General features: G+C 67.3%; 78 protein-coding genes and 8 pseudogenes (1 of these 86 running past the window's edge). 41 read left to right on the forward strand and 45 right to left on the reverse strand.

Annotated elements, in window-relative coordinates; translation table 11 throughout:
• The 14 genes and pseudogenes from AB0M79_RS28275 to AB0M79_RS28340 all read left to right on the forward strand — a co-directional run.
• Nucleotides 1-878, forward strand: the 3' portion of a protein-coding gene (locus tag AB0M79_RS28275; protein WP_364219150.1) for a hypothetical protein. It extends 109 nt beyond the left edge of the window; only the last 878 of its 987 coding nucleotides appear in the window; the start codon falls outside the window, past its left edge; the stop codon is at nt 876-878.
• Between the two features lie 145 nt (nt 879-1023).
• Nucleotides 1024-1377, forward strand: coding sequence for a hypothetical protein (locus tag AB0M79_RS28280; protein ID WP_364219153.1), 354 nt, complete (start codon nt 1024-1026; stop codon nt 1375-1377).
• Nucleotides 1378-1395: 18 nt separating this feature from the next.
• Nucleotides 1396-1746: a hypothetical protein gene (locus tag AB0M79_RS28285; RefSeq protein ID WP_364219156.1), complete on the forward strand. Its 351-nt coding sequence runs from the start codon at nt 1396-1398 to the stop codon at nt 1744-1746.
• Nucleotides 1747-1942: 196 nt separating this feature from the next.
• The gene (locus tag AB0M79_RS28290) at nt 1943-3070 is read left to right on the forward strand and encodes a GGDEF domain-containing protein (protein WP_364219159.1); all 1128 of its coding nucleotides are present in this window, start codon (nt 1943-1945) and stop codon (nt 3068-3070) included.
• Entirely contained in the window at nt 3067-3465 is a 399-nt protein-coding gene (locus AB0M79_RS28295) for a hypothetical protein (RefSeq protein WP_364219162.1), read from the forward strand. The genes AB0M79_RS28290 and AB0M79_RS28295 overlap by 4 nt, the downstream gene beginning before the upstream one ends.
• A complete protein-coding gene (locus AB0M79_RS28300) occupies nt 3462-3890 on the forward strand; it encodes a hypothetical protein (RefSeq protein WP_364219165.1) in 429 nt (142 codons plus the stop codon). The genes AB0M79_RS28295 and AB0M79_RS28300 overlap by 4 nt, the downstream gene beginning before the upstream one ends.
• Before the next feature lie 131 nt (nt 3891-4021).
• Entirely contained in the window at nt 4022-5050 is a 1029-nt protein-coding gene (locus AB0M79_RS28305) for an ArdC-like ssDNA-binding domain-containing protein (RefSeq protein ID WP_364219168.1), read from the forward strand.
• A gap of 233 nt (nt 5051-5283) precedes the next feature.
• Entirely contained in the window at nt 5284-6567 is a 1284-nt protein-coding gene (locus tag AB0M79_RS28310; RefSeq protein ID WP_364219171.1) for a DNA-processing protein DprA, read from the forward strand.
• Nucleotides 6568-7047: 480 nt separating this feature from the next.
• A complete protein-coding gene (locus AB0M79_RS28315; protein ID WP_364219174.1) occupies nt 7048-7971 on the forward strand; it encodes a hypothetical protein in 924 nt (307 codons plus the stop codon).
• Nucleotides 7959-8735: a hypothetical protein gene (locus tag AB0M79_RS28320; protein WP_364219177.1), complete on the forward strand. Its 777-nt coding sequence runs from the start codon at nt 7959-7961 to the stop codon at nt 8733-8735. Before AB0M79_RS28315 ends, AB0M79_RS28320 begins: the two co-directional genes overlap by 13 nt.
• 130 nt (nt 8736-8865) lie before the next feature.
• Nucleotides 8866-9279 carry a hypothetical protein gene (locus tag AB0M79_RS28325; protein WP_364219179.1) on the forward strand — a complete coding sequence of 138 codons (414 nt, stop codon included), beginning with the start codon at nt 8866-8868 and terminating at the stop codon, nt 9277-9279.
• 97 nt (nt 9280-9376) lie between these two features.
• A pseudogene (locus AB0M79_RS28330) lies at nt 9377-10323 on the forward strand (DUF4192 domain-containing protein).
• Between the two features lie 106 nt (nt 10324-10429).
• Nucleotides 10430-11227, forward strand: coding sequence for a hypothetical protein (locus AB0M79_RS28335; RefSeq protein ID WP_364219182.1), 798 nt, complete (start codon nt 10430-10432; stop codon nt 11225-11227).
• Between the two features lie 303 nt (nt 11228-11530).
• Nucleotides 11531-12511: a DUF2637 domain-containing protein gene (locus tag AB0M79_RS28340; RefSeq protein WP_364219185.1), complete on the forward strand. Its 981-nt coding sequence runs from the start codon at nt 11531-11533 to the stop codon at nt 12509-12511.
• Between the two features lie 484 nt (nt 12512-12995).
• Here the strand turns inward: AB0M79_RS28340 and AB0M79_RS28345 are convergent, their stop codons facing one another.
• Nucleotides 12996-13229 carry a hypothetical protein gene (locus AB0M79_RS28345; RefSeq protein WP_364219188.1) on the reverse strand — a complete coding sequence of 78 codons (234 nt, stop codon included), beginning with the start codon at nt 13227-13229 and terminating at the stop codon, nt 12996-12998.
• A gap of 270 nt (nt 13230-13499) precedes the next feature.
• Here AB0M79_RS28345 and AB0M79_RS28350 point away from each other — a divergent pair, with 270 nt between their 5' ends.
• From AB0M79_RS28350 to AB0M79_RS28360, 3 genes are all read left to right on the forward strand, one after another.
• Nucleotides 13500-14552, forward strand: coding sequence for a M23 family metallopeptidase (locus AB0M79_RS28350; RefSeq protein WP_364219191.1), 1053 nt, complete (start codon nt 13500-13502; stop codon nt 14550-14552).
• A 380-nt stretch (nt 14553-14932) separates the two neighbouring features.
• Nucleotides 14933-15316 (forward strand): hypothetical protein, encoded by a 384-nt coding sequence (locus AB0M79_RS28355; RefSeq protein ID WP_364219195.1) that lies wholly within the window; start codon nt 14933-14935, stop codon nt 15314-15316.
• Nucleotides 15317-15402: 86 nt separating this feature from the next.
• Nucleotides 15403-16359 carry a LysR family transcriptional regulator gene (locus AB0M79_RS28360; protein WP_364219198.1) on the forward strand — a complete coding sequence of 319 codons (957 nt, stop codon included), beginning with the start codon at nt 15403-15405 and terminating at the stop codon, nt 16357-16359.
• Between the two features lie 61 nt (nt 16360-16420).
• On the opposite strand, the gene AB0M79_RS28365 is transcribed toward AB0M79_RS28360, so the two are convergent.
• Complete coding sequence (locus tag AB0M79_RS28365) at nt 16421-16951, reverse strand: sugar O-acetyltransferase (protein WP_364219201.1); 531 nt, start codon at nt 16949-16951, stop codon at nt 16421-16423.
• A 177-nt stretch (nt 16952-17128) separates the two neighbouring features.
• A complete protein-coding gene (locus tag AB0M79_RS28370; protein ID WP_364219204.1) occupies nt 17129-19894 on the reverse strand; it encodes a BTAD domain-containing putative transcriptional regulator in 2766 nt (921 codons plus the stop codon).
• A gap of 517 nt (nt 19895-20411) precedes the next feature.
• On the opposite strand from AB0M79_RS28370, the gene AB0M79_RS28375 reads away from it, so the two are divergent.
• On the forward strand, nt 20412-20648 hold the full coding sequence (locus tag AB0M79_RS28375) for a hypothetical protein (protein WP_364219207.1): 237 nt from the start codon (nt 20412-20414) through the stop codon (nt 20646-20648).
• Between the two features lie 46 nt (nt 20649-20694).
• Nucleotides 20695-21537: a hypothetical protein gene (locus AB0M79_RS28380; RefSeq protein ID WP_364219210.1), complete on the forward strand. Its 843-nt coding sequence runs from the start codon at nt 20695-20697 to the stop codon at nt 21535-21537.
• A 77-nt stretch (nt 21538-21614) separates the two neighbouring features.
• On the opposite strand, the gene AB0M79_RS28385 is transcribed toward AB0M79_RS28380, so the two are convergent.
• Nucleotides 21615-21758: a Tn3 family transposase gene (locus tag AB0M79_RS28385; protein WP_364219376.1), complete on the reverse strand. Its 144-nt coding sequence runs from the start codon at nt 21756-21758 to the stop codon at nt 21615-21617.
• Between the two features lie 47 nt (nt 21759-21805).
• Here AB0M79_RS28385 and AB0M79_RS28390 point away from each other — a divergent pair.
• From AB0M79_RS28390 to istB (AB0M79_RS28405), 4 genes and pseudogenes are all read left to right on the forward strand, one after another.
• A pseudogene (locus tag AB0M79_RS28390) lies at nt 21806-22201 on the forward strand (Na+/H+ antiporter NhaA); the annotation flags it as partial.
• 158 nt (nt 22202-22359) lie between these two features.
• Nucleotides 22360-22917, forward strand: a complete 558-nt coding sequence (locus AB0M79_RS28395; protein ID WP_364219213.1) for a dihydrofolate reductase family protein — start codon at nt 22360-22362, stop codon at nt 22915-22917.
• Between the two features lie 841 nt (nt 22918-23758).
• Nucleotides 23759-24697: a hypothetical protein gene (locus AB0M79_RS28400; protein ID WP_364219216.1), complete on the forward strand. Its 939-nt coding sequence runs from the start codon at nt 23759-23761 to the stop codon at nt 24695-24697.
• The gene (gene istB / locus AB0M79_RS28405) at nt 24694-25335 is read left to right on the forward strand and encodes an IS21-like element helper ATPase IstB (protein WP_364219219.1); all 642 of its coding nucleotides are present in this window, start codon (nt 24694-24696) and stop codon (nt 25333-25335) included. The genes AB0M79_RS28400 and istB (AB0M79_RS28405) overlap by 4 nt, the downstream gene beginning before the upstream one ends.
• A gap of 96 nt (nt 25336-25431) precedes the next feature.
• On the opposite strand, the gene AB0M79_RS28410 is transcribed toward istB (AB0M79_RS28405), so the two are convergent.
• The 5 genes from AB0M79_RS28410 to AB0M79_RS28430 all read right to left on the reverse strand — a co-directional run bounded on the left by AB0M79_RS28410 (nt 25432) and on the right by AB0M79_RS28430 (nt 29196).
• Complete coding sequence (locus AB0M79_RS28410; RefSeq protein ID WP_364219222.1) at nt 25432-26013, reverse strand: hypothetical protein; 582 nt, start codon at nt 26011-26013, stop codon at nt 25432-25434.
• A gap of 126 nt (nt 26014-26139) precedes the next feature.
• Nucleotides 26140-27360: an integrase gene (locus tag AB0M79_RS28415; RefSeq protein WP_364219225.1), complete on the reverse strand. Its 1221-nt coding sequence runs from the start codon at nt 27358-27360 to the stop codon at nt 26140-26142.
• A 459-nt stretch (nt 27361-27819) separates the two neighbouring features.
• Entirely contained in the window at nt 27820-28113 is a 294-nt protein-coding gene (locus tag AB0M79_RS28420; RefSeq protein ID WP_364219228.1) for a helix-turn-helix transcriptional regulator, read from the reverse strand.
• Between the two features lie 20 nt (nt 28114-28133).
• Nucleotides 28134-28517: a tyrosine-type recombinase/integrase gene (locus tag AB0M79_RS28425; RefSeq protein ID WP_364219231.1), complete on the reverse strand. Its 384-nt coding sequence runs from the start codon at nt 28515-28517 to the stop codon at nt 28134-28136.
• Nucleotides 28477-29196 (reverse strand): hypothetical protein, encoded by a 720-nt coding sequence (locus AB0M79_RS28430; RefSeq protein ID WP_364219234.1) that lies wholly within the window; start codon nt 29194-29196, stop codon nt 28477-28479. The genes AB0M79_RS28425 and AB0M79_RS28430 overlap by 41 nt, the downstream gene beginning before the upstream one ends.
• 146 nt (nt 29197-29342) lie before the next feature.
• Here AB0M79_RS28430 and AB0M79_RS28435 point away from each other — a divergent pair.
• A pseudogene (locus AB0M79_RS28435) lies at nt 29343-29483 on the forward strand (ATP-binding protein); the annotation flags it as partial.
• A gap of 23 nt (nt 29484-29506) precedes the next feature.
• Here the strand turns inward: AB0M79_RS28435 and AB0M79_RS28440 are convergent.
• From AB0M79_RS28440 to AB0M79_RS28455, 4 genes are all read right to left on the reverse strand, one after another.
• On the reverse strand, nt 29507-29989 hold the full coding sequence (locus AB0M79_RS28440) for a hypothetical protein (RefSeq protein WP_364219237.1): 483 nt from the start codon (nt 29987-29989) through the stop codon (nt 29507-29509).
• Between the two features lie 396 nt (nt 29990-30385).
• Entirely contained in the window at nt 30386-31864 is a 1479-nt protein-coding gene (locus tag AB0M79_RS28445; protein ID WP_364219240.1) for a BTAD domain-containing putative transcriptional regulator, read from the reverse strand.
• A 598-nt stretch (nt 31865-32462) separates the two neighbouring features.
• Nucleotides 32463-34322 carry an Hsp70 family protein gene (locus AB0M79_RS28450; RefSeq protein ID WP_364219243.1) on the reverse strand — a complete coding sequence of 620 codons (1860 nt, stop codon included), beginning with the start codon at nt 34320-34322 and terminating at the stop codon, nt 32463-32465.
• 491 nt (nt 34323-34813) lie between these two features.
• Entirely contained in the window at nt 34814-36520 is a 1707-nt protein-coding gene (locus AB0M79_RS28455) for an IS1634 family transposase (protein WP_364219246.1), read from the reverse strand.
• A 172-nt stretch (nt 36521-36692) separates the two neighbouring features.
• Between AB0M79_RS28455 and AB0M79_RS28460 the strand changes: the two are divergent.
• The 4 genes and pseudogenes from AB0M79_RS28460 to AB0M79_RS28475 form a co-directional block, all read left to right on the forward strand.
• A pseudogene (locus AB0M79_RS28460) lies at nt 36693-37487 on the forward strand (IS5 family transposase); the annotation flags it as partial.
• Nucleotides 37488-37746: 259 nt separating this feature from the next.
• Nucleotides 37747-37956 (forward strand): annotated as a pseudogene (locus AB0M79_RS28465) (transposase family protein); the annotation flags it as partial.
• A gap of 220 nt (nt 37957-38176) precedes the next feature.
• Nucleotides 38177-38425 (forward strand): transposase, encoded by a 249-nt coding sequence (locus tag AB0M79_RS28470; protein ID WP_364219380.1) that lies wholly within the window; start codon nt 38177-38179, stop codon nt 38423-38425.
• Nucleotides 38426-38681: 256 nt separating this feature from the next.
• On the forward strand, nt 38682-41681 hold the full coding sequence (locus AB0M79_RS28475; protein ID WP_364219249.1) for a COR domain-containing protein: 3000 nt from the start codon (nt 38682-38684) through the stop codon (nt 41679-41681).
• An 87-nt stretch (nt 41682-41768) separates the two neighbouring features.
• On the opposite strand, the gene AB0M79_RS28480 is transcribed toward AB0M79_RS28475, so the two are convergent.
• The 4 genes and pseudogenes from AB0M79_RS28480 to AB0M79_RS28495 all read right to left on the reverse strand — a co-directional run bounded on the left by AB0M79_RS28480 (nt 41769) and on the right by AB0M79_RS28495 (nt 45089).
• On the reverse strand, nt 41769-42080 hold the full coding sequence (locus AB0M79_RS28480) for a group II intron maturase-specific domain-containing protein (protein WP_364219383.1): 312 nt from the start codon (nt 42078-42080) through the stop codon (nt 41769-41771).
• 70 nt (nt 42081-42150) lie between these two features.
• Nucleotides 42151-42396: pseudogene (locus tag AB0M79_RS28485) on the reverse strand (lanthionine synthetase LanC family protein); the annotation flags it as partial.
• A gap of 402 nt (nt 42397-42798) precedes the next feature.
• Nucleotides 42799-43671 (reverse strand): hypothetical protein, encoded by an 873-nt coding sequence (locus AB0M79_RS28490; RefSeq protein ID WP_364219252.1) that lies wholly within the window; start codon nt 43669-43671, stop codon nt 42799-42801.
• Nucleotides 43672-44609: 938 nt separating this feature from the next.
• Nucleotides 44610-45089, reverse strand: coding sequence for a hypothetical protein (locus AB0M79_RS28495; RefSeq protein WP_364219255.1), 480 nt, complete (start codon nt 45087-45089; stop codon nt 44610-44612).
• Nucleotides 45090-45176: 87 nt separating this feature from the next.
• Here AB0M79_RS28495 and AB0M79_RS28500 point away from each other — a divergent pair.
• The 8 genes and pseudogenes from AB0M79_RS28500 to AB0M79_RS28535 all read left to right on the forward strand — a co-directional run.
• Nucleotides 45177-45686 (forward strand): annotated as a pseudogene (locus AB0M79_RS28500) (IS6 family transposase); the annotation flags it as partial.
• A gap of 305 nt (nt 45687-45991) precedes the next feature.
• Nucleotides 45992-46189, forward strand: coding sequence for a hypothetical protein (locus AB0M79_RS28505; RefSeq protein WP_364219258.1), 198 nt, complete (start codon nt 45992-45994; stop codon nt 46187-46189).
• A gap of 439 nt (nt 46190-46628) precedes the next feature.
• Nucleotides 46629-46961 (forward strand): hypothetical protein, encoded by a 333-nt coding sequence (locus AB0M79_RS28510; protein WP_364219261.1) that lies wholly within the window; start codon nt 46629-46631, stop codon nt 46959-46961.
• 11 nt (nt 46962-46972) lie between these two features.
• On the forward strand, nt 46973-47107 hold the full coding sequence (locus AB0M79_RS28515) for a hypothetical protein (protein WP_364219386.1): 135 nt from the start codon (nt 46973-46975) through the stop codon (nt 47105-47107).
• Nucleotides 47108-47499: 392 nt separating this feature from the next.
• Nucleotides 47500-48303 (forward strand): hypothetical protein, encoded by an 804-nt coding sequence (locus AB0M79_RS28520; protein WP_364219264.1) that lies wholly within the window; start codon nt 47500-47502, stop codon nt 48301-48303.
• A gap of 580 nt (nt 48304-48883) precedes the next feature.
• On the forward strand, nt 48884-49153 hold the full coding sequence (locus tag AB0M79_RS28525; protein ID WP_364219267.1) for a hypothetical protein: 270 nt from the start codon (nt 48884-48886) through the stop codon (nt 49151-49153).
• Between the two features lie 69 nt (nt 49154-49222).
• Entirely contained in the window at nt 49223-49489 is a 267-nt protein-coding gene (locus tag AB0M79_RS28530; RefSeq protein WP_364219270.1) for a hypothetical protein, read from the forward strand.
• A gap of 175 nt (nt 49490-49664) precedes the next feature.
• A complete protein-coding gene (locus AB0M79_RS28535; RefSeq protein ID WP_364219273.1) occupies nt 49665-50225 on the forward strand; it encodes a hypothetical protein in 561 nt (186 codons plus the stop codon).
• A gap of 119 nt (nt 50226-50344) precedes the next feature.
• Here the strand turns inward: AB0M79_RS28535 and AB0M79_RS28540 are convergent, their stop codons facing one another.
• The 19 genes from AB0M79_RS28540 to AB0M79_RS28630 form a co-directional block, all read right to left on the reverse strand.
• Nucleotides 50345-51217 (reverse strand): hypothetical protein, encoded by an 873-nt coding sequence (locus AB0M79_RS28540; RefSeq protein ID WP_364219276.1) that lies wholly within the window; start codon nt 51215-51217, stop codon nt 50345-50347.
• The gene (locus AB0M79_RS28545; RefSeq protein ID WP_364219279.1) at nt 51198-52184 is read right to left on the reverse strand and encodes a thiopeptide-type bacteriocin biosynthesis protein; all 987 of its coding nucleotides are present in this window, start codon (nt 52182-52184) and stop codon (nt 51198-51200) included. The genes AB0M79_RS28540 and AB0M79_RS28545 overlap by 20 nt, the downstream gene beginning before the upstream one ends.
• Before the next feature lie 62 nt (nt 52185-52246).
• Nucleotides 52247-53458: a lanthionine synthetase C family protein gene (locus AB0M79_RS28550; RefSeq protein WP_364219282.1), complete on the reverse strand. Its 1212-nt coding sequence runs from the start codon at nt 53456-53458 to the stop codon at nt 52247-52249.
• The gene (locus tag AB0M79_RS28555; RefSeq protein ID WP_364219285.1) at nt 53455-56556 is read right to left on the reverse strand and encodes a lantibiotic dehydratase; all 3102 of its coding nucleotides are present in this window, start codon (nt 56554-56556) and stop codon (nt 53455-53457) included. Before AB0M79_RS28555 ends, AB0M79_RS28550 begins: the two co-directional genes overlap by 4 nt.
• 94 nt (nt 56557-56650) lie before the next feature.
• Complete coding sequence (locus AB0M79_RS28560) at nt 56651-56824, reverse strand: FxLD family lanthipeptide (protein WP_357529107.1); 174 nt, start codon at nt 56822-56824, stop codon at nt 56651-56653.
• A 51-nt stretch (nt 56825-56875) separates the two neighbouring features.
• Complete coding sequence (gene fxlM / locus AB0M79_RS28565; protein WP_364219289.1) at nt 56876-58033, reverse strand: methyltransferase, FxLD system; 1158 nt, start codon at nt 58031-58033, stop codon at nt 56876-56878.
• Nucleotides 58034-58404: 371 nt separating this feature from the next.
• Entirely contained in the window at nt 58405-58779 is a 375-nt protein-coding gene (locus AB0M79_RS28570; RefSeq protein ID WP_364219292.1) for a hypothetical protein, read from the reverse strand.
• Nucleotides 58776-59462, reverse strand: a complete 687-nt coding sequence (locus AB0M79_RS28575; RefSeq protein ID WP_364219295.1) for a DUF981 family protein — start codon at nt 59460-59462, stop codon at nt 58776-58778. The genes AB0M79_RS28570 and AB0M79_RS28575 overlap by 4 nt, the downstream gene beginning before the upstream one ends.
• Before the next feature lie 343 nt (nt 59463-59805).
• Nucleotides 59806-60885 (reverse strand): DUF6086 family protein, encoded by a 1080-nt coding sequence (locus AB0M79_RS28580; protein WP_364219298.1) that lies wholly within the window; start codon nt 60883-60885, stop codon nt 59806-59808.
• On the reverse strand, nt 60882-62210 hold the full coding sequence (locus AB0M79_RS28585) for a Scr1 family TA system antitoxin-like transcriptional regulator (protein ID WP_364219301.1): 1329 nt from the start codon (nt 62208-62210) through the stop codon (nt 60882-60884). Before AB0M79_RS28585 ends, AB0M79_RS28580 begins: the two co-directional genes overlap by 4 nt.
• A 123-nt stretch (nt 62211-62333) precedes the next feature.
• Nucleotides 62334-62699 (reverse strand): hypothetical protein, encoded by a 366-nt coding sequence (locus tag AB0M79_RS28590; RefSeq protein WP_364219304.1) that lies wholly within the window; start codon nt 62697-62699, stop codon nt 62334-62336.
• 73 nt (nt 62700-62772) lie between these two features.
• Nucleotides 62773-63243: a hypothetical protein gene (locus AB0M79_RS28595; RefSeq protein ID WP_364219307.1), complete on the reverse strand. Its 471-nt coding sequence runs from the start codon at nt 63241-63243 to the stop codon at nt 62773-62775.
• A 627-nt stretch (nt 63244-63870) separates the two neighbouring features.
• Entirely contained in the window at nt 63871-65019 is a 1149-nt protein-coding gene (locus tag AB0M79_RS28600; protein ID WP_364219310.1) for a histidine decarboxylase, read from the reverse strand.
• A complete protein-coding gene (locus AB0M79_RS28605; RefSeq protein WP_364219313.1) occupies nt 65016-65732 on the reverse strand; it encodes a hypothetical protein in 717 nt (238 codons plus the stop codon). Before AB0M79_RS28605 ends, AB0M79_RS28600 begins: the two co-directional genes overlap by 4 nt.
• Before the next feature lie 22 nt (nt 65733-65754).
• Complete coding sequence (locus AB0M79_RS28610; RefSeq protein WP_364219316.1) at nt 65755-67194, reverse strand: amino acid permease; 1440 nt, start codon at nt 67192-67194, stop codon at nt 65755-65757.
• Nucleotides 67191-67721, reverse strand: a complete 531-nt coding sequence (locus tag AB0M79_RS28615; RefSeq protein WP_364219319.1) for a hypothetical protein — start codon at nt 67719-67721, stop codon at nt 67191-67193. The genes AB0M79_RS28610 and AB0M79_RS28615 overlap by 4 nt, the downstream gene beginning before the upstream one ends.
• Before the next feature lie 510 nt (nt 67722-68231).
• Entirely contained in the window at nt 68232-69266 is a 1035-nt protein-coding gene (locus AB0M79_RS28620) for an ABC transporter substrate-binding protein (RefSeq protein ID WP_364219322.1), read from the reverse strand.
• A 133-nt stretch (nt 69267-69399) separates the two neighbouring features.
• Nucleotides 69400-70188, reverse strand: coding sequence for a class I SAM-dependent methyltransferase (locus AB0M79_RS28625; protein ID WP_364219325.1), 789 nt, complete (start codon nt 70186-70188; stop codon nt 69400-69402).
• Between the two features lie 65 nt (nt 70189-70253).
• A complete protein-coding gene (locus tag AB0M79_RS28630) occupies nt 70254-71087 on the reverse strand; it encodes an SAM-dependent methyltransferase (RefSeq protein WP_364219328.1) in 834 nt (277 codons plus the stop codon).
• 451 nt (nt 71088-71538) lie between these two features.
• Here AB0M79_RS28630 and AB0M79_RS28635 point away from each other — a divergent pair, with 451 nt between their 5' ends.
• Nucleotides 71539-73473: a helix-turn-helix transcriptional regulator gene (locus AB0M79_RS28635; protein ID WP_364219331.1), complete on the forward strand. Its 1935-nt coding sequence runs from the start codon at nt 71539-71541 to the stop codon at nt 73471-73473.
• Nucleotides 73473-73826 carry a signal peptidase I gene (locus AB0M79_RS28640; RefSeq protein WP_364219334.1) on the forward strand — a complete coding sequence of 118 codons (354 nt, stop codon included), beginning with the start codon at nt 73473-73475 and terminating at the stop codon, nt 73824-73826. The genes AB0M79_RS28635 and AB0M79_RS28640 overlap by 1 nt, the downstream gene beginning before the upstream one ends.
• 617 nt (nt 73827-74443) lie before the next feature.
• Here AB0M79_RS28640 and AB0M79_RS28645 read toward each other — a convergent pair.
• The 3 genes from AB0M79_RS28645 to AB0M79_RS28655 form a co-directional block, all read right to left on the reverse strand.
• Complete coding sequence (locus AB0M79_RS28645) at nt 74444-75157, reverse strand: transposase (RefSeq protein WP_364219337.1); 714 nt, start codon at nt 75155-75157, stop codon at nt 74444-74446.
• Nucleotides 75154-75717 carry a transposase gene (locus AB0M79_RS28650; RefSeq protein ID WP_364219340.1) on the reverse strand — a complete coding sequence of 188 codons (564 nt, stop codon included), beginning with the start codon at nt 75715-75717 and terminating at the stop codon, nt 75154-75156. The genes AB0M79_RS28645 and AB0M79_RS28650 overlap by 4 nt, the downstream gene beginning before the upstream one ends.
• A 161-nt stretch (nt 75718-75878) precedes the next feature.
• Nucleotides 75879-76160 (reverse strand): hypothetical protein, encoded by a 282-nt coding sequence (locus AB0M79_RS28655; protein ID WP_364219344.1) that lies wholly within the window; start codon nt 76158-76160, stop codon nt 75879-75881.
• A gap of 311 nt (nt 76161-76471) precedes the next feature.
• Between AB0M79_RS28655 and AB0M79_RS28660 the strand changes: the two genes are divergently transcribed.
• The 3 genes from AB0M79_RS28660 (at nt 76472) to AB0M79_RS28670 (ending at nt 79921) form a co-directional block, all read left to right on the forward strand.
• Complete coding sequence (locus tag AB0M79_RS28660; protein ID WP_364219347.1) at nt 76472-76981, forward strand: sigma-70 family RNA polymerase sigma factor; 510 nt, start codon at nt 76472-76474, stop codon at nt 76979-76981.
• Nucleotides 76978-77979 carry a CU044_5270 family protein gene (locus AB0M79_RS28665; RefSeq protein WP_364219350.1) on the forward strand — a complete coding sequence of 334 codons (1002 nt, stop codon included), beginning with the start codon at nt 76978-76980 and terminating at the stop codon, nt 77977-77979. Before AB0M79_RS28660 ends, AB0M79_RS28665 begins: the two co-directional genes overlap by 4 nt.
• Before the next feature lie 175 nt (nt 77980-78154).
• Nucleotides 78155-79921 (forward strand): hypothetical protein, encoded by a 1767-nt coding sequence (locus tag AB0M79_RS28670; protein ID WP_364219353.1) that lies wholly within the window; start codon nt 78155-78157, stop codon nt 79919-79921.
• On the opposite strand, the pseudogene AB0M79_RS28675 reads toward AB0M79_RS28670, so the two are convergent.
• From AB0M79_RS28675 to AB0M79_RS28700, 6 genes and pseudogenes are all read right to left on the reverse strand, one after another.
• A pseudogene (locus AB0M79_RS28675) lies at nt 79827-80384 on the reverse strand (IS630 family transposase); the annotation flags it as partial. The gene AB0M79_RS28670 and the pseudogene AB0M79_RS28675 overlap by 95 nt on opposite strands.
• Nucleotides 80385-81113: 729 nt before the next feature.
• A complete protein-coding gene (istB, locus tag AB0M79_RS28680; RefSeq protein ID WP_364219356.1) occupies nt 81114-81887 on the reverse strand; it encodes an IS21-like element helper ATPase IstB in 774 nt (257 codons plus the stop codon).
• A complete protein-coding gene (gene istA, locus AB0M79_RS28685; RefSeq protein WP_364219359.1) occupies nt 81884-83380 on the reverse strand; it encodes an IS21 family transposase in 1497 nt (498 codons plus the stop codon). Before istA ends, istB (AB0M79_RS28680) begins: the two co-directional genes overlap by 4 nt.
• Nucleotides 83381-84075: 695 nt before the next feature.
• Entirely contained in the window at nt 84076-84606 is a 531-nt protein-coding gene (locus tag AB0M79_RS28690; RefSeq protein WP_364219361.1) for a hypothetical protein, read from the reverse strand.
• A gap of 362 nt (nt 84607-84968) precedes the next feature.
• The gene (locus tag AB0M79_RS28695) at nt 84969-85250 is read right to left on the reverse strand and encodes a putative adhesin (protein ID WP_364219364.1); all 282 of its coding nucleotides are present in this window, start codon (nt 85248-85250) and stop codon (nt 84969-84971) included.
• The coding region (locus AB0M79_RS28700) for an RHS repeat-associated core domain-containing protein (protein WP_364219367.1) at nt 85183-89068 on the reverse strand (3886 nt) is incomplete at its 5' end. The genes AB0M79_RS28695 and AB0M79_RS28700, both read right to left, overlap by 68 nt.

Here is an 89068-nt window from a genome sequence, read left to right on the forward strand (position 1 = left end):
CGCCGCTGCGACTCGACGGGCTGCCCGCAACCCAGGCCGCTGCCCTGCGGGCTTCGCTTGACGCCCGTGCCGCAGGTGTTGTCGGCATCGACACTCCGGCCTATCTCGTCTACTCGGGTGGCCTGCTCGTGGCGTGGTGCACTGTTCGCGCCGCTGTCGCCACGCCGGACCTCGTGCTCAGCGGTACCCAGGCCCGCCATCAACGCCTCGCCGTGCAAGCGCTGTCCGACCTGGCCCGTCAGACGCTGCTCAGGCTCGCCGACGCCCGACCGGACACCGACCCTGCCGGCATGGAGTCCGTCATGTACCACGAAGCGGCGGTGCGCGTTGCCGTGGCCGACGACCTGACGACCACCGCAGCGACGATTCTCGACCCTGACCCGGCCGTGGCGGAAGCGGCGATCCGCAGCCTCCTACCGACCCGCGCCACGGAACCGCCGCAACCGCTGGTTGTGCTCGACGCGACCGGCTTCGGACGGTACGGGCGATGCGCCCACCGGCTTTCCGTGCCGGTGCTCTGCGCGATACGCCGTATCGCTGACGCCCATCGGCTCCCGCCGGCGGTCGTTGGCGACTGGCTCGACGCCAACGCGGGCACTGACAAGGACCTGCCTGTCGACGATCTCCCGGCCATCTTCGACGCCGCCCTTGTCGGCACGTTCAGTAGCCAGCGCGCCTACACCGAACGGCACATGGCTGAACAGGGCTGGACCGATGCGATCGAACGCGCCGGTATCCCCGACCAGTACATCCACCTCGGTGCCGTTGAACGGGACCTGTTCGATCACGAGGTGCAGGCCATCTCCACCACCTCGACGACCGGCCGTGTCGTGGCCGTCTTCCGCCGCATCCCGCCGGCGGACATGAGCAAGGGGTAACTCCCGCGCCTCGGCCTAAGCACCGGCGTCGCCCGGCTACGTCACGAACCCCTTTTCCCCGCTCTGGCGCCGTCGCGCCCACATGCCCTGACGGACCGCAGAGGCACCGGGATGCAAAGGGCCTGATCACCAAGGGAGCAACACGATGCCCTCGCACACGACCACACACCGCAACACGCGGGTGCGGCTACCCGGCCTGCCCGACAGTTACCCCGCGCAGGTCGACCACCAGCACGAACCACCAGTGGTCCGGCTGGCGTGGACCACGCTGGTCCGGCTCGCTGACGACCTGATCCGGCACTGGCCCCACCGGGCCGCCGCCGGCGGCCTGGCGCCGCTGATCAACCTGCATCACGGCGGGGCCCACCTCATCGGGCGCTTCGGTGACCGCGACAGCCCGGTCTACCCGCTGCTTCCGGACGTCGACGGCCTCTACCCCCTCGATGATCCGAGCCTGCCGTGGATCGTCGCCCCATCCGCGCCGGCACCCCTTGACTAGCTCGCAGGAGCCTTACAAATGCTCATCACACTCGGCTTCACACAGTCCGATCCCGACGCGGGCTACAGCAGCTTCAGCGACGGGTACCGGGTCGGCGTACCCCAACTCTCGGTCACTGTCGCCCTTGAGGGCGACGGTTCCCAGTTCACCGGCGAGCAGTGGGCCGAGGCGGCGTTCGTCGCCTCGAACCATGCCGAAGCGGCGCCGGCCGGGCCGGCCAGGGCACTCCAACTGGCCATGGCCGAGCAGGTGTCGACCCGTCTGCGGTCCCTGTCAGTGGGCGACACCGTCACTGTGCACGGTCAGATGTGGGCGTGCACCGGCATCGGGTGGCGGCGCGTGGACGCCGACCGCGACGCCACCACCTAACGCCACGCCTACCTGGTAACACGCCGCCGCGCGTCGGCCGTACCGCCACGCCGGTCGGTCACCAGGCACAGCCTGCATCAACTCCGGAACCCCTGGCAGCCCGCCATCGGCTAGGCTGCCTGCTTGTGGGCCCGGGGGCGGGCCTCGCCTTGGACAGCGGCCCGTCCCCGGTGCTCCTGAAGAGGAGGAGCACTTCATGTTCACCCCTGACCCACCCGACCGCCAACCCCGTGGAGTCCACGCCGTGGTCGTCGCGGGCATCGTCACCGCCATCGTCGTTGGCCTGCTCTACGCGCTGGTCCTGGCCGGGCACGGCGCCCGCCCGGCCTCCGTCGCGTTCGTCGCTGTGCTGGTGTGGGCTCTGCTGGCCACCGGCGCTGCGGTGCTGCTGGCCCTGCGGCGCCGACGCCTCGTCGCGACCCACGAACGAATGCGGACCGAACTCGCCGCGGCCTACAGCCGGGAGCACGACCTCCGGCAGGATCTTGCGGCGGCGCTGACCGATCCGGTGACCGGCCTACCTGTCCGCGCGGTGGCGGAGAAATCCGTCATCGCAGCTACGTCTCAGAGACAGCCTTGGGCGATCGCCTTGGCGGACGCCGACGGTCTGAAGACGGTCAATGACGACGGCGGGCACCCGGCCGGTGACCTGTACCTCGCCGCGATCGCGGACCGGCTCACTGCTGCGGCCAGGGCGGTCGCCGCCGATGCGCTGGTCGCCCGGGCCGGCGGCGACGAGTTCGTGATCCTGGCCCCCCGCACCGACTCCACGGTCCTGGCCGACGCGATCCGGGCCGCCTTCGCCGCACCGAGTATTGGTCACCGAGGGGCGTCGCCGCGGGTCAGCGTCGGCGTTGCCGCCAGCGACGGCAGCAACCTCCGGTATGCCCTCGCGCAGGCCGACGCCGCCATGTATACGGCGAAGCAGACCGGCAACCAGATCCTGGTCTACGAGCCGGGCCGTGACGGCGTTCCTCGGGCCGACGGCACTCGCACGCCGGTACGCCGCCGTGACCTCGAGCCCGGCCGAGACATCGTGCTGCCCACGAACGGAGCCGGCCCGCTGGTTCGGATCGTCTGCTCGCCAGACGACGCGGCGACGATCGTCAACGCCTTGTGGGTCGCTCACGGACGGTGGGCCGCCGCCGAACCCGCACCCGCGGCGACCCGCGAGCCGCAGGTGCCCGACCAGACGATCGACGCCACCCCCACTGCGGAGGGGTTCGACCGCATCAGGGCGCTGGCGGAGACGGAGAGGGCCAAGTACGCCGACCTCGCTGCCCGGGTCAGCGCGACGCTCGACATGGCGAGGAGGCAGCCGTGACCCGTCCACACCCGGTTGCCGCTGCGATGGTTGTCGGGCTCTGCCGCGTCGTCGACCTGGGGCAGGACGATGTCATCCGGCTGCCTGCCAGGGTCTTCCTTCCCGTTGAGGTCGCCGGCGTGCGTGACGGCGAGTCGGCCCGCTGGTCGTGGCAGCACCGGTCCGCCAGCGAGGTGCCCGGCGTGCACGAGTGGCGCATGGTCTATGACCTCGACAATCTGGACGACGAGGACGCGTCGATGTTGAACCGCCTGCCGAGTTGCTTTCGGCCGCTGCGTGTCGCCGCCGACGAGGTCGACCAGGGTGGCGAGTTCGGGTCGGTGGTCCTCGCCCTGCACGAGTTCGATCTGGTGGAGATCCAAGTGCGGCTGGCGTGGGATCGGAACCGTCGGTGACCAGCCGTTCAGAGCGGCTCAGCGTGCTGGCGGGGCCGACCAGCCGGATGCGTACCTACACCGCCTACGGCTGGTGGGTGTTGGCTGGCGGACGGGCCGGACGCGGACTGCATCCGGAGGACTTGACGCCGGCCCAGCGGCTGGTGTTCGCCGGCGTCCACCACCATGCCGACTGCGTCACCGCCGCCGGCGGCGTCTACTCGGGCTGCCGACCAGATGATGTCGTCGACCTGGCCACCATGTCGGCCGGGGCGGTGAAGTCGGCTCTGCACCGTCTGGTCCGGCTCCGCTGGCTGAACCGTGACCCCGGCGGGATGTTCCAGGTGACCAGCAGCGCTCAGGCATTCGTCGACGCCGGCTGGCTCGACGATCCCGCGCTGGCCGGCGAACCTCTGATCGACGTGCTCACCGATCCGCCGCAGTGACCCTGCCGCGCGCTTCCTGGGATCCGCCGGGATTCGCGGACGGGGCGCAGCCTCACCTCATGCCCACGGGCAGGCTGGGGCTGCGTGGTCCCAGCCTGTCCGCCGCCATGAGGCGGGGATAGGAGGCCATGATGGCCGACAAGAACAGGGAGGAGCACGCCGAGCTCCTCGCGAAGATCAAATCCGACTTCGATGACCGGCTGGCGGGTATGGCTGCCGACCCGCGGCAGTGGATCGAGTTCGTGGAACGCGCGGCAGTGTTCGGGGCCCGGTACAGCCTGGCCAACCAGATCCTGCTCATGGTGCAGGCGCAGGAGCGCGGGATCGAGCCACGCTATTTCCTGTCGTACGGCAATCGGGCGGGCACGTCGGGGTGGCGGCTGTGTGGGCGGCAGGTCCGCGCCGATGAGAAGGCGTTCAAGGTGTGGGCGCCGGTGCGGCGGCGGCCGACGCAGGAGCAGGCCCTGGAGTGGGAGGCGGCCGGACGCACGGTCACCAGGGACGACCGGGGCCGTCCGGCGGTTCAGGTCGTCGGCTTCCGGCTGATCAACGTGTTCGAACTGTCCCAGACCGACGGCGAGCCGTTCGAGCCGCCGACCGTGCAGCGGATTCGCCGGGTGAAGGCCGCCGGTGGACAGGTGCCGCGGTTGTTGACCGGTGACGACCCGACGGGCGCGTACGACGACCTGGTCAAGCTGATCAAGGACGAAGGTTACGCGTTCGAACTGATGCCAGCCGGGAGGGGCTACCTAGGCAGCGCGAACGGCGTCACCGTCACCGGGGTGAACATCCGGGTGGTGCAGGTCCGTGACGACGTCGACCCCGCGCAGCGGGTCAAGACCACGGCGCACGAACTGGCCCACATCCGATGCGGGCACCCCACCGGGGCCCGCATCGGGGAGAACCTGCACCGTGGGCGCAAGGAAACCGAGGCGGAAAGCGTCGCGCATCTGGTGTGCACCGCTCTCGGGTTGGACACCCGGGTCTACTCCGACGCGTACGTGCTCGGTTGGGCCGACGGTGACCTCGGCCTGATCCGGGAGTGCGCGGAGGCCGTGCTGCGGGTGTCCAGGAAGATCCTGCTCGATCTCACCCCGGACCAGGCCAACACCGAGACCGCCACCGAACCCGGACTCGATCTCACGCCGCAGCCCAGGTAACGGGCGCGATTCGCAGCCACGCCGCCGCCAGGTGAACGCCTTCCCGAACGCGGCTGCTCACCCTCGGGCCGACAGCCGCCAAGCTGTTTGCCCACCAGAACCTGCTCACGCCAGCCGCGCCCGCTCCCCCGGCGCCGGGATCTTCACCGGCCGCGCGCGGTGGTCGCCTTCGCCTCGCGGCCCGCCTTCAGCGCCCTCACGGGCCGCCAACCCTCACAGAGAGGAAAACTGTCATGCCTGACCTTCAAGACCAGAGAATCAGCCGCGCCGTGCTGGCCCGTCTGACCAGGCCCGGAGACCCACGCATCCACGCCCTGGTCCAGGAAGTGGGTCCACGAGCCGCTCTCGCCCAACTCCTCGACGACCCACTCGACACCGTCTTCGCTCCCGACGTCGACCCGCCTGCCCGCACGGACGCGCGGCGGGTAGCCGCCCAGGTCGTCGCCGATACCGAGCGCATCGGTGCACGGATCGTGACGCCGGAAGACGGGGAATGGCCGGCCTCGTTGGTCGACCTGGCGTACGGCGGGACCGGTCATACCGCTCTGCCGGCGCCGCTGTGCCTGTGGGTTCGTTCCCAACGGCCGTTGCCCGACATCCTCGACCGGGCGGTCGCCGTGGTCGGTGCCCGGGCCGCGACCTCCTACGGCCAGCACATCGCGGCGGAGATCGGCCACGCCCTCGCCGAACAGGGATGGGGTGTGCTCAGCACCGGTGGGCACGGCATCGACGCCGCCGCGTTGCGCGCCGCCCGGGCAGTCGGGTCGGCGGCGGCCGCGATGCCGGCCTGCGGGCTCGATCGCCCCTCTCCCACCGGCAACCAGAAGCTGTTCGAACGGGTCGATCTCATCAGTGCCTGGCCGCCGGGAAGCATCCCGAAGGTCGCCGACTCGGCCGTCAACCGGGCCTGGGTGGCGGCGCTGACGCGAGGCACGGTGCTCGTCGAGGCCAGCCTGCACAGTCGCGCGGCCGGGATCCTGTCGCACGCACTCGCCGTTGGCCGGCCCGCGATGGCCGTACCCGGCCCGGTCACCTCTGCGCTGTCCGCCGGCTGCCACCGGGCGTTACGCGCGGACAGCCGGGTTCGGCTGGTCCGTGACGCCGCCGACGTCGTTGCGCACCTGACTGCGCTGGCTGGGGTGGAGGCTGCCGTCTGGGCGCCGGCGTGGGTGGTGCTGTCCGGTGTCGGCGGCCCGTACCGGGCGCTCGTCGCCGACCGGCTCGATGCGCAGGGCTGGCCGGTCGCCCGGTTCGACGCCGCCACGGTTGCCCGCATCGCGGCCGACTGTGACGCGCTCGCGGTACGGGTCGGTGAGATCGCCGGGGTCACCCGTCTGCGTCTGACCGGCCGCACCGTCATCCAGATCGACGGGTCCGGGACGCCTACCGAGTCGGTGAGCACTATCGCCGCCGACGTCGACGGGTTGTATCGGCTTGACGGCTGGCGGTGGGAGATCGGTGAGCCACCGCCACCGGGCCGCGGGCGGGATGAGCGTTCACCGGCCCGGTCGGCTTGACCAACTGCAGGCACGCCGCTGGTGGTCCGACGACCCATCATCCGGTGTCGGTGGGTGACGCCGCGGGCGGCTGACGTCCCGGCCGTCCGCTGGCGTGCGCCCGGCGCCGGCCATGCGACCACCCGCGTCGACGGCCTCCTCTTTCGACGGTCGTCGCGCTGTTCGTGACGCCCGGCCACATGCCGGCTGTCGCAGTTATTCATCCGTCCCTTTTCCCGTTTCCTCGTTCATTTGCCTATTCGGCGATCGGAGGTGCGGAAACGGGACGGTTCCGCACCTCCGTGACCATTTTCAGGAGGTGTGACCATGCCACCGACTCAATCGGTAGCAATCCACGAAGACGTCGATCCTCTCGGCTTCTGTCCAGGTGATGCGCGGCCGCAGGTGCTGCGGTGCGCCGGCTGCGGCACCGACACCGCAGGCGGTCCGCCGTGCGCGGGCTGTGTCACCTGCGCCCGGTGTGACACGCCGGCACCGACGGTGGAGACTGTCGAAACGGTCCGCGGATCGACCGTCTGCGAGACGTGCCGCGACGCCTACTACTGGCAGTGCTCGCAGTGCGATGGCTGGAACCGGGACGGGGCCTACTGCGGCAACGACTGCTGTCCCGAGGACTGCGTCTGCGACGACTGCTGTCCCGCGGACTACGACGACGGCGACCGTGGCGGTCTGGTCTTCGACTACGACTACCGGCCCCGGCCGATCTTCCACGGCACCGGCCCACTGTTTCTCGGGCCCGAGATCGAGATCGCCACACCCGGCCACCGCGACTGGAGCTGCGCGGAACTCGCGAACTCCCACCTGGGCAGGCTCGGCTACCTCAAGAACGACAGCTCCATCGACGGCGGCTTCGAGATCGTCACCCACCCGATGTCCTACCGGTGGGCGATGGACAACTTCCCGTGGCGGATGCTCGACGAACTCGCCGCCGCCGGGTGCGAGGCCACCAACCGCACCGGGATCCACGTACACGTCTCCCGGGACGGGTTCACCTCGCCGAGTCACGTGTACCGGTGGATGAAGTTCATCTACCGCAACGAACGGCAGGTCACAACGCTCGCACGACGGACGTCGCGGGAGTGGGCGGCGTTCACCGACGACGACCGCCGGGCCGTGAAGGACTACGCCAAGGGCACCCGTGGGTACGCGCGGTACCGGGCGATCAACACCGGTAACTCGGACACGTTCGAGCTGCGGATCTTCGCCAGTTCCCTGGATCCGCGGCAGGTGCAGGCCGCGCTCGGGTTCGCCGCCGCGTCGGTCGAGTACACCCGAGCCCTGACCGCGCACGACATCGCCCGCGACGGCGGCTGGACGTGGCCGGCATTCGTCGACTGGCTCACGGCCCGGCCGGCCTACGCGCCGCTCACGCAGCAGTTGGAGGCGCTGGCATGTGTCTGCTGACCTTCTTCCCCGCCACGGTGATGCCGGACACGACCGCGCTGCTCAACGGCACCTACCTCAACGACAACGGCCACGGCTTCGCCATCGTCACCGGCGGCCAGATCCTGGTCCATCACGGCATGGACGCCGAAGCGACGGTGGAGGCCTTCACCGTGGCGCGCCACCGGCATCCGGACGGTCCGGCGCTGTTCCACTCCCGGTTCACCACCCACGGCAGCACCAGCCTCGACAACTGCCATCCGTTCGCGGTCGGCGGAGACCACCGCACCGTCCTGGCACACAACGGCGTGCTGCCCCGTGTTGTCCAACCGGGCAAGGGCGATCCCCGCTCGGACACCCGGATCACCGCCGAGACCTTCCTGCCCCGGTTCGGGTCGCTGCACCTACGGCGTGCCCGGTTGCGGTTCGAGCAGTGGATGACTCCTGACAACAAGATGGTGATCCTGACCGTGGATCGCCGGTTCAAGCAGTCCGCCTACATCCTCAACGAGGACTCCGGAGTCTGGGACGGCGGCATCTGGTACTCCAATCAGGGCTACCGTGCGCCCGGCCCGGGTTGGGGCTGGTCGACGTGGGACCACACTGCCGACGAACTCGACCGCTGCCTGGAGTGCCACGCGGCCATCGACCCGGACGACGGCGTATGCCGATCCTGCGGCTGGTGCTTCGACTGTGGCGAAATACCGCAGTACTGCATCTGCTACACCCCGGCTGCCCTGGCCCCGCGACTGACCCGCAACAGCAGGGAACGGCAGACCGGATGACCCCGACCGCAGCGGCAGGCACCTGACCGGATTCCCGGCCCCTGCCCGATTCCCACACCCAGTCGATCTACATGCCCGGAACCACCCGCCGTGGTTCCGGGCACACGTGTTCATGAAAGGAAGACGCCAGATGGCACCCGACGCTGATGCCACCGACGACAGCTACCCGTACCTACGCGCCTACGGCCGCCTGGCCGGCTGGCCACCGGACCACATCACCGCACTGGTACGGCTGGCCCGTACGCAGGACGCGCCCACCGACGCCGTGTTCTACCAGCGCGGCGACGACCGCTGGGTAACCACCAGCGAGATATGGGAGACCGGGCTCCGCCGCGTTCTCGGACTCGAGCCGCTCCCTCCGATCGCGCCCGACGTCGACCTGCTCACCGAGGAGGTCGCCCGCCTCCTGTGGCGGTCGTCGTGGCTCACCGACCGCAACGGGCTGCGGGACGTCGCACGCCTGGACAGCGGTCTGCTCCGGCTGACGTTCGCCACCGGTGCCACCGGCGACGTTCACCTGCGACTGGCCCCGCCCCAGTCCTGACCCCGCTACGCGGCGGGCAGGGCCATCCGTGCTGGCCAGCCCTGCCCGCCGCGCTACCCCACCACGAAAGGAACCAGTGATGACCGCTTCTCAACCCATGCCGCTGAGCATCAGCTCACCGGCCGACGTCCTCGCTCTGGTACCCCACCTGCTCGGATACCAGCCGGGCAACAGCCTCGTCCTGATCGCCACCGTCGGAACGAAAGTCGTCTTGGCCTGCCGCACCGATCTGCCGGTCGTACCGGAAGACCTTCCCCAGCTTCTGCCGTCGGTGCAGGCAGTGGGCAGCACCCACGTCATCATCGTCGGCTACGGACCAGCACCGGCCGTCGACCCGGCCCTTGCCGCCACGCATCAGATCTTCACCGTCGCCGGCCTCGCCGTCCACGACGCACTGCGCGTCGATGACGGCCGGTACTGGTCCCTGCTGTGCACGGACACCGACTGCTGCCCGCCCGACGGCACCCCTTTCGATGCGGAATCAACCCGCTCGCCGTGCACGCCGTCGTCGCTGGATCCAGCCCGTTCGCGGACCGGGCCAGTCTGGAGGCCTCCGTCGCGCCGCTGACCGGCCCAGGTCGTGCGGCGATGACCGGCGCCACGATCCGCGCCCGCCACCGGCTCACCGCCCTGGCCGCAGCCACGGTCAGGGCCGAGGGCCGCACGATGCTGGCCGAGGTCGCAGCCCGATACCAGCAGCGCCAGCAGTGCACCGACGACGAGGTCGCCTGGCTCACCGTCCTGCTGACCATCGTGCCGGTCCGTGACCACGCCTGGTACACCGCCACTCACGAGTCGTGGCACCTGGACCTGTGGCGTGACCTCACCCGACGAGCCGACCCTGACCTGTCCCCCGCCCCCGCCTCGCTGCTCGCGTTCACCGCATGGAGGGCCGGGGACGGCACCCTGGCCAACATCGCCGTCGACCGCGCACTCGCCGCTGACCCGCGCTGCCAGATGGCGCTGCTGGTCGGCGAGGCGCTGCGCGCCGGCATGCCGCCGTCCGCCCTCGCCGGCTGGGGCAACACGCCTACCTCCCGGTGAACCAGTCGAGCACGCGGCCCCAACTCCTCGTCGGCCACCGCGCTGCGCTGACCGCAGCCGCTGCCAGCAACAGCAAGGACACGACGCACGCCTGGAAGGACACCTCATGCAACCGCTCACCCTGCCGGTCGACGCCGGCCTCATCTCGCCGCAGCCCCGCTGCGACGCCGACCACATCCTCGACCTGCTGCACGACGGACTCCCACAAGACGGCCAGGGCAGCGTGCCGGACGAGGACGCCCTCCGTGCCGCCGCGGACCTGATCGCCCAGCAGATCGCGCTTTTACGCCGTGCCGACACCGAACTCGTCGCGGCGCTGCGCGGCGCCCTCACCCAGGCCGACCACTTCCTGCGCGACACCAGCGGCGCCATGGAACACCGCTACCGGCAGTTCGTCGACCTGGTACGGCGCTGGATCATCTGGGCGGTCAACACCAGGGCGTTGACCGTCGCGGACGCCAACAACGCCCTGCGGTACCTGACCATGCCGCCACCACTGCGGTCCCACTTCGAAGCGACCGTCTACGCCCCGCTGGCGATCGAAGTCGACTCGGCCACCAGCGACGACGCCGTGTCGGCAGCCGAGCAACTCCTGCGCGTCGACCTGCGTGGCCTGCACACCGCGACCGTGCACGCAACCGAACCGTGGCAGCTGCGGCTACGGGTCCTGGACGAGGAAGCCCAACCGGTCACCGTGCGGCAGTACCGGTACCACACGGTCTGGGTGGTGCCGCTCGTCGTCACCGTCCAGGCCCTCGACCAGCGCGAGGCCATCCCGATCGCGGTCGACACCGTCACCGCGGACCTTGACCACCTCGAAGTCGCCCGCCCACACACCGACAAGATCCGGGCCGTCGACATCGTGCCCGTCGAGCACCACGACTACAACATCCACACCGACTGAACCCCAGCAGCCGACGCACCACGTACCGCCTGATCACACCTGTTCGAAGGCCTGCGCCCGGGTGACGCACCAGCAGATGCGCACCGGCACCGGTCCCACACCGTTTCGCGCGGTGCCGGTGCCCGAGTGGCGCCGGCACCGCGCTCCAGAGAGGTGCAACCCCTTGCTACGACCCATCCACCCCACCTACGGCCAAGCCAACTGGCGGGTCGGGGCCGCGACATCCCACGGTGACAAGCTCACCATCCACCGCGCGGTCCGCGACAGGTCTGCGACCTCACGCCCGCGGCCGAGGCGCCAGTGATGGACTCCCGCCTCCTCGTCGCGGGCATCGCCGTCGCCATCGTGCTCACCGTCATCGACATCGTGCTGCGGCTTCGCATGCGGGCCGAACCGGCGAGGCAGTCACCGACCGATCTTGCTATCACCGCCGCGGCGACGCTGACCACCCTGGGACTGGCCGGCATCGCCGCCGCCGTCAGCTACGACCACCTACGCGAACTCGCCGAATCCCGTGGTGAGACCGGCTGGAAGGCACACGCCTTCCCGCTGACGGTGGACGGCATCGAAGTGGTGGCAACCCTGACCATCCTCGCCGACCGCCGCGCCGGCCGCCCATCCGGCTGGGTCACCTGGACCGCCCTGGTCGCCGGCGGCGTCGCCAGCCTCGGCGCGAACATCCTCGTCGCCCAAGACGACCTGATCGCCCGGATCATCGCCGGCTGGCCCGCCGTCGCGCTCATCGCCGCAATCAAGATGCTGTCACGCATCCTCGAGCACGCCCCACGACATGAAGCTCCAACCCTGCGGACGCCATCGATTGCGGCGTCGTCCCCGGCCAAGGGCGCCGACCTGGCGACCCCACCGGACAACACAGACGAGCCGCGACACGAGCTGGACGACATACACGACGACGTCGTTGTGTCGCGACACGGCGACGACTCTCCGACTGCCCCAGCCGCTCACGACGAATGGCCCGTCACGCTCATGCGTCGCATCCCCGTCAACCCCGAGCCCTACCAACGGTGGCTCACCGTCTGGGCCGACCTGAAAGCCGGCCACACCAACCTGAACGAACTCGCCCAGCGACACCAACTCAACCTGCGCTCCATCCAGGCCATCCGCCGCGCCGGACAACTCGGCATCCTCGACCACCCCGACCCGCCGGCACGCCGCCTGGCCGGACTCGCCAACACCAACAGCCCGCCCATGCCGCCGGAGCCGGCCGAAGCCCTCGCCACCACCGGCACGGCGCCGCTGCTGAAAGGAGCGGCTACAGCATGATCGCCCCGCACCCGACTCCCATCGTCGACTCGACTTCTCGGTTACCGACCTACGTCGCACCCACTTCCGCGCATCTGCCATCCCGACAGCCTTCGGCAGTCTCTACTTATCAGCCCGAGCCGGGCACGGCGAGGCGGTCCACATCAATCACCTGACCGGCAGCCTTCTGTACGGCGACGCCATCCTCGCCACGAACGGCCACGTCGTCGCGCCGCGCTGCTAGACCCGGCCGCGATACGAACGGCCCCACGCCGACGGGCACCGACTACCTGACGGCGGCACGCGCCTAACTCGTTGTGATCGATTCGACCACCGTCCGGGTCGCCGTCAACCGCCAACTCTGACCGGCACCAGTCCGGATACGCATCCCTGATTGGGCCCCAGCGGGCCGCGCCAGGCGACGAGACACCACCACGGCGGCTCCGCCCGATGTCAGGAGTGGGAGGAGCCGCCGTACTTCGCAGACGACACTCCGCACCCCCGCCTACAGCGGCGGATTCCGGCCCGAGTCCAGTTCCCGCCACCCGTCACCGTCACGTAGCGCACGCGCATGCGCCGTCGCTGCTTCCTCATCGCTGAACTCCCACGACCGGATGGAACCTTCGACACCTCTCTGCCGCGCCTCCAGTCGCCACAATCCGCCGTCCTCGAACAGCAGGACGTCCCGTCGTGCAAGTCGACCCCACCTGCCGTTCCACCAGTGCCTACGCCGCCCCACGCCCGAATCAGAACACACGTTCGACAAGCCGCTGCGAGCAACAGCACTGACGGCGTCTGGCGAGCCGCCCCCATCCCCCGCACCTTGCCGTGCCGCATATGCGGCCCTTTTTGCATTTCTGGCGTGTTCGCCGCATTGCAGGACTGCCCACCGGCTGCCCGTCGCATGACAACTGCCCGTGTTCAAGCCCGACCCGCGAGATCCAACTGGAGGCCCTGAAATGAACCGCGCATCCACTACGAATGCTCACAAGTTGGGCCAGGCGCGATCGTGAGCGGCCGCATGGTCACCACCTTGCTCGCCGTTGGGATGGCGGTGGTCTTCGTCTGTCTCACCGGCCCCGCGATCCTGTTCGGCGGCGCAGCCGCCGGCTGCGATCCCCACGGCCGCCTTCCTTCCCCGGCCTCGAGGCATGGATGGCCCGCCGTGGGCCCTTGGGATCGGGAACAGGTCGGCCACGCCGCCACCATCATCTCCGTCGGCTCCGCCAAGAACGTGCCACGGCGAGGATGGGTGATCGCCGTAGCCACCGCGATGCAGGAATCGACACTGCGCAACCTCGCCAGCGGCGACCGCGACTCCGTGGGGTTGTTCCAGCAACGCCCCAGCCAAGGCTGGGGCACGCCCTCGCAGCTCCGCGACCCTGCGTACGCGGCGGGCAAGTTCTACGACAAGCTGCTGACGATCCCGAACTGGCAGACCATGCCGCTCACCGAAGCAGCACAGAGGGTCCAGATCAGCGCATACCCCGACGCCTATGCCAAATGGGAACCGGACGCCAACCTGATCGTCGACACAATCGCCGGGCTGCCCACGCCATCAGCGGCCACCGTCCCGGGCCACTGCGACATCCCCTCCGGAGCCTGGACACAGCCCGTACGTGCCGTCATCGGGTCCGGCTTCCGCACCACCGACCGCCCCGGCCACGACGGCGTCGACCTCATCGCCCCACGCGGCACCACGATCCGAGCCGCGTCCACCGGCACCGTCACCCGCGCCCGATGCAACGCCATCGACACCCGCGACGGCAGCGACTGGGGATGCCACCGCGACGGCCACCCCATCCTCACCAAGGGATGCGGCTGGTACGTAGACATCGCGCACCCAGGCGGCATCATGACCCGCTACTGCCACCTCGACAATCCACCACTGGTCACAGTGGGCGATCAGGTTGCCGTCGGACAGCCGATCGGCGTCGTAGGCACCACCGGCCACTCCAGCGGCCCACACCTCCACTTCGAGGTACACGCCAACGGCGACCACGGCTCGAGAGCAGCACAGGACCCCGTACGGTTCATGATCGAAGTCGGAGCACCGCTCTGACGAGTCCTGCACGCTACCCGGATCCACGCACGGCCTGGCCGCCGCCCGCAGCCACGGCTTCATCGACGCCCTGGTGTCGACGCACCGGCACAGGTGCCGCCCCAGGTACGGCTCGAGTGCAGCCCTTTGCAGCAGGCCGTTCTACCTGCAGCGGTCGGTCGCCTCGCTGGCGGTTGGCTCTGGCGATGGGGTCGGGGCACGATCGTGACGGACGCCGGAGGTACCTTGGACGACACCTTCGGGCGATCGCTGATCTTCGGCCTGGCGATCGTCGCTCTACTCCTACTGTGCCACCGTCGGTCTTCCGGTGCTTTCACCCGTCCCCGGTCGTCCTCGAACGCGGTCGACGCCGGGGGTCCGGATCAGGCATGATCTCGCGCATGTCGGAGCATGATCTGGCCGGAAGGTGGCGTCGCATCATCCGAGGGGACGGCAAGTCGTGGGTGGCGTTCGCCCGTGGCACATGTGTCGTCCTGCCGGAGCCCGGCCCCGACGCCGACCTCGCGGCCGAGGCGGTGGAGATCCTCCGCGAGTATGGTCCGGTCCATGCCGGGTCACCGGCCGGCGACTTCGGCACGATCACCCTGGACCCCGGTCCCGGGTGGGTGGTGTACGGCCATCACAACGATGTGCTGACCTATGTGGGACCGGACGAGGTGCAGGACACCAGCGCTGTCGCCGTCGGTCTGCTCGGACGTGGCAAGCGGGACACGGACGGCCGCGAGCTTCAGGTTGTCCACGTCGAGGACAAGCGGCCTCGGTAGGCACCCTGCCATCCACCGGCGGGCTGGGGAGGGAAGCTGGGATGCCTGGGCGGCGGCATGCTGACGAGCCACAGCCGGAGGTTGCCGTGGACGTCGATCTGGGTGCCGTACGGGCGTTCCTCGCGGTGGCAGACGACCGCTACTTCGGCGAGGCGGCCGACCGGCTGCGGATGAGTCAGCAGGCGGTGTCCAAGCGCATCGCGGCACTGGAACGCAACCTCGGGGTGCGACTGTTCACGCGTACGGCGCGGGGTGCCCGCCTCACCGTCGACGGTCAGGCGTTCCTGCCCCACGCCCGCGACCTGATCCGCCTCGCGGAGCGCGCCGTCGGCTCGGTCCAGCCCGGCCGTCGTGCATTGCGGGTGGACGTACTGAACCGGCGGATCGGACCGGCCGGCCTGTTACGCGACTTCCACCGGGCGCACCCGGAGACCGACCTGGACGTGGTGGCCCTGGTCGAGTCGGACGCCGCCGCCGCAATCGCCGCCGTCGAGGCCGGTACGATCGACGCGACATTCCGGGCTGTCACCGTCCCGCCTGACCAGATGCCGCCAGGCATTCGCGCCGCGCGTGTCTTAGACGACCCGCACCAGTTGCTGACCGGACCGGCTCACCCGCTCGCCGCCGCCCGCCACGTCACCATCGCCGACCTGTCCGGGCTGCGGATCTGGATCCCCGGGATCGTTCCCGGCACTGAATGGGCCGCCTACTACGACGCCCTGGCCGCCACGTTCGGCCTCACCATCGAACGGATCGGCCCCAACTTCGGCACCGATCACCTGCTCGACGTGCTGGCGGACTCACCGACGCTGGCCTCGCTGGTCGGTCAGAAGACACGCCTGCTCTGGCCGCAGAGCTACGACCTGCGCCGGATTCCGGTCCTGGACCCCACACCGGTCTACCCGCACTTCCTCGTCTGGCGCACCGACAACCCGCACCCAGGACTGGCCACGCTACGCGGCTACATCGCGTCCGCGCCGAACCGCCACCCCACCACCGACGCATGGGTCCCCGCCTGGGCGGCCGAACCGGCCACACCCTGACCGAACCGCACGACGTCCGGCCGCGGGTCCGCGCCGTGATGCCCGGCGCGGACCCACCGGTTCAGGCGTCCCAGCTCTTACGTTCGCAGGCGGCCGGGCCCGTCACAAGCGTGTTCGGCCCGATGTCCCTGGTCACCACGGCCCCGGCGCCAACCACGCAGTTGCGGCCGATCGTGACGCCCGGCAGGACGGTCACGGCGGCACCGAGCCACACGTTGTCCTCCAGCACGATCGGCGCCGCCTCGGTGTACTCGCGTCTCTGCGCCGGTGGGACCGGGTGCCCGGAGGTGATGAGGTTCGCCTTCGGGCCGATCATCACACCCGCCCCGATCCGGATGCCGCCCTGGTCAAGGAACGTGCAGCCCTGGTTCACGAAGACGTTCTCGGCAAACTCGGTGCGCAGGCCATAGTCGGTGAAGAACGGCGGGAAAATCCGCACCGACTCCGGAAGAGGCCCTGCGAAGATCTGCGCGAACAGTGCCGCGCGTCCCTCCACGTCGCCGAACGGCAGCACGTTCAACCGCGACGTCAGGTCCGTGACCTGATAGATCCGCTCCGCGACGCGGGCGAACTCCGACGTCTGGACATACATACGCTGAGTTGTTGCAGCAGGCATGCGACGATCTCACCAAACGCCGTGAGCAGGTAGCAAACAACCGACACGCTCACCAGTGACAACCGATAGTTGTAGCTGGCAGGGTAGGTGGTGTCGGCGAGGACGTTTTCGGCGCTGCCCTCCTCGCCACTTCCCGTGTCTGCTTCCCAGGGTCTACTCCCGCTGTCCTTCGTGCACTGACATGGCCACGTTGCGGCGTAGCTGACGCGCCAGGCGTCGGGTGTTTTCGGATGTGTCCTCACCGATCTCGTGCAGCGCGTCGGTGAGGCTGGCGAATCGTGTGCCAATCGCGTCGGGGTCTCCAGCGTGGGCTTTCATGGCCTGCTGTGCGACTTCTTCGTTGAGCGGGTCGATGGCGCATGCGGTGTCGAGGAGTTGTCGCGCACGTTCGGGGTCGGTGTTGGAAATGAGGGTTGCGAGGCGGGCGTGGATGTTCACGCCGAGTTGGCGGCAGGTGTGCTGGGGCCCGTCCATCCATTCGAAGTTGTCGTCGTGGAGCAGTCCGCCCCAGTTGGCGACGGCTTCTTCGAGGGCTACGCGTTGGGTCTGGGGATCAGTGGTGATGGTTGCGCGGCGGGCGGCGTCGAGTACGCGCCACCAGTCGACGTCGAGCAGTGCGGGGTCGAGGCAGTAGCGTCCGCCGAGGTTGACTACGGGTTTGAAGTTCTCGGCGGTGTCCTGCCTGCTGGCGTGAGTCAGTCGGTTGCGCAGGTTGGCGACGTTGGTGGACAGGCGGTCGCGGGCCCGTCGGGTGGTGGCGTCGGGGGTCATAGCAAGCTCGATCTCAGGAATTGGGGCGCCTTCTCGGTGGACCGCGAGGTAGGTGAGTAGTTCGTAGCTTGCCCTGCGCACTCCTGAGACTGGATTGCCGTTCGGGTCGAGAATGGCGGCGCGTCCCAGGATTCTGACCTGCACCTTCTCGCGGCCGTGACGCGATGGTCCGACGGGCTGGCCAGTATGTTCTCGTGCTTCGCTGGCGGGCTCATCGGTGGTGCTGGGGTCGGTGGCCTCGAGGTTGGCGGTGGCACTGGTTGCTGTCGCGGTGTCACCGGTCGTCGGCTGCCGGGTCGGGGTGCTGGTGCTCTGACCGGATGGCTCACCAGTGTGCGCCTCGCGGATCACGATGAGCAGTTGCAGGGTGGTCTCGGTGTCGGTTACGGAGATGTGGGACTTCAGTTCACCGTGGGAGGTGGTCGTCGAGCCGTCTGCGGCAACGGTGAGGGTTGTGCCGTGGGGCCAGTCGCCGGTGATGACGGCGCTGATCGCCAGTGGGTGGCCGAGGTGTAGTGCCGTGGCCAATCGGGTGCGCAGTGCTGTGTCGGGTTCGTCGGTGATGAGGGTGATCGGTGGCAGTGGTTCGTGGTGGGGGTCGGTTTCGTGGAGGGTGGCGATGTCGGTGGCATCGGCGTCGGTGATGGTCCGGGTGCGGTGGATGATCTCTTCTTCGACGTATGCCAGCGCGTGCTCGAGTCCAGCGGTCACGTGTAGGCGGGGTATGGCGCCGGCCAGGTCGGTGTCGGCCGCTGCGCCGAGCAGGTCGGCGAGCACGTTGGCGGGGATGACGATGTGGCCGCGGGCGTCGGGGTCATGGGTTCCGCCGGAGGAGAGTGTGGCCACGAGGATGGCGCGGGCCGCGTCGGGGGCGCCGGGGCCGGTCAAGCCGACGCCATCGCGGGGGTCGGTGTGCAGGCCGGCCAGTTGCAGGCCGGTCGGTCCGATCGGCGGTAGAGGTGGGCGTTTCCTTCCCTCGAGTTCGCGGACCGTGGGCTGCGGGTCCGGTGGGTTGAGGAGCTCGGGTGCCTGTTCGTCGACCGTTCGCCGTAGGCGGCTGATGACCTTGGGCAGGGGCTGGAGTGTGGGGTCGGTGGCTGGGTCGACGGCGGCTGTGGGGTTGTAGCGGGCGCGGCGGCGTAGCCAGACGAGGGCGCCTGTGGTGGTGAGCGCGGCGGCGAGTCCGATGCTGATCCAGCCCCCGGGCACGCGTACTCCTGGTTGGTCTGTCGGTTGGTAGGCGGAGGTGGTGTGGGGCTTTTGTGGGCTGGGGGTAGCGGCGGGCGGGGTCGTTGAGGGTTCGATGACGCCGTCTGGGTCAGCGGACGGTGCGGGGTTGCTCGGGTTGGTGGTCACGCCGGGCGGCGTCGACGGGTTTGGGGCGGGCGGGACGAGGTCGCCGTGGTGGTCCGCCGGAGGATTCTCCGCTGCCGGCTGGGTGGGTAGGGTCAGCAGCCAACCTGGGCGGATGTGGTGGCCGCCGCGCATCGGGTAACGGTCTTTGTTCAGGTCGTGGATCTCCGGCCAGCGAGTCGGATCTTCGAGGTGGGCGTCGGCGAGACGCCACAGGGTGTCGTGCCGCTTGACCGTGACCTGGGCGGCGCGATCGTCAGTGAGCTGCTCCCGGACAGGGGTGGGTTGCTGTGGTTGGCTCGGCCGGTCGTGGTCGGGTACAGCGGCTGTGGCGGTGACCGGGCTGCCGGTGTGGGCCAGCGCCGGGGTGGCGGTGGTAACCGCGGCGGCACCGAGCAGGGCTGCGGCGAGGCTGTGCATCGGTGCCGGCAGACGGAGCCGGGCCAGCCAGCGTCGTCGTGCCCTGACGCCGGCTGCGATGCGGGCTACGGCCAGCAGAACCAGCAGCATCCAGAGCAGCCAGCACACGGCGACCAGGCAGCCGGCTACGAACGACGGGGTCAGCGGTTCGTGGATCCAGGCGACCAGGGCCTGCCGGTCAGGCCGAGTAAGGGGCGGGGTGTAGTGGATCAGCGCGGCTGGTATCCCGGCTAGCAGGACAACGGTCCAGGCTGTGTTCCAGATGATCCGTACAAAGCGCATGGCACGCCCCTTCGTCTGGGCAGGTATGGGCTCGGCAACGCCGCGATGGCAGGCGTCAGCGGACCGGCTGCTGCGGTCTCTGCTGGATGCCACGGAGGTCGGGTAACGAGCGATGCCGTTGGGGTCGACGCTATGGCGGACTCGCTGGAAACGGCAGGGGCGCGAACCTTACACGACCTAACACGGTCTTACACGGCCTTACACGAGGCCATAATCCTGACATATCGGAAGCTGCAGCAGGCCGGTTCGGTGTGCAGGTCGGCGCACACGAAGCCGAAGCTGCCCCCGCAACAGGCCCGGATCGCGCAGCAGATGTACGAGCGAACCGGCCGGACGGGCGCCAGGTGCACCCGCTGGCGCAGATCGCCGCCGAGTTCGGTGTGACCCGCCCTACGATCTACCGGCACCTGGCCCAACTGCCCGCCGGTGAGCGTCCGGGGGTGCCGGCCGACCGGCAGCGGAGCCGACCGTAGAGCAGTACGACGAGCTGTTGACCCGGCTGGCCGCACCAACTGACCGGCCCCACTCGTCCACCAGAAGCGGCCCCAGCGTTTCCGCGCCTGCTCCTCCCGCGCACGCACAAGGGCAACTGCGACAGTGACCGCGCCACGTGATCAACTGCCTTTACGAGTGGTACACCGACAACAGTTGGCGGCAGAAGGCGTGTTCTGCGACCAAGGAGCTGCGGCCCTACACCGGCAGTGGAGACCGGACGGTGGCGCGCAGGGACTGTCACAGTACGGCCCGCACGTCGTGGCGTAACCACGTGGACGCCGACGTGATCGGCGAGATCGACACGGCAGAGAAGCCGTACCGCCAAGCCGACGTCGACTGCCGGGTGGACTAGCCTGCTAGCGGACAAACCTGGCAGCGAGGTCAGCGGGGAGGCCAGCGTGCCTGAACGCAGCGTCACTGCGCAGCCAGGCATGGTGCCCGGGTCCGAACCGACCGCGGGCACCATGTTCGCCGCCCTGTACGGCACCCTCACCCCGCACCCGTGGCGGGCCGGGCAGCAGGACGCCGACGCACTGTTCCACCACCGGTGCCTGGCGATTGGCTTGCTCGACGACACGTCGAGTGGACAGCCGGACAGCGCACCCTGGCTGTGGGCCATCAACGACGCCGGGTGGCAGCACCCACGCGGCCTGGACACCGGACTTGTTGCCTGGTTCCAGGTCGAGGCCAGCGCCGTCGCCGGTGACCGGCCGCTGCCGGTGCAACCGTTCCTGCGCTGCGCCCAGGACGCCACCGCCCGGGCAGGCACCCTCGAACTGTCCGCCGTCCAGATCCTGCTGCCGGTACACGGCATCGACCCCTCCCGGCGGCCCCCGTACGCGCCGGTGCCGGCCCTGCGGTCCGTCGCATGGTTCGCCGCCGGCGACCCGCACGCGCACACACCGGTACAGGTCAGCGTCAACAGCGGCCAGGACCCCGCCCTCGCGGCGGTCGCAGCGCAGCTGACCGACCAGCTCACCCGCCTGGACCAGACGGCGTTCACCAACGTCTCCCACGACAGCGCCGACCCGGACACCGCGCCGCCACCGCCGTTCGACGACAGCTTCTGGAGCGGCCCACCCCTACATGGCGCAACCCTGCGCGGCGACCTGATCGAGTGGACCTGCGACGCGATCGGGTGGCTCGCCGAGGCCGTCGCCAACTGCGCCGCCCGCCTCGGCGGCGCCTCGCCGCTGCTGCTCACCGTCGCACGAACCGCAGGTCACGCCGACGCCGGGTGATCCAGCGGGTGGCCAATCGGCCGGCGCCCCGGCACGGCCTGCTGCCGACCGGTCGGTGTCGTAGTCGATGCGCGTGTTCAGGTCGGCTTGAACGTGCCGTGCAGCAACAGATTCGACCAGAACAGCGGAGTGAGGCCGCGCAGGTCGTGCGGGGCGAGCCGAGCAGCCCACTCCGGTTCGGACAGCACCCGGTCGACCAGGCGGGTGTTGACCAGTACCAGGGCCGGATTGCAGCAGGTGCAGGGTGAGCATGGAGATCTTCTGCGCCTGGTGGCTGCTGCTGCCGCTCGCGGTCACCGTCTGGGCGCTGGTTCACGCCGCCGGCATCCACGCCACCGTCGCCGGCGTGCTGCTCGGCTTCCTCGTCCCAGTGATCCGCCGTGCCGAAGGCCCGGGGCCGGGCTGGCGAGGCATTTCGAGCACCGGTGGCGCCCATCTCTGCAGGGCTCGCGGTGCCGTTCTTGGCGTTCTTCGTCGCCAGTGTGTCGGTGGCCGGTGCGGGCGGGCTGCGCGCCCCGGTCACGATCGGCATCAACGCCGGGCTGGTGCTCGGCAAGGCCATCCGCGTGCTCGGCGCGACTTGGCTGGTCAGCGGTTTACCCGCTCGCCTCTCGGTGACCAGCTGGGTTGGTGGGACCTGCTCGGCCTGTCGCTGGCCGGCATGGTTCTAAGCGCGAGTAGCGGTCCCGGCTGGGCGCGAATCTGGGTCCCGGCGGCTTTCATTGGGCGCGAGTTTGGGTCCCGGGGCGCGTGTACCCCGGGCTGACTGACGCGATGCCTACCTGGGCCGCGACGCCGGAGTGGGCGATAGAGTCGCCAGCCATGGGAGTCCTCACCTTCAGCCTCAACGTCACCCTGGACGGTTGCGTCGACCACCAGGAGGGGATCGCCGACGATGAGACGCATGCCTTCTTCACCCGACTCATGCACGAGGGCGGGGCAATGCTGTGGGGTCGCGTCACCTACGAGATGATGGAGAGCTACTGGCCGGCCGTCGCCCGCGGCGACGAGGAGGCGCCGCCGGCCATCCGCGAGTGGGCGGTCGATCTGGAGGCCAAACCCAAGTACGTGGTGTCGTCGACGCGCACGGACTTCCCGTGGACCAACAGCCACCATATCGCCGGTGATCTGCGCAAGGGCGTGCAGAAGCTCAAGGACGCGACCCCGGCCGGGGTCCTGCTCGGAAGCGGCAAGCTCGCGACCGAGCTCGACCGGCTGGACCTGATCGACGAGTACAAGCTGCTCGTCCATCCCAGGATCGCCGGCCACGGCCCGACGCTGTACCAAGGTGGGCTGCCCGGCACGCGCCGGCTCGAGCTGCTATCGGCGCAGCCGCTTCGCAACGGCGCGGTGGCCATGCACTATCGCCGCGCGCGCTGAATCACAGGAGCCCATCACCGCCAGCTCGCCCGGCAGCGTGGCGTTCCGCTCGTCGGAAACGTCCTCGCCTTGAGGAGTCCTTCGGCGCTGCGCGGCGAGCGCGAGATGCCCTTCTCCGCGGCCCGGTTGTTTGATCGACGTGCTTGCGCTCACCCGCCGACGCCTCCAGGGCGGGGCCCGAACTCCCGCACGTCGATCAGGGAGATACACCTGCCCGGGGTGTCGGGGTACGGCCTGGAGTGCAGAGCTACGTACAGCTGATCTTGCAGCGGTGCGCACCGTTTGTCCGTCGCCTGTGGGTGGCCGGGGGTGAGTCTGCTCGGGTCGTGATCGGACCGGCGTGGGCGGCTGGTGGTGGGGCGTTGGATGAGCAGCGGTGGCTGGATGTGCGTCGGTTCCGGGCGCTGCACGAGGCTGGTGCGAGTGTCTCGGAGATCGCTCGTGAGACGGGCCTGAACTGGCGGACGGTGAAGAAGTATCTGGCTGCTGGTAGCGGCGAAGTGGTGCCGCCGGTTCGGGCGCGGCCGGCTCGTGGGCAGCTGATCGATGTGTTCGCGCATGTGGTCGATGCGTGGTTGCGGGCGGAGTTGCTGCTCAAGGGCACGGTGATCCATGAGCGTCTGGTCGAGCAGTACGGGTTCACCGGTAACTACCAGCGGGTGAAGTTGTATCTGCAGCAGGCCCGTCCCCGGATCGCTGCGGAGTTGGGGATCAGTCCGGATCAGTTGGCCGGGCTGCATCGCCGGTTCGAGGTTGTTCCGGGTGCGCAGGCGCAGGTGGACTGGGGCGACGAGGGCGGCATCCTGGCTCACGTCGGGATCCCGAAGGTGTACTCGTTCACATGGTGCTGTCGTACTCGCGGGATCCGTTCTGCTGCTTCACCACCAGCCAGGACCTGGCCGCGTTCTGGGAGTGTCACCGGCGGGCGTTCGCGCACTTCGGCGGGGTCCCTGGGGCGATCGTCTACGACCGGACCAAGACGGTGGTCCGCCGGCACGTCGCCCCGGGCCAGGCGGTTCCGCTGCACCCGGAAGCGGTCGCGTTCGCCGGGCACTACGACTTCGACATCGATGTGCTGGCCGCATACCGGCCGACCGGCAAAGGGCGGGTCGAACGGCAGGTCACCATCGTCCGTGATCATGTCCTGGCCGGGCGGGCGTTCTCGTCGCTGGCCGAGCTCGATGCCTCGTTCGTGGCCTGGGTTCCGCAGCGGCGGGCCGTGCGACATCGCACCCACGGCGAGATCATCGGTGTGCGGGCGGTCCGTGACCACGCCGCGCTGCGACCGATCCCGGCCAGGGCGTATGTGGTCGCCGACCGGCATTTGCGGCACGTCGGGAAGGACTGCCTGGTCGCCTACGCCGGCAACCTCTACTCCGTGCCGGCCCGCCGGGTTCGCCCCCGCCAGCTCGTGGAGGTCCGGGCGACCGCCGCCACGATCACCATCCACGCCACCGTCGCCGGCCTGGACGGCACCACGCTGCTGGCCACGCACCAGCGGGCCGTGGGCCGTGGCGCCCGGGTCGTCGACGAGAGCCACTGGGACGGTCTGCCCGACGGACGTACCCGTGCCGTCACCACCGGCGACCCCGACGGCGGGCAGCCGACCGCACGCCGACCGGCCCGTCACGACGGCGGCCAAGGGCCGCTGCAAGCCCTGCTCAACCGGGCCGCCGCCGCTCAGATCGCCGTCGAGGCCCGGCCGCTGTCGGTCTATGAGCAGATCGCTGCGGCCAGCCCGTTCACCCACCGCCCACACCTGAAGGACGTCTCGAAGTGAGTGAGCTGGTCACCAACCGCATCCACGCCAGCGCCACCAAACTCGGCCTGCCTCACCTGGCCAAGACGCTGCGGGAACTCACCGGCCGGGCCGACACCGAGGCCATGGGCTACCTGGAGTTCCTCGACCTCGTCCTGGAAGAGGAACTCGCCGTCCGCGACGAACGCCGCTTCCGCGCTGGGCTTCGCCTGTCGAAGCTGCCGCACCACAAGACCCTCGACGACTACGACTTCAGCTTCCAGCCCGACCTGGACCCCCGCAAAGTCCGTGACCTCGCCACCCTCGCGTTCGTGCAGGCCAAAGCCAACGTCGCGTTCCTCGGCCCGCCCGGCGTCGGCAAGACCCACATCGCGGTGTCCCTCGCGGTCGCCGCCTGCCGAGCCGGGTTCACCGTCTACTTCACCACCCTCGACGACATGGTCCGCCAACTCAAAGCCGCCGACGCGATCGGCCGGCTCGCCCGCAAGCTGCAGACCTACCTACGCCCCACCGTCCTGGTCATCGACGAAGTGGGATACCAACCCCTCGAACGGCCGGAAGCCAACCTCGTCTTCCAAGTGATCTCCAAACGCTACGAGAAGGGCTCCACCCTGCTGACCTCGAACAAGGGCTTCGGTAAAGCGCACATGTTCGCGTGAACCTGTGTCAGGCGCCGCCGAAAGTGGACAGGTTCGTCTGCCAGCCTTTTACTCACGGCGATACCCAGGTGCACACGCAGATGCGGACAGATCTGCTTAGACCTCGCGGTACAGGCCCTGCGCACGTAGCCGAGCTACCCACTTCGGGTCCGGTTCTCCCGTCGGCCTGAAACGAGGGTTGCGGCTGCTGGGGAAGTCCTTCGGGAAGATCGGAAACCTGATCTGGCGAGACAAGACCCCATACAGGAAGTCCGTGATGCCGCCGGAGAACTGCGGCCAAATCGTGTTGCGAGCCTCATTACCCGTGATGGTCCATGCGTCGGGATCGTCCGCATTCTCGATCACCCAGTAGATGGTGTCACCGTTGTCCGTCCCGGCGACCGGCAGGAGGGTTCCGTCGGCAAAGGGGATGTGCTCTCGGCCGTTGTCGCGCAGTTGGGTCAAAATCTGGGATTTACGTTTAGCTTGGTAAGCGAGTTCGGTTGTCAAGAACTGTGTCACAGGTTGATAGATGGTAAGGAACCGATCGAACTGCCCAGGCCCGTAGACCTCGACGAGGCCTTTGTAGTCCGCAGGTAGGCGCCGACCAATCGCAGCCTCGACGGCGATCCAATCAACCTCGGCTTGAGCGATTGCCGGAGGAGGCACCAACTGGAGCAGTTCGTTCAGTGTCGACATGGTGCGCTCCATCTCCAACTCAGCCGCGACGTCCGCAGCATAGTTGGAGGATCGTAATGGGCATGTTTCCTGGGGCTATGAGCAGGCCGCGCCCGCTAATCCGGACCTGGGCGTTCGGGAAGGCGGCTATCCCTTCGTACCCGGCGCTGCGCTAAACCCTTCATCCGGCCATGGATGGATGCGGTCGGCGAGGTAGATCAGCGGGGCTTGTGGGTCGAGGCCGAGTGCGGCGGCGACGAGCTTGGGGTCGAGGGTGTTGACGAGGTCGACCATGCGGGTGCTGCGGATCGTGCGTGGTGGGACGCCGCAGCCGTCGAGCACGTGGCTGAGGTAGGCGGTCGAGGCCGGTGCCTGTCCGTTCTTGGTCTGCTTGGTGACGATGACGTGCGGGTTGGTGGTGTGCTGCCCGGCGCGGTGATCGAGGCACCGCTGCAGCGTCGACCAGGTGGCCGGGTCCAGCGGGACGGCGTGAGGCCGCTTGCCGAGGCGCACGCTGCACCGGTTGGTGTCGATGTCGGTGATGCGCAGCAGCCGGACTTCCTGGCTCGAGGCGGCGTGCAGCAGCGCCAGCATCCCCACCAGGGCCTCGTGCGGATGGGTCGCAGCTTCGACGCTCGTCCAGCGGTGGAACAGGCTGCGCTGCTGCTGCAGGGTCAGCGTCTGGCCGCGGAAGGCCTGATGTTGCTGGGCCTGCAACTGCGCGGTGGGGTCGACGAGGAGCAGCCGGGAGCGGTGGGCGAAGCGGAAGAACTGCCGCAGTACCGTCAGCCGCCGGTGGCGCGACTTCGGATTGGCCGCCAGAAACGCTTCGGTGTCGTGCACATCGACCAGCGCCCAATCGCTCTTGCCTCGTCGGGTCGTCAGGAATAGGGCCAGGTCCCGGACGGTGGCGAGCGCGGTTTCGATGGTCTGGTCAGTGCGCGGACGGGTGCCGGCCCGCAACGCGCGAGTCCGTGCCCGGAGCATGTGGGTCGCGAATCCGGCCACGGCGGAGCGCAGGGTGGCCGGGACGGCGTCGATGCGGCGCTGCCGGCGGCCGGCGGCGAGCCGATCGGCCTGGTCGGTCGGGAGCGCCAACCGCGCCGTGGTGAAGAAGTCCTCCATGACCCGGGCGAGGGTTCCCATCGAGCGGCCGACCTGGCGGGATCGTTCGAGCAGTGCCTGCGGGTGCACGGACTGCCCGTCTTGCAGGAGCCGGCCAAGCGCGGTCACCAGTCCGCTGGCTCGGCCTGGGTTGAACCGGGCGGCGACGTGAGCGGCGAAGTCGAGCAGCCACTCAGGCGGCTCGGAAAGGCGGCCGATCAGGTTCTCCGCGCGGATCAGTGCTCGGTCGGGTTGGCGCTGCAAGCACGTCGAGCACAGTCCGAGGCCGGCGTGTCGGCGCACCTGCCCGCACTGACGGCAGGCTCGCGGCGGCTGCGTCGGCGGGCGTGGGCGCGAACAGGTTCCGCACCAGCCGGTGGTCGGCCGCAGGAAGCCCGGGCGTCCGCATCGCGGACATGGTTGTTTCGCGGCGCTCGCGGCGGCGGCGCGAGCGCAGTGCTTGCACAGCGTCGAGGCCGCCGAGAGCACCGGCGCCGCGCAAACGGAACAGCGACGCGAGCACCGGATGCATTGGCCTGTCGCGGTCTGCAGCACGCGTTGCCGACCGCAGCCGGGACAGGCGGCCTTAGCCGCAGCCTCCCGCAGGCGCTGGGTGCACCGGCAGCAGTGTTCGCGGCCGATGATGCCGACCGGTGCGCCGCAGCCGACGCAGTCGCGATGCCGCTTACCCATGCTTTCCTCGGGTCAGGTCCGGTCGAACAACTACACCGGCGGCATGGATCGGCGCCCGTCACCGACCGCCTTCGGCGGTTCCGCCACGCTCGGACGGCTCGCCGGAGCGGGCTGCTCAACCGGCGTGGTGTCGACTTCGAGCAGGTCATTGGGCGTGCATTGCAGCGCGGTGCACAGCGCGATCAGCGTCGACATCTTGATCTGCGAGGGCTCCTTGGTCAGCAACGCCGACACCGACGCCGCGGACAACTCCAGGCCGGCACGTTCGGCCAGCAGCCGCCGCAGCTCGCTGCCGGACCACACCTCGCGCTGCGCCGCCGCCATCCGCAATCGCCATCGGATCTTCACGTCGTCGGCCCCTCTCCCGTCAGGTCGGCGAGGGTGCTCGACACCGCCCGCCGATAGGCATCCTCGATGAACGTTGTGGACGGCCGGACATACCTCATCGTCGAACTGACCGTCCAATGCCCGAGCAGCTGCTGGATCGCCACGAGGTCAACGCCGCGTTCGTAGTTGTGCGTCGCGCAGGCCCGGCGCAGCGCATGCGGACTGAACCAGTCGGCCTCCGGGCGGCCTTCCAACTGCATCAGCCGGCGCAGCCGGTTACGGATCGTTCCGCGATGCAGACGTCCGCCGGACTCGTCAGCGAACAGCACGGGCGAATCCGGGAACCGGCCGCGCACGTCGTCAACGAACCAGCGCAGCACCAGATCCAGGCTGTCGAGCATCGGCACCCACCGCGGCCGCGGCCCGGAAGTCCGGGGCGCCCTTCCCGAAGCGCACATGCAGCTTCCCGAACGGCCCACGCCCGAAATGCAGATCCGGCAGCTCCAGCATGGACGCCTCGTCCGAGCGCAACCCAGCGTGATACAGCGTCCGGAACAGCGCATAGTCGCGAGCCGCCGGCGCGTACTTGCGAGCGGTAGCGATCCGGCCCTTGAGAAACTCGAAGAACTCCGCAACCCGCTCTGGCGTCGGCGGCGGCATCGCTTGCGGCGAGTCGTCACCCACATGCCGCGCCGCGTTGAACTCATCCACCGGACAGACCAGGCGCACCCCGAATCCCGCTTCGATCTCGGCGGCCTTGCGCACCTGCAGAAACCGGTGGAACGCCTTGAAGGTCTGCACATACTCGCGCCGCGTCGACGCCTTACGGCCGGCCACCGCCAGCTCGCCCACCACCCGGTCAACGTCCTCGGGCGTGACGTCCCACGCCGGCCGGCCCAACGCCGTCAGCGTCCGCTCGAGCAGGCCGATGTCATTGTCGATCGTCACCTGGCTGAACCCGCGCGCTCGCCACGACGCGACGAACGCGTCCACGCATCGGGCCTGGAACTCCCACGGATCGACAGGCACCGGCTCCACTGCGGCAGCGCCGCCGCTGATCACACGCAATCCAGCGGCCACCCGGGACACCTTCTTCCCACCTAACCCAGTAAGGCAGCGCCTAACATATCGATCGACAACCTCAAAGATCAATAGATGAAGCGAGATCTGTTCTGGCCAGGCACAAGGACGAAGCCGGCGCGGACGAACATGAGCCAGCCCCAGATGAATGGGGACAGGTCTTCGGCGACGAGGTCCTCGCCACCGCCATCCTCGACCGGCTCCTACACCACTGCGACATCGTCCCGATCAACGGCCCCAGCTACCGCCTCAAGAACCGCCTCACCGCCATCGACAACGTCGCCTGATGCCAGCCCTGGTCAGCCCAGGCTTACGCCGACGACCGCCAGCGCCTGACCACCACCGAGCGCTCTGCCGCAGCTGGCCACACCTGCAGACGCAGCCGCTCCATCGTCTGCGGATCGTCATCCGAGTCGATGTCAGCTTGAAACGCCTGATCAAGATTGGACTGCGACGCACGCAAACGCAGCCAGCCAGCCGTCACGGGGAAGCGTGGCGCGTCGGGCTCATGATCGGTGCATCCCATGACCACCAGATGTCCCGATGAGCAGCGGATGCTGGCTTCCACCACGTGATCGAACTCGATGCTGTCATCGGCCGGCGGCCCGTCCAGCACTTCAACACTGACCGCGACGTTCACGTTCACTGTCGTGCCGATCGCAACCCCGTCCTCCGTAACAGCCAAACGATCATCTACCGCCTGATCAGTCCACTCGTCGCCGAAGTCGGCCTGCGATCCCTCGTCGAATGCGTGGATCTGGTAATAGTCCGCGAACAAGGTCAGCTCAACCACGCTGCCATCATGCACGCCGCCCTCGACGCATCAGGTACCAGCGTTGGCCTCTGCAAGATCAGCCGTACTTACCTCTGCACTACAACGAGTACCCCGACACGGGGCCTAGAAGAGACGCCTATCTGGGCCCCGTTCCCACGACCGAAGCCACCGGCATCGGATTCACGGTGTCGCCGCTGATCGCCGAGCTGACCTTCGGCGCCGGCAGCGAGTCCGACGAGCACGCCCGATCGGCCTATCCATCGATTGGGCATCACTCACTTCGCCACCAGCCTCGTGCAGCCGTCGATACCCGGTTGGTGCGTCGGCCACAGAACGGACCGTCGGCTTGAACCTGCTGGGTCTCGAACCGACCTTTGTGAGCGTCGCCTTGATCTACGGTCGAGGCGCGGACGGTCACAACTCGTCGCCGGGCGGCAGGCCAAGTTCCGTGATCCGCTGTCGGTAGGTGTCGAGCAGGTCGGCGGCAGCGGCGTGCTGACCGGTGGCGGTCAGGGCTTGGACGGCCTGAAGGTGTAGGTGCTCGTTGAGAGGGTCGACGGTGATCGCCTGCTCGAGCAGCCTCAGTGCCTCGGGTGGAGGCTTACCGGCCGCCATGGTGGTGTGTGCATCGATGATCTGCCGGCGTATCGCTTCGCGGTGCGGGACCAGCCACGGCCACGGCTGTCCGGTGGCGAGTTCGCCGGGTGGCTGCTCGAGGACGGCGTGCAGGGCGTGGTGGCGGGCATCCGAGGTTATCGCCCGTGAGGCGGCGGCGATCGTGGCCTGCAGCTGCCAGAGGTCGACGCTGGTGTCGGGGTGGAGGCGGTAACGGTCGGTGACGCGTTCGACGACGGGCGTTCCGGCGGCGGTGTGCAGGGTTTTGCGGAGTTCGCTGATGGTGGCGTAGATGCGGTTGGTGACGGCGTGCAGGCGTAGGTCGGGCCAGATCGCCTCGGCGAGTTCCTCGGTGGTGGCGCCATCGGGGTGGATGGCGAGGTAGACCAGGGTCTGCCAGGCGGCGGTGCGGCGGACGCTGACCGGGGTGTCGTCGATGGTGACCTGGAGCGGTCCGAGGACCTGTATCCGAAGCCGGGCTTTCTCATGTCGGGGATGGACGGGAGTTGGTGCGGCGGCAGGGTGGGCGTGGCGGGCAAGGGTGAGCAGGTCTGCGGCCGGGGTCGGGCCGAGGACACACATCCGGCGCCGGTCGTTCGTGGTGGTGTGTCCGTCAGCGGCGACGTGCCAGGTCCCACCGTGGTGGGTGGTGCCGAGCACGACGGTGGTGACCGGCCCGATGGTCCTGGTGGACAACGCGGTCAGGTGATCGCTCAGGTTCGAGATGCTCGCGGTGGAGGCGATGATCAGAAGCGGCGACGTCGCGAGGCGGCCGCCTGTGTCTGTCGGCCGCGCGTGGTGCGGCGTGGTCGCGGTGGTGATGGCGTCGGCGGTGGTGGCGGTCACGATCAGGCCGGCGATCCCGTGCCATGCTCTGCCGCTGCTGTCGGGGCCGAGCAGGTGGGCCAGGTCGTCGGCGGTGGTGACGATCTGGCGTTGGCCGGCGCTGATGGTGGCGGTGACGATCAGTCCTCGTATCGCGTCGGCGGCGCCGGGGCCGGTCAGGGTTAGCAGCCCGGGAGGCAGCGCGGCGGGGTGGACCGGCTCCGGTGCGGCCGCAGGTCGGGCTTCTAGCTGGTGGCTGGGTTGGGTGGTCTGGGCGGCCTGGACTGCGGCGACGGTTGGCGGTAGTGCTGCCAGGTCGTTGTCGGCGTCGTGGCGGGTGCCGGCCGGGTGTGGGGTGTAGCGGCGCCGGCGGCGGAACCAGACGAGTACCGCCGCGGCAGTGATCGCCTCTGCGGTCGGGGTCGGGATCCAGCCGCCGTCGGGTAGATCCACTCCGGTGGCCGACTCCGCTTCAAAATGACCGGAACTGGGCGCGGCCGACTCTGGTGCTCCGTGGTCGCGGCCGGCACCGGCCGCGGCTGGTGCGCGGTCAGCGGTGTCCGGGGCCGGTGTCGTACCAGCGGCGGTGAGCATTGCTGCGCCGACCATGCTGCTCGCGGTTGCCTGCAACGGTGTGGGGACCGGAATACGGCGCAGCCACCGTCCTGCGTTCCTCAGCCGAACCATGACCTGCCCGACCACGGCTATCAGGAGAAACAGCCACAGCAGCCAAGCCATGCCGGCGAGCGCTACAGCGAGGGTCTGTTCGGTCAGTGGTTCGGCGATCCAGGAAGCGAGCTGCTGGCTGGTGGGGGCCTGCGTCGGCCATGGCCAACCCACGAGGCGGATGAGTACGACCGGTGGTCCCACCAGTAGCACGGCGAGAAACGCCAGTGCCGCCATGCGTCGTGGCCACTGCACGGTTCACCGTCCGCCGGAAGGCGGCCAGGCTCGCGCAGCCCGCGAGCCCGTTCCGGTGTTGGAGTTGTGGTGCGGGCCTGTGGTGGCCGGCAGGTCGGCACGCGGCAGGGTAGCACCTCGCCTCATCGGATCACCGTGCATGAGGGACGCTCCGTGCCGGGCTGCGTGCCAACTGCCACAGCTTGCGAAGCCACCAGAAAGCCACCGCGAGCGCGTACATCACCCCGAGCACGCCGGTTGCCTGCCAGGACACGATCGCCGTGCAGAACACCGCGAGCAGCGGCACCAGGATCAGCCGCTGCCACCACAGCGACACCACTGCCCAGCCGATCCCCACCCCGACCAGCAGGCCACCAACCCGCGCAGACACCTCGATCAGCAGCGCAAGGTCCGGCGGCCGTGGCGTGGTCATCGCGTACTGCATCAGCACCATCCCGGCCGTGGCCACAAGCACCGACACCGCAGGGAACCCCAGCCACCGGTCCCAACCTTCCACCGGCTGCCGACCGCCCCAGGTCGCCAGCACCGCCGCCACCAACGCCAGCATCACCATCGGCAGTACCGGCAGCACCGCCCATCGTAGAAGCGGTCCTATCGGCATTCCGATCCACAACGATCCCGCCACCGCGTACAGGCCGGCCACCGACACCCCGGTCGCTGCCGCTCCCGCGATCCCCGCCCCGACCCGCACCCCGACCGACCCGGGTACGGTGTTCATCGCTGCCAGCACCGAGGCGACCACACCCCCCGCCGCTACACACGCCACCATCGCCAGGACCGACGCCACGGCCAGCTCACCCCAGTTCGCCAGCGCGTACGTCGACGGGCCCCAGAACGTCCGCGCCCCGTTGAACACCTCGGCCGTGAACAGGAAGTGCGCTATCACCACCAGCGACGCCATCCCCGGCACCACCACGGCGACCGCCCGCCACCACGACGGCAGAAGGCCTTCGGTCATCCCACCGAAGTCGGAAGGCCTCGCCATCCCACCGGTGGCGGCATATGTCGGTGCGGTCGGGGCGCCGCCGACGCCTGCGGCGCCGTACACCGCCACCACTGCCGGGTTCTCGGGCACCAGCGAGGACAGGCCAGTGGCCTGCGCGATCGCCTGCGGTGCGCCAGGCATCAACGCCGCCCCGCCCACGCAGTAGACCCCTGCCACCTGGGCCGGGTCGACCTCGGCCGCCACCATGGCTTCCCTGGCCAGTTCGCCGGCGCGTCGCACCACAGTAGTCGTAACCGATTCCACGACCTGGGCCGTCATGACGACGGCTGGCGCCGGCTCGGGCAGCATCACCGTCACCGCTGACCGGCCCGATAACGCTTGCCGCGCCGTCCGCAGACCCGCGACCACGGCCCAACCACCAGGATCCGACACCTTCGGCAAATCCGGATGCGCCTGTCTGACCTGCTCGGCCAGCAGCTCGTCCACCCGGGCGCCACCCGCATCCTCGTCGTGCAAGGTGGACAGAACCTCGAAACCGTGCGGACCGCGGCGCAACACCGTCGCCTCGAACCCCGCCCCAAAGTCACATACCAGTAGAAACTGACCCACCAGCACCTGCGCCCCGGTCGCGAGCACATGGTCGGCGACCGCGACGGGCGCCTCCACCAACGACGGTTGCCGTATCCCCGCCCGGTGCGCCACCTGCCGAAACCACGTCCGCCGCCGCGGCCCCCACCCGGCCGGCACGACCAACACGACCTCACCGACCACACCGCCGGCCACCCGCTGCGCCTCCCCCATCACCCGCCCCAACACCGCAGCTACCAGAGCGGCCGCCTCCACCTCACCGCCAGTAGCCACAGCCCGATCACCGGGCAGCCGCAGCGGCGCCGGCACGAACCGGTCCGGTGCCACCGACGCCTGCCGCCACGCCGCCTCACCCGTCAACACGGAACCATCCGGCGCAACCCACACCCCGCTTGGCAACGCCGGGGAGCCATCGAAGATCAACGGAATGGATCGCCCGTCTGGCCAGACCAGCACTGCGGTTGCCGTAGCATCGCCGCAATCGACCGCCAGTCGTACCTCCCCAGACGACATAGCACCGTTCCTACACCATGATCCACCCACACGTCACGAACAAAAACGCAGAGTAACTCCGGCCGACGTCACCGCCACGATCAAACTGAGGCCGTACGGTCAATGATTGACAGCCCAACCGCGATCGGAACATATGTTCACTCCGATCAGCAGCACCACGCGGCTGCAGGGCCGGCCGTCCGATGGAATTCCCGCATCTGCGGGTAGCCGTATTGTCATCTTTGCGCCCGACGCCGGTCTTCCCCCGTGGACTCGACTGCCAGCGGACATTAAAGGCTCATCCCAGATGGTGATGTGCTGGCCTGGCTTGCCATCCTCTTTCCCGGGTTCGACGTAATTCGGTGATCTGGAGAGCCGAATCTTGGGTTTGACCTGGGTGGACATGGGTGGGACTGCCTGTAGGGCGTTTCTCTAGGCGGTGGCGTTTCGGCTGGTCAGCGGGGTATGGGCTGAAGGTCGAGGACCTGCTTGGGGTGGGGGATGCCGAGCTTGGCGAGCAGGTCTCGTTGGGGCTTGGTCAGGTTGGTGACCTGCTGGAACGTGCCGGTGGGGCCGGTGAACGTTCCGACGTGCAGGCGTTGGAGTTCACGGCGGGTCCGGGGCCAGGTCGTGTCGGTGCGGGTCTCGATGATGCGGATGAGTAGGAGGGCGAGCCAGCACAGGACGACGTGGGCGCGGATGCGTTCTTCGAGGCGGTGGTAGACCGGCCGGAGGTCGATGATCTGTTTCATGTCGCGCCAGCCGCGTTCGACTTCCAGGAGTTGCTTGTAGCCCAGGGCGATGTCCTCGGCGCTGAGGTGGGGGTCCGAGCAGCGTAGGAGGTACTTGCCGTCGAGGTTCTCCTCCGTCTTGATCCTGGCCTGGTCGAGGCGGAGCTTGCCGGCGGGGGTGGCGCGTAGGTAGCGGTTCAGTCCGGGTTTGCCGGCGATCTTCCCGCGTACCTCGCCGCGCTTGAACTCGCTGAGGGTGTCCGTGTCGGCGATCAGTTCTTGCAGGTGGGCGACGAGTTGCTCTCGCATGTGCTTGTCGCGTTGCGCGGCTTCGGGGTTGTGGCAGATCACGAACCGGTCGGTGTCGCTGATCCGTACTTCCTTGACGCGCATGTTCTCGGCGATCTCGGTGTAGCGGCCCTGCCGGGACAGGGCGGCCTTGACCTCGGGTGATCCGGAACGCAGCTTCTCGCCGATGATGTAGGCGTGGTCGCCCTGCCGCAGATAGCGGCGGTTGGCCGCGGAGGAGAAGCCGCGGTCGGTCACCCACACGATCTTCGACAGGGTCCAGTCCCGCATCTCGTCCTTGACCTGCCGGATCACCGTGGAGTCGGAGGCGTTGCCCGGCCAGCACCAGCAGCGCACCGGGATGCCGTCGCGGGTGACGGCCATGCCGATGACGATCTGCGGCAGGTCGTCGCGGGAGTCCTTGGACTTGCCGTAGGCGCGGAACCCGCTGTGGTTCGCGTCGCCGCCTGCCTCGCTGTGGTGGAGTGGGCGGCCGGCGTCGTCGCGGGCGACGGGATCGTCGGGCTCGGCCAGCTCGAAGTAGGTGCTGGTGGTGTCGAAGAACAGCAGGTCCACTTCGAGGTTCAGCAGGGTGGCGACGGAGTCGAAGACCTGCTTCTCCAGGTCGTCGGTGACCTCGTGCAGCCAGTCCATCGCCCGGTAGCAGGGCTGCTCGCCGATCTCGGGCAGTCCGTCGATGTGCACGTCGTTGGTGATCCAGTCGGCGGCGGCGAGCTTCGACGACGGCGCCAGGGCACGGTTGGCGACCAGGGCGAACAGCACCCGTTCGGTGGTGGTCATGTCTCGGGGCCGGCCGCGCTTGGGCTGTCCGACCCGAGCCACGATCTGGTCGATCTTCAGTCTGCGCCACAGGTGGTCGAGCACGTGGGTGCCGCCGATCGGCACCGAGGAAACGAACTCCAGGTCGGATGCGGCGGTGGCCACGAGCGCGTCACCAGGCTCCAACAGCTTCGATAGAGACGCGACCAGGCGCTTGACCGCGTCGCGGTCGAGCTGGTCCTCGCGGCCGAAGGTGAACAGCACCTTGGGCACCGCCCGGCCCTTGGCCGGGTCCCACTCGTTGTGGGCCAGGTGCAGGTACCGGACCGTGCCGGACTTGTTCTCCCGCTTCGTCGTCTTCACGTACACGGCTCTAGGCATACGAGATACACCCAGGCCAGAACAGGCCAGCCCAGACAATCGCGTCTCTAGGCGTTCCTGCCTATCCCTGCCCCTCGCGGCCCGCTGGCCAGCGTGTTCCGCCACGCAGGGCCTCCAGCCCTGCCGAATTACGTCGAACCCGGGTCTTTGCGTGATGGTCGATGTGGACGACATAGTGCGGACCTGGGCGCCGGACGACTTCTGGCAGGCTGCGCAGCCGTTGATCCCGACCCCCGCGCTCCGGCCGCAGGGCGGTGGGAAGCGGCGGGCTGATGACCGGGCGGTCCTGGCCGCGATCGTCTACCTGGTCCTGGCCGGCTGCTCCTGGCCCAAGCTCCCCGCGGTGCTGTTCGGCGTCAGCCGTTCCACGGTCCACCGCCGGTTCACCGAATGGACCAAAGACGGGCTGTGGATACGGCTGCACCAGCAGTTTCTGCACCGCCTGGCGTCGTCAGCGAGATCGACTGGTCCCGCGCCGTCGTCGACTCGATCAGCGTGAAAGCACAAAAAGGGGCGACGAAACAGGACCAAACCCGGTCGACCGTGGCAAGCCAGGCTCGAAGATCCACGTACTGTGCGACCGCAAAGGCATACCGCTGACCGTACTGATCTCGGCGGCGAACGTCCCCGACGCCCACCTGCTCCTACCGCTACTGGACTCGATCATCCCGATCCGCGGCCGGCGAGGACACCCACGGCAGCGGCCGGACAAGCTCCACGCCGACAAAGCCTATGACGTCCGCACGCTGCGGGCCGAGACCCGCCGCCGCGGTATCGCCGTACGGATCGCCCGTAGGGGCGTCGAGTCGTCGCAGCGGCTCGGCCGGCACCGGTGGATCGTCGAGTCGCGCCTGGCCTGGCTCCAGAACAACCGCCGACTCGTACGCCGCTACGAACGCAAGCCGACCACTTCCAGGCCTTCGCCGACCTCGGCTGCGCCCTACTCTGCTACCGCCGACTCACCAAGAACAACCATCTGGGAGGAGCCCTAAAAGCTCCGGATGCGCGGAAGCGTCTCTCCGGGCAGGCGGCATGCCGACTCCGGATCGACTGACAGCCTCGGTTACCTAGAGTGACGTGCCAGGTGGTCGGTGGCGACGCTCACACCAAGCCGACTCGCTGAAACGCCGTGCTCGGCAAAGGCGACTGCCGCGCCGTGTCGCAGCCAGTCGTAGAAGGCGCTGGGGCCGACGCCGAGGAGGCGGCGCTATCAAGGCGCCGGCGGCACCGTCTGGACACCGTTCAAACGCCGACGCACCCGCCTGTCCCGCCGCCAGAAGACCGTCAACCGCCACCACGCCAAGATCGGGGCCCTCGGCGAACGCGCAGTCGCGACCCTCAAAAGCTGGAGGATTCTCACCAAGCTCCGCTGCTGCCCCCGCCGCGCCACCGCAATCGTGCAGGCCATCCTCGTACTCCAAGCCGCGCGGTCCGGCTCGCCAGACGCATCCGCACCCTCGACACCGAACTCGCCGACAACCACACCACCCTCACCAAGGCCGTCACCGCCCAAGCACCGGAACTGCTCGAACTGACCGGAGTCGGCCCCGTCGTCGCCGCACCCGTCCCGGTGACCTGGTCACACCCCGGACGCGTCCGCTCCGAGGCCACGTTCGCCGCACTCGCCGCGCGTCACCGCTGCCCGCATCATCCGGCAACACCACCAGACACCGTCTCAACCGCGGCGGCGACCGACACCTCAACCGAGCCCCACACACCATCGCACTGGTCCGCATGGGCCACGACCCACACACCCGCGCCTACATCACCCGCCGCACCGCCGAAGGCCACACCAAACGCGAGGTCATGCGCAGCCTCAACCGCTACATCAGCAGGCAACTCCTCCGCACACTGACCAGCACACACCCAGCGCCAAGCACCACTTGACGCTATAGAAGTCTCTCAAGATCTGACGCGGTCAGACTGTCGCAAATCTGACGCGTTCCAGTGGGAGTTGGGGCCGACACAAGCGATGTTTCTTCGTTACGTTCTGGCAACGCCCTATAGGTGGTGTCGTCGGTCGTTCGGTGGACGACCCGCGTCGGGAAACCCTAATCACGAGGAGCTTGCCATCAGTACTCCAACGGGTGCAAGGCATACGTTCACGTCGGAGGATGTAGATCGTGCCCGCCGTAATGGATACGTGCGCTTCTCTGGGTGGGGGCTGCATAGTCTGCCGGCGGCAATCAGTGAACTGGGGAATCTTGAAAGGCTCTACCTTATCCATAACCAGCTGAGGACGTTGCCGCCCGACATTGGGCATCTGATCAACCTGACCGAGCTTGACGTTAGGAGCAACGTTCTATCTGCCCTACCGAAAGAGATAGGTGAGCTGAGGAAGCTTGAGGAACTCTATCTGGATGACAATCGCCTAACAGAGTTACCGCCCGAAATTGGTCGTTTGTCAGAGCTTCGTGAGCTCGACTTGGATGGGAATCAGATTAGGAGTCTTCCTCGTGAATTGTTTCGATTGCGAAACCTGGAGCAGCTCGATTTGCGGAACAATAAGCTTGAGTACTTGCCTCCAGAAATTGGTCAGCTTGCCAACTTGCGTCGATTGTATCTGAGTAACAATAGATTGCGCGAATTGCCGGCCGAGATTGGTCTCCTAACTAGGCTGGATAAGCTCGAGTTGGATGGAAATCAAATTACCGTACTGCCGACGGAGATGGCTCAACTTCTTCGTCGATCGATTTCGTTCTCAATTGCAAGGAATCCGCTTGCGGACCCATTGCCTGACTTGATATCTCGGGGGTTGGATGCGCTTGATGCATACCTCCGAAGCCTTGAGGATGCGGTTCCACACTACGAGGCAAAGATTTTGATCGTCGGAGAAGGCAAGGTCGGAAAGACCTCGCTTCTAGCTGCATTGAGAGATGAGGAGTTTGTAAGAGATCGCAGTACGACCCATGGGCTGGAGATTCATCCTATGATCTTCCGTCATCCTGACCTGGATCTTGATATGACCGTGCGCGCTTGGGATTTTGGTGGCCAGGAGGTTTATCGGATAACTCACCAGTTCTTCTTCAGCAGGAGAGCCCTCTATGTCTTGGTGTGGAACGCGCGCATGGGGCAGGAGCAGAGCGAGGTTGAAGGCTGGCTGAGTCGAATTCGGCTGCGGATTGGCCACGAAGCGCGTGCGATACTCGTGCCTACTCATTGTGACGAGCGTAATCCAGAGATCGACCTTGAGCAGCTTAAGCAAGTGTTTCCAAATATGCTTTCAGGGCAGCTTGCGGTCGACAACAAGAGTGGGCGCGGGATCTCGGATCTTAGGGCCGAGATCGAAAGGGAGGCCGCCGCGCTACCTCAGATGGGAAGGATGCTGAGCCCTCGCTGGATCGCGGCGCGTGACGACATCCTTGCACGTTACATTAGTGAGCCGCAGATTTCGTGGGACGACTTTGTTGAAGCGTGCAAAGTACAACAGCTCGACGACGATGAAACGGTCACGCTCGCAGAGCTCCTGCATGATCTGGGGCACATTATCTACTTTGGTGATGACGAAGGATTGCGAGATATTGTAGTTCTAAACCCCGAATGGCTTACTAAGGCTATTGCGTATGTGCTTGAGGATGGTCCGACGCGTGATGCGAATGGCGTTCTCGATCATGCTCGACTTCGACTAATATGGCAGGATCGAGTCGAGGGGGAGGTCTACCCGGCAAGGCATCACCCCTATTTCTTGCGCCTAATGGAGAAGTTTGACATTTCCTATCGACTGGATGAGCGTGAGAGGAAAAGTCTGATTGCTCAGCTTGTTCCTCATTCGCGTCCGGTGCTTCCGTGGGTCTTTCGGACGCCGGTGTCGACCAACATGCGCATGGTTACCTTAATCTGCAAATTGCAGGACGTGGCGCCCGGGATTATTGCCTGGCTGACAGTGCGGCACCACAACGCGTCGATTGGGAGGCATTGGAGGAATGGAGTATTTCTTCGGCATCCAACGGTAGCGTACGCTTCTGAGGCACTTATCGAACTTAGGCAAGACAGTCGGCTTGTTCTGCAGGTGCGCGCACCGTCGCCCGATCTATTCTTCAACGTTCTCAGAGATAGCTTGGAGCATCTACTGAGGAGCCGGTGGCCGGGACTCAGTTACCATTTCCTGGTGCCGTGCCCGACTCCTGGCTGTACGGGCGAGTTCCCGCTTAGTGGTCTTTTGAGGCTGCGAGAGAGGGGACGTGTCACACGCGATTGTCTGGAGTGTTACTACGACCACGAAATATCTTTGCTTTTGACCGGATTCACGTCCGGCCACACTGAGATCCGGTCTCACCTGGAGGCGTTGCATGAGGAGTTAGGTGCCGTCAACGCGGGTATCGAAAGGGTGGAAGGTGGTCTCCGTCGCGTCGAGGTTCTGGCCACACAAGCTGCTGACTCTCTACGACGAGTACTGAAGGTCGTTTCGACAGAGGTGATCGATTGTCCCCGAATGTTTACGCTTGCACTGCCGCCTAGACGTGCTGGTCTACAGGCGCCTGCCGCGATGCTCCGGGAACGACGGCTGACCTTCCAGTTGGTTTACCTCACTCTTTGGTGCGAGCACCCAGGTGAGTGGCATCCTTGGCAGGATGCTACGTATGAGCTGAAGCAGGAGAGGGATTGGGTCATAAAGGTTGCCCCCTACGTCAACTTTGTATTGAAAACGCTTCGTTTGGCGGTGCCAGTTGTTGGAGCCGTGTCTGGCGTTCTGCTTCCGCCGAATGAGGTGGAAGAGATATCCCGTCGAGTAGAACTGATGAAGGTCTTGGCCGAGAAGTTGCCAGTTGAAGTCGAGCGGCAGGAGAGCATAGAGGAAACGCCGAATAACGAGCTGACGAAAGCTGAGGGGCAAGCCCTTCGTGGTCTTAGAGCCCTACTCTTTAGGTACGATGAGAGTCGGTTCTTTGGGGATATGCGGCGGGTGCAAGCGCCTTCGGGTGAATTGCTGTGGGTTTGTCCCCGTCATTATCAAGAATACGACCCCGGTCTTCCGGAGTTGCCTAGCTTGCCGCTACGGGCAGGTACTTCTGAATCAGCTCTTATCGAATGTGATAGCTCAGCATCTCCAAATGGCCCGGTTCAACAGCGACAGGAGGCAGGGCCCCAAGGCGGCCGCTCAGCGAGCCTTGTGCTTCGACCGGCTGTGCCAAACGATGCCTAAGTCGGGTCGCCTGGGGGGGATTTCACCCCCGGGCTCCCACAGAACCGTGCGTAACAGTCTCCCGTTACACGGCTCTTGCCATCCTGATCACCAGAAGCGCGGTGTCCATGCCCAGTGGGCGAAGAGCCTCGGGTACTGGCGGGTGATGCGCTGCCAGCACTGTTGGGCCTTCCTGAACGGCCGCAGCCGTTTGTACTTCTTGCGGATCCAGCGCACCAGGTAGGCGTTGATGCGTTCCAGGAAGGGCAGCAGCGCGGAGCGGTAGTACGCCCCGTAGTACTGCAGCCAGCCCCGCACGATCGGGTCGATCTTGAGTGCGGCGTTGGTCGCTTCGGCGGCGGCAGATCGGGCGGTGTGGGCCAGGCCGGCCCAGCCGTGGCAGATTCCGGCGTCGGTGATCTGGGCTAGTTGGGTGTCGTCGGTGAGGCAGCCGAGGAGGGCTTGTTCGGCGGTGTGGGTGGCGGTGCTGGTCGTTGGCGGCGTGGCCGGCGAGTTGTTGGGCTCGGGTGATGCCGGGGGTGCCGTAGCACCAGGAGGGCCGGTGCGGGCGAGGGTGGGCGGCGGTGCCGGTGCGGAGTTCGTGCCGGTCGATGACCTCGGGCCAGCATGCCTGTTGTCCGGTGCCGGTCTGCCACTGGTCGTACCAGGCGGTGATGGTGTCGATGGCGTCGGTGTGTCCGGTGACGGTGATCCCGCGCAGCCTCGTGGTGGACAACGGAACGGTCTGGACCGAGACCGACTAACTGACGATCTTGCGGGGCCGGGCGCGGCGCCGGCCCGTCGTGATGATCGATCATATTCGGTGTCGCTCCCCACCGCTGCAACGCCGCCGCAAGCTACGACCCGAGGCCATGAACCTTGTCGCGGGACTTGTCTTCAGCCGCAGGATCACCTGATGACACAACAGGCACACGAGCAAGCTCGTGGCCTTCGCTGCTGGACAAGACCGCCACGACGCAGCCCCTGCTCCGGTACCACGATCTGAGCGCCGCGCTGCCGACTCGCATTCGCTCGCACTTGACAAGCACGGATCGCCGAATGTCTGGCTCCGCGACCGAAAGGCGCATTCACAGATCTGGTACCCCGTACTACAACTTGCTCCCACCAGCGCCTGGGGTTATGACTTCCGACGTAATACAGCGCTGGTAAGCCACTGAAGCAGGGTCGCTGCCAAGTGGACGGACGCCTCGGCTTCGACCTGTGTCTGTCGTCGGGAGTTGGGGCCGCCGGCGTGTCGGGACTGGCCCTGCCACAGCAGTTCCAACATCCCGACGAGCCGGTCGATGCTGCTCGGCTGGCCGGCGGAGTCGCCGATGGCGAGTTCCCAACTCGTGGTCTGGTTGCGGAGGTCCCGGATGACGGTGCCGAGGGTGCCGCGACTGTTGTTGGGGCAGACCAGGGGGCAGGCCAACGCTTCCACTGCCTTCACTGCCTCGTTGTACGCCTTGTCAGGGTCGGGATCACGGCCGTAGGCGGCGCGCCATGCGGTAGCGAGGTGATCGGCGGCCTCCTCCTGGGCTGTCTTAGCCGCCATGTCCACAGCCGCTGTTACCGTTTCGTCAATACGCCGTTCCAGCCCGTTGAGTCGCCGGTTGACCCGCCATGCCGATCCACCCGTTCGCAGAATCTCCTCTACCTCGCCAGCACGTGCCTTCCAGGCGTCGACCTCGCTCTGCCAGGCCGCTTCCTGCTCGAGCGTAAGGTCGACGACGTCGTCGTCCTCCTCCCCGTCGTCCCAAACCGAATCCGGGTTCCAGTAGAGGAAGGCATCCACCACGTCGAGCAGATCGTCGCCGTACTTGCCATGAAGGCTTCCCTGCAGTCGAAGGCGAAGCCGAAGTTCACCCTCCAGGCGTCGGTATCCAGCGAACTGGTTGAGCAGCCACATCTGCAGTTCGCCTGCAAGGTACTCGGGGACGCCTTCCACCGGCACCTCAGGGCCTAGCCCTTCCAGGCGGCGACTCAAGGGCACCCATTCTACGGCCGTCACGGTACGAACCCTATCGGTCGCAGCGGGGCCATCCGCAACGCTATTGCCGAAGCGCGTCCTCAGGCATGATCAACGCTGGCTGCTTCTCAACACCGGCGTCAACCTCGCCACAGCGGCCAGTCCAAGACCGAGCAGACGCGCCTGCTGGCTGAGCACGAGTCAAACCGACGCCGCCTCGGGCAGCCGGTGGTCAGTACGGTGTCCGGCACCGCTGCTACATCCGGTCCGCGTCAGCCGAAAGCGTCGATTCTGACCTGATGGTCGGTCTTCGATGGGAGAGCCCGACTTCGCGGGCTTGCCCAGGCCCACATGACCCCACCCCTGACCGGTATAGACGCGCAGGGACAGCCACCGAACCCCCACAGCACCGGTCCGTCACCTGATCGCCCACAGGTGTTACCGGGGGGTTCGAGGGCGATTCAAAATCGCACAGATAAACATCTATACCATGACCAACTTGCTGCTGGTCACCGCCGACCAGGGTTCCACAAATCAGATGGCTGGCTAGTCTGCGAAATGACGGGACGACCTCCTCGCCAAGCCCGCGCCGGACGACCCGGCATCCTCGACCATCACACCGACTACCTACACCAACGCATCATTGACGGCGTCACCAACGCCACCCGCCTGTTCGGTGAGATCCACGCCCGCGGCCACCGAGGCAGCCTCGCCACCCTGCGCAGCTACCTGCAACCCCTGCGAGCCGCCGCACCGACATCCATCCGTCGCGGCCACCGAAAATCCGCCAGATCACCGCCTGGCTGCTCCCCCACCCCGACAAACTGCAGCCCGACGAGCACGCCGCCCTCACTCGGATACGCGCCGCACGCCCACACCTCAACGCCCTCGCCGACCACGTCACCACCTTCGCCGAGATCCTCACCAACCGGCACGGACACCACCTCAACCACTGGATCACCACGGTGGAATCAGAAAAGTCAAGCCTCATCGGCGGCCTCGTGCTTCGCCCAGGCGGTCTGGGCGTTGCCGAGCGGGGCAACGCGGTAGGCATCTGCGAAGGTCAAGAGCATCTGATGCTCCATCTCACCCGCATCCAGTCCTACTGCGGGGGCCCCGACGTAGGCGGCGAAGGCGGGATTCGCAGTGATCCACTCGTAGCGGGCGTACCCACGATCGTAGATGCCGTCGCGCACCTCTCGGGCGAACCTCTGATGCTCGCGCAAGCGCCGGCGAAGTCCTTCGCGGCTGGTGCCCCTGCCGATGTAAAGGACGGAGGAGCTCCCGCCGGGAAGCGTGTAGAAGTGGCGGGGCGTATAGAGCACGTAGACGCCCGGGCCAGTCGGCACGTCGTCGATCCAGCCGTCGTTGTCGAGTTCGAAGCCGGTCTCGAGCGGCGCCCAGCCCGAGGGCTGGAGGACCAACCGGTTGAGAAGGTAGATCGCTGCGTCTCTGATCACGTGAAGCCCCTTGGGTTGCGGGTCAGGTCGGCCCATCGTCACGCCTGCCGCTGACATTGTGGATGTCGATGAACGGGAGGAGCTTCACTGGCCGACGCCGCCCGCTTCCGCCGCCGCTCGCCGGGTGACCGGTGGTTCGTGGACGAGACGTACGTCAAGGTCAACGGAGTCTGGCGTTACGTATATCGGGCCGTTGACCAGTACGGCCAGGTCATCGACGTGCTCGTGTCGACACGTCGAGACGCCGCCGCGGCCCGTCGGTTCTTCCGCCGGATGCTGTCGGCGTTGAAGGTGACCCCGGTCGAGGCGGTCACCGACGCCGCTCCCGTCTACGCCGGTGTGCTCGACGACCTGGTGCCGCCGGTGTGGCATCACGTCGAGCGGTACGCGAACAATCCGATCGAAGCCGACCACAGCCAGCTCAAACACCGACTGAGACCGATGCGCGGTTTACGCAACGACCGCACCGTACGGACGATCATCGCCGGACACGCCTTCGTCCAGAACCTCCGCCGCGGACACTACGAACTCGGACTCGACGCCCCACCCACACGACGGGTCGCCGCAGCGTTCACCGAACTCGCCCGAGCGATCTGACCGCAAACGACACGGGTTCAACACGCCCACCGATCCGATAACCATCCGGGATGGGGTCGTTGTGGCATTCCGCAGCCATGGAGACGGCCTGGAATGGGCGGCCCCGGCATGTCGGCAGGGTGGACTACAGACTGTCTACCATCGACCGAATGGAGGATATGGATTCCTCCATTCGACACGGGTACAGCCTGTATCTCTTGACACACGCTGAGTGCGGGTGGCATCTTGCGGAGCAAGCGGAGCTGGGGCCGCCAGAGATTCCCAAAAGGGAAAGCTCTGTCTGTCCGCGTAGGAGGCTCCACACAATGAACCACCCCCACATCCGCGCGTTGTGGCTGGCCTTGGCCGCGTTGACGGCCACTCTCCTCGGCACCGCAGCCGGGATCATTTCCTGGATCGGCAGTCGCGACGTCGGCTCTGGGCTCCTCGTCGGAGGCGCCGCGTTCTCAGGTGGACTGTTGCTGATCATCACCTCGATCAACTTCGTGGTGGACCGGCCCTGACGGATCCAGCGGGACGGACGGTAACCATGAGTAACCGTCCGTCCAATGAAGACGAAATCCAAGATCGCGACTCCTCGTGGTAAGTCCGCGCATAGTATTGACATCGGCTCCACGCGGGTGGAATGTTGCGGAGCAACCGGAGCACCACGGCCAGGTTCCCCGCTTAAGGGGACCTCTGTCCGCATAGGAGGGCTCCGCACGATGAACCACCCCCACATCCGCGCGCTATGGCTGGCCTTCGCCGTCTTGGCGGCCACGCTCCTCGGCGTCGCCGCCGGGGTCATCTCCTGGATCAGCAGCCGCAACGTCGGCTCTGCTGGTTGGGGGTGGAGCGTTCGCGAGTAGGCTTCTGTTGCTCATCGCCGCGATCAACTTCGTGACAGATCGACCGTAGGCATTTCGGCGGGGCCAAAGCTTCCACGGCGCCGTCGCGGGCGTCATGTTCCAGGAGACCGCCGGCTTCACCCCGGCCAAAATCAAAGGCGGCCAACTCTGGGTCAAGCCCACCAACATCATCACACCCACACCCCTCGTCTTGTCCAGCCCGGTCGCTGACCTCCCAACCGGTATCGAAATGGCGCTCGCATTGGCGATCTCCGCCGACCCGACCGAAGACGTGAGGCGGCATATCGCCTCAACCGGCCTGAACCTCCCGATCATCACCGCCTACCTGCCAGGCGGCGTCTCCAACGCCAGCGTCACCAGCTGCGACCACGCCTATGGCTTTCGCTGGCGATCCGCGACCTCGCTCGCGAGATTGCCCGGACCGTAAACCCTCCCGTTATCCACCTGTTCATGGCAGCACCCGCCGGACTGGCCATCCTGCTCGGCGGCGTCTGGGACCGGGTACCTACAACTCAGACATATAAGGATCTCAACGGTATCGGATACAAGCCCGCATTTCTCATACCAAACTGATCGTTGATCGTTGTGCCTCGGTCCCTCAGAAGCACGACGCCGGCATTGCGCGCATTTGTCCGACGATGAGTAGAGACCTGCGCGAGTTGCCGGTCCGGGTGCTCCACCCCCGGCCGTGATCCGGGACCTCCGGGGAGTCGGTCTCTGCGACGGCGAGCATCGTGGGACGACCTGGGGGTCTGCTGCCGGCCGAAGGGAGCTGCGCCGACTCGGTATGCTGTGGCCTTGGATGGCGGCAGCCTCTGACGGATTAGCCGCTACCGCTCGGCCCCTGTGGACGCCGCCGTGCGTGTCATCAACCCGTAACGTTCATGGGCAGCGCATCAGCTAACCGCCGGACGCTGGTGCGGCCGGAGTACATGCCGCGCTACCAATGGGTGCACAATGGCACCGTGTCTAGACGAGATCACAGCCTGCTTAGGGAGATCGAGCGCGAAGCGTTGAACGATGCTATATCTCTCGCGGCAACCCTACGCAAGTGCATCGCTCTTGGGGCGCAAACGCGAAATGCGGAACTTCGCGACTGGGCAGCTCAGGAGCTTAACGGCTACCGGGATGACAGCGAGATCCCCCAGTACAGGATCATCCATGCCCCCTTGGTGATCGATGGCGCGACGTTCCACTATCACGTCACAGGCGAGCAGATAAGCACTTTCGACCTCCCGGAGGTCGTGCGCGAGCACATTACCGAAGAAGTAAAGTTCGCCCACGGCGTCGGCGACCTTCAGGCACTGCTTCGGAATACTGAGCGCTCTGGCGAGACGAGCGTCAATCTCGCCCCGCCGAGTAGCGCCGAGGCGGTGAAGCTGATGAATTACGAACGGAGCAACCAAGGCGCGGTCGTAAGTAGACTCTACTGGAGCGTAAGCACCGCGAGAGTTGAGGGCGTTCTGGATCAAATCCGGACAACGCTTGTCCGTCTAGTTAGCGAGATCCGCGCGACAATGAGCGATGATGCGTCGATGCCCACTCCAGAGCAGGCAGCTCAGGCGGTCAATGTTGTGTTGCATGGAGGTAGACGCAACCAGGTGACGATCACGACGGCACAGGCAGGCGATGGCGGCATCGCACACAGTCAACCAGCCAAGGAGCGAACTGAATCCGGCTGGACTCGAGCTCAAACCGTCTGGACGGTCATCGGCGTGATCGTCGCTATAGTTGGCACCTACTTTACTTTTCGACAATGGCAAGGCTAATTTGCGCCGGACTGTTCTATGCTAGTTTTGTACTTTTCGTAGCCGCGAATCGCACGAGGCAAGTGGCCGCAGCAGACTTCGAAGGGGCCCGACGTCGCATTCCTACATCGTCCGGCCGCTTCTGTTGCCGTACAAGCCGACGCGCGAAGCCAGGCGGAATGCCGAGTTGCTGCCGGGACGCATGCAAACGTCAGTCAACAAGGTAGTGGGCTTCGATGAAGGCGACGGTGGAGTCGTACGGCTCCCGAGCGGCTTCAACTTATAACACCGAAAGACGGCTGCGGTGGCGAGGCGGACGCCTCGGTTGCGGGCGTCTGAGTTGTCCCACGACTGGGCGAGGGTGCGGGTGACCACCTGGTCGATCTCCTCGGCCAGGTTCCTCTCCGTGATAGTGAGGCCGGCGGGTATGTCAAGTTGTCGCTACCGATGGGGCGGACATAGCCCGGTTTATGAGCGAGCCCGACGCGCTCGGTGGCCGCCTCGCATCCGCTACGAGCGGATCTACTGGGCCGTCAGCGCCTCTGTCGTTCGTGGAATTCTCGACGAGATACGCACGACGGCGATCGCCATCCTAGGCGAGGTGCGCTCCGGCATCCCCGCCACCAGCGCACCCTTGCAGCAGGTTGCCGACCAAGCGGCCAACGTGATCGTCGACGGCGGGCGACAGCACACGATCAACGCGATCACTAACCAGACGGCGAATGGCGCCTCCGACAAGCAGGCCACCGGCTCCACCACGTCACCTACCGCTATCACAGCCAGTCGGGCGGCACCGTGGCGACTGATCGCATGGATCAGCATCGGCGCGCTTGCACCGCTGGACTCATCACGGTCTACGTCTGGGCTGTAGGCGGGTAGCCGTCCTTGCCCAACCGGGCCCCGCGCCGGGTCTGATGGGCACGGATGGGACGATTGCCTGATGACGCACGGCAGTCCAGAACCGCAGAGCGGGGCAGCGCCAGCAGGAACCACAGGCCAGGCCGTTAACGTGGCGGTCAACGGCGGCGACCGTCATCGGATCGCAATCACCACGAACCAGGCACAGCATGGCAACGCCGGCACGGCGCCAATATCGGACAGTGGCGAGGCGGTGCGCTGGAGCAGACGGCAAACCTACTGGACGATCGCTGGCATCGTCATTGCCCTCGTGGCCCTGTACTTCGCCTATCGACAGGTATGGGGCTAGTTAGTTCACGGTGGCCGGCTAGCGCTGCAACTGGCGCTATCACTTCAACTCGGCTGATGGTGTGTTGTACCGAAATCCGTCGTTGAGGCGGCGATCAACCCGACGGAGGTTGAGGAAACGTGGACAACGAGGTCGCAACTGGGCTGCCCTCGGGCATCGCTGCGCAGGTCGCCCGGTGAGCGCCGTCCCGGTACATGCTGTGCTGGGCGAGGAGCCGGTCGAGTTCGCCAGTGCTGGGGAGTTGGCCGCGTTGATGGCGCGGCTGCCGGCGGACACACCCGTGGTCGTCAGCCACGCCGTCCGTGCCGATCGGGACCTGGCTAACAGCGACGATGAAGACCGCGTCACCGCAGCCGCATCGGCGGTCACTCTGCCGCAGATGGTTCGCGTCGCTGGCGAGGTGGAGCAGCGCCCTGTGCCCACAGTGGAGCTGGGCGCGTTCTACATCCTCAGGGATCGGTCGGTGCCGGCCGTCACCGTGCCGGTCAGCCCATACGATCAGGCCGTCGAGGCTATCCGCGGTGGTAATGACGAGGCTCTGTTCATCGCGTTGCGGGAGTTGCTGGAGTTCGCCGCTGGATGTCTGGACGGACAGACCGACGCGTCGTTGTACGAGCAGCTCGCTGGCGATTCGGATCTCGTTTCGCAGGCCGAGATGGATGCCGCGTTGTTGCGCCATGCCGCGCAGCGGCTTGCCGCTCTTCGGGTCCGGATCGACGCCTATCTGGCCGGTTAGCTGGGGAGGGGTACCCAGGCTGCCGATGTCGTCGCTCTGGATCTGTCCGTCGATCCGGCGTCTTGAAGGATGTTGGTGGTCGGAGTCGCCCGCGGCGTCAGAATGGTCATGGGGTCGGGTCAAGGCCGTCTCGTATGTAGCGGCCGGAGTTCGGGGATCGGTCGCCCGAGGATAGCTTCGGCGCGGGCGCTCATCGGTTCGACAAGTTGAAGGTTGCTGCCCTGGGTTGCGCTGTGAAGGTTTTCGGTGATGGTGACTAGTTCCGCGAATCGGCCGGCGGGGCTGTCGAGTAGATCTGCAAATTCGTGTCGGACGCGTTCGTTGATCGAGGGTATGAGCAGGCTGTGGGTGACCAGGCTGGCGATGTCGTAGCCTGTTGGGGCGAGGCCCCATCCTTCCCAGTCGATTATTTCGAGCGGAGTGGCCAGGTTTGCCCAGTGCAAGTCGCCGTGCGCAGTCTTCCATGACTGCACCCCGGTATCGAGTGGCACGCCAAGGAAATGCCGCATTGCGGAGTCGATATAGTGCTGGTGAATGGTTCTGCGTTCTGTCGCTATCCTGGCTATGGAGTCAACTGCCGTTCGTAGTGAGTTCCACCATTCATCGCCGAGTTCGGGGGTGGTGGTCAGGGTTGCCGCTGGCGCGATCAGGTGTCCTTCTACCCGGTCGTACAGCTCCGCGCGGTAGGTCCAAGTCTCGTCCGGCCAGTCGATCCAACGTCGCAGTCGGGGACGTGGGATCGCTCGGGGTAGTTCCTGCTCGGCGGTAGCGCCGCCGTCCCAGAAGGTGCGGTCGGTTCGATCGGGCGGTGTGCAGGCCAGGCGTAGCCAGGCGTCGCCGGTCGGGGTGGTGACGGCTTGGCCCAGGGTGCGTCCGCCCCACCCCCATGCTTCCAGGCCAGGTGCTGGGCGTACCCGCAGGCGAGTGCGGGCGCGCCTGTGAGCTTCGCGCATTCGGCGGGTCGTGTCGGGGTCATCGGGCTCGGGCCACACCGGCATCTCCTTCGGTGGCCGTTTCGGCGGGGTTCATGACGGTATCCCGTGTGGCGTGGGCCAGGATTGCCTGTGTTCGTGCCGAGAGGCCCAGGCGGTTCGCGGCGAAGATCACGTGATGCGCGAGGATGTTTCGCAGTCCTCTGGTCAATGTCCCCGCGTGTGCGGCCTCACCGAGTTGCTTTCCGGCTGACATGTATGCGGCTGTCCAGGGGGCGGCGATCGAGAGGGATGCGCCTCCGCTGAAGACGTTTCCGTTCGGGTTCAGGTCAACGGCCATGAGGCGTCGAAGGTCGGCCTGCATTTCCTGTAGCCGCGTCGGGTTCACGTCGGGTGGTAGCGGTCGCATCGCTGCCACCTGCCGCCACACGTCGCCCAGTTCGTGCCATTCCAGGTTCGCCGAGCGGCACATTGCGCTGCACAACAGGATGTGCATCTCGCGGCGGCCGAGTGGGGCGTTCTGCCGGTTGAGATAGTCGAGTACCCCGAGTGTGTCTGCGCAGTGCAGTTCGTGTGCGATGTCGATCGCGTCTGGTCCACCGAAGATGTATTCCTCGGGTTCGTAGTCTGCCTTCCACCAGCGGATCAGATGGCCGGAAGTGACCAGTCCATTCAGTACGGCCCCGATGCTGTTTCGTAGTTCCTGGGGGGTCGTGCCAGGGTTGGGGGCGAATCGGATTCGCCAGCAGGGGCGCTTTCGTACGAACCACCACCGAGAAATGACGTTCGCGTTACGCGCTTCCTGGAATGCTGGTCGGAGGTGCTGTGTGGCGACGGATTCGGCGGTGGTCCAGTCGGTGAACTCGACCCGGACCGGGTACCAGTCGCGTGTGGCGCGGGCCTGTGCTTCGAGCGCCGCGAGTCCGGCCGATTGGTACAGGTCGACTGCGTCGGCGAGGGCGGCGGGCTCGATGCCGGCCGCGGCGGCGGCGTGGCTTACCGGCATGCCCGCCAGGACCTCGATCACCGCTGTGGCCGTGCGCGGTGGTGTGACGTGTGGTCCCACCGGTTTCCTTCCCCTGGTGGTGGTCAGTTGAGGAGCAGGTAGGCGTCCCAGCCGGTTCTCGGGGCGCCGTGGACGGCGGTATGCAGCGCGAGGAGTCGCCCGGCCTGCCCCTCCAGCAATCCTTGTTGTTCGCCGCCGACACGTTCCTGACAGAGATGGTGGGCCAGGTGCGGCAGATGGGCGAGGACGGCGGGTGTGCGGGCGTCTTGCGCTGATCGCCACGCCGTCTGGTACAGGCCCGCCCAGCCGTGGCAGAGGCTGTTGTCCCGGATCTGTCTGAGCTGTTGCGGGTCGGACAGGCATGCGGTGAGGGCGTTCTCGGCCGCGCGCTGGCGTGTCTCGTCGCCGAGCGCGATGCCGGCGAGTTGCTGTGCCCGTGCGATGCCGGGTGTGCCGTAGCACCAACTGGGGCGGTGCGGGCCTCGGCTGGAGGGGCGGCCGGTACGCAGTTCGGACAGGGTGATCCACTGCGGCCACCACGGGCCGGAGTTGGTCGTCTGCTGCCACCTGTCCAGCCAGTCGAGGATGGTCGTGATGGCCTCTGTATGTCCGGCGACGGTTACCTGTCGCCGCATGGCCTGTGCGAGCAGCGCGAGCGGTCCGGCGATGCCGTGCGCGACTCCGAGGTTGGCGTGTCCGCCGCCGGACGCTTGCCGCAGGTGCGGATCGTGCGATACCCACCAGCCGGGGAAGCGCTCGCCGTTTCGTTGGTTCGGCTTGGTGAGTGCGACGAGGTAGACCAGGATTCGCTCCAAGGCACTGGTTCCCGGAGCCCGGTGCAGCAGGTGCGCTCCGAGTCCTGTCAGTCCACGGAACAGGTCGTACTCGCCGAACGTGGCGTCGTCGCGCCGGTCGATGCGGTTCATGGCGGCGTCGGCTCGACGGTGGACCATGATGGCCAGATGGGCGTCAAGGGCGGCGAGGGTTGCACCGTATCGGGGCACGCCGTCCGCGCCGGCGGCGTGCAGCAGGACCGAGAGGGCGGGGGCGCCGAAGTATGCCCCGGTGTCGGCGGCGCCGATCGTATCGCCGGCCGCCGCCGTCACCCAGGCGTGCACGGTCTGCCAGTCACCGACACCGATGTGAGCCCGTTCGATGTGCGCCAGGGCGGTGCCGAGGTCTCCGGTTGCCAATGAATGCCGCTGAGGGTTGTTGACCTGCCCGGGGTCGGGTGCGGCGAGGGTGTGGGCGATCGACTCGGCGATCCGTGCCGGGGAGCCGGCCCGGCGCTTCATCGGGTTCCTTCTGTGTGGAGGATCTGCCGGAGTGCGATGGCGCGGACCAGTCGGTTCGTGCGTTTTTCTGTCGTGGGGTCGACGCCGACCGTCCGTATGTGGTGCAGGTGCAGCAGCGAGTAGAGCGCGGGCATCGGGTCGCGCTGCCGGGTCAGCGCGCGGTGGTAGGCGGTGAGGGCAGTTCGTCGACGCTGCCAGGTGTCGAGGACCGCCGGGCCGCCTGGACTGAATCGTAGGGTTCGGTCGTTGGCCGAGTCCGTCAGGCGCAGGGCCATGGCGCGGAGGTCGCGGTCGACCCTTCCCTGCTCACGGGGCAGGTGTCCGATCAGCCAATTCCATCCGTCGTGAGGGTTGGCTGCGTACGATTCGGCGAGGTTGACCATGCTGGCCGCTGCGACCGCTTCGATCGGCACGCCGGCCGCTGCGGCGAACGTGAGCTGTTCGATCGCGGCGGCGGAGTCGGCGGCGAACGCCTCTTCCGCTGCCGTCATTGCTTCGTCCTGCCCGTAGCGGCCGGTCTCAGGCTGGTAGGGGACGAACTCGACGCCTGGCACCAACCCGGCGTCGCGTAGCTCGGTGGCCCACTTTCCTACCTGTGCCGCTGCCGGGCTGTACTGCTCAGGGGACGGCAGTCGGATGAACAGCTCCAGGTACTGCCGGGCGCCGGGCCGGGTCGTGTCGCGGTGGCGCCGGTACCACCACACGGTCGAGTCGCAGAAATCAAGGCGAGGCAGGTGTTCGGTGAGGATCTCGGATTGGCGACCAGGGTGGCCGTGGATCCGCGCCGCCAGCCACCGGGAGCGCCCGGGAAGGTGGCCCGCATCTCGGGCCACCGAGGGGTGAACGGCAGCAGCCTGTTCCACGGCGGGTGGTCCCCCGTCATGCAGGGTCGGTACGGCCGGTTCTCGAGCGGCGCGCAGTGGCACCAGGAGTTCGTGTGCTCGGCCGATCCAGCCCCGGTCCGCGTCCGACGCCCCTTCACGAAGGTCCACCCGCTCGACCCGCGAGAGACGGGAGCGCAGCACCGACCGGTCCAGGCATCGGTCGAGGTGCAGCGGCAGGCGTAGATCGGACTCGCACAGTACGACGGCCGCAGGCACCCTGTACCTGTGCCGCCAGTTGTCGAGCGATGTCTCCCACTCCTGCAACGTGGCGGTGCGCCCAGGCAGGTCATCGGCGTGGAGCCGCCACCGTGCCGGAGCCAGGACGACCCGTCCGTACCGGACGCGCGGTACATACGGCAGCCGCTCGGCCGCTCCCCAGTCCCAGCCCCGGTAGACCGCGCATCGTGCGGTGCTCACCTCGGCGAGGAGCCGTGCCAGCGGCGGGGTGAGAGCGCCGGCTTCGAGTGCGTGCAGTACCCGCGGCAACACCTCGGCGCCGGTGGAGAGCCGCACGAGCCACAGACGCCGAGCATCCGCGGCGATCCCGAGATCATCCAAGGGGATCGCGTCCGTGCCGCCTGGCTGTTCGGCCACAGAGATCGTCTGGCGATGGAGTTGGGGCGTGCGTACGACGTTGGCGCTGCGGCGTCGACGTGGTGCGAACGACAACTGCGCCTCGCCGGTCCCGGTGACGGCATCGATCAATCTGGCCCGTTCCGGTTCGGCCAGGACGTCCGCGAACCGGCCGAGCATGCTGCTACCCGTGCGTGGCGTACCCGCGACGACCAGCCGGTACGTGCCCTGCCGCAGGTCGTCCAGCGAGCGTGCCTGCAACTCGAAGGCGATCTCCGCCCACGGTGGTGCGATCATCTCGGCCGGGTCGCCGACCGTCAGGGAATCGATCGTGGCATTGTCCAGCACGATCTCGTCGGCGCCGTCGAGCGTGGCTTGTTGCGCCAACGTGAGTAGGGCGGTGTCGCGGTCGGACAGGGCGGCCGGTGCGAGTCCAAGGCCGGAGCCCAGGTACCCGGCTGGCAGGCCGAGTCCCGAGTCAGCTACCGCTTCCTGGACAGCGACCACGGCCCCTGGCCCGTACCGTCGCCGGAACGACAGATGCCACTCGCGCCAGGCCGGATAGCCGTACGGGTACGGGGTCAGCCGCAGCAACGTGGACGCCGCCGACTCCGCTTCGCTGATCACCGACCCCGGCACCGATACTTCAGCGTCCAACCGCAGGTCGACCCGCACCGGCTGGACGCTGGCACCGCCGATCCCACGCATCTGCTCGCCCACCGCGTGCAGCCGGTCCCGGTCGGTGCCAGACTCATCCTGGTGGCCCTTCAGCGTCGCGTGGATCGCGCGTAGCTGGTCCAGCAGTGCGCGAACGTCGGGGATCTCGTCCGCCCCGACAGTCTCGAGCTGGCCGATGAGATGCCCGAGCGTGTCCGGCACCGTCATGGGCGCGTGCAGGCTGCTGATCAGCATGTGCTGGGCGACAAGGCCGGTCAGCAGTTCACGGATCTGCGTCGAGGACGCCGTCGGAAACTCCGCACTCATCCACTTCGCAAGGTCCCTGAACGGAATGGGCTCCTGCGCGGCGTCGACCGCGGCCCGCACCGGCCGTGTCCGCCGAGCCGAGACCTCCAAGGGCGCCAACGCCGCCGAGGCCCCTATGGGCGGCTGACCAGGCACCACCAACCAGTCGCCCCGGACGGTCGCGGTGGGGTTCACGACGACCGGAAGCCTTTCCAACACGTCGAGGCGCCGCTCCAGCGCGTCTACGATCCCGATCCACCATTCTTCGTCGGGTCGGACGATGGCCTGGTGGCGGTCACCCCACCGCACGGCCGGGACGCCCACGGCTGCCCCGGTCACGCCCGCGAACAAGCCGAACGGGGTGGGGCGGCCCCGCCACCGCGCGACATACATGGCCACCGAGACGATCAACCGGCGAAGCCGGCGCTCATCCAACCGTGCACCGGCCACCACCGCATCGACCTGGTCGGCTAGGGCCGGACTGGCCAGAGCCACGGCGGCCTGGAATGTTGCCCGTCCCCACACCTGGGCGAGCCAGGCCGTACCCACATCGGCCAGGTTGCCCTGCGCGATCACCCCGGCGATGTCAAGATCTCCAGGCAGGTCCGAACCGTCGCCGAGGGTGGTGGCCCGCAGCAGCACGAAGTCCGTGTGCCGGAACTGCATGGTCCTCGCCATTACGCCCCCTTCGATGGTGCCGGCCAGGTACAGGACGACCTTGACGGGCGTCGGGGTGATGCCGGCGGCATCACCCCGACGCTTCGCTTGTGCGTTAGGCGCTCGGTGCCGGGTCGTCGGTGAAACTGGTGCAGGCGGTGCCCTGACACGTGCTGCCGCAGTTGTCACTGGTGCTGCGCAGCAGCTCGGCGTGCGGCTCTGCGGCCTCCACGACCCGCGTGTCGAGCACGAACTCGATGTCGAGCGCGTCCTGCGTTACCGGGACCATCTGTGCCTCCTTACTCGTAGGGATGTGTGACGTCCTGGCCCTGCTGGCAAGTCAGGGCCAGGAGACAACGACGCGGCGATGCCGCTTGTCGATCACCAGACCGGGCGGCAGCTCGGCGTCCGGGGTGCTGATCGGGTAGACAGCGATGCGCGGACCAGGCCCACCACGGTGGTCCTGGTCCCAGGCACGCAACTCCTCGACGAGGGTCTCGGCCACGGCGGCGCCATCCGGGCCGTACCCGTGGGCGCCGAACTCGACCTCGGCGTCGCCCAACCGACGGATCGCGAGGTAGGCGAGGCTGCCTGCGTCGATCAGCGCCGGGCAGGCCATCTTGTTCTGAGGACTGACGACGCCGCTGTCCAGCCGCCTGTCCACCGACATGAGGCAGTAGCCGTCCAACCGGGCAAGCCAGAGATGGAGCGTGTCGAACGGCTCCATCCGACCAACCACGACACCCGACCACACCTCTGCCCGCGGTGTATCGAGCACGCCGTCGAGCACGCTGGGATCAGACGGCACACCGCCGTCATCGAACCGGAGCCCGATCATGTCGCCGTGCAGCTTGAGCAGCCGCTCGGCATGCCCGCCCAGGCCCTGCATCGAGACGAAGCCACAGACCTGCGCCGACTCACTGACCAGACGATCCCCATCACGACGAAGCACCAGCGACCGGGTGTGGCCGCGCATGCGCAGCGGAACCGTGATCGTGCCGCCCGGCGCGAGCTGATCCGTCCACGCCGGCGGGACGTCCCACGAGCCCACCGTGACAATGATCTTGTCGTACGGCGCGTTCGGGGCGTATCCGTCCTCCCCGTCCACACAAGCCGCCTCAACACCGGCGTACCCGGCCTCCGCCAGGAAGGTCCTGGCCCGGTTTATCACATCCGGGTCGATGTCGATGGTGGTCACCGAGCCCTCGCCCCCGGTCACCTCGGCCATCAGCGCCGCGTTGTAGCCGCCGGAACCGATCTCCAGACAGCGTTCCCCGGGCTTGATCCCAGCCTGCTCCAGTTGCATAGCCTGGATACCCGGAGCGCTGACGCTACTGATCGTCCGCCCGTAGTCGTCGCGCTTCACCACGACGATGTCCTGGGCATACGCCTGCACGAGCGGTACCCCAGGCGCGAAGGCGTGCCGAGGAACCACCCGAAACGCGCGCTCGACGGCGGCCGAGCGGATCGAGCCCGCCGCGACGAGCTGGTCGACCATCGCGGCCCTGTACGGGCCGTCCGGCGATCCTTCCTCTAAACGCTGCGGACCGTCCGGTCCGGTACTGATTGGTAGGTGATTCCGCATTGCCGGGGATACCCTTCCTGTTCCGTCGAGCCTCAGGCCGCAAGCAGACAGTGCCGCATCGGCCAAGCGCTCGCTGTCGATGGCGTGGAGGTTGCGTCATGCATGTACGCGGCGGTTAAGCGACCATGGAACCGGCAGGAGCCGGCCGACGTCGATCCGAGAGCCCATTACACTTTGGATGGCCTCAAAAAGCAACCGCTCGCAAGATGATAGCCGCTCAGTACGCGCCGACATCCCGGCCCACTGCGTGCGTCAGCCGAAACCCAATTCGATCTGGCTTCGAGCTAGGCATCGACTGAGTCGGGAAGTGCGATCTTGAGTGCGCCGTACACCTGCGGGTCGACGCATTCAATGTCCCAGTCGGCACTATCCACAGCTCGCAGAATTATATACGGTTCGCCGGCGTCGCCATCGACGTATCCGCGCAGTTCGCCGTCGATGATTTGACCGTCGGGAAAGGCGGCGACTATCAGTGCACGTGTGCGAACTCGCGACTGCCGTGTAAGCGCCTCTATTCTTGCGCCTGTTGGGCCGGGTGCGACTTCGTCGATCTGCAGCTCCCATGACAGTTCGGCAGTGATCCGACCGAGCGCGGTAAGCAGCTCTGCCGCACCGATGTAGTGACTCCCACGCCAGGCGTGCAGACGAATGCGTTTCATTGGCTCAACGCGCAATATTCCATGAAGATGTGCGCGCCGGGAACGAAGACCCCCAAGGCAACCAGTCCGATGCCCGCGAGAGTCCAAGCTGCTCCACACAGGAGCCAAGCGGCCCGCTTTCGCGACCATGCTGCGGCCGAGAACGCGAGGCAGCCGAGCCCTGGAAGAATGGTGATGATGGTGGTGAGCGCGGGGCCGATTATCCATGAGGGCCAGGTGCCGAGGACGGGTTCGCATTCCGGCGCGGTCTCGAAAATCTGGTTACCAAGGGCTCCGACCGCGTTGGATGTCATGACCAGGCCGATGCCTCCGACGAGGAGAGCGATCGGTGACAGGACGGCGTAGATCCGGTCGAGGGTGAGGTGGCTTCCGCGCCGCCACAGATATGCGGCTGTGGCGATGAGTAGGAGACCATAGACTGCGGACGGTTCGCCGAAGATAAAATTCTTCGACTGTTCGCCGGGGACGTCGAGGGGATAGAAGAGATACATGACGCCGCCGGAAACAGTAAGAATGACGCCGGTGACGGCGAGGGTGATCGACCAGCCCGCCCAGGATATGGGTGGAGCTGGAGATGCCCCCTGCTCAGGCGCGCTACGCCAGACCAGCTTGTAGCCTATTCCGACGGTGAGAAGTAGGCCGGCTCCGGCACACAAGCCCATGATACTGGTGAACGAGTTCATGGTTGGAGACCTCGATTCGCGTAAGTCAGACTGTAAAGACGAGATGCCTGTCGTGGAATGCGGCAGAAAATCGGCCGAATCTTTTTAGACTTCGCCACGGTGTGACCATGGCTCAAGCCCACGATCGAGTGAACCTTGTTTCATGGAACCGAACTGGGTTGCCGATTTCGTCCTGTTCACTCCCCTTGAATAGGGCGGCGGGCGGCAATGCTGTGCGATCGGGCAGCCGTCGATGAAACGGACGTGCAGAGTGAAGGGCATTCTGGCCGGCGCCCGAAGGTATCGGGCCTGTCTCTGGTTGGTAGTGGTCGCCTATCGGGGATTGTTTTAGCGCGGTGGTCGATCACGGCGGCGTTGATGCTGCGGCAGTGGATCGGCGTGGGGTGCGTCGGATGGTGATCTGGGCGTCGGGGTGGTTGTCGGTGAACCACTGCTCGAGCTCGGCGCTGTCGAGTAGGTGGGGGTTGTTGGTGTCGCTGATGTCGCATGGTCCCCAGATGCAGCCGGTGGCGCCGTCGAAGCGGGCGTCGGCGATTTTGGCGTCTTCGAGGCTGAGCCATCCGTTGTCGAATCTGGCGGTGCGTAGGTTGGCGCCGCGTAGGTCGGCGGCGTTGAGTGAGGCGTGGTGGAGGGTGGCGCCGGACAGGTCGGCGTCGCGGAGGTCGGCGTCGAACGCGGAGATGCCGCGCAGGTCGGCGGCGCGCAGGGTGGTGGCGCGTGCGGACACCTTGTACAGGTCGGTTTTGCGGAGGAAGGCGCCGGTGAGGTCGGCGTGGTCGAGGCGTCCTTGGGTGAGGTTGGCCTTGTAGAGGCGGGCGTCGCGTAGTGAGACGCCTTCGAGGTTGCAGTCGCACAGCCAGGCGTCGTCCAGGGAAATGCCGTCGAGGATCGCGCCGCGCAGGTCGATGTCGTACCCGCCACCGAAGAAGGTCGGAATGTAGTCGATGCCCTCCTCGCGTAGTCGGGTGCGGGCGGTGTCGAGGTAGTCGGCGAGGAACTCAGCCCCGAACGGATCGGTTGGCCACCGGGTGGGTTCCCAGGTGAGGAAGCCGCGGACGTAGTCGGTGAGCCGTGCGGTGTGGTCGATCGCCGCGCTGTGGTTGTGGTCGGTGACGTGGATGTCGGTGTGGCCGGGTAGTGGCGTCTCGCCGAGGAGCTTGGCGCGGGCTACGGAGAGCCAGCCGGCGGCCAGGGCGTGCCGGCAGTCGTGGCGGGTGGCGTCGTACCAGCGGGTGACGGCGGCGACGAAGACGACGAACTGCTCCAAGTCGACGACATGCTCGTTCTGGCTTGGCGGTGCGATACCCGAGGGGGTGGCCGTGATCTGGGCGAGGGTCTGCGCTGTCCCGGCGAACAGGGCCGCCATCGAGTTGGACGGTTTCCACAGCGTCTTGCCGTCGGTGGTCTGGAAGGACTGGCTCATCGGTTTGCCGTCCTGGTCCGGGCTGGTATCGGAGTAGGCAGCGTGTGGTGTGCGTCGGTGGCGCGTGGATGGATCGGGTTCGGCTGCGTGCGGGCGGTGGCGGTGCCGTTCGTGGTGCGCGGGGCCGCTGTGGTCGCGGCACGGCCCGCGGTCTCGTTCGGCGGGGTGGGTGGGTTGGCCGCGTCAGGGACGAGGTCGTGGGCGGCGGTGTGGAGGTGGTTGTGGGCGACGGTGAAGCGCAGGCTGCGGGGGTGTTCGAGGTAGAGGCGGCCGGCGAGGCTGTGGGTGACGGCGACGGGTGGGTAGGGGTCGGGCATGTCGAAGACGGTGAACGGGGTGTCGTAGCGTGCGGCGGTCTCGTGCTGGTCGGGTAGGACGCGGATGGTGTAGCGGGGCTGGTTGGCGAGTGCGTGCAGGTGGGCGAGTTGCTGCTCTGCCAGGTGGGTGTCGCCGATCTGGGTTCGTAGGGCGGTTTCGGTGATCACGGCGGACAGCCGGGTCTTCCCCTCGTGGAACGCGGTGCGGCGGGCGGCGTGGGCGGCGACGGCGGCCTGGTGTTCGGGGGTGGGGTGGCGGATGCCCATCTGGGTTTGGATAAGGCGGGCGGCGTATTCGGGGGTTTGGAGCAGGTCGGGGATGCGGGTGGTGGCGTAGTAACGGATGCAGGTGGCGCGGGTTTCGAGCCAGGCGAGGTTGACGTAGGGGCGGTAGTCCAGTTCGTCGCCGAAGTCGACGTCCCAGTGGTCGCCGTGGCGGGCGTCCAGGGCGAGGGAACACAGCTGGTCGCGCTGGCGGTCGTCGAAGACGTGGTAGAGGTCGAGCAGCGCGGTGACGATGTCGTACTTGAGTTTGAGTTCGCCGCGTTCGAACCGGCCAACGCTGCTCCAGTCGACGCCGAGCTGCGTACCGACCTGTTGCAGGGTGAGCCGGCGGTCGACGCGTAGTTGTCGGAGTTGTTCGGCCAGCCACTGGCTACGGACGGTGGGCCGGTGACGTTCGGGGAAGGGCACGGCGTTCTCCTGCTGGTCCGGGTTACTTGGCGGGATGTCGTCGCGATGCCACGCGTCGCGTCGGTGTGCGTGTGCGTCGAGGTGCAGCAGTGTGGTGCGGCGGCGACCGTTGGTGAGCTGGTAGACGTCGAGTAGGGAGGCGACCCCGTCGAGGAACGGCCACTCGGCCTTTTCTCGTCTGGCCAGGGCGGACTGGTCGATGCCGAGGTGCCGGCTGGCGGTCTTCAGGGTGACGCCGCGTTCTTTGCGCAGGCGGCGCATCTGCTCGGCCAGCCATCGTGCGCGCAGGCTGGTCGGCGGCCGCTTGTATGGCACGACACTGCTCCTTGAGGAGATGGGCTTTTCCAGGGGCGGGCTGGGTGTGGCCGGCGGTGTCTGGGGTCCCTCAAACCCGCCGCCGACCTCGGTGACGACCGCCGACCACCCGTGAAATCGGCGCTATGCCTGGCGCGGGTGATGGGCGAGCGGATCTGATGCTGCGGCGGTTGCCGGGGCGGGGATGCCGGCGGCGGCCAGGGCGAGCAGGTATGCGCTGCTCGAGCCCGTGGCGGTGTGGTCGACCAGGGCCGTGTTGGGGACGGGGATGAGGCTGCCGACGGGGCGGAAGCCGCGGTGGTCGAGGCCGTCACGGGTCGTCGTCGGCTCGCTGTTGCGTGGTTCGTGCAGCAGTTCGCACAGGCTGTATTCGCCGCCGATGTGTCGTGGGGCGACCAGGCGGCCGTCGCCGAGCAGGAGCGGCTGATCGGTGACGATCGCGGGTTGGTCGGACCCGGGCTCGGCGGATCGAGTGTGGTCTGTCGGCATGCTGGCCTCTGCTGGTCGTAGGTGACGGCCCGAATGTGGTGGACGCACGTGTCCGGGGGCGGTGGTGGTGTGGCTAGTCGGGGATTCGGTCGACGCGGTCGCGGGTCACGATGAGCAGGTACTGCCACAGGCCGGGTGGGTTGGTGGTGACGGTTTCGGTCAGGGCGAGCAGTTCGCCGGTGCCGGGGTTGATGATCAGTGCGGTGGTGCCGTGGCTGTCGCTGACCTGGACGCGGATGCCGGTGCGGCCGGCGATGTCGGTGGCGGCGGGCTGATATTCGATGCCGGGGATGTCGGCCAGGATGTGTAGTACGGCGGCGCGTTGTGGGTGGTCGAGGTAGTGGTCGCGGGCGAGGTCGCCGACGGCGGTGAGGAGCCGGGTGGGGCCGCCTCGTGGTGGCGAGGTCGTGTGTAGCTGGTGGAGCAGACCGGCGGGGTCGGGGGCGATCGGCTCGGCCGCGGCGGCCGGGACCTGGCTGGCCGGGCGGGTGTCGATCCTGACCGGGGCGGCGGCCAGGTTGTCGCGGTCGGAGCCGTCCGGCATGACCGTCAGCCCTGGCCGGTCGGGCAGGCGGCGCTCGTGGATGGTCGCGGAGCCGTCGGGGTGTCGCCACGTTCGGATGTCGAACGGTATGACCGACCGGGTTGCTCGTGCCCAAAGCTGGATGTGGGTGTGGGTGTAGGGGCCGGGATGGGCGTCGGCGGGTACGGCGGTGATCTGGTCAGCGATGGCGAGCAGGTGTTCACCCGCTGTGGTCGGTGTCGGTGCCGGGTTTGTAGTGGTGGTGGCTGGTGTGGCGTTGGCCGGGTCGGTGTCCGGGTGATGGTCTGGTTGGCGCAGGACGTTGTGGTGGCCAGGATGAGTACAGCGGCCGTGGTCAGGGCCGTGATCTGGATCGCGGGCCGGTGATGCGGCGGGTTGTCGGGTTGGCGGGTCATGGCGGCTGAGGTCCTTTGGTGTGTGCGGTTGTCGGTGCTGGTGGCGCTGGTCGCGGCGCTGTGTGAGGGGTTGGGTGGCCGGCGGCGGCCCCGTCGGGTCGCCGCCGGCCGGTGCGCCGCTGCCCTCCCCTGGCTGCGGCGCACGGTGGCCCCGCCCCCGGGTTGGCGGTGGTGGGGCGGGGAAGGGACGGCTGGCCGGAGGAACCCGGTCGTCCCTTGGCGGGCACCACGGTCAGGGGTCGCTTGTGCGGTACCCGATGGCTGTTCTCTGGCGGGGTATGGCTCGTTGCTGGCGGCGGGTGGCGTTGCGGAGTTCGTTGACGAACCGGTCGAGATCGTGCTGGGTGAGGCCAGGCATGCACACGATGTGACTGCGCCGGTTCTCGGTCGGGATCGACCAGCGGGCGGCGACGGCGGGTGGTGGTGGACGATCGAGGACGACGGTGAAGGCGTGCTGGTTGCGCCGGGCGGGCCAGCCGATCTCGGTCAGCCGGTCAACGGTGTGTGCGGCGAGGGCGCGGGCCTGTTCGGCGCGGTGCCGTAGCCCGGTCAGGCCGTGTCGTTGTAGGGCGGCGCGCAGGATCAGGGGTGCGTGTCCGTTTCGGCTGCCGGTGATGGTGGTGTCCGGGCTGCCGATGTAGGACACGGGTGCCTGGGTCGGGGCTGCGGCGGTGGTGACCAGGACGCCGCACGGCATGGGGGTGCCGAGGAATTTGTGGCCGGAGACGACGATACTGTTGGCGCCGTCGGCGAGGTCGAAGCCGGGCCGCTGGTCGGGTTCGAGCAGTGCCAGGGGTATCCCGGCGAGCGCGGCATCGACGTGCACGTACCGCGCGGGAACACCGATGTCGTCGAGCACGGCGGTGATCTGACGCAGGTCATCACATGCCTCGGTCATGGTCGTACCAGCGGTCGCGACAACAAGCGCCGACCGGCCGGGATGCTTCGTGAGGCGTCGGCGGAGGTCGGTGTAGTCCATCTCGCCGCGGTCGTCGGTGGCCACGACAACCGATGGCATCGCGAGCAGGTCGACGGCCTTCGGTACCGAGTAGTGGGCGGCGGTGGTGTGGATAACAAGCCCGTCCGGATACCGTCTGCGGGCTTCTCGGAGTGCCCAGAGGTTGCCTTCGGTGGCGCCGGTGGTGACGTAGCCCCACCTGTGGTCGCCGGCTCGGAACAGGTCGGCGAGGATCTCGACCACCTGCCGTTCGGCGGGCTTGGTGTGACCGGGGCTGGCGCCGTCGGTGTAGGGGTCGCCGACGTTGTTGAGCAGCTTCCTGCCCATGAGCGGTGCGAGTTCTGCGAAGTCGAAGTCGGTGGCGGCGGGGTAGCCGATCGAGACACGGCCGGCCGTATCAGGGGTGGGCAGGGTCGTGGTCATGGGTGGTGCCGCCGGATGGTGTCGTGCAGCCGGTCAACCGCCTCCCACACAGGACGGGTGTCGGGGTCGTGGGTGAGGTCCGGCGACCAGTGCCAGGGCCGGTAGACCTGGCCGGCGACGGACAGGCCCTGTGTGGCGGCGATAGTGAGGCGGCTGTCGGCGAGGCCGACCAGGATCCGGGTGCCGTCGGCCAGGCGTACGAAGCCGCGCACCGGTACCTCCAGGGAGGTGCCGACCTCGCCCGTTTGGACCCACGCACGCGCCGGCGTGTCCAGAGTCGACACGGCGAGGCCGAGCCAGGTCGACTTCGCGTCCATGCGTTCGGCGCGGTTCGACATTGCTACGCGTGGGTCGTAGCCGGCGCCGTGGCGGGTCACGATCGTGGTCAACCGGTGCAGCAACGGGACGAGGTCGTCGGCCTCGGGGCCGGCCAGCAGCAGCCGGGACGCGATCCGGATCCGGCCGGTCGGCTCCCGGTAGAAGAACGCGCAGGCGTTGGGGCTGATCGGGTCGCGGGTGCGCCGGTCGAGGGCGTGCATGGCGTACAGGGCGGCCATCTTCCGCCACCGGTCCGCCACCGCGTTGCGTAGTTCGGCGGCTGCGCTCTCGGCGGCCCGCGCCGCCTCGATGCCGGCCTGTGGTGGCGCCGGTTCGGTGACCGGGTTCTGGTCGTCGCGTAGGGCCTGGAGTTCGGTGGTGGGTGTCTCGGTCATGGCGTGTGTCTGGGTCATGGCTCTACAGCTCCAGGGATGCCAGGCGCCGGTCAGGGACCGTCAGCGGGTCGGGTCGGCCGGCACCGATCGCCGCGTAGACGGCGGGGCGGCGGTCGCGCAGGACGGCGGCCCAGACCAGCCCGGCCGCCGCGGCGGCGATGACGCAGGCGGGTACGACGTGACGCAGCGGCGATTGCGGGGCGATGCCGACTAGCAGGTGCAGGTTGCCGACCATCACGGCCAGCAGGCATGCCCCCGCCACCGCCCCGAGGGCGGGACCGATGCCGTACGTCCACACGCCGTGCGAGGTGCGTCGTTCACGCAGGCCGACAACGATCGCCGCGAGGCTGGTGGCGGTCAGCAGCGCCACGATGGCGACCGCGGCGAGGCTGGACAGCCAGGCGAACAGCAGCATCGGATCGGCGCCGATCCAGGCGGTGCCGGCGATGACCGCGGCGGCTACAAAGGTCTGGGCCAGTGAGCCGCCGACCGGTGCCCCGGCTGCGGTGGTGGCGCCGAGGATCGCAGGCAGGACCCGGTCACGGCCCAGGGCGAAGATATAGCGGGCGGCCACTCCATGCAGGGCGATCATCGCGGTGACGATCCCGGCGGCCAGAATCAGGCCGGCGACCGCTGGCAGGACCGGCCCGTACCGGGCGGCGAGGATCTGCCACGGCTGCCCGCTCATCGCGGCCGGGTCGCCGACCTGGTCGGGGCCGACGGCGACGCCGACCGCCCACGCGCACAACGCGTACCCGATCCCGGCGGCGATGACCCCTGCTCGTACGGCGGTCGTGACGGCGCGACCAGTGCGTGCCTCTTCGGCGTACGTGGTCGGTGACTCGATCCCGATGAACGCGGCGATCGAGAGTGCCAGGACACCGCCCCAGCCGTCGACCAGCAGCGCCGAGGGGTCGAACCCTGTCACGGTGAGCTGCCCGCCGGCCGGGTTGGTCACCGCCGTGGCCACCAGCAGGATCAGGATGAGGAGTTGGCAGGCCAGGACGGTGGCGATGATCCGGGTGCCGGCGGTGATCTGCCGGATCCCGGCGACCGCGACCGCCGCCCACCCGATGGTGGCCCACACCCACCACAGGCCGCCGACGCTGGCCGCGACGACCGCCCCGAACAGGCCGTACAGGCTGATCTGGATGGCGTAGTAGGCGACGACCGCCACGAACGCGCCACTCACACCCGCCGCCCGGCCCAGCCCGTCGGCCAGGACACCGTAGAAGGTCGCTGCCTGGCCGGTGCGGGCGGCCAGGGCGAGGTAGCCGACCGTCAGCAGCAGTAGCGCGCCCCCGAGGAGCACCACCGCGAGAGGGAGCCCGGCGACGCCGGTGCTGGCGTAGGTGGCGACGATCCCGCCCGCGACGACCGTGACCGGAGACGACGCCGAGACACCAGCCCCCGTCAAGCCGAGCGTGCCGATCGTCTTGCGCGCCAACGCGGACTGAGTCATACCCGCACCTGCCCGACTACGGCCTGGACGAGGGGACGCCAGAACGCGCGTGGGTGCGCCACGCGCCGGTCAACACGCCGGTTGATCAGCCGTCGTAGCAGCGCACGCAGCGACCACCGGCGGCCACCCACCGACGCGGCAGGCTTCTCCGGTGGTTCGGCAGGGTCCGGGCCGCCCGACACCTGATCCGGGATGCCGACAGGGCACTCCAGCGAGCGGCAGCCGGTCTGGTTGTAGTGCGCGTTCATCTCGTAGCGGGTGATCGAGACGACCGACCAGGCCGCAGGACGCAGCGGACCCAGTCGCCAGTAGTCACGATCACGAGCGAGCCGGCCCCGCGCCTGCTCGACCGTGCGGCTCAGGCCGACGTAGGTGTGGGTGCCGTCGGGCCAGTCCCTGCGCACCGCAAACCCTTCCCTCGGCGGCTCGGGCGGTAGCGCCGGCCAGCGGCGCGGCGGCAACTTACGGCGTTCGCCGGGGTCGGGGTCGGGTTCGCTGGGGTTGGCCGGCCAGCGGGGTGCGTCCATGGCGGTGGTTCTCCGTGGGGAGGGCGGACTGGACAACGGTCGGAGGAATTGGCCGGTGGTCGGCTCGGAAAAGGGGCGACCGGACCCGGGGTGCGGGCCGAGGAGGTGGCCCGCACCCCGGGGGTTTACCGGTGGCTGCCGGCCGGTGGGCTTGGGGGCGCCCACCGGCCAGCGGCAGGCGGTGGCAGGGCGGGCCGCGTCCTGCCACCCCGTTGGTGCATCCACCGGGACAGGCGTTGGTGGTGGATGCCCCAACGGGTCGTCAGGGGGCAGCGCGACGCGGCACACGCTCCGGTGCAGGCCGCACACTGGGCTGGCGCGTGGTGGGCCGGCGACGCGGGTGCGCGTAGTCCGCGCGACCAGAGGCGAAGTCACCGGTCGTGGGACGGCGGGGCGCGGTGGTCGGGATGGGCTGGACGGTCATCACGGTCCTTCGTGTTCGCTGGCCGGGGTGGTGGTGGGCCGGGCAGTCTCGGGTCCATGCCCGGCCCACCACGGGCGGCGGGCGTGTCAGGCGGTGCAGGTCCGGCCCGCGACCACACCGGGCTCGCAGGGGATGTGGACGACGTCTTCGGGACGAAGTTGCAGCTCGCCTGGGACCGCGCCGACGCCTTGGAGTAGCGCGATGCTCTGCATCACCCGGTGTGGGTCGAGGGTGCCGATCTCGACCCCGCCGGCGCGGACGTATGCCTGCATCTGGCTGATCTCCTCGGCCGCCGGGCCGGCTTCGAAGCCCGAGTTCTTCTGCACGAAGACCGCCGCCGCGGCGGCGGGATCGCTGATCGTGTCCTCCAGGCCCTGAAGGAAGGCTGCGCGGAACCGTGCGACGAGGTCCGGGTCGGCGGCGATGGTGTCGGTGGAGGTGATCAGTACGTTGCCGTACAGGTCGGACAGGACATCGCCGTACGGCAGCACGACCGGCTCGGCCTTGGCCAGGGCCCGCACGCCCGGGGTGCCGATCACGGTCTCGGTGACCGCGTCGACCCTCCCTGCGGCGAGGTTGGCACGGATCTGCGCCGGCGGCATCTGCTGCCACCTGACCTTCGAGGCGTCGATCCCGGCCCTTGCCGCGTACGCCGGGAAAAGGGTGTGGTTGACCCCGCCGGGCTGGAACCCGACGGTCTTGCCCTCCAGGTCCGTGGGTCGGTCGATGCCCCTGCCGGGCAGGGTCGTGATGGTCGAGATGCTCTTCTGGTAGATCGCCGCGACCGCCCGGATCCCGCCCTGCGCGATCTTCGGGATCTGGATGATCGCGCCGGTCAGGTCGACGACCGCGAAGTCGGCCTGACCGCCGAGCATGACCGCGATGTTGTCCCCGGTCCCTTTCCCCGGCCGGACGGTGACCTTCAGCCCCGCCCGGTCGAAGTGGCCGTTGGCGTCGGCCATCAGCAGCGCGGCGTCCTGCGGCTGGCTACCGAACCCGGTCAGGACCGTCACCTCGACCACACCGCCCGGCTGGGCGTCGGGGCGGCTGTCGGCGCAGCCCGCCGCCCCGGCCACCGTCACCACAGCGGCGGTGGTCGCCGCTATCCGTCTCCACAACATCAGAAAATGTGTCCTTATCGGTCAAAACGAGCCTGCAAGGGGTGCGAGGAACCACCGGACGACCCAATCCATGGACCGCCCGCCGGCGCTCGAGGAAGGAAAAGGTTGAGCGAGGAAAGGAAGGAGGTGCCGGCTACGCCGGCGCGAACCCGACCGTGGTCCAGGTCGCGTTACCGATCACGACCGTCTCCGGGTCATGCATGATCTCCGGCAACCGGTCCAACAATCCCGGATCCGCCCCCTGGGCGATCAACTGCTCGCGCAGCTCGGCCGCCACGACCACCACCAGCCGACACCCCGCACTGCCACCAGGCCACGAGCGGGCGCTGACCGTCGTACGCACGTCCACCAGCCCGGCCGCCTCGAACACCTCGGCCGCCTTCACCGACCAGGTCGCGTCATTACCCCGGGCGTCGAACACACGCCGCAGCGCCTCCTGGTAGTGCTCGTAGACATCGTGCGCGTCGGCGTAGGGACTGTGCTGAACGAAACCGCTCCACACCCCCCACTCCTGATCCACCAACACCCCACCCGGCCGAAGAACAGACGCGTACCGGTGCACCAGCTCAACCCGAGCCGACGTGTGCGCGGCGAACAACCGCAGCGGAATACCGTCCCACTCCCCCGGCAGCGGCCCGTCGGCGACGTCGTCACGCCGCACCACCCGCAAACCGTCCACCTGCGGAATGTGGCGGGGGTCAGCGTCCGACGCCACCACCTCGGCGGTCGGCCCCAGCGTCCTCGCGAGCCATCGTGCCACCGACCCGTTCCCCGCCGCCGGCACCCAGTACCGGCCCGTCGGCACCAACGGCAACCGCCCCAGCAGCCCCGTCGTCTCCTCATCCAGGATCTCCGACAGGCAGTCCAACATCGGACTCGCCGTCACCTTGGCGTTGTCCAGCGCATACTGCACAACCGTCATAGCAGCCTCCCCACAGAAGATGTCCAACCCGGAAGGGCCACACGCGCAGCCCCCCGACATAGCTGTCACGCACGCACGGGCGACGTAAGCCGCCCCATCCCCGCCCAGATCGGCACCGACCCCACATCCGCGGCTTCCTCAAGGTCGGACGGCTCCGGCCACCACTCATCCACCGGCACCACCCGCGGCGGCAGCAGCGCCCACCCCTCGAACAGGTCGACCACCTGTTCACGGGTGCGGAACGTCAACGGCGACCCGGTCGACTCCCGATACCGCCGCACCACCCCGACCGCCTGCCGCGACATCTGCGCGGGCGTCGTCAGATGGGACAACGCCAGGTAACTGCCAGGCACGATCGCCGCCCGGAACCGGTCGAGGATCACCGCCGGGTCCTCCTCCACGAAGTGGAACACCGCCGCCGCCACGATCCCCACCGGACGATCGAAGTCAATCAACCGACGCGTGGCGGGGTCCTCCAGGATCGCCTCCACGTCACGAACGTCGGCCTGAACCACCGAAGCCCGCTCATCCCCGGCCAGGAGCTGCTGACTGAAGGCAACCGCGACCGGATCCACATCGACGTAGACGACGCGCCCGTCAGGGTTGACGGCGTGCACGATCTCGTGCACGTTCCCCACCGTTGGCAAACCCGAACCAAGATCAACAAACTGGTCGATCCCCTCATCCAGCAGAGCGCCGACCGCCCGACGAAGAAAAGCCCGATTCGCCCGGGCATAACGAGCAGCCTGCGGCTCCGCCGCCAGCATCCGATCCGCCAACACCCGATCAACCTCGAAATTCGCCGACCCACCAAGCAGCACGTCATACACCCGCGCTGCGCTCGCATGATCAACATCGACACCACCTTGAGACTCACCTTTGACCTCGGGTGCGTCCATAAGCAGCTCCTCATCCGCATCAAGCGCACGCTCCGGCGCGGCAGAGGTTTCCGTCACATCTGACCCGAGCCCGCGGCATCCCGACTAGCTGCGATCACCTTGGTTGCAGCGCGCGATATAGGTCCAGGGCTTTGCATTGCCATTCATGGCCCTTTTGGCTGACAAAATTCTCTTACTACGAAAGCCGTGACTCGCCCCAACGGCTCGCCAGACCAGGTCCAGACCCACCACGTGGCCACTACAGCCGACAGATACCTGCCTACTGGTGCAGTCGTCGCCGCAAACGATCGCGCGGCTGGCCGAGGCACGCGTCCACCAACTGATCCACTTCGGCTTGCCGGACCCGCCGCCCCACTCCCCGGCGCCACCCTGATGACGCTGGCTCGATGATCGTTATACACACCTGATATAAAACGATCACTGCGCACATCCCCAACCAGGGAGAGTTGTCGTGAACGCCCGCCCCCCTGCCCCGCTTCCGGTACCTGATCACCTCTGGTCAACCACCGAGGCCACCGACGCCCTCCGCAACCGGGACTTTCAGCACATATTCCGGCTCGTTGCTCGCTACACCAGGGCCTCCCAGACCACCATCGGCAGGGCTTGCGGGCTAACCCAGGCAACCGTCAGCAAGATCATGGCCGGCAGGCACCGGCCACAGTCTCTCGACGTCATCCAACGGATCGCGGTTGGCTTCCGCATCCCCGGCCACGGCCGCACGGCTCTCGGCCTTCATACCCAGAAGTTCGAGCCGGAGGTAGCTACTCCCTCCAGCCCGACGGCGCAACAGCCCTCTCAGCGGAACCTCCTCGGTCACCTGATCCGGACCCGGTATCAGCAGACAATCGAGGAGGCAGCCAACGACCTCAGGATGAGCGCTCGCCACCTCAGCCGCCTAACGCGCGTCGGTGCCGAGATCGATGTGCACCCGAGGACCAGGCGTGTACTCGAGGCAAAATTTGGCCACTCCTACGAGGACCTTCGTCAACCTTGGCCCCCTGCGCCCTCCATACAGGCGCTCGGCGCCGACGCGACTATCACAGCCCCTTCCTCCTTATCGCGTCAACTAGACCGACACGAAGGGGAAAGTAGAGTTACGACATCGACGGAGACAGAACAGGCGACACTATGGCTCGACGAACGCACCGGATCTCGGGCCGGCACTACTCGCAACAAAGTCTTCGCACACCTTACGCGCCTTAATCTGACTCAAATCGAAGACGGGGCGCATCGCCGAAGCCGCGTAAGCCAGCGAGAGGTTGCCGACGCATTGACTTCCTATTACAGGATCACAAGCGGCACCTACAATATCTATGCGGCAGATGTTGCGACAGAAAAGATATTTACAAGTATTCTCACGAGGCCGGACTGGCTTGACCTAGAACTGCCCTTGGGGATCGGCCGGGACAACTTGCAACTTCGATGGAACGCCCAGGCACCTCAGCCATTCGCCGACGGGATATGCATCGAAGCCGCCATCGCACGCATTGCAGAATCTGCCGCCGTGGGGACCAGGGTAATAAACACACCACTCTATCGCCTCCTCGACATCAACATCTCTCCCACAAACCTCACCGCCAATGTCGCACTGACCGACTTCTTCGACTATGCACTGACAATGGATTTGCTCGAGAAAGAACTACTTGACACGCTAGCGTCGAATCAGCAGCCTGAGATCACGCCACTACGCGACCGCTATCTCCCGAACATCGACACAGTAGTAAACCCGGGCGATAGGCTTTGTTGCGGCGGAATCTTAGCACTGTTCGCAGCAGCTCGCCCTGCGTCCAAGGGTCGACCATCGGGCGACTACGTCTTACTGATCCAAGAGCGATCCGGGCGCGTTCTCAACGCCGCCGGACGACTCGCGGTCATACCAAAATCGTTCCATGAACCACTACGCGAGTTCAGCGACGATGCGCAGATTTCATCAACCTTGTATCGAGAACTCGAAGAAGAACTGTTCGGACGACCCGAGGTAGATTCCACGAGTACCCATGCTAGACAGGCCGATCCGTTACACCCCACTCGACTATCTCCACCCATGCGATGGCTCATGGATCGCGCTGATGAACCCACGATATGGAGGATGGAGGTTACCGGCTTTGGCTTCAATCTCGTCAGCGGGAACTTTGAAATAGCAACCCTCATACTAATTGAGGATGAAGCCTGGTGGAGGGAATTTGGGGGCTACATCGAAGCAAACTGGGAATCCGATAGCCTTCGGCGATACTCCAGCCTCGACCGCCAGGCTCTCATTGAACTAACTCAAGATCCAGCCTGGAGCAATGAGGGCCTATTCGCCCTCGCGCGAGGACTGAGGCGGCTCGAAGTGGCAGGCAGCAAGCATGCCACCGACCTTCCGAGAATCAAGTTGGGATTGTAATGGAAAACAAATGGCACATTGGCAACGCCGGCGAGGACGCCTTGAAGCAACGCGGATGGCTCCTCGGGCACTTTATTTCCCCTTCGGCGGACATCCGATCCACCGCCGATGTCGAAGTGAAGTGGGGCATTCACGCCGCAGGCGAAAGTCGGCCAGAATGGACATCCGGCGAGAAGCGGACAACCTTGATACTTCTGATCAATGGGCGATTCCGCGTTAACCTTTCTGTGGGAACGATCAACCTCGAACACCACGGCGACTATGCCATCTGGGGACCAGGAATAGAACACACATGGTTCGCAGAGGAGAATTCAACCGTGCTTACGGTCCGCTGGCCATCGTTGCCGAGTTAAGCGAGGATCCCACCAGATTGTCGTCAGTTCGACGATCGTTTGATCGGGCCGCTTACGTACGCAGAGCGTCGCACTACTTCCAAAGCAGGAAAACAGCGTCCTACATGTCCCACCGTAGCCGCGGCTACGTTACTGCGGCACTCGGTCCGTAAGGACAACACCGCCGCTCAGACCGCCTACGCGAAGTTTACGAGCGCCATCCACAACGCGATCGAGGTAGCCGTTGTCTAGGTCGGCAACATTCACCACCGCTGACGGTTCGGCCGCACTGGAGATATTCGAGGATCTTGCCAACGTTTACCAGGCCGTGTACGCCGAACCACCATACAACTCCGGCTCCCTGTTCGCCGCTGCCGCATTCCATACGAGAACAAACAGCCAAGCCAGGCGTCCCGCCGCCTTCCGGAATCCATGCTGCGCCGAAGTTCGCCGTCATTGAACTCGTCCTGTTGAAGGAATGGCGAGGGTGCGGGATTAGTCACGAACTGCTCGACCGACTCCTGAGCGATCGACCGGAATCCGTCGCAACGCTCTGCGCGCTGATCCGAAAATGGATGGTGAGTGGGCAGGCGGCAGCGTCCCGGCGGAGCCGGGACGGGTTCTTGATCCGGGTGGGGTCACGTGGCTGGGGCGAGGGTGACGGTGTAGCCGAGGGCTTCGAGTTGGCGGATGTGGTTGCGTTTGCGGCGTTCGGGGTTGACGCGGGTGTCGTAGAAGTCGGAGCCGATGTCGTTGAAGCGGGTTGCCGGGTCGTTGAGCAGGTGCCAGACGATGGTCAGGATGGAGCGGCCGACGGCGACGATGGCGCGTCGGTTGCCGCGGCGTCGGGCGATGCGCCGGTAGCGTTCGCCGAGGAAGGTGTCGGTCTTGCCGGCGGCGACCGCAGCCTCGCCCAGGACCCTGGCCAGGTAGGAGTTGCCGTGACCGGTCGAACCGGAGCCTTTGCTCTTGCCGGCCGATTCCTTGACCCCGGGAGCGAACCGCGCCCATGAGGCGAGGTGAGCGGGTGTGGGGAACCGGCTCATGTCGACGCCGACCTCGGCGATGATCACGTGAGCGGTGGCCGGACCGACGCCGGGGATCTCGTCCAGACGATGCGCTGCTTCACCGAACGGGCCGATCTGTTGTTCGATGCGTTGGTTCACCTCGGCGATGTCCGCGGTGATCGCGTCGACGCGGGACAGCATCTTGGCCAGCAGGAACCCGTGGTGCTCACTGAACCTGCCGACGAACGCGTCCTCCAGTTGGGTGATCTTCGTGCGCAGCCGGCTGCGGGCCATCTGCGCCAGCACCTTCGGGTCGCGCTGTCCGGCGATCAGCGCGGCCATCATGTCCCGTCCGGAGGTTCCGAAGATGTCGCTGGCCAGGCCACCACGCTCAACTTGATCTGGGCGTCCTCCAGTAGCTTCTCGACCCGGCTACGTTCGGCGGTCCGGGCGGCGATCAGATCGACCCGGTACCGGGTCAGGTCCCGCAACTCACGGATCGGCGGCGGTGGGATGAAACTCGGCCGGATCATCTGCCGTTCGGCGACCTTGCACAGCCAGACCGCGTCGAGCCGGTCGGTCTTCGGACGTCCAGGCAGATGCTTGACGTCCTTGGCATTGACCAGCCATGTGTCGAAGCCGGCTGCTTCGAGCAGGTAGAACACGGGTTTCCAGTAGTCCGAGGTCGACTCCATCACGACCCGGGTGACGCCCAGTTCCCGGAGCCGGTCGGCCATCGTCAGCAACGACCGGGTCATCGTGGAGTAGGTCGACACCTCCTGCCGCCGCCGGCCTCCAGGCCCTTGGCCGGGGATCCGCACGCAACACACCAACTCGGCCTTGCCGATGTCGAGCGCCGCGATCCGCTCGATGATCTCCTCATTGTCCTGACTCGACTCCAGCACGCCGGTCCTTCCACCCGAACGGTCACAGGGCGGCCGCCCGCGGGAGCTGCTGGAGACGAAAGCGAAGCTGATCCGCGTGCTCGAAGCAACATTGAAGGGCCCATGACGCAGCTCCCCACACCCGACTTTTCCACGGCCTCGAGGACCAAGCGCACACGGCGTCAGCGAGCGACCGTGATCATTTTCAGCCCGGAACGGGCCCGCTCAAAGAGCAGCGAAGGAACTTTTCCCACGACGTCCAGCGCTGCCCGGGTCCTGGCCAGCTCGGTACGTAGACGCTCGTTCTCCACCCGCAGCCGTTCGGCTTCCCGGTCGGCGTCGCCGCGGGCCGGCCTACGCGGCTTGTCACCCACTCCCGCCAGGGCTCCGGCGTCGCGGGCCCGCCGCCACTCCACGATGTGTGAGGAGTACATGCCCTCCCGGCGCAGCAGCACCCTTGGCACCCGGCTCGGCCACCGCGTCGTACTCGGCGACCATCGCCAGCTTGTCCTCGGCGGTGAACGTACGGCGCTTCGGCTGGTTCGACCTCGGACCCATCGACCCATCATCGGTCACGCCGACCCCGAGGTCAGCAACTGTCATCGTCAACGCAGCTCATCCTGCATCTCGCCCTACTCAGAGTACGGAGTAGATCCGGTGTCTCACATCAGGCTGACAGAGAGGGGGTCGAGCCGCCAACTTGTCGTTCCGGCTCTGTAACCTTCTGCGCTTGGCTGACACAAGTAGGGATATGAGGGACGTCAAGGACCGAGGGATGGACTGGTTCCGCGAGATCTACGCGCGGCACTATCCGGACGTCGTCCGTTACGGTCTGCGCCGGCTCGACGGCATGGGTGTGGCAGAGGAACTCGCCCAGGAGGTGTTCCTGGTGGCGTGGCGGCGTCGGTGGGAGGTGCCGGCGCGAACCTTGCCGTGGCTGTACGGGGTCGCTCGTCGCCTGCTGGCGAACCACTGGCGGACGCAGCGGGCAGTGCCCTCGTCGGTGGAGCTGACGGAGGTTGTCGGCTTGGACCGCCATGACGGCATCGTGCGGCTGATGGATGTGCGCGCGATGCTTGGCCGCCTATCCGAAGATGATCAGGAGATTCTTCGGTTGGTGGGCTGGGAGCAGCTTTCAGTGGGCGAGGCGGCGATGGTTCTGGGCTGTGGCGTGGCCACGGCCAAGGTGCGGTTGCACCGGGCCCGGCGTCGGCTCGCCGATCTGTTACGTGACCGGCCCGAGCAGACGCCCTCGGTCCATAGCCAGCTAGGAGGAGCGCGATGAGCAAGCGGATACGGGAACTTCTGGAATCGGCTGACCCGGCGCGTGGGGTTCACGTGGACCAAGGTGATGTTGAGGCGCTCCTCGACCGCGCCGGCAACGACGTCACCTCCCTCACTTCAGCCGAACCGCCACGACGGCGGGCCTCGCGGCTCGTGCCTGTCGGCGCCTTTGCCGTTGTCGTCGTCGCCGCGACGACGATCGTTGCCGTGCAAACCTTTTCTGGCCCGACAGGAACGGCCGAGCCGAACCTCGTGCCGGGTTCCATCGCGGGATCGGCATCCTGCCTGACACCCGTCGTCGACCAGCTACAGAGCACGTCGTACGACGGGGGAAGCGGGCGGTACGAGTACCTGCGAATGACGCAGTCGAGCGGAAGGTCGGTTCAGATGACGGGTGGGACCACCGGCATGGCGGTCGCCCTGCACAGCCAGGAGACGGCGCGGTGGCTCGCCGACGATGGTTCGGGACGCATACGTGTAGTCCGCGAAGCGCCGGAATATCCGGACGAAGCATCGCGGGACTTCTTCGCACAACGACCTCAAATGCTGCCGACAGCGGGTACCGAAACGAAGGAACTACGCCCCGGGGAGCTCCCGTTGCCCACGCTGCCGGCCGCGGATCCGGTGGCGATGGACCGAGCCCTGTACCAGCCGCGTGAGAACGGCCCGTCGCAGGCGCTCGTGGGCGTAGCGGACCTCAATCGCCAACGAGTCCTGGACCTCGAGCACCGCGCCGCCGTACTGCGCTTCCTCGCCTCGACCGAGGGCGTGACATGCCGTGGCGAACAGACTGATCCCGAAGGGCGTACCGGCATCGCGGTCTCGGCCGACCGTGGCCGCGGTCCTCAGCCCTCCCCCGGCGACCAAGGCCGTGAGTACCTGCTCTTCGACGCACGCACCGGTGAGTTGCTGGCCAGCAGCGGGAACGCCACCACCGCCGGCAACGTGGTCTGGTCCACTGTCTACATCGAACGCGCGTACACGGACCGACTCGGCTGACAAGACGCAGTGCTTCAGCGGCAGCGCCCACTTCGAGGCCCGCCGCCATACCTGAGGCCCGGCGCCGCCCTTGATCCTGACGGCGCCGGGTTTCATGATGCCTCCTCGCCCGGCTTCTGCCCGAGGACGCCCCGGCGGTCGGGCTGGACTCCGACGGCACCGTTAGGGTCGGTGCGTGTCAGTCGACGTGAGCACCTTCACCGATCTCGCCGAGTGTGCCCGCGCCGCGCTTGCCCGCTTCGACGCGGTGCCGCCGGTGTGGAAGGTGAGCCCCGACGCTCGGGTCGCATGGGCGTTGGCCCGGTTCGACGGCGGCGACCACGCCGGTGCGGCCGATGAGCTGATGGCGTGCCTGAACGGCTGGCTGCCGGAGGAGTTCGCCACGGCGGCGCCCCGAATCCTCACCGGCGATCAGGCTGTGCGGGTTGCGACCGCCGTTCTCGACGGCGAGCACCCGTACCGTCCGTTCGTCAGTGGACGCAACGACCCCGAGCACGCGGTCGCCGGGACGCTGGCGCGACTGGTGGCCGGCAGCCCGGACGCGGAGGAGAAGCTGCTCCGGGCCGTGCTGTCGGTAAGGCCGAACGAGGAGCGTACCTGGGCCCGCCATCGGGTCGCGCGGATCTCGGCGGTGTTCGCGGCGCTGGCCGAGGCGCACGTAGGCAGGCCTGAGCAGCTTGACCGATGGTCGGCGTTGCTGAGCACGGACGACTATCCCCGTCTCGCTGCGGCAGCCGCGCTGTTGGGGCCCCTCGGCCTCGCAGAGGCTGACCGGCGCTGCGGAACCATCGAGGATGTCGACGGTGAGCGTCTCGTCGCCGCGTTCCTCACGGCGGACCGATTCGACGACGCGCTTACGCTGGCGACCCGGCTCGGTCCGAACCAGCAGCAACGCGCGCTACTGACACTCGCGATCCCCGGACTTCCGACGGCGCGGGCACAGGCGCTCGTGGTTGCGTTCCGGAAGTGCCCGAAGGGGGGCCGTGGCCGCGACACCCAGATGGTCTACCAGCACCGGCTTGCCCGGCTGTTTCTGGCGCTGGACCGGGTCGACGATGCGCTTGCCGTCCTGGGCCGCATGCGGGACTGCCGCATCTCGGGGTACGGGCCGGCCCCGCTGGCCCGTGAGGTGTTGCGGTGGCTTGACGGCCGGCGTGAGGCGGCAACCCGGGAGCGGCTCCGCGTCGTGCTGGACGTGTTGGCCGATCCACGGGTCATCCCGCAGGAGCTTGCCGCCGTCGTCGCGGACGTGGTGCCACTCGCGTACACCCTGGCTGACGAGCAGCTACGCGCAGAGATCGTCAATGTGGATGCGCCCCGGCTGCGGGCACGCCTGAAGGTGCGGTCATGGCTGCGGCTCGCCGATGTCGCACTCGGCGCCACGCTTGTCGAAGCCGGGGACGTTACGGCGCTCGACCCGGTGTACGCGCAGGCCGTCACCGGTCAGCCCGACATGCAGTTGTGCCGGGTGTTGATCCGCCAGGCCGTCCGCACCGGACTGTTGGCACGGGATCGTGAGCTGTTCACCCGCCTGGTGACCGGCGTCTGCCTGGACGGTTACTGGAGCGCTGTCGAGCGGCTGCTACCGGCCTTCGACGCCGAGGCGCGCACCGTCGTCCCGGACGCGGTGGCGGCGCTGCCCGCCAAGAGCCAGCGTCATGTGGTCGTCGCCGTAGCCTGCTTCGCTGAGCGGGCCGGCGACTCCAGTCTGCTCGCCGCCATGCTCGACGTGGCGCCAGACGCGGAAAGCGCCCAGCGGGTGGCTGGCCGGGTCGCCATGGCACTGGCTCGTGCCGGCGAGTTGACCGACGCGCTGGACGTCGCGCACCGCTGCGGCCTGGGCAGAACGCCTGGATCTGGGATTTCTCGTCCACGCACAGGACCACGGCCCGTTCGGGCGGATTGTGGTACAGGCCGACGACGTCGACGACCTTCTCGATGAACTGTGGATCGGTGGACAGCTTGAACGTGTCGGCCCGGTGGGGTTTGAGGCCGAAGTCCCGCCAGATCCGCCCGATCGTCGACTTCGACAGCCCGGACCGCTGCGCCATCGAGGCCCGGGACCAGTGAGTGGCGTTGCGGGGAGTCCGTTCCAGGGTCGCCACCACGACGTCCTCGACCCGGTCCAGGCCGATCGAGGGCGGGCGGCCCGGCCGCTGCTCGTCGATCAGGCCGTCCAGCCGCAGCTTCAGGAACCGCCGCCGCCACTTACCCACAGTGGACAGATGGACGCCCAGTTCCGTCGCCACGTCGACGTTCGAGGCGCCCTCGGCGCACGCCAGGACGATCCGTGAACGCATCGCCAACACCTGCGACGACTTCGCCCGCCGTGACCAACGCGTCAACGTCGCGCGCTCTTCGTCCGTCAGCGTCAACGGCGGAGTCGGACGCCCGGTTCTCGGCACCCCCGCAGCTTACACCCACTTATCAGGCGAACTTCTGGCGCAGGACACTAGCGAACCGACATCCATGCGATCGACGGGTGACATGGTGCTGCAGCACGATTCCGACTGCATCTCGGCCCGGGGTCCAGAAGGCGGCGCTGCCGGGGCCTCTTCGAGTGGGCCCATGAACGGAGCTTCCATGCGGAGGTTTCCTCCGTCACCACCACCGCCCCCCTGCCTATTGGCTCGCTTTGCTGCGATCCGAGGCTCGGTTGCCGCGTAGCCGATCCGGCGGTGTTGTAACCCGGTGGGGACGGGCGTTGCCGGTGGCAGCAGCGGAGCGCATGCGTGGGGCGTTATGCGGCTGAGTGCCGTCTGCCCGTTCGTCGTCTGCCACGCGGCTCCCCCTCGAACCCACCACCGGCTTCATCGGCTCAACGAGCAACACCGTTGCTGGATACGCCCCGGTAACCGCCACACGAGGTTGATCGGACCCGGACAGCAGGCCGACTGGAGCCGGTCGCGGGCGTCGAACACGGTAACCGCCGCACAGCAACCTATCCGCGGCTGTCGTCCACCGGAACAGACTGGGCGGACAGGCCGCCCCGATCGCTTCTAGGGCGTGGTCGATCTTGACAGGCGGTCGGTGTGTCAACGGTCATGTAGTGCTCGGGGTGGGCGGACAGTTGGCCGCCGGGTCCGCGGACAGGATTTCTCCGGGTCCGCGGACGCATGTCTTCCGGTGGTGGGTTAGTTCAAGGGAATCACTCCTTTGCCGGCGAGGGCTTCGGCGAGGCGGTGGCTGTCGCCTTTGGTGAGGACGAGGTGGGCGTGGTGTAGGAGCCGGTCGACGGTCGCGGTGGCGAGGGTCTTGGGCATGATGGTGTCGAATCCGGATGGGTGGATGTTGCTGGTCACGGCGATGGAGCGGCGTTCGTAGGCGGCGTCGATGACGCGGTAGAACGCTTCGGCGGCGTCTTGGCCGGCGGGGAGCATGCCGATGTCGTCGATGATGATGAGGTCGCAGCCGCAGATCCGGGCGACGGTGCGGGCCACGGATCCGTCGACCTTGGATTTGGTGATGGTCTGGGTCAGGGTTTCCAGGGTGAACCAGGCGACCCGTAGGTCGGCCTCGATCGCGGCGTGGGCAAGGGCTTCGACGAAGTGGGATTTGCCGGTGCCGGACGGTCCGGACACGACGAGGTTCTCGTGTCGACCGATCCATTCCAGGGTGGTCAGGGCGTTCTGGGTGGCGTCGGGGATCGAGGACTGCTCGGGCCGCCAGGATGCGAGGGTTTTGCCGGTGGGGAAGTTCGCGGTCTTGCGCCGCATTCGGCGGGTGGCCTGGTCGCGTCCGACGGCCTCTTCGTGGAGCAGGACCCGGACGACCTCGGCGGGGTCCCAGCGTTGTGCGCGGGCGGTGGCCAGGACGTCGGGTGCGGCTTTGCGCAGGTAGGGCAGCCTCATGCGGCGTAGTAGCCGTTCGAGGTCGTCGGGGATCGCGGCGGGGTTCGGTCGGGTCATTGGCCGAACCTGTCCCATGCGCCGGTGCCGGGCTGGACCGAGTGGGTCTCGTCGATGGTGACGACGTCGCCCGGGGTGCCGGCTTGTTGCAGGTGGTCCAGGATCGACACCAGGTCGTCGTCGGCGAACCGGCCGGCGATCGCGGCCAGGCCGAGGGCCTCGTCGACCGGGCCGGCACCGAGCGCCGCGGCCAACTCGATGGCCTTGTTCATCTTTGTCCGGACCCGGACCGCGCCGTGGGCGCCGGCCTCGATCAGCCACCGGTGGGCGCCTTCGCCCAGTTGCAGGAACGCCACTTCCTGCGCGGTCCTGGCCCGGGGTTTCGGTGGTCGGGGCAGGTTCCCGCCCGGATGGGTCGGGTAGTGCGCGTCGATGATGCGCGGGTTGCCCGGGGTGGACAGCTCGTGCCGGGCGATCTCCGCCAACCCGGTATGGGTGGCAGCGACGATGACCAACTCGGCGCCGACGACCCGGCACCACACCTTCGCCCCGGCATGCCCGGGCGGAGTCGAGTAGCGCACCGCCCCGAACGACACCGTCTGGTCGTCACCGACAAGCCGTTCCTCGCCCAACGCGATCGCATGCGGCTCGGCGGGCAACACGTGCAGATGCCGGCGTTCCTCGGCCAGCCGGGCCACCGGCGCGGCCCGGGTCTCCCGATGGATCCGGGTGTTGACCCGTTCGCACCAGTCGAAGCAGGCATCGGCCAGTTCGGTGAACGACGCATAGCCGGCGGCGAGGTTGGCCGTGGTCGGCACCAGGTCCGCCTTGGCGATCTTCACCGTCGCCTCGACCCCGCCCTTGGACTCCGGATCGAACGGCTCACACGTTTCCACCTTGCAGCCGTAATGCCGACCCGCGGCCACGATCTGCGGGTGGCGGACAGCCACCCCGGCCACATGCTCCACCGTCACTGTCTTTGCGTTGTCGGTCAGCACATACGTCGGCGCCCCACCGATACGCCGCAGAGCAGCGTCCAGACACGCGACCAGCGAGCCCATCGTCTGGTCCCAGGTCGGCAGCACCACCCGGAACCGCGACCACGCCAACCAGGCACAGAACAGACTCGTGCGCCGCCCGGCGATCACCGGACCGGCACCCCAGTCGAACTGCAGCCACATCCCGGGCTCCGGCACCCACGGCCGATACGCCCGCCGATGCCCGGCCCGCCACGCCGCCTTCGCCTCGGCCACCGCCCGCCGCGTGCTGCGGTCGGTGCCGGTGAACCCCATCGCCACCAGCCGGGAATGCACCACATCAGCGCGGATACGCCCCTGCGACGCCTCGACCAGTTCCTCGATCTTCGGCATGAACACGCCGATCGCCTTCGGCCGGCGGGCCCGCACGAACGGGTCCCGGCCCTCGTCCCGCAACCGCACATAACGGGTCACGGTCTTCTCATCGACCCCGACCAGCCGCGCCGCCGAGTGCGCGCAGCGGGTCAGGTCGAACGCCTCCAAAATCTCCACGATCTCCCTGTCAGACTTGGTCATGGATCCCCTCGGAACGGAACGGCTACTTGATCAGCAATCAGCAGCCAACCCCGACCGAGGGGACCTCCGCATTCATCGACAAAAGTCAGGCGATTCCGGAAGATCATGTGACCGCGGGCACGGAACTCTCATGTCCACCAGCCCGGACCAAACTGTCCGCCAACCCGGAGCATGCCGTGTCCGCTGGCACGGTGCCCTCCGGCCGATGGCACCAATGCACGGCTCCACCAAAGGTGCCCGGCTCCGGCCCACCACACGAGACCGGAGCCGGACATCGCACCGCCCGCCTTGGTGCCCGCGCGCCAGAGATACTGACGAAGACGCCAGCACCGCGATCCCGGCCCGGAAAAAGCAGGGCCTCGCCCACAGAACGCTGTCCCACTATCCAGGCTTCCAGGCCGACAGGGGACACCATGATCAAAACCAACCCGGACAGGCCTTGCCGCCCCTGGACGGGCCGGGACGCGAGGGATGGTCGTCGCACGAGCACCCACCGAGCACCCAACCACCCACAAGGGACAAACAACAAAGGCACCGACCCACGTTTCCGCAGGTCAGGCGCCTCATGATCTTGTGTGCCCGAAGGGACTCGAACCCCTAACCTTCTGATCCGTAGGCCGGCGCCTGCCACATCTGCAACCGCCCATACCACAGCACAACCTAACCAAGCACTATTAATTCCCCTGACCCGTAGCTCAAGACAGCAGGCTGTTAAGCGCCGGACCAATTGCTTTCAAAGTGGAGGTGTCATCAGTCGCAAAGGCGGCCAGCACAAATGCACCCATCAGTTCCTGCGGGTCGTCAAGCCTTGGCAGGACATTCACGACGACCTGCGGGTCAAGCTCTGCCAAGAGGTTACGAACCAACTGTCCCTCCCCAGCGACAGCCTCCGCTGGCCATGTTAGGGAGCCCAACCAAGCCAGCAAAGAACGCGCAATCTTCGTCGAATCATTTTCCGCCTGCCGCAATAGGCTAAACATTCGACGAATCGAGGCACGGTCAGCATTTCCCGCCTCGTCACCTGACATGCGAATCAGTTCCACAAAGAGTGCCCTCGGCACCCGATGCGCCACCAACGCATCAATATCTCCTGCAGGCCGGAACTGGATTTCGCCCTCATCCAAACTGAGGGCCGAAATCATCTGCCCCAGCAAACGCTTCGAACTGCCAATAACCCCCATCCCTGCGAGAGATAACTGCAGAGAAACCGCGTCAGACAGGATCAAGTCATCCCGAAACCGATCCCGCTCCCACGAAATCCTGCCCGAGTGCACCGATCCGGATCCAAGCAGTTCGCCCTCAGCATCATATAAGGCAAGTGTCATATCACCCGGGCAGCGACACATATCCCCCGCAAAGTCACCCGCCGTCGCCCACCTTCGCAGTTGATCCAATACTTCACGATCATCAGTCTCGGCAAGGATCTCCCGCTCAGAGAGTGGAGCCTCCCCTTCTCCGCCTCGGAGAACCGCTAACCGTCGAGCGCGAGACCAAACCTCACCCAGCCAACTACGAACAACTTCCGGATCCTTACTCAATCTCATAACGGAACTTTCTCACTCGATCACAACCATCATACAGCCGCAAACTACCGGACAACACTACACGCAGCCCAATGACATGTTCCCATATTCGGCACAAGCAATTCACTAAGTCGCGTCGGAGTATCCACGGTTTTCGAGCCAGCGCGAATTATCAGATTGCTCGGCGGCAGCAGAGTGTAGTTTGGCATACTCTCACCAGAAAAGTAGGTCTTCATCGCCCTCACCCATTCCTTGCCGCCCTCGACGGCGAAGCCCCTACTATCCATCGAGCATTCTTGAGTATGGCGCATAGACAACGACCGTAGTCCCTTCCGGAACCGTGACATTTCCGTCTGCCAAATTATGCACCCCGTGTCCAGCGAAGACCGTTTCACCGTCTGGCCGTCCACCAGGTACCACCATACGAGGTGGGGCAGGTACGGCGTCCCCTCCCCTGTTTGTTCCTGTGGCCTTGGCTGGCGCGCCCTTGCCTCCGGCTGCCCTACCGGCGGTGGAGGCGACGTTCTTGGCGCCGGCGCTGGCGGCGGTGGATGCGGTTCCGGCTGCGGCTCTGGCGCCGCCTCCGGTTATTGCTCCGGCTGCTGCTTTGGCTGCGCCGCCGATGGCTTTGGCTGCGACGGGGCCGAGGACGGAGGTTACGGCGCCGGTGGCGGCGCCGATGATGGTGGTGGTGACCAGGTCGAGGCCGCGTTCGCCGTTCATGTAACCGGTGACCGCTGCTCCCGCAGCACCGGCAAGGGCGCCACAGGCGACAGCCCCGACTCCGGTCCAGCCGATCGCGGCGCCGCATCCGACGCCGACGACCGCGCCGACGACGAACCCGGCGATCTCGGCCTTGTTCTCCTTGACCCAACTCTTGGTGGCGTCTACAGCACCGCTGATCTGCTTGCCCTTTTGGCAGATCCAGTTGCACTTCTTCGGCTTGGGGTTTTTCGTCTTCTCCGGGGTGCTCGCTGGCGGTGGGCCGCCGCCGCTCATCCCGTCGGAGGCCAGCCTCAGGCCGGTGGGGTCGGAGTGGGTGACCGGGTCGTTGGCGCCGTACTGGTAGCCGTGGTGCTGGCGTGGGTCTTCTGGGACGAAGACGGGGTCGACGGAGATGAATCGGCCCTGGCCCGGGTCGTATGCGCGGGCGCCGAGGTGGGTCAGTCCGGTGGGGTCGATGTCACCACCGACGAAGCCCTTCTCGTTCGGCCAGGTCGGGTTCGGTCCGCGGGGTGTGCCGTACGGGGTCGTTCGGCGGGTCGTCACCGCGTGCGTCTCTGCGGCGATGGCGGTCTGGCCGGTTCCCTGGTGGTCGGCGTAGAGCCAGGTTAGACCGGCGAGGTCGTTGCTGGTGCGTTGGGCGATGGTCTGGCCGGCGAAGGTGATGTAGCGGGTGCAGGTGGTGGTGCCGGATTCGCGGCGTAGTTCCATGCCGGGCAGGTAGAGGGTGGTGCCGGCCGCGTCGCGGCGGATCAGTCGTCCGCCGTCGGCGTCGTACACGTTGCTGGTCGTCGCCCCGGCGTCAGTCACCGACGCGAGCCGGCCCTCGGAGTTCCAGGTGAGTGTCTGGGCGGAGGAGACTCCCGGGCGGCTGGTGGTGTTTCCGGTGGCGTCGTAGCTGTAGGCGTCGACGCCCGCTCCGGCCGGTCCGCTGCGGGTCACCGAGGTCACGGCATGCGGTCGTACCGCCGACGCGCCTTGGGCGGGGTAAGCCGACGTCTGGGTGTTGTTGCCGGTGGCGGTGTGTTGTACCTGGGTGAGGCGGTTGCCGGTCGCGTCGTAGGTCCAGGAGTTCCAGTACGGTGCCGGGCCGCCGAGGTTGGCGACGGTCGGGTTCGGTTCGCAGGTGATGCCGGTCTTCGGTGTCCACGCGGTGGTGAGCCGGGTCAGTGCGTCACGGCGGAAGCACTGGGTGTCGGCCTGGCCGACTTCCGGGGTGTCGGCGATCTCGCGGATGGTGCCGGCGTCGGTGTACTCGTAGGAGCGGTCGACGACCTTGCCGCCATGTTGCGGCCTGATCACCGTTCCGCTCACCCGGCGGGTGTCTGGTTCGTAGGTGACGATGTCCTCGACGAAGGCTCCGTTGCCGGGCCTGCGTTCGGTGCGGGTCGGTTCGCCGTACTCGGTGTAGTGCTGCTCACCGACGTACACCCCGAAGTCGCTGGAGAGCAGTGCGGTCGGTAGGCCGCTGGTCGGGTCGTAGACGGTGGTTAGGTTCTCGGCCTGCGTGATGGTGCCGGCAGGTGGGAACTCTGTATGGGTGGGGCTGCCATCAGCGTCGGCGAAGCCGTAGGTGAACAGATAGGTGCCGTCCAGGCCGGTTTCAGTAGCGGGGATGACGTACTGGACGGCGGTGGCCTGGTACCGCGCGTTGGCCTGGCGGAGCTGCCACTTGTAGGCGTTGGTGGAGCCGGCGGGCTCGTACCGGATGGTTTCCGTCAGCTGGCCACGCAGCGAGGCCATGGTGAACAGGCGGTCGTATTTCCACTCGGCGCGTTTCGTGGCCGGGGATACGGCGTCGTCGTAGACGGCTGTCTTGCGGCCGAGTTGGTCGTAGGTGTAGGCGAGGACCTCGCCGCGGGCGTCGGTGGTCTTGACCAGGTCGCCGAGGTCGTTGTACTCCGACTCGGTGACGCCCTTGTCCGGGTCGGAGGTTTCGACTACCCGGCCCTGGATGTCGTACGTGGTGCGCCATTCGTTCCCGGTCGGTCCGACGATCTTGACGAGTTGGTCCTTGGCGTTGTACTCGTACCGGGTCAGGTCGTAGGTGCCGCCGACACCGGCGGCGGTGTTGTGCCGCCGTGCCTCGACGGCGCGCCCGTCGGCGTCCGTGACCGTGGTGGTGGCCACTCCCCCGTCCGGCGGTGTCGTCTTGGTCAGGTCGCCTTCGTAGGCGGTCGTGGTCCGCCACTTCTCGACCAGGTTGGTGACGCCTTCACGGCCGAGGAAGACCTCCGCGACGGGGCGGTTCGCGTTGTCGAAGATGGTCTTGTTGACCGCGCGCAGGGACCATTCGGGTTCCCACCACAGGGCGCCGGAGGGATCGCCCGGTTCGTAGTGTTCCGGATAGCTGGTGGACGCTCTTCCGGAGCTGTCCCAGATGGTGTCGGTGACGACGCGGCCGTTGTCGTTGGCGCTGATCGTCTGCGTCTGCCGGGGCCGCAGCAGGCCGTCGAAGATCTGGTACGACGCTATGTAGTTCGCCGAGGCGTTGAGGGTTTCGGTCTTGACGTAGGGGTAGTCGGACCGGGTCGGCGAGAAGACGTAGGTGAACTTCGACGACGGCTTGGTGGGGTTGGTGGCCTTGGACCAGCCGGGTTCCCACACGTTGGAGGTCCGGCCGATCGGGTCGTACTCGACCGTGGTCATCCGACTGTTGGGGTCGGTGATCTTGGTGGTGGAGCCCCAGTACGGGGAGACCTCGGTGTTGGTCGTCCAGTTGTAGGGGGCGGGTTCGGTGCGGGTGGTCTTGGTGATCGGGCCGCCGCTCGATGGCGTGTAGGCGGTGGTGACGGTGTTGCCGCGGGCGTCGGTCACCGCGGTCGGGCGGCCGTAGGCGTCGACGACGGTCTGGTTGACGGTCTGGAAGGTGGTTCCGGAGCCAGCGGACCAGTTCTTCATCTTCTCGACCTTGGTCACCACGCCGGCGGTGGGGGCGGTGTCCGGGCTGGCCGCGCCGTCGTAGCTGGTGCGGACCTCGTCGATGATGTGGTTCGGGCTGGTCGGATTGGTGGCGCAGGGTAACGCCTTGGTCGTGACGAGTTTGGTGGCGCCGAGGATGTTCTTGGTCAGGTTGCGGTTGTAGGTGTGGGTGACGCACTTCTCGTCGCCGGTGACGGCGATGTCGCCGTCATCCTGGGTCCAGATCGGGCTGCCGTAGGTCGGGTCGAACGAGGACTCCTCGCGGGTGACCCTCCAGCCACGGCTGCCGTGGTCGCCCAGCGCGGTCGCGGAGTACGTGACCCGCGTTTCGACGTACCGGGCGGTGACGGTGTCGTTGTTGATAGTGCGGCTGGCCGTCGGCGGTGACATCCAGGGGACGTTCACCGACTTGGAGACCGGCTTGTTGGTGTCGCCGTTGTAGACGATCTGCTCGCGGATCTGGCCGGCGAACTGGTCCTCGTCCTTGACGGTCTCGGTGCCGAGGCTGGCCGGGACGGTG

It is taken from the genome of Polymorphospora sp. NPDC051019 (genome assembly GCF_040683055.1).
Classification (GTDB): Bacteria; Actinomycetota; Actinomycetes; order Mycobacteriales; family Micromonosporaceae; genus Polymorphospora; species Polymorphospora lycopeni.

Coding starts and splice junctions, on each gene's coding strand:
- AB0M79_RS28340 (WP_364219185.1), top strand. CDS start 11,531: ATGGACTCCCGCCTCCTCGTCGCGGGCATCGCCGTCGCCATCGTGCTC.
- AB0M79_RS28510 (WP_364219261.1), top strand. CDS start 46,629: ATGTTCCAGGAGACCGCCGGCTTCACCCCGGCCAAAATCAAAGGCGGC.
- AB0M79_RS28590 (WP_364219304.1), bottom strand. CDS start 62,699: ATGCCGACAGACCACACTCGATCCGCCGAGCCCGGGTCCGACCAACCC.
- AB0M79_RS28610 (WP_364219316.1), bottom strand. CDS start 67,194: ATGACTCAGTCCGCGTTGGCGCGCAAGACGATCGGCACGCTCGGCTTG.
- AB0M79_RS28630 (WP_364219328.1), bottom strand. CDS start 71,087: ATGGACGCACCCGAGGTCAAAGGTGAGTCTCAAGGTGGTGTCGATGTT.
- AB0M79_RS28550 (WP_364219282.1), bottom strand. CDS start 53,458: ATGAAGCGCCGGGCCGGCTCCCCGGCACGGATCGCCGAGTCGATCGCC.
- AB0M79_RS28570 (WP_364219292.1), bottom strand. CDS start 58,779: ATGAAACGCATTCGTCTGCACGCCTGGCGTGGGAGTCACTACATCGGT.
- AB0M79_RS28625 (WP_364219325.1), bottom strand. CDS start 70,188: ATGACGGTTGTGCAGTATGCGCTGGACAACGCCAAGGTGACGGCGAGT.
- istB (WP_364219356.1), bottom strand. CDS start 81,887: ATGACCCGACCGAACCCCGCCGCGATCCCCGACGACCTCGAACGGCTA.
- AB0M79_RS28400 (WP_364219216.1), top strand. CDS start 23,759: ATGGTGCTGTCGTACTCGCGGGATCCGTTCTGCTGCTTCACCACCAGC.
- AB0M79_RS28305 (WP_364219168.1), top strand. CDS start 4,022: ATGGCCGACAAGAACAGGGAGGAGCACGCCGAGCTCCTCGCGAAGATC.
- AB0M79_RS28355 (WP_364219195.1), top strand. CDS start 14,933: ATGTCGGAGCATGATCTGGCCGGAAGGTGGCGTCGCATCATCCGAGGG.
- AB0M79_RS28285 (WP_364219156.1), top strand. CDS start 1,396: ATGCTCATCACACTCGGCTTCACACAGTCCGATCCCGACGCGGGCTAC.
- AB0M79_RS28290 (WP_364219159.1), top strand. CDS start 1,943: ATGTTCACCCCTGACCCACCCGACCGCCAACCCCGTGGAGTCCACGCC.
- AB0M79_RS28420 (WP_364219228.1), bottom strand. CDS start 28,113: ATGGCGGCGGCGCAGCGCGAGGTGTGGTCCGGCAGCGAGCTGCGGCGG.
- AB0M79_RS28335 (WP_364219182.1), top strand. CDS start 10,430: ATGCAACCGCTCACCCTGCCGGTCGACGCCGGCCTCATCTCGCCGCAG.
- AB0M79_RS28665 (WP_364219350.1), top strand. CDS start 76,978: ATGAGCAAGCGGATACGGGAACTTCTGGAATCGGCTGACCCGGCGCGT.
- istA (WP_364219359.1), bottom strand. CDS start 83,380: ATGACCAAGTCTGACAGGGAGATCGTGGAGATTTTGGAGGCGTTCGAC.
- AB0M79_RS28425 (WP_364219231.1), bottom strand. CDS start 28,517: ATGCTCGACAGCCTGGATCTGGTGCTGCGCTGGTTCGTTGACGACGTG.
- AB0M79_RS28530 (WP_364219270.1), top strand. CDS start 49,223: ATGACGCACGGCAGTCCAGAACCGCAGAGCGGGGCAGCGCCAGCAGGA.
- AB0M79_RS28695 (WP_364219364.1), bottom strand. CDS start 85,250: ATGTCACGGTTCCGGAAGGGACTACGGTCGTTGTCTATGCGCCATACT.
- AB0M79_RS28575 (WP_364219295.1), bottom strand. CDS start 59,462: ATGAACTCGTTCACCAGTATCATGGGCTTGTGTGCCGGAGCCGGCCTA.
- AB0M79_RS28580 (WP_364219298.1), bottom strand. CDS start 60,885: ATGAGCCAGTCCTTCCAGACCACCGACGGCAAGACGCTGTGGAAACCG.
- AB0M79_RS28645 (WP_364219337.1), bottom strand. CDS start 75,157: ATGATGGCCGCGCTGATCGCCGGACAGCGCGACCCGAAGGTGCTGGCG.
- AB0M79_RS28310 (WP_364219171.1), top strand. CDS start 5,284: ATGCCTGACCTTCAAGACCAGAGAATCAGCCGCGCCGTGCTGGCCCGT.
- AB0M79_RS28410 (WP_364219222.1), bottom strand. CDS start 26,013: ATGTCGACACTGAACGAACTGCTCCAGTTGGTGCCTCCTCCGGCAATC.
- AB0M79_RS28660 (WP_364219347.1), top strand. CDS start 76,472: ATGGACTGGTTCCGCGAGATCTACGCGCGGCACTATCCGGACGTCGTC.
- AB0M79_RS28320 (WP_364219177.1), top strand. CDS start 7,959: ATGTGTCTGCTGACCTTCTTCCCCGCCACGGTGATGCCGGACACGACC.
- AB0M79_RS28365 (WP_364219201.1), bottom strand. CDS start 16,951: ATGTATGTCCAGACGTCGGAGTTCGCCCGCGTCGCGGAGCGGATCTAT.
- AB0M79_RS28280 (WP_364219153.1), top strand. CDS start 1,024: ATGCCCTCGCACACGACCACACACCGCAACACGCGGGTGCGGCTACCC.
- AB0M79_RS28505 (WP_364219258.1), top strand. CDS start 45,992: ATGAACCACCCCCACATCCGCGCGTTGTGGCTGGCCTTGGCCGCGTTG.
- AB0M79_RS28595 (WP_364219307.1), bottom strand. CDS start 63,243: ATGCCGGACGGCTCCGACCGCGACAACCTGGCCGCCGCCCCGGTCAGG.
- AB0M79_RS28600 (WP_364219310.1), bottom strand. CDS start 65,019: ATGACCACGACCCTGCCCACCCCTGATACGGCCGGCCGTGTCTCGATC.
- AB0M79_RS28560 (WP_357529107.1), bottom strand. CDS start 56,824: ATGGTCCCGGTAACGCAGGACGCGCTCGACATCGAGTTCGTGCTCGAC.
- AB0M79_RS28640 (WP_364219334.1), top strand. CDS start 73,473: ATGGAAAACAAATGGCACATTGGCAACGCCGGCGAGGACGCCTTGAAG.
- AB0M79_RS28605 (WP_364219313.1), bottom strand. CDS start 65,732: ATGACCGAGACACCCACCACCGAACTCCAGGCCCTACGCGACGACCAG.
- AB0M79_RS28395 (WP_364219213.1), top strand. CDS start 22,360: ATGGGAGTCCTCACCTTCAGCCTCAACGTCACCCTGGACGGTTGCGTC.
- AB0M79_RS28615 (WP_364219319.1), bottom strand. CDS start 67,721: ATGGACGCACCCCGCTGGCCGGCCAACCCCAGCGAACCCGACCCCGAC.
- fxlM (WP_364219289.1), bottom strand. CDS start 58,033: ATGGTCGACCAGCTCGTCGCGGCGGGCTCGATCCGCTCGGCCGCCGTC.
- AB0M79_RS28620 (WP_364219322.1), bottom strand. CDS start 69,266: ATGTTGTGGAGACGGATAGCGGCGACCACCGCCGCTGTGGTGACGGTG.
- AB0M79_RS28555 (WP_364219285.1), bottom strand. CDS start 56,556: ATGGCGAGGACCATGCAGTTCCGGCACACGGACTTCGTGCTGCTGCGG.
- AB0M79_RS28325 (WP_364219179.1), top strand. CDS start 8,866: ATGGCACCCGACGCTGATGCCACCGACGACAGCTACCCGTACCTACGC.